Below are 88,828 nucleotides of genomic sequence, written 5' to 3' on the forward strand. Positions count from 1 at the left end.
CTGTCTTATGGATTTTTTAAAAACAGAATTCTTGATTTACTTTTTTCTAAGAGAGATATAAGTGAGGCAATGGATGAATATAAAACTCTTTTAAAATCACATATAGTCCCTATAAGACCTGCTCGGTCACATCAAAGAAATACAGCAAAATATAAAGCTAGGGCAAAGCCAATAATTACTAAAAATCACAAAGATAGCCTGTAATTGATTCTTAACTTAATGACATTGGGCTAAAGCCCGTTTCTATTGAATATGATAGGTTTGCATGATTAAAAAAAGGAAATGTTTATTAGTTTTTTGACCAGATTGCACAGATTTACACAGATGTTTACGGATTGTATTCTGAATAAAATCTTTGATTTTTTCTTAAAACTTATGTGATCTTATGATTTATAAAGTATTTAAACTTCAAGAAACTTAAATGTAAAAAACTTTTGCGTCTTTTGTGGTAGAACACTTAAACTTCCCCTTCGAAAATATCATGTAAATAATCTTGCTGATGGGGTTCTGTACGGTCTGTGCCCAGAAATTTTTTCCAGGATTGGGACTCGTGGTACACAATGCCCATTTCCCAGACGCAGTACGTTGGAAGATGAATTTGGTTTCTGTCCCAGACTTCAAAGGTTCCGGAACCATTATAATAAACACTTTCCCAGAGTTCGTTTTCGCTTCTCCAGGTACAGACTAAAAGTAAATATTTTTCGCCGCATCTGTGCATGATGACAAATCCGAGATCTTCCTTGTTCTGAAAATTTTCAACAGCATTTTCAATACATATTTTAGCATGATGGATATCCTGAGATGAAACAGCGGCCGGATCTTCTGCGAGATCATACCATTTGAATCGGGTTTTTCCGACGGTGAAGATTCCTTTCGGAGAAACATATTTAGAAGGATAAGCGGTAGAATTCATAAGTGATATTTTACAATGGTGAATGGATGTGATAAAGATGAAGATAAGAAACAGGAAAGACATCTCTTTTGTCATCTTATTTATCACATGGGGTTATAGATTTTATTGATTCTAAATTATCGAAAAAATGCGTAAATTTGTGAACAATTTATATTTAGTATGTTGACGAAAGAACAGGTTCAAGATTTCCTTAAAGAGATAGAAGTAGACGATTTGGTGAGTAACTTTCAAATCATGGGTAACGATGTGTATATCGACATGACTGCCCATTCACCGGCAATGCACGAAAAGAAAAAGCTGGAGGCAGCGATGAAGCAGGCTTTTGCCAGTGAGTTTGGAGAAGATATTCACTTAAAACTTAAAATCGTTTCTCCGGAACCGAGTGAGATCCAGCTAAGCCAGATCAAAGGGAAACAGATCCCTGGAATTCAGAATATCATTGCTATTGCATCCGGAAAAGGAGGCGTAGGAAAATCTACAGTGGCGGCAAATATGGCCGTTACTTTAGCGAAAATGGGTTTCAAAGTAGGATTACTGGATGCCGATATTTACGGACCGTCTGTTCCTACCATGTTCGATACGGAAGGTGAAAAGCCAATTTCTGTAGACGTTGACGGAAAAAGTAAAATGAAGCCTGTTGAAAATTACGGGGTAAAAATGCTTTCTATCGGTTATTTCTCAGGAGCCAATCAGGCAGTAGTCTGGAGAGGCCCTATGGCTTCAAAAGCTTTGAACCAGATGATCAGAGATGCAGCCTGGGGAGAACTTGATTTCTTACTAATCGATCTTCCTCCGGGAACAGGAGATATTCACTTATCTATCATTCAGGAAGTACCTGTAACAGGTGCTGTGATCGTAAGTACGCCTCAGCATGTAGCTTTGGCAGACGTAAGAAAAGGAATTGCGATGTTCCAGATGGAAAGTATTAACATTCCGGTTCTTGGATTAATCGAAAATATGGCGTATTTTTCGCCGGAAGAACTTCCTGATAACAAGTACTACATCTTTGGAAGACAGGGAGCTCAGTATCTTGCTGAAGATCTGGGAATTCCGGTACTGGGAGAAATCCCGTTGATTCAGAGTATCAGAGAAGCCGGAGACGTAGGAAGACCTGCTGCGCTTCAGGAAGGTTCTAAAATTGAAGGAATCTACACTGAAACGGCAAGAAAAATGGTAGAAAGTCTACTGGAAAGAAATAAAAATCTTCCCCCTACAGAAGCCGTAAAGATTTCAACGATGGCGGGTTGCTCGCCGAAAGCTAAAAAATAATTATTTTCAATTAAGTTTGAAAAAAGCCGAATTGAACTAAAGAAATATGGAAACAAATATAACACACGAAGATACAGTAACGAGAGTAATGGAAGCTCTGGAAAGCATCAGGCCGTTCCTGAACAAGGATGGAGGTGATATCGAGCTTATTGACGTGAAGGATAACCAGGTTTTTGTAAAACTTTTGGGGAACTGTTCCGGATGTTCGCTGAATTTTTCAACCCTGAAATTGGGTGTAGAAAATACCATCAAGCAACATGCTCCGGAAATTCAAAAAGTAATCAATGTAGAGTAAAAAATTACACGAAATATTTTTTAAAGACAGGTTTTTTTAGCCTGTCTTTTTTTGTTCTGATTTCAGAGGGTTGGAGTGAAAATCTCCCGCGGATTCCTCGGATTTCGCTGATGCTTGTATTTTATTAGCTGCTTGATTTAAACCTTATAGGTTTTTAAAACCTATAAGGTTTGAACGTGGAAAGTATTTACTGTTGGATTACCGCAAGGGCGCAAAGGATGATTAAAAGTGTTTTTTTTAAGGCGCAAGAAAATCGAAGATTTTCGGCAGGGTTGGATAGGTATAAATATTCAGTTAGTGGGTATTCAATTGTACCGGAGATAAAATCTTTGCGCCTTAAAGCAGCATTAAATTAAAGAATTTTTGCGCCCTTTAGCGTAAACCAACCCTTTCACATTCAATAACTTTACATTTACATAAAAAAGGCCTGATAATAAATTACCAGGCCCTGAAAACAAAATTAAAAAAATATAGATTATGAGTTTTGTGCTAAAAACTGTTTGTAGTTTTCCTCGTTTTCGAAATAAGCTACTTCTCCTTCATCACTTACCATCACGATGTATGCATTGGCTTTATCCACTTTTTTCCCGGTAAACGGATCTACAGATTCTCTCACGCTTTTATCATTCGGAATCCTTTCTACACACATTTCGCAGCAACCGTAGTACATCTTTCCACCGTGAGGAACTTCCATCTGCTTTTTGCCCATATAGGCATTGTTTACCATGCAGACGGTTTCACTAGGGACATGATCTCCCTTTCTATATGTTCCGGTAGCGGCAACTGGCTGCACTTTTTGTACAGGTTGTGGTTCAGGTTTCGGCGTGTTCTTTTGTTTTTCATGACCACACGCGTATAAAACGGCTGATCCGAAAATAATGATGACTGTGTTTTTGAATAATGCTTTCATTTTGATGTTATTTAATTAAACTTCCTTCTAAAATTTCCTCATTTCCTTTTTTAATGATTTTATCGCCTTCGGTTAGTTCCCCGAAAACTTCAATCATATCATTCAGGACTCTTCCTTTTTTTACAGGAACAAACCTGGTTTTGCCACCTTCATTCCTGATGATGTAAATTCCCATATTACTTTCCACCAAAGCTGATCTGGGAATAAAGAAAGTGGCTTCCTGATTTTGCAGGGGAATGACAGATTCTGCGATCATAAACGGCTTTAATTCCCGTGAATGATTAATAAAATCAGCCTCAATTTTCTCCGAACGCAACTTTATATCCAATGAACCCGACTTCCTTGAAATCCGGGCTTTAAAACTTTTCTCAGGCATCGCATTGATCCTGAACGAAATGGTATCTCCCGTTTTCAGGTACTGAACACTTGCTTCCGGAACAGAAAGGCTCAGACGAAGTTTGGACGTATTTTGAATGACCATCAATGGAGCGCCGCCGTTTGGACCTACATAAGCGCCGAGGTCTACATTTCTTTCCGTAATGATTCCGCTGAAAGGAGCACGGATCACCAGATATTGACTGATGTCCTGCAGTTCACGGTAGGCTGACTTTGCGGCATTAACCTGCGCTTGATCCGACAGTTTTCGGGCAGTGATCTGATCCAGGGCATCTTTAGCGATGGCTCCCTTCGTTTCATTCGCCCGGTACACTCTGTCGTAATTGGATCTTGTAGCAGCATAAATGGCTTCCTGCGCCTGCCATTTCGATTTGGCATTGGCTTCCTGTGACTGAATTTCAGGAGCATCCAGAACCATTAAAACCTGTCCTGCACTCACATATGAACCAATGTCTGCATTGATCTTTTTTATATATCCGGGTATTTTGGCAAATAAAGCGGTTTCCTGATCCGGAATCAGTTCGCCGGCCAATTTTAATTCAACTTTCGGATTGCTCTTTTTGATCTCCACAGTTTCCATGCTGTGCATCATCATCGGTTTGGCTTCTTTGGATATGTCCATTGGCTTTTCTTCTTTACAGGAAGCCGGAATACTCATAAGTCCTATTGTAATGGCTGTATATATAATGTTTTTCATTGAAGTAAAAATTAAGAGTTGGGATTTAAATAATGAATGCTTTCTTCGTCCTCTGGATCCAGTGATGGAGAAATAATTCCCGCATTTTTCTGCATCCACCCGAAAACCAGCGGAAGAATAACAAGCACAGAAAACGTGGAGAAAATCAGTCCTCCGATAACCGCTCTGCCCAAAGGCGAAACCTGATCACTTCCTTCTCCGAAACCGATAGCCATCGGAAGCATTCCCGCGGCCATAGCCAGTGTCGTCATGATGATAGGACGGATACGGAGTTTGGCTGCTTCAAGACCTGCTTCTAAGGCATTGCCCGTTGATTTCCGGATGGTTTCCGCATTACTGATCAATAAAACAGCATTGGCAATGGAAATTCCAATGGACATGATCAGCCCCATATAAGACTGGAGATTCAGCGTTGAGCCCGTCAGATTCAGCAGGGCTAATGATCCTACGACTACAAATGGAACCGTCGTTAAAATAACAAGCGATACCCGGAAAGACTGGAACGTAGCTGACAACATCAGAAAGATCACCACAATAGCAATCAGAAGCCCTGAAGCCAGACTGCTTAATGTTTCATCCAGTACCGGAGCCATTCCGGCCACTTCGATATTGACTCCTTTCGGAAGTTCACCCAATGATTCAATAGCTTTTTTCACATCTTTGGAAGCCTGTTCCAGATCTGTTTTGTGCGTATTGGCGGTCACTGTTGTATAGCCCATCGTTCCAAGGTTATAACTTTCTCCCAACTCTTTTGTTGAGGTGATGGAAGCGACATCTCCCAAAACCGGACGGTCTGAATTCTTAGAAAGAGGAAGATTGGCCAATTCCTCCTTGCTGTTAAGGATATTTTGAGGAGTCTGTACCTGTACATCATAGGCAATGCCCATCATACCGCCAACCCAGAAATTTTTATTGGTATAGCGGGTTGAAGCTGTGGCAGCCACCAATGATTTTGCGATATCCTGAGCATCCAGTCCCAATTGCGCCGCACGAACCCGGTCTATATTGATCTGCAGGGCAGGATAGTTCATGGATTGCGGAATCTGCTGATCGCGCAGGTATTTGATTTCTTTCAGTTTGACTAAAAGTTTTTCGGCATACATCCGGTTCATCTTTTTCATCATTCCCGAAACCCTTACTTCGATAGGATTATTGGCTCCCTGGCTGAGAATTTTTTCAGTCAGTTCGATAGGTTCAAAAGAAATCTGCAGATCGGGCATTTTTTCTTTGTAATACCCACGCAGTTCATCCTTCAACTCATCTGAATTTCCTTTAAATTCTTTTAAAGCCACCTGCATTAATGCTTCATGCGGTCCGGCATTGTATAAATAAATAGGACTCACTGCAAACGTCGATGGATGCTGACCTATGAATACGGAAGAGATCGCAATATTGTCTTTTCCTACCTTATTTTTAAGATGTTCAAGAAATTTTTTCACCTTTATTTCGGTGACTTCAATCCGGGTTCCTTCGGCAGCTTTTATTCGTACCTGAAACTGTCGCGAATTGACTGATGGAAGGACGTCTTTCCCGGTAATCTGATAAAGCCCAAATCCTGCACATAAAGCAGCAGCAAGGCTTGTACTGACAATGATTTTCCTGCTTTTCATCAACGAAGATAAAAACCTGACAAAACGGTCACGGAAACGGCTGAACCAGTCCGGCTTATGATTTTCACAGGTTTTTGGATCGTGTTTCATCATCCAGTTGGCCATCACCGGAACAAAAGTCTGTGAAAGGACAAACGATGCAATCATCGAGAAACCAATCGCCATCGCTAAAGGCATAAATAAAGATCCCGGAATTCCACTCATCATCAATGCCGGAGCAAATACTGCCAGAATACAGAGCATGATCAGCAATTTTGGAAAAGCAATCTCTTTGCATGCATCCCAAATCGCCTGTGCCCTGTTTTTACCCATCGCAAAATGCTGGTGAATATTTTCGATGGTTACCGTACTTTCGTCTACCAGAATTCCAATGGCCAGTGCCAGACCTGACAATGACATGATATTGATCGATTGTCCGAATAATTTTAAAAACAGGACCCCGGAAATAATGGAGATCGGAATGGTCAGAATAACAATCAGGGCTGCACGTGTGTCTTTAAGAAATAGCATCACCATCAATCCTGTGAGCAAAGCACCCAGAACTCCTTCGATGATGAGACTTTTTAAAGCGTTGGAAATATAAACCGACTGGTCAAACTCATAGGAGATCTGTACCCCTTCAGGCATATTTCTCTGAATTTTTGGGAGCGCTTCCTTCAGTTTGTTCACGACTTCCAGTGTGGAAGCATTGCTGGCTTTTGCAATATTGATATAAACGGAGCGTTTTCCATCAATTAAGGCATATCCCGTAGCAATATCGGCACCATCTTTTACCGTAGCCACATCCCGGATATACACATTGTCTGCTGTTCCTTTAAAGAGAGGGATATCGCCAAGCTCTTCCACCTTTTTTACCGTGTTATTGGTTGGGGTTAAATAATTGGTATCACCGATGTACACATTTCCGGAAGGAGACGTAATATTGTTTCGGCTAATGGCTTCTACCACCTGTTCAGGCGATAAACTGTGCGCCCGGAGCTTGTAAGGATCCACATTGATTTCTATCGTCCGCGGACTTCCTCCAAACGGTGGAGCAGTAGTAAGTCCCGGAATTTTAATTAAGAAAGGTCTCGCGTTGAAATTCGCAATATCCTGCAGCTGGTTATTGGTCTGCGTACTGCTTCGGAAAACCAGCTGTCCCACGGGCTGCGAAGACGAGTCGAAACGGATGATAAAAGGAGGCGGTGCTCCCGGTGGCAGAAATACCTGGGAACGGGTGGAAAGCGCGTTGATCTGGGCAATCGCTTCTCCCATATTCGTTCCTTCATAAAAATTAACTTTCATCAGGGTTAACCCCTGTGTGTTTTTAGATTCTATACTTCTGATCCCGTTCGTGAACAAAAGCATATTAACGTACATTTTGGTGAAATAGCCTTCCATCTGTTGCGGCGTATATCCGTTAAAGGAATGGGCTACATACACTACCGGAAGGTCCATTTCCGGAAGGATATCTACTTTTACATCTTTGGCTGCCTTGATTCCGAAGAACAGCAGGCCGAGTACCAATACCATTACAGATATCGGTCTGCGCAATGCAAACTTTATAAGATTCATGTTTCTGTTTTTGGGTTAGTGAATAATAGCTTTGGTGATGATCGAAATGTCGCCTTTTGAGGCAGCAATGAGTACGGTGGCCTGCCATGAATTGTTTTTTGCAATTTCATAATTGATCTCAGCACGGTTCAGCAGGTATAAAGCCTGCGTAAAATCAAGAATGGTGGTGAGTCCGTTCTCATATAAAGCTTTCTGCTGATGGTAGGCATCTGTTGCGGCTTCCATCTGTACCTTGGCTTCCGTTATTTTAGCCAAAGCATTTTTGAATTTCGATTCTGCGAGACTCTGTTGATTGGTCAGCTCCTGTTGAAGCAGCTGATGGTCAAAATCCAGAGCCTTAGTCATCAGTTTTTGTTCATTAACCTTAGAACTGTTCCTGTAAAAATCGGTAAGATTCCAGCTTACATTCAATCCGAAGATATAATTCATCCGGTCTACGCCGGCTCCTTTTAAATAAGATGGAGAATAGGCGGTATTATCCTGAACATAATTCCATCCAAAACCTGATCCACGTCCCTGAAAAACCCCGAAAAGAGAAAGTGAAGGAAGTCCTGTAGTCAGCAAATGCGCTTCCTGGACCTTGCTTTTATTCAATTTTTGGGTGATGAAGAGCATATTCGGATGTTGTTCCAATGAAGAATTTTCAGAGGTCGTTAAAGGAATATTTTCGCTGAAATAATGGTCCAGCTGGTAATCTGTGAAATTTTCAGCTAAAAGATCTGCCAGTTGTTTATTGTATTCCAGAACATGATCATTGGCATTAATAATCGAGGTTTGTGCATTGGACATTTCCGCTTTTGCGAGTGAGGCATCCACTTCAGGAATTAATCCGCTTTCGGCCCTCGCTTTGGCAATGGTATAGATCACTTCGGTGCGTTTATGATTTTCCAGCTGTACATTTTCCAGCCGCTGGCTTACCAAAAGGTTAAAATAGGCACTGGCTGCTTTGATCTGATGCTGGAAAATTTCCTGGCTGAGATCAGATTTCTGAACTTCCACATCGGCAATTTCCAGCTGTTCTTCGGTTTTCAGACGTCCGAAGGTGTAGACATTCCAGTTGACATTAGCCAAATATAAACTTCCGAATGCAGCGTTCCAGTTCTGCTCTGCGAGAGGCATTGAGGTAGAAGCTACCCCGAGACCGCCCTGGCTGTACATTGGGCCGTTTTGTGCATTGATGGTTCCGAAGTTTTGTTGTGCCATCAGGGTGACTTCAGGCAGATAATAGGTTTTCTGAAGATTGAGCCGTTCATGGGAAGCTGCGATATTCACTTCCTTTTTTTTGATGAATTGGTAGTTTTTCCCGGCTTTCATCAGTACATCCTCTAAGCCGGTCTGCTGTCCAAAGAAAATGGCGGGGCAGCCCAGCAGTATGATGAGGGCATTATATTTTGAATTCATAAGATTGATTTAGAATGAATATTGAAAATAGGATCCCGGATTCGGGATGACAAAATTCAATACGATTCTAAATTCTGTAAACGCAATGGAGAATGTAGAGAGAAGGATAATTAAAGTGATCTTCGGCGAAATCAAAGAGGGTAGAAGTCTTTTCTGAGTATAATGCTGAAACTTCGAATACCGTTCCTAAATTGTGATAGGGAATGGAAGCCGACAGAAATTTAACCGGTAAGTTTTTGTGGGAAGAGGTCAGGATATCTGCTCTGTACACCTTTTTAACTTCTAATTTGCAGCATTTTCCGTGGTTTTTCTCTTTGTTGGTACTGCATTTCGGGCAGTCCATGTCGGAAAGGTTTTTCAGTCCCACGTGGAGTTCACTGGAATTTCCTTTACATACGTGCTTACTCGTAGTAAATCCCGAAGAAATTATTACGTAAAGAAGCAGGAAAAACAGGTGGAATACTCTTTTCATTTCGCGGGATAAAATTAGAGGTAATCCGGGATGTGGTGTTATAGAATTCTGGCAGAAGTTTATACTTAAAAGGAATTTTATCATGCTGATTGAAAGTTCTTTGAGAATTGTGCAAATCGACGTTTTATAGGTCTGTTTTATGCCGTTTTTTATTGGTTTTATTGATTTTTTTTAATTATATTTGTGAAAAACGCATCTTATGTTTGAATTTCTGCAAAATCTAGAACCGCTTCAGCAGGGGTTCTGGTATACGGCCATCGCAGCCAGCTTTATCTTTCTGATTCAAACGGTTCTTACTTTTGTCGGAGGCAGCCATGGAGATGTGGTTCACGCTGATTTTAGCGGAGACAGCCATGCTGACAGTCCTTTTCAGTTATTTTCTTTCAGAAACCTTATTAATTTCCTTTTAGGGTTCGGATGGAGCGGCGTGGCATTCTATGGATCCATAGGAAATAAGTCGCTGCTGATTTTTGTTTCTGCGCTTGTAGGGGCTGGATTTATCTTTTTATTCTTTATCCTTATCCTTCAGATCATGAAACTTACGGAAGATAATACTTTTAAGATGGAAAACCTGATCGGCAGGGCAGGAGAGGTCTACCTTACGATTCCGGCAGATATGAGCGGAAAAGGAAAGATTACAATCTCTGTGAACGGAACCAGCCACGAACTTCCTGCTATGACGGAAGAAAAGGAAAATATCCCGTCCGGTGGTTCTGTGAGGGTAACCTACATCTATGACAAGATTCTTGTCGTTTCAAAAATTTAATTCATTATCAACCATTTTATAAAAACTATTTATGGCAATACCAGGAAGTCTTATTTTAACATTAGTCATTGTACTTGTACTATTCGTCACATTTTTAGCCCTTATTTCGAGGTATAAAAGATGTCCGTCGGATAAAATTTTGGTTATTTACGGTAAAACGGGCGGCACCTCAGCAAAATGTATCCATGGAGGCGGTGCTTTCGTATGGCCGGTTATCCAGGATTTTGCTTACCTTGATCTGAAACCTATTTCTATCGAGGCTAATCTTACCAATGCGTTATCCAGGCAGAATATCCGTGTAGATGTACCGTGTAGATTTACCATCGCCATTTCTACGGAACCGGATTCTATGGGAAATGCAGCAGAGAGATTATTGGGATTGGCTCAGGAGCAGATTCAGGAACTTTCCAAAGATATTCTTTTCGGTCAGCTTCGTTTGGTTATTGCCACGATGACCATTGAAGAGATCAACTCAGACAGAGATAAATTCTTAGACAATATTTCTAAAAACGTAGATACGGAATTAAAGAAAATCGGTTTAAAGCTGATCAACGTAAACGTTACGGATATCAGAGATGAATCCGGATATATTGAAGCTTTAGGTAAAGAAGCGGCTGCAAAAGCGATTAACGAAGCCATTATCAGTGTTGCCGAGCAAACGAAGATCGGGGAAACCGGAAAAGCAATTGCCGACAGAGAAAAAGACACGCAGATTGCCGAAACACAAAGAGACAGAGACGTAAAAATTGCCATCACACAAAAAGATAAAGAGATCAGTATTGCTTCAGCCATCAAGGATGAATCCATCGGTAAGGCAGAAGCTGCAAAAGAATCGAGAATTGCAACCTCTTTGGCGAACTCTATTGCTGTAAAAGGGGAAAACGAAGCCAAAATTACCATCGCGAATTCTGATGCCGAAAGAAGAGAAAAAGAAGCGGAAGCATTAAGAATTGCAACGGCTGCAGAAAAAGTACAGGCTGCACGATCTTTGGAGGAATCTTACCTTGCTGAACAGAAAGCGGAAGTTGCGAGGGGAGAAAGAGAACGTTCTACTCAACAGGCGAATATTGTAGTACACGCAGAAATCGCAAAACAAAAAGCCATCATTGATGCACAGGCAGAAGCTGAGAAAATCAGACTCCAGGCAAAAGGGGAGGCAGATGCTATTTTCGCTAAAATGGAAGCAGAAGCAAAAGGTCTTTATGAAATCCTGACCAAACAGGCAGAAGGTTACGATAAAATTGTACAGGCTGCAGGAGGCGATACCAACAGTGCCTTCCAGTTGCTGTTAATTGAAAAGCTTCCTGAATTGGTTAAGACTCAGGTGGAAGCTGTTAAAAATATTAAAATCGATAAAATTACGGTTTGGGACAGCGGAAATGGACAGGACGGAAACGGTTCTACCGCTAATTTTGTTTCAGGAATGATGAAAACAGTACCGCCACTGAACGATCTGTTTAATATGGCCGGTCTTAATTTACCGGAATATTTAAAAGGAAGGCCGGAAGAAGTTCAGAAAGAAATTGTCATGGTTCCTGAAAAGAAAGAGAAAAAGAATTTTGATGATATGAATCCGGAAGCTGAAGCTCCGAAGGCATAATATTGAAATATATAGATAGACTTGGACTCAGGCGGAAAGCGAAGCTTTCCGCCTGAGCCTTTTTATTCAGGAATAACTTTTCACATGATTTTAAAATTTCACGCAGATTAATCAGATGATGCAGATTTTTACTTTGTTAATCTGCTTTGTCCATATAATCTGCAAGAGAAAAAATTCAAGCCATTAAGATTCCTGTTAAGCTTTTAAGAATATTAAGTTTTAGCTTCGCTTTAAGACATACAACTTAAAAAATCAAATGATTTTTCTTAATTCATCTTACATCCTTCATTGATCTTAATGTTTTAAAAAAGCGTAAAATGAGAATCTTTTCCATTGACTCAATCTGTGAAAGCACATCATTAAACCTACTGAAATTAATGAAAACAAAAAAAGCCCCGGAAAATCCGGGACCTCATCAACTGAATTATATATAAAGTATTTCTATTGGTATATCAAGATGTCAGACATGAGACTTTAGGCTAAGGCCGAGATTGAGAAACGTCAATGGTCAATTTTGCTTCGCAAGTGAATGGTGAATGGTAGATTCAAGAAACAAGAATCAAGATGTTAGATTTCAGACATCAGATTTCAGATATTACTACTGGTGGCTTCGGGAGCCTCAGCCGCCAGATATTTGGGTTTATTCAACAGCCCTCAATCCCGAATCTTGCACCTCGAAACTCTCAAACCCTCAAACGCTCCGACTCTCAAACTCTTATCCCGCAACCTCTCACTATTTCACAATCACTCTCTTCACATGTCCTTCTGAAGTTTTCACAAGATAAACACCCGCAGAAAGTTTTGAAGTATCTATGGTTAAAGCATTTTTCTCTTTTCCAAGCATTTTTCCTGATAGATCATAAAGTTCATAATCCTGAGCTCTGTTGAAGTATAGCGCATTTCCTTTCGTTACTGGATTAGGGAATACATTGAAGGTTGCTTTCTCAGTTGTTACTTCACCGGTTCCTAATGTTGGAGTAGAAGCCACTTCATACATGGATAATGTTCCGCTGATCTCATTGGCAACAATGACATAGCCTTTTCCGTTTGTTGTATTTCCCGGAGCAATGTAGGTAATCCCTTCAGGACCGTTGTCGCCACCATAAGCTGAGGTAGAACGTGAATGTTTATAGTCAGTAAACGTAGGGTTATTAGGATCTGTAATATTATAAACCATTACCCCTCCGGTTCTTTCCAGAGTAATGAAAGCGTAAGTCTGTCCATTGATGGTCGCCAAAGCAACTCCTTCCGGTTCAGGACCTTTCGCGCGGCTTCTGTTTTTGGCACCGTTGGCTTCATTGTCTGCATTAAAGATCAGTGGATGTTTGGCTGCAATATACCTTTCAAACCGGTCACCACTGTCGTAAACCAATTGTTTGGTATCAGCATTAAAAATAGAGAATGAACGTGCTCCCAAAGCTGCGATTTCTTCAAAATCTGTATCCGCATCGGTATTTCCTGTTGCACTGGACACTCTGAATCTGCCTAAATTATGAGATGCTTTTAAAACGGATGCCTGTGGGAATAGAGCAGGATCTAAAGTATAGGTATTTGCTCCCACAGTAGTTCTTTCGCTGTATCCTGAAAGATCTTTTTCATCACCTTCATTAGCGGTTACAATATAATTGGTGTTTCCTATTTTGTAATTCTGAACGGCATCTGGAATGTAGTAGGCTTTCACGGGCCAGTTAGCGATTAGTATTTCACCATTGTTATCTGAGGCATCAAAACCGTTACCCGGAAGACTCATATCTTTTTTGCCCAATCCCCAGATTCCGGAAATTGTTTTTGTGGCTAGATTGATTTCAGCCACAGCATTGTTTTCCTGAAGCGTTACCCAGGCTTTCTGACTGTCTGAGCTTACCGTCACATATTCAGGTTCAAGATCCTGAGAAAGCGTATTGTTGGTTCTTACTTTCCTCAGTCCTGTAGCCACTAAAGCAGCGGTTTGAGAATCGAAGCTGTTAAAATTGAGCGTTGTGACATTGCTCTGTGTCAGATTTCCGATACCGCCCGAAATATCAATAATGCTGATGGTTCCCTCAGGATCTACGGTGTAAGCATCATTGGGTTCTCCTTCATTGGCTGTAATCACTTTTGTTCCGTCCGGAGTGAACGCCACCATATCAGGAAGGGCTCCCACGGTCACTTGTTTAAGGAAGTTTCCGTTAATATCAAAAAAGACTACAGAACCATTCTGCTGTGGATCAGCATTCGGGGAAGCCGTTGCAATGATCCCGTTTTTAACAGCGATACTTGTAATCCCGCCATAAGGGGCCATGTTCACCGTTTTAACAACAGAAAGAGCATTTGGATTATTAAAATCGATGATATCAAAAACATCCGTGATGGAACTGATGGTAAATAACTTCTGGCTGGCCGGATCATGAACTACAATTTCCGTAGAACTGTTGTTGTTTCCGGAAGGATCAAAACTTCCTACATAGTTTAGCTGAATCTGCCCTGAAGGAACCGGTGCAGGTTTATCATTATCCACAATGTAAACAGTAGCCGTATTATCTCCGGAAATCGTCGTTCCGGTAGGATTTTCAAGGCTTACCACAAAATATTCTGCCTGCTGCTCTTCCAATGTATCATCGATGATCGGAATATTGACCGTATAACTTGTTGTAGAGGGAGTGATATTGATGGTCTGATTGGCTAATGTAAAATCATTGCTGTCGGCTGTACTGAACGGTGCCGATTTTACCACCAAATTAACCGTAGCAGCTGAAGGATTGGTAACATTGATCTTGAAAGCCAGGCTTCCTGCATTTTCATTTACTTTAATGAAGTTTTTATCAAGAGAAACGGTTGTCCCGGCTGTTGTAAAGGTGGTTGATGTCACTGCTGTAACGCCATTATCACTTAAATCTTCAACGGTATTGGGTTTAAGGGCCAGATAATACGTCTGTCCGGGAATAAGGGCAGCCGTAGGAATTACTGTGATTTTATTATTACTGAAAGTCGTTGTGAAGGGAACTGAAGTACCTGAAGCATTTCCTACACGGAAATCTACAAGGTTTTGTGCATTAGAATCGGTGATCGCGGAATTGTCTGTAAGTCTTACATTTTCATTGAAAGAAATGGTTGGATTTACAGTAGTGGAAGCATTATTTGTGTTTTGAGCGGGAAGATAAGTGGTTGTAGGAGGGGTTGTGTCGGCACCTCCGGATGCTGTGGCGTCCATCGTGAAATTATCAAAACGGTTATTACCTCCCGTTCCGCCTCCTGTAGCAGAGAATTCTACCTTTAATTTAAAATTCGGGTTATTGGAAACACCGGAAACTGCGGAAAAATCAAAAGTGACAAGCTGAGGATTGGCATCCTGTGGATTGACGGTCTGATACGGAACAAAAGTACTTCCATCCGTTGAATAAGACCATGATTGAGTTCCTGCACCCTGCCCGGACCGTCTTGTTGTAAATTTAACAACAGCATTCTGATACCCTGTCGTAGGAAGATTGAACTGTAAACTTCCACCAATGGGATTATTGAATCGTAAATGGGTTCCGGCCGGATCGCCGTTTCTTGTATTTAAATTATCAATACTGAAATTCTGTCCGGTCCCGCCTGCAAAATCTATTTCGCTGGTTCCTCCGGCTATGACAGCAAGAGATCCGCTTACCAAAGTGGAAGAGGGGATCGTGATGGATGCTGAAGATGCATTGTTGTTAAAATTCCAGTAATGGATCAGTGTCTGTCCGAAAAGTCCGCCCTGAAGGAAGAATGCGGCAATGACAGATCCTTTTAATAGATAGTTGTTGGTCATTTTTTACTTGCATTAGATTTATGCAAAAATGAACTTTATACCGCGCAAGTATTTTAATGGAATTTTAATAAATGTTTAACAAACAGGTAACGGTTGCTGTTGAAACGGAATATAAAACAGCAAAAACCCTCCTTTTATTAATCTACTTGCTGACTTTGCTTCCTGTAATATTCATGGTTTTATTCACAGATGCTTTTTCATCCAGCGGATGTTTCTGCATATAAAAATAGCCTGAAACTGCTGTCAGGACTAGAAGAACAAAAATGACCAGAACAATTCTTTTTACCATATCTCTCATATTGCTAAATTTTTAATGTCCCTGATTTCCAAAACTGATGTGGGGTAACCTTTGCGCACGCCATTGATCATTGCTTTGCCCACTTCGTGTAAAGTTAATGATTTTGACGGTAAAAAAACAGGAAAAATCCAAATAATAGGTTTAAAGAACCATTTTACATGTATTTGACCATCAACGGGTTTCATGAATCCCGGACGGAAATTGAATGCATTTCTAAAACCTAGTTTTTTCAATGCATTTTCAGTTCTGCCTTTTACCCTTGCCCACATTTGCTTTCCGCTTTCTGTGCTGTCTGTATGAGCTCCTGATACATAATTGAAAACCATGTCCGGATTTTGGTTCAGAACAACCTTTGCAAAATGAACGGTGGTGTCGTATGTGATCTTTGTATACTCTTCCTCATTCATTCCCACGCTGCTGATTCCTGCACAGAAAAAGCAGGCATCATATCCTTTCAGGTTTTCGTCGTTGAGATCTATGGCCAGGAAATCCGGAACTAAATATTCTTTAAGCTTTGGATGCGTTTTTCCGGAAGGTTTTCTGCTTACGCTTAGTATTTCTGAAACATTAGGATTTTCAAGGCATTCCATTAAAACACCTTCGCCTACCATACCGGTTGCACCTGTAAGAATTATTTTGATCGGATTCATTTTTTTCTGTTGATATTATGCATGACGTACTAAGATATAGTATTACTTTAAATGTACAGTAAAAAAATTACATTTCTGAAGAAATTATGAATGAGTAGCGCTTAGATAACACAAAAACCGGCCAAAAGATGACCGGTTTTTTAAAAATACTGTGTAAGAAATTTATTTTTTTTCGTGCAGCTGACTGAAAATATTGTGGATCAATCCGTCTGCCACGGAGATTTTAGGAACAAAAATCCTGTTGATATCTGACCATGACATCACATTGTTGAAAATCCTCAAAGCATGAACAAGAACATCCGCTCTGTCTTCTCTTAGGTTATGTTTCGTCATTCTTTCCTCTACAGAAAGCTCATTGAATTCTTTATACACCTTTTTAAGATGGGCAAGCGTCATTGGTTTTCCGTCTTTCGTTTTACTCATCGAGAACACCTTATTGATATTTCCTCCTGAACCGATAGCGACGATTGGACGTTTGCTGACGATATTATCTTTGATCTCATCCTTCATTTCCTGCCAGTTTTCAGGATTAACGAGATTATTCAGAAGTCGGATAGTTCCGATGTTGAATGATTTTTCGTACACCATTTTTCCGTTTTCATAAAAAGTAAGCTCTGTAGAACCTCCTCCCACGTCAATGTATAAATAGGCGAATTCTTTGTCAAGACCTTCTGCTACATGGTTTTCATAGATCAGGGTTGCTTCCTCATCACCGGAGATAATCTCTATATTGATGCCCGAAGTTTCCTTCACCTGTCTGATGATTTCATCTCCATTTGAGGCATCCCGCATGGCACTGGTGGCACAGGCGCGGTAATGATCCACTTTGTAGATCTTCATAAGGTCGCTGAAAATTTTCATCGAATCGATGACCATTTTTTCCCTTTCCTCGCCTATCATGCCCATGGTGAACACGTCCATTCCCAGTCTCAAAGGGATTCTTAAAAGATTAAGTTTTATAAATTCAGGTTTTCTGTTGCTGATCTTTACTTCATTGATCAGAAGTCTGGCGGCGTTGCTTCCTATATCTATCGCTGCGATCTTCATTTTTTGCTTGTTTTAGCTTTTAAATATTTGTAGGTTTCTATTTGAGAACGGCATTCCTTTTTATCATTCCTGACATACTCGTTGCTCAATTTTTTGTCTAAAATACGAGCTTTTACGTTATCTCTCAACTGAATGTCCAGAATATCTTTCAATTCCTTCTTTAACTCCTTGTCTGTGATCTTCGCGGCGGCCTCAATTCTGTAGTCCAGATTTCGGGTCATCCAGTCGGCAGATGAGATGTAGATGTCTTCTGCGCCTTTATTATAGAAATACATGACCCTGGCATGCTCCAGGTATTCGTCTACGATACTGATCGCTTTTATTTTTTCTTTAAATTCCCTTTGATTCACCGGACAATAGATTCCTCTGACAATGGTTTTGGTGACTACTCCGGCTTGGGCTGCTTCATAGAGCTTTTCTATCAGAGCTCTGTCACTCATAGAGTTGGCTTTGACGATGATCTCTGCTTTTCTTCCTGCTTTGGCTTCTTCAATTTCCTTATCGATATGGTGAACGATCTTTTCACGCATATACTGCGGGCAGATCATCAGATTTTTACACGTTTTCAAGACTGGAAGGAAATCATCTTTCGGTTTTTTCAGGACATTAAATACCTTATTGATATCTGCCATGATGCCACGGTCAGCCGTCATCAGTAAATGGTCACCGTAGATTCTTGCCGTTTTTTCATTGAAATTTCCGGTACTTACAAAGCCATATTGGAGTGTTTTATTGTGGGACCTTTTTTTAATAATACAAAGTTTGGCGTGCACTTTTTTGTTCGGAAGACCTACAAGTACATTGATTCCCTCTGGCTCAAACATTTCTTTCCACTTCAGATTGGATTCTTCATCAAATCTTGCCTGAAGTTCCAGCATAACCGTTACTTCCTTACCATTTCTTGCTGCATAGATCAGAGCATTACTGATTTTTGAGTTGCCGGCAAGACGGTACGCTGTAATTTGGATAGATTTTACATCCGGATCCATCGCCGCTTCACGCAGAAGATCAATCACAGGGTTGTATTTGTGATAAGGGAAGGAGAGAAGAACATCTTTCTTTAAAATAACATCGGTGACTCTTTCACCATGTTCAAAAGCCTGGTGTGTAAAGGAAGATCTCTCCACCGGTCTTTCATAGGTTTCAAATACATCAGGAAAATCCATAAAGTGTTTGAAATTGTGAATTTTTCCACCCGGAATGATGCTGTCTTTTTTCGTTAAATTTAATTTTCGGATAAGAAGCTCCAGCAGGGCTTTATCCATATCTTTATCAAAAACAAAACGGGTAGGTTTTCCTTTCCTTCTGTTTTTAAGTCCTTTTTCTATTTTTTCTGCGAAGTTGGTCCGGATATCATTGTCCAGTTCCAGTTCGGCATCTTTAGTTACCTTGAAAGCGTTGGCCGCAAATTCGTCATAGCCAAAATAGGAGAAAATATGCGGTAGGTTGAACGTGATAACATCTTCAAGCAGCATGACATTTTTTTCTTCCGGATCTTCCGTTGGCAACAGGACAAATCTTCCCACAAATCGGGAAGGAATTTCTATAATTGCATAATTACTGGAATACTGCCAGTCTTTTTTTCTCATCGCCACGCCCAGATAGAGACTTTTATCCCTTAAGTAAGGCATCGGCGTGTTTTCGTGAAGCAGAATAGGGATCACATTGGATTCTACTACATCATCAAAATACTCTCTTACGAATTCTTTTTGTTTGGCAGTAAGGTTTTTAGAAGTTTTAATAGAAACTTTAAGGCCGGCCATTTCAGCCTGAATGTGTTTCCAGGTCTTATCAAAATTCTGCTGCTGTCTGATCACGATTTCATTGATTCTCTGAAGAATCTTTGAAGGAGGCTGATAGAAAGATTCTGCAATCACTTTTTCTTTAAAATCCATTGCCCGCTTTAATCCGGCTACACGTACTCTGAAAAATTCATCTAAATTGTTGGAGAAAATTCCAAGGAAACGTATTCTTAAATGTAAAGGAACATTTTCGTCCATGGCTTCCTGTAAAACCCTTTCATTGAAAGCAAGCCATGTAATATCTCGCGGATTAAAGTGTACTGACATTCTAAAGTGTATATTTTATCAAAAATAGCAATTCATAAAGTTCTGTTCTCTATTTTCAAGGTTAAACTTTGATTAATTTTTTAACAGAATTATCATAAAATATATTTTAACACTAGTTTAGTCATTTTCTGATCGTTAAATTTTTATCAATACTATATTGAATTTTGTATTTTATGGTATTATCAACAAACATATACGTGATATGTTATTTTGGTTTTTGTGGTGGCATAAAAGATCGTAATTTCGAGCTCAGAGTTAATAATATATTTATATTTGTTTCATATACATTTATTAGTTATGAAAAAATTTTTACTCTTATCAGTGGGCCTATTAATGGCCAACGTTTACGGACAGCGGGAATGCGGAACTACTCAAAAGATGAATGAATTCTTTGCCAGAAACCCACAGGCTTTGGTAAAGAAACAAGATCTGAGAAATTTTCTTACAAGCAAAAATACAGCTGGAAAAAATGTACAGACGGTCATTACAGTTCCTATTGTAGTACACGTTTTATATAAAAATACGACACAGAACATTTCCGACGCTCAGATTGCATCCCAGATTGCAGTATTGAATAATGACTTCAGAAAACTGAATGCGGATTTTAATACGGTGGTCCCTGCGCCATTTAAGCCTGCAGGAGCAGATATGGAGCTGGCGTTCTGTATGGCAACAAGAGATCCAAGTGGCAATCCTACCAATGGTATTGAACGAAAATCTGTAGCTTCCAACTTTAATTTTGCCGATGATTATTATCTGGCTACCGGACTTACAGCGTGGGATCCTACCAAATATCTGAACATCTGGGTAGGAGATATGCCAAGTCCTTATTTGGGCTGGGCTTATCTGCCGGATGCTGCCGGATTTCCTGAGGATGGTTTAGCCATTGGATACAAATACTTCGGAACCACAGGTGCTGCACAGTTTCCTTACAACGGAGGAAGAACGGCCACCCATGAAATTGGTCACTATTTTGGACTTCTGCACCCTTGGGGGGAAGATGACAGTGCTTGTGGAACACCTGATAATGATGACGGATGTGCCGATACTCCTGCTACCAATAATCCTTATTTCGGAGGAAATGTCTTCCCCGATAATACCAATATGTGCTCACCTTCAGATAATGGTGCCATGTTTATGAATTTTATGGATTATGTTACCGATACCGAGATGGCCCTTTTTACCAACGATCAGAAAACTATTAAAACCAATACCATGTCCGGACCCAGAGCAAGTCTTCTGAACTCAAACGGATGTGCGTTTTTATCAGTGAATGAAGTGGAAAAAGCCAATTCTATCAATCTGTTCCCAAACCCAACTACACAGTATATATCTATTGCATCACCACTGGCAAAAATTGATGAAGTTGAAATTTTCAATGCTGAAGGCAGACTGATGAAAAAATCATTCATTAAAAATGAAACGGATCAAATTGATGTAAAAGATTTCGCAAGCGGAGTATATTATGTCAGAACTTACAACGGTAAAGATTTTGTCAAATCGATGAAGTTTATCAAAAAATAAGTGAAAATATTTCCAATATCAGTTCAATTAAACCCCGATTCATTCGGGGTTTAATTTTTATTATGTCATTTTGTCACAAAATACGGGATGGTACAGATATTGAGAAATTGAGAGTGTAAATTAAAATATAAAAATTAGAAAAAATATAAATATTATGAGTAAAATAATTGGAATTGACTTAGGAACAACCAACTCTTGTGTTGCTGTAATGGAGGGGAAAGACCCTGTTGTTATCCCTAACGCTGAAGGTAAAAGAACAACTCCGTCTATCGTAGCATTTACAGAAGATGGTGAGAGAAAAGTAGGGGATCCTGCAAAAAGACAGGCTGTAACGAATCCAAAGAAAACTGTATACTCTATCAAGAGATTTATCGGTACTCATTTTAAGGAAGATGCTAAAGAAATTTCAAGAGTACCTTATGAAGTAGTAGCAGGACCTAATGATACTGTAAAAGTAAAAATCGACGACAGAGAATATACACCACAGGAAATTTCTGCAATGACGCTTCAGAAAATGAAGAAAACTGCTGAAGATTATCTTGGTCAGGAAGTAACAAGAGCAGTAATCACTGTTCCGGCTTATTTCAACGATGCACAGAGACAGGCTACTAAAGAAGCTGGAGAAATCGCAGGTCTTAAAGTAGAAAGAATCATCAACGAGCCTACCGCTGCTGCATTAGCTTACGGTTTGGATAAGAGCCACAAAGATCAGAAGATCGCTGTATATGACCTTGGAGGGGGTACTTTCGATATCTCTATCCTTGATTTAGGAGACGGTGTATTCGAAGTATTGTCTACAAACGGTGATACTCACTTAGGAGGTGATGACTTTGATGATGTGATCATCAACTGGATGGCAGACGAATTCAAAGCTGAAGAAGGTGTAGAATTAAAAACTGACGCTATCGCTCTTCAAAGATTAAAAGAAGCTGCTGAAAAAGCAAAAATCGAGTTGTCTTCTTCAGCACAGACTGAGATCAACTTACCATATATCACGGCTACAGCTACAGGTCCTAAACACTTAGTGAAGACTTTAACTAAAGCTAAATTCGAGCAGTTAGCTTCTGATCTTGTAAGAAGATCTATGGAGCCGGTAGCAAAAGCGTTGAAAGATGCAGGTTTATCAACTTCTGATATCGATGAAGTACTATTGGTAGGAGGTTCTACTAGAATCCCGATCATTCAGGAAGAAGTAGAAAAATTCTTCGGTAAAAAACCTTCAAAAGGAGTTAACCCGGATGAGGTAGTTGCTGTTGGAGCTGCTATTCAGGGAGGAGTATTGACAGGAGACGTTACAGATGTATTGCTTCTTGACGTTACGCCGCTTTCTCTGGGTATCGAAACAATGGGTTCTGTATTCACTAAATTAATTGATGCGAACACTACAATCCCAACTAAAAAATCTGAAGTATTCTCTACAGCTTCTGACAACCAGCCGGCTGTAAGCATCAGAGTAGGACAAGGAGAAAGAGCAATGTTCAACGATAACAAAGAGATCGGAAGATTTGATCTTTCTGATATTCCACCTGCACCAAGAGGAGTTCCTCAGATTGAAGTAACTTTCGATATTGATGCGAATGGTATCCTGAACGTTTCTGCTAAAGATAAAGGAACAGGAAAAGAGCAAACGATCAAAATTCAGGCTTCTTCAGGTCTTTCTGACGAAGAAATCGAAAGAATGAAGAAAGAAGCTCAGGAAAACTCTGCAGCAGATGCTAAGAAAAAAGAAGAAGTTGAAATCTTCAACAAAGCTGACGGATTGATCTTCCAGACTGAAAAGCAATTGAAAGAATTCGGTGACAAACTTTCTGCTGACAAAAAAGCAGCAGTAGAAGCAGCTCACACAGAATTGAAAGCAGCTTTCGAAACTAAAAATGTTGACGATGTAAAAGCTAAAACAGAAGCTTTAGATGCAGCATGGATGGCCGCTTCAGAAGAAATGTATGCAGCTGGACAACAAGCTCAGGGTGGAGACGCCGGAGCAGGTGCTCAAAACGCCGGAGCTAATGCAGGAGGTGCAGATGATGTACAGGATGCAGACTTCGAAGAAGTAAAATAATAAGTGTAAGGTAACACTTACCTTTAATATACAACCGCAGTAGACCTAGTTTACTGCGGTTTTTTGTTGTGAATTATATGAGTTATTTAAGGTGGGTGTATATGATGGAATGGAATGACACTTTGATTATTGTTAAAAAATATTCATGATAATTTAAGAATGAATAAATTATAATTTAGTTTTAATATGTATCTTTGTTTTTATTTAGAATAATTAAATATTAATATATAAAAATGAATTGATCTCCTGCAAATTGTTATCGTATAATCTCAATCAATTAATCCACGATACGTTTTGCAGCCTTATTAAAACTAAAAAAAACTATGGAAAAGCAAAGCAAAAGAATTGCAGCACTGGATTTAATCAAAGGGATGAGTGTCATCGGCATGATTATCATCCATACCTTACTTATTTACGCGAATGTGAAGTCGCAGTCGGAGACCGCTGTAGGGAGTTTCATTGTCTTTCTCGGCAGAGGAACTTCTATTTTTCTGATCTGTATGGGGATCACCTTTATGACGTCCAGTCATCAGAGTCTTAAAAGCTCAATAAAACGGGGCGGTTTACTTTTATTAGCTGCTTTTTTCATGAACTTTATGAAGTTTATTGTTCCGGCAGTTTTAGGTTTCGCTCCTGATCATTTTATTCAGAAATACGGATGGCACGGCCCGATAGAACAACAGTATATGTATCTGGTCATGCTGGGAGATATCTTACAATTGGCCGGTATTTCCTTACTGTTTGTCGGCTTTATCCGGGAGTATGTGAAAAATAAATATGCTATTCTGGCGATAGGATTACTGATCGCATTGGTATCCAGAGAAGTCAGCGGAACTATTATTGATTATCCGGTGATCAATTATATCACAGATCTTTTTTTCAGCAATGATTATCCTGCTTATATCTATTTTCCAGTATTTCCGTGGATGTCTTTTATAATCATCGGAATGTTTTTTGGAAAATGGTTTCTGGAACTGAACCACGACAGCAAGAAATTATTCAGGAATATGCTGTATGTAGGATTGGTGTTCGTCGCTATTGGAGCTCCTTTGGTTTTCGGATTTGATGCCTATAATTACAATGGTTTTTATCACATGGGACCCGGGGGAGTGATCTATTTTGCCGGATGGACATTGATTTTCTTATGGATTATTTTCAGGATCACCTTAAAAATAAAAGATAATGCATTCACCAGCCTTTTAAAATACTGCAGCAGAAACCTGACCTCAATGTATATGATCCAATGGATATTGATTTCCTGGGGTAAAGGAATTTTCGGATACAGACAGCATGGCATCGGATCCGTATTATTGTTAATTGTACTTTATATGATTCTGACATTTTCAGTTCAGAAATTACTGGATCTCTTGAAAAAGAAAAAAACGGTGATCGTTCTTGAACAGCCTATTTCAGTGGATGAAACTGTACTGAAGTGATCATGTAAAGAAAGCAGGAACGGAAAATGGCAGTTATTGTTTTTTTTAATTGAATTAAATTATTTTCATATCATACAGGTTTGGCTTGTTTTATGTTATATTTATCAAACTAACTTAAAAAAAAGACAATATGAAAAAGAATGTATTGACCTTATTAGCATTCGGTCTATTATCAACAGCTGTTCATGCTCAGGAAACAGTAAAGCAGGAAGCAAAAAATGTAGGTAATGCCATTGAAAAAGGAGCAAAAGCCACGGAAAAAGGAGTTAAAGATGGCGCTGACTGGGTTGGAGACAAAGCTAAGAAAGGAGCAACAGCTACAAAAAAAGGGGTTAAAAAAAGCACAAAATGGGTAGGTAAAACAGCCACCAAAGGTGCGAAAAGCGTTAAAAAGACCGCTGTAAAAGGCGCAGATGCAGTTGCAGACGGTTATAAAGATGTAAAAGCAGATTTGAAAAAATAATCTTTCAGAAAAATATAATAAAACGGCTTCAACAACAGAAGTCGTTTTTTTTATACAAAAGCTTAAAGTGTTAATGACATGAGATTTATATCTTTTGGAAGTAAGACATTGCAGCATAAGTAGAAGATATCAAAGGAAAAATTTCTAACTTCGTACAGGTAAACCTAAAACAAAATTTAAATGAAATTTTTTAAAGTAATCCTTGTTGCCTCTTTATTTCTGTTTCAGCTGAATGCTGCACAGGAAAAGGCAGATGTAGAACTGAATAAAGCGCTTACAGAAGCTAAAGCTCAGAAGAAAAATGTTTTGTTGGTATTCCATGCTTCATGGTGTGGCTGGTGTAAGCTGATGGAGAAAAACATGAACCTTCCTGAAACCAAACCTATTTTCGATAAGAAATTTGTAACTACCTACATCGATGTTCAGGAAAGAGGGGAAAAGAAAAAACTTGAAAATCCTGGCGGGCAGGAACTGATGAACAAGTACAAAGGAGAAAATGCCGGACTTCCTTTCTGGCTGATCCTGAATCCAAAAGGAGAGGTGCTTGCCGATTCTTTCGACAGTAAAGGAGACAATTTAGGATCTCCCGCAACGCCTGAAGAAGTTTCCACATTTATGGCCAAGCTGGAAAAAAGCTCAAAAATGAATAAAGAAGAACTTCTGACCATTCAGAAAGTATTTGTGAAAAAAGATAAATAAAAAGAAACTCCCCGGATGTATGGTCCGGGGAGTTTTTTATTCAGATGAAAAGCTCTGTAATCTGATCATACATCTGTAAAGTATCTTATTAATCGATTACAAGATAATTGTACTTGTCACTTGGTGCGATGCTGTATTCCACATCTTCTGTGTAGATGGGTACCACTTCACATCCGAATCTTCCCCTTGGTACACAAGGCCCATTTTCACGGGACAGCACCTGATTGGGAATACTCATATTAATATTCATTCCGGCATTTTGAAGAATGATGGGTTCATTGGTGGTGGTGTATGTCCATGGTCCATTCATACCGCCATTTTTTCTCCCTACTTTTGATATTTTGTTGATCACAAAGCGGATGCTCGGATGGGCAATTGTGTTGGTCTGGCTCTTACTGGAATAGAAGTACAGTTTTAAGTCCACATTTCTGTTACGGCCGCTGGTGACATTTTCTTTCACCAGTTTTACATAAACCGGTGGATTTTTAATGTCAAATTTAAAGGTAGTTTTCACCGGGGAATTATCCTTTAAATAAGAGTATGTACAAAAAATCGGAACACCCGGCTGGCTTTTTGAGAAAGTTCCCTTAGAAATATGGTTCACAAAAGCTTCATATCCTTTGAAAGACTGTGCTGCGGTAACGCCGCTTCCGCCTATCAGATAAAGATTGAAATCCGCTCCGTTCAGGAAGTTTTTTTCCTCCTGAGTCAGATAGCTTTCACCCTTTACAAATAATTTACTGAATGATTCATTGATCGTCGTTCTTGCCGTCTCCGCCAATTCATTGGTTTCGATCGTTAAAACGCCCATTCTTCCGTAAGAAATAGAATTTACATACACTGGTTCTACACCGCCGCTGTCAAAATTATTGTCATTAACAAGCGATCCGGCTGGAATATCCATATCCAGCGTGAAAGACGTCTGGTAAAATTTCACATAGAATCCCGTTCTTTTTGCGATCATCCCTTCTTCAATATTCGTAGATGAAGAGTTTTTACCGAATAAAGACCTTGTATTCACATTTGATCCGAAAGCTACTTTCAGCTCATCATAAGACGTAAACTGCTCCACACTGTAGCTAAGCGTTCCGTTCTGCGTAAAATCAGCAGACTGAATATAATCCTGTACCAACTGTCTTGTTTTGGATAAAGAAGGCTGATCTATGGTGAATGCTGTCTTTTTATTCAAAGCTGGAATAGACATCGAAACCGTAACAGGCTTTACCGAAGCCGTAATGGGCTTAAAATTCATATCCTGTATGGAATTGCCTTTCAGAAGAGATCCCGGGAAAATGTACATCTGAAGGTGGGGTAGCACGATAGATTCCGAAGATTCAAATTCTTTCGTTTCTATAAATTCTTCCGCATTGCCCCCTTTAGCAAGCATACTTGTATTCTTACCGGATAATGCAGATGGATAGGTTCCGAATGAAGTCACATTCACCACCTGTTGCGGTGCACGTACCATTTCCTGGGCTTCTGCAGATCTTTCAAGCTCATTCGTACAACTTTCTAAGGCAGCTATAGAGATAGCTGCCATTAGGAATATTAATTTTTTCATGTTTATTTATCTACAGTAAACGTGGTGTAGTAGACAGAATTGTCCCCTGCATGAGCTGCTGTAAAGTTGATTGGAACTCCCGGAGCATTAGCCGTAAACTGGCCACCGTTCACGATAAAGTTGATAAAGCCGGTGTAACCTTGTACCACCTGTACTGCATCAGATCCGATACCTCCCAGGATGTATACTTTCAGATCCGACTCTTCAAGGATTTTTTTACTTTGAACATCAATGCTGATGGATCCGTTCACCATTTTAGCATTTAAGGCTGCTTTTAATGCAAAAGCCGTTTCATTGTAAGAATAATCAGATTCCAGAGAGATGATTCCCAGTCTTCCGTACGTGATAGAGTTGATGTAAACCGGATTTTTAGAAGCCGCCAGATTCAGGTCAGATTCATTTTTGAAGATATTTCCGTTATCAGGAAGGTCCATATCGATGGTAAAGTTCTTCTGGGTAAACTTAGCAAAGATTCCTGTATTTCTTTTCACTTTATTGTTGCTTCCGCTGATATCGATGCTGAAAATACTTCCGATATTAACGTTAGCGCCAAATGCAATTTTAAGTTCGCTGTAATAGGAGAACTGCTTGATGTTATAATCAAAAGCAAGCGACTGCTGACCGCTGAAGTTAGCACTCTGCATCGCTTTAAAGATAGAAGATCTCATACTCGAAAGGGTAGGCTTTTCAATCGTGTCTACAATAAAGTCAGACGGGAATGAATAAGAAACCGTGATCGGCTTTACAGGATAAGAAATCGGGGTGTACGAAAGATTGTCCAGCGTAGTAGAATTGTAAACACCTCCGATAAACGTTTTGTTAGGAGAGGTTACGACCATCTGATCACTGTTTAGCGTTACTGTAGTGGTTTTGGAAGCCACTCCTTTTCCGCCTACAGATACTTCGTCATAATTTAAATACTTCGAAGGTAAAGCGACAACAGGATTTAGTTTTGAAGCTTTTGCTCCTTCTGTAACGGTTTGTGCTTCCTCATTGATATCCTGACGGCAGGAAATTGAAGTAATACTGGCTACAACCAGTAATGCGATAGGTAAAATGATTCTTTTCATAAATTTAATTTGAGGCCCTAAAAGTATAGTTTTTACACGTTATGGTGAAATATATATGCATTAAATCTCTGTTAACTACTATTAATGAAAGATTAATTATGTATAACTGATTGGTTCTAATTAATATAGTTCTCTATATAGTGATAAAAGTCATGTGGTTCTGAGTGAAAAAAAATAAAAACTCCCCCAACAATTCATTAGGGGAGGCTGTTTTCAGATCAAATAAATGTATGAAAGGATATTTCTAGGATCTGATTACACATCGTGAAAATTTATAAAGAAGAAAAATAATAATCTATAGTACTCCAAAGAACATCATCTCCCGCCTCTGTCATTTCAGACGGACTGCTGAAAATACTGTTCCCGAAAATATCCTGATAAGCTGTCATTCCAAAAACAGTTTTCTGGGAAATAGTGAGAGCACTGATATTTTCCCTTGGCATCTTTTTCACATATCTGAACGATCTCTTCAGCGTAAATGAAGCTTCATTTTTATTAAAAATACCTACAAAACTCTTTCCGCTGTTTTCATTAATAAATACTGAATCCTTCTCAATATTCACAGCATATTTAATATCCGCCGAATTTCCTGAAATCAGCTGCAGGGAATTATTTTTCAGATCAAGACTGATTTTTTTCCAGGCCGGCTCCTGATACGTACTCCAGTAGCTGTTCAGATAAGATTCTGAAACATCAGTTTTTTGGCCGGAAGGACCTTTGTACACTGCAATATTCTGTACTGTGTAATTTTTGTACTGAAATTGATACACGTCCTTTTCTACAGGCTTAGGATTTTCAATAATTTGATCGTCATTACCGCTGCATGACACGGCAAGCAGGGAAGTAAGAATGATGTAGAATGATTTTTTCATAATTTTAATTGATTACGATATAACTGTTGCCTGGATCAGGCAGAATGGTATAGGTGTATTTTGCACTCTGACTCATATTCCGGCCGTTCACGAAATTTCTCAGTTCGTTATCCAGAACAATGTTCAGCGGGTTTACACAGTAAGTGGGGTTATTGGGATTGGCGATGTCAAAAATACATGATGTAGAGTAAAACCCTGAAACATTGGTGAAAGTATCACCGCCGGCATTTTGGAGGGTAATTTCCCTTGGATAGCTATATTGATCAATGAAAGGACTCTTCATACCCAGAATATTATCTCCTGTTGCCGTTCTGTCTGCTTTAATCTTAAACTTTACATACGGTGGAGCAATCATTTTGGTTCTGGAACGGCTGTCGTAATAATGAAGTGTCAGTTTCCCCATCTTACCAAACTGTGTAGGTCCAAACGTAGTTCTGAAGTTTTCTATATTTTCTATTTTCAGCTCTACGTAAACGGGTTTCTTTTTAATATCGAATTTGAAGGTGGTCTTCACTGGAGAATTATCATTCAGGTAAGAATAAGAACAGAAGATAGGAACTCCCGGCTGGCTTTTTGAGAACGTTCCCTTAGAAATATGGTTCACGAAAGCGGCATATCCCTGAAAAGACTGTGCTGCTGTAACGCCGCTTCCGCCAATCAGGTATAAATTAAAATCAGCACCATTCAGGAAGTTTTTTTCCTCCTGGGTCAGAGAACTTTCTCCCTTTACAAACAGCTTGCTGAAGGTTTCGTTAATCGTCTTTTTTGCTGTTTCTGCCTGCTCATTCGTTTCAATAGACAGAACGCCCATTCTTCCGTAAGAAATAGAACTTACATACACCGGTTCCACACCGCCGCTGTCAAAATTATTATCATTAACAAGCGATCCTGCCGGAATATCCATATCCAGCGTGAAAGAAGTCTGGTAAAATTTCACATAAAATCCGCTTCTTTTTGAGATCATTCCCTCTTCAATACTTGTAGAAGAAGAATTTTTCCCGAATAATGATCTGGTGTTCACATTCGATCCGAAGGCTACCTTCAGCTCATCATAAGAAGTAAACTGTTCAACACTGTAACTTAAAGTACCGTTCTGCGTAAAATCTGCAGTTTGAATATAATCCTGTACCATTTGTCTGGTCTTGGACAATGAAGGCTGATCTATCGTAAATGCTGTTTTCTTGTTCAAAGCCGGAATAGACATAGAAACGGTAACTGGCTTTACTGAAGCTGAAATAGGCTTAAAATCCATATTCTGGATAGAATTCCCTTTCAGAAGAGATCCCGGGAAAATATATGCCTGTAAATGAGGCAATACGATCGATTCTGAAGACTGAAATTCACGGGTTTCTGTAAAATCATCAGGATCTGTTGCTCCCTTCGCTGAAGTTTTAAACTTTGAAAGTGATAAAGGATAACTTCCGTATGAAGTAATGTTAATAACCTGCTCAGGCGTACGTGCCATCTGATTATCATCCAATTTTGCCGCCTCATTAGTACAGCTCCCCAAGACTGCTAAAGAAAAAGCAGCCATAACATATATAAATTTTCTCATAGTCTGTTTTTACTCCGGATACTGTCTTCTGAAATAGAAAAGAGCAGAATCCGGTGCGGTTGAAATTTCAGCATACAAGTAATTCCTTGTATAGTGAAATTTACAGGTGTAAAGATAATATTTTGCACCATACCGTGAAATATAATTCATGAAATTTATTGAAAACGTAATGAAGTAGGTTGTTTTGGGTAATAAACCGTTGATATTGAGTTAAATATTTTAGAGTGAAAAATATAATTTTTAGAAAAAAAACTCCCCAGACAAAAATGCCTGAGGAGCCCTATTTACAAATTAAATTATTTCTTACTTACCGAAAAAGATCTCGTCCTGTTTCTGCTGCTCATTATAAATAAGCTGAAAATTATCAGGCATATTCTGATAAAGAAGCTTCCACTGCTGGATTTTTGAATGTTTTTTAAAGCTTTCCAGCGATCTTACAAACAGGTTTTCGATCACGGTTCTCACGTAGGAGTCACCGTTTCTGTAGATCCAGTCCATCAGTTTGATATGATGGGCTACGATGTAGATTTTCGATTCCTGCAGCATATTCTTTAAATAGTTAATGGTGGCCTGAATCACACCGGCAAAGTTTTCCTGCACAGATAACTGAGTGATTTCACTTCGGAGTGGTGGATAGAAAAATTTTAAGTATTCAACGGCTATTTTCTTATTAATAGCCTGCATTTGTACTTTCATCATAATTAATATTTTTCAGTATTTATCTTGCAGCGAAATGTGTACCAAAATTTACAACATGGCAGCAAAAATAAAAACGCCTATAATCACAGCGATGTGAGTAACCAATAGCTCTGTATTGTGCCTGTTGGTAGTAGTTTTCCAGGTTTTCCAGTCGGATATTCTTCTGATTTTTGTTTTCATAATCTATTGAATTTGAGTGGTTTTGATTTTAAAGCAAAATCTGCTTTTGTAATGAAACAGACGAAAAATGTAACGAAAATTTTAAATTCCGTGATTGTAAATCTGTCTCGAATACGTTTGTTGCAGCTCTTTTGACATATGGCTGAAGATCACTTTACGGTATTCTCCGCTACAGAACGCTGTAAAATTGTCCAAAGAATAAATAAAAACGCCCTCGACTGCATTTTTTAAAGCAAGATCTCCGTTTGTGTAAATTTTGTCCATTTTCTGAATGCTTTTGAATAAAACATTTCTGTCATTCTGGCGGACCATATTTTTGATACGTTCCGTGAACGTGCGGATGACGCTGTACGAGTTCTGAGGCATCGTTTTCGTAAGTTCGTTTTCAAAGTCAGGAATAACTTCTGTAATTTCCCGGACGGCTTCTGAATAGTTCATATGATTAATGATTTTGTTCTAAAAGTTTAATGATGGCTCCAAGGACGAAAACGGTCATAAAAGCCATGAGAAGCAAATGGTATGGTTTCAGCCACTTCGGGGTTTCCGGTCCTCTGCTTTTTAATCTTCTTAACTTGTCAATGCGGTTTAAAGTCTTTAAGTCCATATTGTATGTTTTGAAGATGATGAAGCCAACGGCGTTCCTTTGAATGTGTATTTTATGCAATATGCTTATAATCAGCATGTTGTTTGTTTTGTGGAAGGTGCCAGAATTAAAAAAAACATGCCAAAATGATAAGGTTTTTATCAAAACGAAATGAGGAGAACTTATTTTTAATTCTAAATCAATAAGAATGAATGTGTTTTTAAGAATATAAAGAAACGCTGCTTTGCAATCTGATCCCCTTAAAAAAATCATCAGATTTTACCTTACCGTTCCTTATTTCCTTCATTAATCTTAATGGTTTAAATCTACATTTGAAAGAAAACCCGCATGATCAGCCAGATCCGCGAGCGATAAAAAGCACAGCCATTGATTTCATCTAAACTATCAGCCGACTTATTTTATTTGTATGATAGAAAGAATAGAATGAATATCTTTGCACTCCAAATTATTCAGGACATGTTTTCAAAAATTATAGTACACAGAGTAGGAAATAAAATCAACGGAGAATCTTTAACGCTGTCTCAGGAAGAGCTGAAGCTGGAAGAAGGAATGGCAGAATTGCTTGAAGATTACTTTTTAGGTTCTTTTAAATCGGAAGAGACCTTCAATTTTTACAGTGACACGTATTTGGTCAATAATCCGGTATACAGTTCCGTATCCGAAATCTTTGAAGACAAAGCGAAATTCCTTTGGGAATCTGAAAATATTGCAAAACACCTTTTTGAAGCCGCTGAAAACCCTAGAGTTCAGGGTGGAGAACTGTTTATCGTACTTTTTGAAGAAGAAAGTGACCGTCCGGATAAAGTAGATAAAATCGGGATCTTTAAAACGGAAAAGAGAGAATCTTTCCTTAAAATTTCTCCTCAGGAAGAAACTTTTGACATTGAAAAAGACCAGGGAATCGGTTTGTCTAAAATCGATAAGGCAGCTTTAATTTACAACAATAATAAAGAAACGGGGTATGTGCTTTCTGTGGTTGACAACAACAAAAACGGAGATATGTATTACTGGTTCGAGGATTTCCTGAAAGTAAAACAACGTGACGATGAATATTTCCACACGCAGGAAGCTTTAATGGTGTACAAAGATTATATCACCAAACAACTTCCACAGGAATTTGAAGTTTCAAAAGCAGACCAGGCAGATTTCTTAAATAAATCTATCAATTTCTTTAAAGAAAAGGAAGAATTTAAGCTGGACGAATTTGCCACTGAAGTATTGGGAGATGAGCATGTCATCGAAAGTTTTGTGAATTTCAAAACCGATTACGAGCAGGATATGCAGGTGAATATTGCTGAAGAATTCCCGATCAGTGAAGCGGCTGTAAAGAAAACACAGCGTCACTTCAAAAGTATCATTAAACTGGATAAAAACTTCCATATCTACATCCACGGCGACAGACAGAAGCTGGAAATGGGCGAGGACGACAAAGGAAAATACTACAGACTTTACTTCGAAAAAGAAGTGTAATTACATGAGAGAGTCGGAGAGTTATAGAGTGAGAGGGTTTTAGAGTTTTGGAATGGTTGCTGGTTGCTGGTTGGTAGTGATGAAGTTAATAAGATGATTGTCTAAAAATCTTGGTTCCTGGCTCTTGTTTCTTGAATCTACCATTCACCATTCACTTGCGAAGCAAAATTCACTATTGACATTCTACATATAAAAAATCAACGAGGGCTAATTTTTAAATTGGTCCTCTTTTCGTATTGGGTATTTCACCCCTTTTCCCTTCCTTTGTGAGATGAAAACAACCATTATCGATCTGTCCAAACCGATTCAGTACAATGCCGGAGACCCTTGGTTTATGAGGGTTAAGATCAAGCATAAGGCTCACAAAAAATCACATTGGCTGATCCGTCTGGCATTGAATCTTCCGTTCAGGCTTTTTCCGAAAAACTGGACAGGATGGGCAGATGATTCTATTAAAAATATGGGACTTCATGCGACAACCCATATTGATGCACCATGGCATTACGGTCCGGTGGTTGAAGGAAAACCTGCCAAGACGATTGATCAGATTCCTCTTGAATGGTGTTATGGAGACGGTATTGTCATCGACTGTACGCATAAAGAAGATTTTGTAGCCATCACCATTGACGATCTGAAAAAAGATCTGGATAAAAACGGAATTATAATTCAGGAAGGAAATATTGTACTGATCCGAACCGATCGTGATAAAATGATGGGAACCCCGGATTTTGTAGAAAAAGGAACGGGAATGAGCAAGGAAGCCACCGAATGGCTGATCAACCAGGGTGTAAAAGTAATGGGAATCGATCAGTGGGGTTGGGATCTTCCGTTAAAATTTATGGCTAAAAAAGCTAAAGAACTCAATGATCCGGAATATTTCTGGGAAGGGCACCGTGTCGGCATAGAAAAAGAATATTTACACATCGAGCAGCTTACCAATCTCGCGGCATTGCCGTCTTCAGGATTTAAAATCAGTGTATTTCCATTGAAAATTGTAGGTGGTTCTGCCGCGCCGGCCAGGGTAGTGGCGATTATCAATCCTTAGGCTGGAAGTTACCCCTTGTCAAGGTTCTGAACCTTGACAAGGGTAGTCTTCACAACTATTTTTTCCTGAAGAACAGCGCTCTTCCGTATTCATAGTTCATTCTGGCAATATTCAGTACAGAAATTCCCTGAGGACATTCCACTTCACAGGCCTCCGTATTGGAGCAATGCCCGAAAAGTTCATGATCCATCTGGCTGACCATATTCAGGACACGGCCGCTTCTTTCCTCTTTACCTTGGGGAAGAAGAACCATATGAGTGATTTTCGCAGAAGTGAATAAGGCAGCACTTCCGTTTTTACAGGTGGCCACACATGCCCCACATCCGATACAGGCGGCTGAATCAAAAGCTTCCTCAGCAGTTTGATGAGTGACTGCAATTGCTGTAGCATCAGGAGCTTGCCCTGTATTGACGGATACAAATCCACCTGAAGAAATAATTCTGTCAAAAGCCGACCGGTCTACTTTAAGGTCTTTTTTTACCGGAAAAGCTTCTGCCCGGAAAGGTTCAATTAAAATCGTTTCACCATTTTTAAAAGACCGTAAGTGAAGCTGACAGGTCGTCGTATTTTTTAATGGTCCGTGGGCAATTCCATTGATCATCATACCGCACTGTCCGCAAATTCCTTCACGGCAATCGTGATCGAATTCTACAGGTTCGTTGCCTTCCGTAATGAGTTTTTCATTTAAAGTATCCAGCATTTCCAGGAAAGACATGTGAGGATTCAGTTCTTTCAGATCATAACTGACCAGTTTCCCTTCGCTCTTTGTGTCTTTCTGTCTCCATATCTTAAGATGTAAATCCATAATGTTTGTTTTTTATTTGTAGCTTCTTACCGTTGGCTGTATTTCTTCAAATACCAGTGGTTCTCTGATTAGCTCATGTTCATTGTTTTCACCAGCCCATGCCCATGCGGAGATAAACTGATATTCGGTATCATTCCTTAAAGCTTCTCCGTCCGGAGTTTGATATTCTTCCCGGAAGTGAGCACCGCAGGATTCATTTCGGGTTAATGCATCATAGCACATCAGCTCACCGATCTCGAAATAATCGGCGACGCGGCCGGCTTTTTCAAGTTCCGTATTCATCGTGTCACCCTGTCCTGAAACCCGTACATCCCGGTAAAATTCCTGTTTTAATTTCCTGATTTCTCCGATGGCATATTTCAGACCTTCTTCATTTCTGGCTAAACCGCAGTAATCATATAAAAGTTTTCCTAAAGTTTTGTGGAAATAATCAACGGTTTTGGTCCCTCTGATGCTGATGAAATCCAGAATCTGTTTTTTTACAGCATTTTCGGCGGCTTCAAACTCAGGACTATCCGCTGAAATTTTTCCGGTATGAATCTCATCAGCCAGATAATTGGCAATGGTATAAGGCGCAATAAAATAACCGTCTACAGAAGCCTGAAGCAGTGAATTGGCTCCCAATCTGTTCGCTCCGTGATCTGCAAAATTAGCCTCACCTAAAGCAAAAAGTCCGGGAATAGTAGTCATCAGTTCATAATCCACCCAAAGTCCGCCCATTGAGAAGTGGGCAGAAGGAGAGATCATCATCGGTTCATTATAAGCATTGTATCCTGTGATTTTAAGATACATATCAAATAAGTTTCCGTATTTCTCCTGAATCTTTTCCTTTCCCTGTTCCCGTATCGCTTTAGAGAAATCAAGATACACTGCATTTTTCAAAGGCCCGATTCCAAAACCGGCATCAATTCTTTCTTTAGCAGCACGGGAAGAGATATCTCTCGGAGCCAGATTTCCAAAAGCAGGATATCTACGTTCCAGATAATAATCTCTTTCGTTTTCCGGAATATCATTGGGAAGTCTCGTTTCATCAGCTTTTGAGGGAACCCAGATTCTTCCGTCATTACGTAATGATTCTGACATCAGGGTTAATTTAGACTGATAATCTCCCGATTGCGGAAGAGAAGTCGGATGCACCTGAATCCAGCTCGGGGAAGCCATCAAAGCTCCTTTTTTATGAGCCCGCCAGATTGCAGAACCATTACATCCCATGGCTAAGGTCGATAGGTAATAAATTTTCCCATAACCTCCGGTAGCCAGAACGACTGCATGAGCAGCATGTCTTTCAATTTCTCCGGTATCTAAATTTCTGACGATAATGCCTCGTGCTTTACCATCGATCATCACCAGATCAAGCATTTCATGTCGGGAATACTGCTGTACGGTTCCTTTTCCAACCTGTCTCATCAGCGCCTGATAAGCTCCAAGAAGGAGCTGTTGTCCGGTTTGTCCCCTTGCATAAAAGGTCCGGCTCACCTGAACCCCACCGAAGGAACGGTTGTTGAGATATCCGCCATATTCGCGTCCGAACGGAACGCCCTGCGCTACGGCCTGATCGATGAGGTTTAAAGAACATTCCGCCATCCGGTAAACATTGGCTTCACGGGCTCTGAAATCTCCGCCTTTTAAAGTGTCTACGAACATTCTGTAAACACTGTCGCCATCATTTTTATAATTTTTAGCGGCATTCACGCCACCTTGTGCTGCTACGGAGTGGGCTCTCCGCGGGCTGTCCTGGAAACAGAATGATTTGACATTGTAACCCATTTCACCCAGAGAAGCAGCAACAGAGCTTCCAGCCAGTCCGGTTCCAACGACAATAACGTCCAGCTTTTTACGGTTGGCAGGATTAACGAGCTTAGCTTTCTTTTTATAATTGTCCCATTTTTGTTCCAATGGGCCTTGAGGTATTTTTGAATTTAAAATCATAACTTTTCTGTTTAATGGGCAGTAAAGAATACGTAAACGGGCATCAGCGCAAAACCTATACTGATAATCAGTGCATAGACAATTCCGGCGGTTTTGAACCATTTTACAAACTTGGGGTGAAATAATCCCAGCGTTCTGGCGGCACTGTGAATTCCATGAATCAGATGATAGCATAAAGCTCCCATTGATAGCACATAAATAATAACATACCACCATTCCTTGAAAACCGTTACGACAAGGATGTACAGATCCTTATTCCCGTTGGCATCCAGCGGCGGTTTTCCGAATTTGTAGACATACCAGAAATTCTGAAAGTGAATCACCAGAAAGATCAGGATCAGCGTACCGAGAATTCCCATATTGCGTGAATACCATTTACTGGATCTTCCGCGGTTTTCCGACTGATAATGACCTCCCGATTTTTTATTTTTCAGGGTAATCACCAGTCCATCCAGAGCATGCAGAATAATACTTGCATACAGAACGTATGAAACCATTTTGATCAGAATATTTCCGGACAGAAAATGCGAATAGGCATTAAACTGCAGGTGCGCCTGCTCCGGCGGAAGAAACAGCTGGAGATTTCCCAAGAAATGGATCAACAGAAAGAAGCTCAGGAATAATCCTGTAAGGCACATCAGCATTTTTCTTGACAAGGTTGACAGCATATTTTTGATTTAATGATTAATAATATCCTAAAACTTTCATCCAAAGTCCTCCTACGACCATATAGATGATGAGTAAAACAATTCCGATTTCAAGGCCTCTCAGCCACCAGGCTTTCAGTTCAACATAGCCACTTCCGTAGAATACCGGAGCAGGGCCATGACCGTAGTGGGTAAGTACCCCATAAATTGAACCTAAGAAACCAAGCATCATAGCCAACAACATTGGAGGAATTCCCAAAGAAACACCAACTCCCAATAGTGCTGCATACATCGCAGCCACATGAGCCGTTGCACTTGCGAAAATATAGTGGCTGAAAAAGTACACGACAATGATCACCGGAAAGGCAACCTGCCAGCTTAATCCGCCTATTTTTACTTTGATCAGATCACTGAACCATCCAATGAAACCGAGCTCGTTTAAAGAACTGGCCATCATCACCAGAACCGCAAACCAAACGATGGTATCCCAGGCGCCTTTTTCGCCTTTAATATCTTCCCACGTCAGAACTGAAGTAAGAAGTAACATGGTAAGTCCAATGAAAGCCGTTGTGGTGGCATCAATAGACAATGCTCCTCCAAATATCCAAAGGGCCAAAAGAATAAAGAAAGCCAGTAACATCAACCATTCGTTTCTGGAAATAGGTCCCATTTCTTTTAATTTTTGAGCTGCCATTTTCGGGGCATCACCAGTTTTTTTCAATTCAGGCGGATATAATTTATACAAAACCAACGGGACCACGAAGAATGCAACTAAGCCCGGAACGAAACCGGCTGCAGCCCATGACATCCACGTAATATTGATTCCTAAATTCGCTGCAAATTTCTGACACATCGGATTACTCGCAGTCCCGGTAAGGAACATAGATGAAGCGATGAGGTTCATATAATAACTGTTCAGGGTAAGGAAAGAACCCAGTTTTCTGTGGGTTTCCGGTTTTTCAGGAACGGAATCGAAACTGATGGCCATAGATTTCATGATCGGGTAGATGATTCCGCCTCCTCTTGCCGTATTACTCGGAATGGCGGGAGCCAGACATACATCGGCAAGTCCAAGCCCGTAAGCGAGTCCCAATGAGCTTTTCCCGAAGATTCGGATGAATAAAAAAGCAATCCTGTTTCCCAGTCCGGTTTTGATAAATCCTCTGGCGATAAAGAATGAGATCCCGATCAGCCAGATCACCTTATCCCCAAATCCGGAAAGTGCTTTTGTAATTGATTTTCCGGCATCTCCCGGTGCAACTACCTGAGTAAGCGCTGTAAATGCAATGGCCATCATACACATGGTGCCCATTGGCGCTGCTTTAAGGATGATTCCTAAGATGGTGGCCGCAAAAATAGCGAACAGATGCCAGGCATTTTCAGCGACGCCTTCCGGAGCCGGAATAAACCATATGATCAGCGCAACGGCAAACGTTATCGCGGTATTTCTGATATTAATTTCTTTCATGATCTATAAATATTTAAGCGGTTAAAATCTACTTTGCACCTGAACAATGAATAGATTGTTGTTGTATTGTGATGTGTTGTCTACCTGATGTTTGTACCGGTCGAACTGCATACCCAGCTGGATTCTTGCTCCATAGTTTTTCAGGAATTCCAGCCCGAACATCGGCGTTATGGTCTGTCTTGGATTGGAGTTCAGCCTGAAATTGGTATCCAGATATTCGTATCGACAGGAGAGTTCGAAGGCGCTGAGGTTTTTATGATTGATCTCGTAGCGTACATTCGGAAGGAAATAAGCGCCACGGATCAGATATTGGTCAGGATTGGAAGGCCTCAGTTCCGGATCTATCGTGTTGTAAAGAACGTGATTGGTCGCCTGTTTGGCTTCCAGCTGCATATCCAGACTCCATTTCGGGTCAAACTGGATCAGTGAGCTGAGGTCAATTCCTACGGCGTATACTTTTTTGCTTAATACTTCACCGACACCTCCGTTCAGGCCGATGTTGAAATTATACTTTTTAGACAAACCGAAAACCAATCTCGTGGAATACTGCTTCCCGTCGTCGTTGTCATTGATCTGATTTTTCCCGTTTCCATTGACGACTGATACCGCATACTGGAAAGGAATTTGGCCCAGTTGAAGCTGCCCTGTTGCAGAAAGCCCGATCTGGAAGCTTGTCCAGCCCAGTTTTCCAAATTCTGTATACTGATTGGACCAATCCAGAGATTTGATGATGTCAATAGGATACGTTTCTTCAATTCCGAACCATGGTCTGAATTGTCCGACTGTAAAGGCGAGCTTGGGATTGAAGGTGTATTTCAGGTAAGCATTTTCAAGGACCCTGCTTTTGGGATCGTTTTTAAAGTCAGCGAGGTTGGCAAGTGCTACGACTTCCGTTCTTTTGCTGATCTGTGCGCGTACCTGAACCCTCATGTACTTGAGCATGAAATTGTTGCTGGTTCCCGACCCATCCGCATGATGCAAACCGTTTACATCTACATCTTTAGTCATGCCTACGAGATAACGTGCCTGGAAAAGGCCTTTGATCTGAAGCACCGGATATTTCACATGGTCTTCCTCCTGCTTGTTCTGCTGCAGAGAATCCTGGATCTGTGCGCTGGCGGAAAAACCTGCCAACAGGGCACAAAAGATCAGACTTCTCTTTTTTGGTGAAAAAAGGGTCATAGTATTTGTGTTTAAAAAATTATTATTGAGACGCCTGGAAATTGGAAATGGACTTCCTCCAATTCATGGAACTTAGCGTAGGCATCGAGTTTTCCGAATCTTTGTAGGCTTTTCCACTACAGGCTTCGCAATGAATTCCGATTCCTGATATGGGGATAGGGGTGAGGATAATTAAAGGGAACTTTTTCATAGTCTGATTATTTGAATTTAAATGAGAGTTTAATTGAAAATAATGCAAAAAAATTCAATAATTTCTAAACGTATTCATTATTTGGTGATATAAATTTAATAAATTTTGTTTAATTAACATAATTATTTTAGGAGTTAATGTAAAATTCATGTGATGAATCATGATGGGAAAATTAAACTTGACCGGCTTTTAAATTTTTAGTATATTATAAATTAAATGCCATTATCAGTATTGAAAAAGCAAGCGTATCCGAGCTGAAAATCAGATGTATTCATGTCACGGATTGCAGGGATGACGGTGTTTTAAGGACTTCCGTGATTTCGTACCACAAAGTAATATGTCGTTAAAAAAATCGTTATATTTGGTAGATCAAAGAAAAATATGAATTTTGTAGAGTGTCATGAGGAGCCCATCCATATTCCTGGGTATATACAAAGTTTTGGATACCTGATTGGCATTGATGCAGGATCGCATTCCATTACTTTTTTCAGCAGGAATATTTCGGATATATTCAGAATCGAAAATGCGGAAGAGCTTTTTGGGAGAAGTCTTGTGGATTTTCCTGAAATTTTCCGTTCTGTGATGGATTCTGATTTGTACGCTTCTCTGAAAGACTTTACAAAAAGAGAAAACGAAACGCATTTTGATAAGGTGTTTATCAGCGGGAAGGAATATCATTTTTCCATTTTCAGAAGCGGGAAACATATTTTTCTGGAATTTGAAGCAGTACTGGAAAACCCAAATAAACGTATTTCCAATAAATATGACAATTTCTATGTGATCGACAATGAAAAGGAGCTTTGGGAGCAGCTGCTGAGTACCCTTTCCAAAATTGTAAATTATGACCGGATGATGGTTTATAAATTTATGATGGACGGTTCCGGAAAAGTGATTGCAGAAAGAAGAGATGAGGATATGGAAAGCTATTTGGGCCTTCATTATCCCGAATCTGATATTCCGAGACAGGCCAGGGAACTTTATTTAAAGAAAAGAAAGAGAATTTTCAGCAATGTCTACGCAGATACGGTTCCGCTGATCAGCAGAACGGATGAGACTATTGATCTTACTTTTGCGGCTTCGCGCGGAATGTCGCCTGTTCACGGGCAATATATAAAAAACTCCGGAGCTTCTTCCAGTTTCAGTGTGTCTATTATCATTGAGGATCATCTTTGGGGACTGGTGACGTGCCAGAATTCGGAGGCTAAACATATTGACCTTGAAGATAGAGTGCAGGCCGGTATTTTTACGGCTTTGGCTTCCAATGCTTATTCTTCGTTTAAATCTAAAAATGAATTAAATTACCGTCTTGAACTGAACGAAAAATCGTCACAGCTGAAAGCGGAATTTTTAAAACATAATAATCTGTTCGATTCTTTGGCGGACAATAAAGCCAAAATAAGAAAACTGCCTGAAGCAGATGGTTTGGTTATTATTGCAGAAGGTGATATAGTGACTGTAGGAACAGTTCCTGAACGGGGAATCATTGATGCCATTGCGCATTGGGCCCTCGAAAATACCACGGAAAGTATTTTTGTCAGCAGAAGTTTCCTTAAAGATTATGGTGAGGAACTTAGGCTGGATGAAAGTGCAGCCGGAATCATTATCTATTTTATCGAAAGAAGTAAAAAAGAAATGCTGATCTGGTTCCGTAAAGAATTTGATGAACATATCAGCTGGGCCGGAAATCCTGAGAAGAAAATCGGGGTGGTAGTTCAGGATGGGCAGGAAAAACACATTGTTTCGCCAAGAACATCTTTTAACATATTTACAGAAAATATTAAAGGAAACTCCAGAAGATGGAATTCCAGAGATATCAGTTCGGTGCAGACTGTCCGGGATGTAATTCTTGAGACATCACACAAACAGTACAATGCCATCAAAGCCCTGAATAATGAGCTGAGAAAGGTCAATGAGGAGCTTGACAGTTTTTCTTATACAATTTCGCATGACCTGGGAACGCCTTTGACCGTGATGAAGCTAAATGCTCAGATGCTGCTTGCTAATTTTGAAAAGACAGAAAAAAATAAAAATAAACTGACGTCTATTGTTGAGGAAATCGACAATATGGCGGAAATGATGCATGATGTTCTCCAGCTCAGCCGTGCAAAACACAGCGAAATAGAATTGGAACGTCTGCAGCCAACCAATACGATTCTGAAAATCTCAGAAAACGCAAAAATCACTTTTGAAAGTCCGAGAAGTGAAATCATTATTAAGGAATGTCCGGATGTCTTAGCAGATAAAACGATGCTTCATCAGGTGTTTTTAAATATCATCAATAATGCGGTGAAATACTCCTCCCATAAAGATGAACCAAAGGTTGAAATCTGGGGAGCGGAAGAGGACGGACATATTGTGTACAGGATCTCAGATAACGGAATCGGGATTCCACAGGAGGAAAAGCATAAGATGTTTAAAATCTTCAACCGGATGGATAATGCGAAAAAATTTAAGGGAAATGGAGTAGGGCTGTCCATTGTGCACAGAATCATGAAAAGGATTGGTGGAAATGTGGATTATGATAACAATAAAGAGGGTACTTGTTTCATTTTAACGTTCAAAAAACCGTAAATTTGGGAAACTTTAAAAACCTTATTTATGGTATCAGAGTATCTTAAGCAAAATACAGCGGAATATCACGATGCTGCAGAGAAACTTTTCAATTCTGAAAAAATTTTTAATAAAACATTCACTCTGGAAGATTACAAAAAGATCATTCACACGAATTATCTGATGCTTCTTCACAGTGAAGATAAAATATTCGGAAGCCTTTCTGATAAATATTCCGAGAAGCTTCAACTTAACAACAGAAAGAAACTTTCCCTTATCGAAAAGGATCTTGAAAGCCTTTCTCTGGAAAACCAAACTGTTTCCCATGATCTTGAATTTGACAACGAGCATGAAGCTTTAGGAGCGATGTATGTGATCGAAGGTTCTACTTTGGGTGGAAACGTGATCGCAAAACAGCTTTCTAAAACAGAAGGTTTTGACAATGTGACTTTCAATTTCTTCGGATGCTACCAGGAAAATACAGGCCCGATGTGGAAAAACTTCAAAGAGGTTCTGGATACTGAAGTGGCTGAAGACAACTACAATGAAGTCCTTTCAGGAGCAAAAAAACTATATACGTTTTTACTGAACGTCAATTAATTTCATTGAACCCTAATTAAATTCCTGAAAAATTGCCCACATTTTCAGGAATTGTTAAATTTGGGCGTTTCAATTTTTAGACTAAACTAAAAAATAATTTAAAAAAAGTATACAATATGAAAGTAACTGTAGTAGGTGCAGGCGCTGTAGGTGCAAGCTGTGCAGAATACATCGCAATGAAAAACTTCTGTTCAGAAGTAGTTTTAGTAGACATTAAAGAAGGATTTGCGGAAGGTAAAGCAATGGATTTGATGCAGACTGCATCGCTGAACGGATTCGATACAAAAATTACCGGAACAACAGGAGATTACAGCAAAACTGCAGGTTCTCATGTAGCAGTAATTACTTCAGGTATTCCAAGAAAACCTGGAATGACCAGAGAAGAGCTGATCGGTATCAATGCAGGTATCGTGAAAGATGTTACTCAAAACCTGGTAAAACATTCTCCGGAAGTGATCATCATTGTGGTTTCTAACCCAATGGATACTATGGCTTATTTAGTACACAAAACTTCAGGTCTTCCAAAGCACAAAATCATCGGAATGGGTGGTGCATTAGACTCTGCAAGATTCAAATACAGATTGGCTGAAGCTTTGGAAAGTCCGATCTCTGATGTAGACGGTATGGTAATCGCTGCACACAGTGATACAGGAATGCTTCCATTATTGAGCAAAGCGACAAGAAATGGTGTTCCGGTAACTGAATTCCTAGATGAGGAGCAACAAAAATACGTCATCGAAGAAACTAAAGTAGGAGGTGCTACCTTAACTAAATTATTAGGAACTTCAGCTTGGTATGCACCAGGTGCAGCAGTTTCTGTAATGGTTCAGGCTATCGCTTGCGACCAGAAAAAAATGATCCCTTGTTCTCTAATGCTTGAAGGTGAATACGGACAAAATGATATCTGCTTAGGTGTTCCAGCTATTATCGGAGCGAACGGAGTAGAAAAAATCGTTAACGTAACGCTTACTGCAGAAGAGCAGTTGAAGTTTGCTGAAGCGGCTAATGCTGTGAGAGAAGTGAACGGAGATCTTAAGTTTTAATTGATTTAAGCTTTATATAATAGCTCAGAGCGGCCAAAGGCCGCGCTGAGTTTTTTTTATCTGAATTTTTTGTCGGAATTTTATTTATTTTCGGCGCGGCCGCAGGCCGCTTTTATTATAAAAATGAATTTTATGAAGAGTGTAATTCTATTTGGACAATTCTGAGTAAACCAAATCAAGATCCTGAAATTTTAACTTACTAAAATTATCACTAGGAGTCTGAATCTCATCTAAGCTAACAAAAAGAATTGAATAATCTTTAGAACCAAACTCCTTTTGCATAATTTGATCAGCTCTATCTCTGGTTACTATAGCTGTCCTTTTATATTCATCATAATATTTCTTCTTGTTGTTGAAGTCAATAGGAATTGATGTTATCGTAATTTTATTAATTGAAGTTTTGGCAAATGCCTGAAATGCAATATATACAATATCTCTTTTGACCATTTCACTAATTGTTTTGTCCGAATCTCCCTCTATGGTAGGCTTGGAAACTTGAATGTGTAAGTTTTTCTCATCAGTATTTATGAATTTTAGAGTTCCTTGTTCAACCGTAAAATCATGAGCATCTTCTAGCATCTCTTTTACAGAGTTATATTTTTTTAATTCAGATGGACTGATATTTTGTGTTTGAGATGTTTCTATTTTTGTTTCGTTTTCTGTGATAACTGATTCGTTTTTTTTATCATTGCTACAGCTTAATAGTGCGCATATAGAAGCAATTAAGAGTGTTTTCTTCATTTATAATTAAATTTTAGTTATTACTTTAAGTAATATAATAGTTTTATCTTAATTGATATCAATTGTTTTGGCTAGGCTCTCAAAACTATTATTATCATAATAATCGAGTTTACTATATCCGTTCATATTGTTGATTGTATAAATGGCTTTTATATTTTTCATGTCTTCATCCTCCATATATAATCCAGTGACAGGATTGTTTGGGAATTTTGCGGTATTAGATTTTTTAAAGAAAACTAATATTTGAAAATAGCCATTTGTGTAATCAGATTTAGCAGTTGAACAGTAGTCTTTTAATTGGTTCAAACTAATATCTTTATCAACTTCGAAAAGTGTCATTTGATTAAAATTACCATCACTTCTTATTTCCTTTTTACTGTCAATTACTTTCATTTTATCATTATTATATTTGGGTTGTATATCAATATGAGCATCGTTTTTTCCTTCTTGATTTGATGTTGTAAGGCCATCTCTTGAGTTTGTTATTTGGTGTTGCTCTTTTTTATTATTGCTACAGCTTAGAGAAATTAATGTTATAGTAGACAGGATTAGATTAAGTTTTACGTTCATAATTGTTGTTTTGCAATAGTTTAAAGCTACAGAATCTTTATGCTTAAAAAATATGGAAAACCATAAGTAAATTCTTTTGTACTAATAAAAACTACATCGAGTTTTTTATTTTATCTGTCTTAAAACGTCTAATAACTCAGGAATTTTATTCACCTGTGATTCGGTCCAGAAATAATGTTCATTATCGGTTACACCGAAATCCTTTAAGTAAATAGAAATTCTTCTCGTATTTTTTTCAATGTAAAAATTAAATGATATTTCCTTAGAATTAAAAATATAGGTGGTAGATTGTTTCTTTTCTGTCTTATCTTTTATGTTGGGAATAACGTATAATTCTATAAAGTGAATAAATTCTTCCACTTCATTTAAGTCAAGCCATGACGTTTTGAAAAACCTTCTTGATTTTCCCATAAAATCATATTTTGCATCCATATCAACCTGAATGGATTTTATTTTCTGATTGGTTTTTAAATTGATTGCTTCGACAGGGAAGAATGAAACTTCTTCACCTATACCTGATCTAAAATCTGCTGTAATATTCCAATTTTTGTTGACTTGGGTAAAGTCTGCGCCATCAATGAATTTTCGTGTACTAGAATTTAAATCCTCTTTTTGCTGCGCTGAAATATATAAGCATGAGAACAAAAAGAAAATAATGGGGATTCTTTTCATGATAATTGATTTAAATTTTCAGTTTAAATATAATAACATGTATGGTATGAATATTACGGGAATCCGTACTAGAGGACTCTTGAGTGACTTTTTGAGGGTTTGGTGAGTGTATGTTTATTTTCGGCGCGGCCGCAGGCCGCGCCGAAAATAAATAAAATAAAGCTCGCCGTTCATATAAAAAAAGAAAACGCACTCAGAGCGCGTTTTTATGTTGATTTTCAGTAGATTATTTTTTGAGTATTTCTCTCCATTGATAAATAGGTTTGATAACATTGTAAGAATAATACTTTCTTGCAATACCAATATCGAATCCTGAGCCGATCACTACGTTGAGTATGCTTTGATCTGTTTTATAGACATTGCTGCTGATAAATGTTTCAACGGCCTCTTTGACAACCGGGTCATTCTCCATATTGCCGTTGAATTCCTGTTTTTGATCCGTTCATATGGATATAGTATAGACAGGTTTTTTATTGTCAGGCGGAAAGTAATTAAAATTGAAAAATAAGTCAGAGAAATAGCCCAGCCAATGAATTTGGCGCTTTCTCCCATGGAAATAAAGATATTTTCAAAGGTGAACCCTAATATAAACCCTAAGATTCCAAGGATCAACGAATCAATGAGTAAGGCCCATATTCTGGTCCAGAAACCGGATAAAAACAAATTGTTTTTCATTTTGGTATTAATTTTAGAGCCCGAAAGTAATGAAATTCTACCGTTGGCCTAAAACAAAAGAGTGTACCAGTCAGTTATTGGCTAAAATAAGTTACTTTTTGTGTTTTCGCACAAAATTGCAAACGGCATTCGAAAATTCCGCATTTTTCTCATAATACAGAAGATGTCCGCCATCAATAGATACCACTTTCTGATCAGGGAACTGAAACGTTTTGTAGTGTTGTGTTCCTACAGCTTTATCTTTTTTTCCGGTGATAATTAAAACAGGAATGTGAATATCTTTGGTAAATGGTGCATGATCGATGTAATATTCAGGATAATCTTTTGGTTTCGAAATGACGGCCATCCCGAAATCTATGATTCTTGGATGAAGGGAATCTATTTTATCGGTCTGCTTAATGGTTTCAATATCTTCGGTGAGAAATTTATATCCGATTCTTTTCTTCCTTAATGCTGCACTTATTTTTGACAGCTCAGCAGAAAGGCTGTCTTCAGGAACGGCTTTATTAGGCTGTTGCAGCAGGCTATTTCCATATTCAATCTGCTCTTTTAAAGATTCATTGTTGAGAAAATGAAGTGTAATATTAGCCAGAATCAATCCTTTCGTATGTTGTGGGTATTTTTTAGCGTAATGAGTCGCGATAATTCCTCCAAAAGAATGAGCTAATAAAAAGACTTGATCAATTTTTAGGTGTTGTCTGAGTTCTTCAATATCCTGAACCATTGCCTCCAGATGATAGTTGTCTGATGTCCCCGACTGTCCTGAACCACGCTGATCCATATAGATCATCTTCATATTTTTTTCTAGACTGCTTCCGCCCAAAAGTTCAAATGAAGGATATCCCTGCCCCGGACCTCCCGGAACATAAATACATGCTTCTCCTTTTCCGGAAACTTTATAATTGATCCTGACATGGTCGGAGGTTTCAAAAGACCTTTCCATATTGCCTTTCTGCGCCGAAACTATGTTGGCAGCCAGAAATAAAAACAGGAGTAAGCAGATGTTTTTCATAGTATAATAACAGTTGAAAGACATGGTTTATTACTTTAAGATAGATTGTTTTTTTATCCTGATTTCAACGGAGACAATTCATTTTAAATTTCTTCGTTTTATTTCTTTTTCAAATCCTTTCCAGTTAATGATACTGACGATGAGTAAAGGAAGAAGACAGATCGGAAAAATCATGAGGGGAGTAAACCCTTTACTGAGCGCCAGAACGATGGTGGCAGAAAATAGCAGTATTATGGAGGCTCCCAGTATAACGGTTAGAATTTTGAGCTTCTTTTCATTATTTATCAGTTCTTCATCAGTGTATTCGGTTATTAGTTTGTTTCTCATATTAGTTTTTATTGATGACTTGCAGATGGCCGATACTTCCGACAGGAGCTATTTTAATCTGTTTTTCACCCTTTTTGACATAAAAGTAATAAATACTGTTGATATCAATCAGATAGATCGGGGATGTTTCTCCCGAACCGGTGGTAAGGGTGTAGTTTTGTTTTAAAGTCTGGGTATCCAGCCTTTTTTTTATTTTCACTCCCTGCCCAATTCCCAATCCTACAAACAGAGCCAAAAACTCAAATCCTATCAATATCAAAAATACAGGAATCAAGGCTTTTCGAAGTTCACGTTTATCCAGATCCGGATTCATTCTATAGCTTTTCAGTATTTTCTGAACCAGATTGGTATGGCTGTATTTAATAAATAAAACCTGAATTAAAAAGAAAAGTAACACTACCGAAAGCACCATGAGGATCAGTATAGGATTGGAGATCATATCTGAAACTGGACTGATCAGAATATCCGTAAGAGAAGAATACTTCAAAATATTGATTCCTAAAGGATAAAAAAGGATAGTTTCCTTTAATAATCCAAGTATTATTAAATATATATATCATAATGGAAGAAATGATTGAATTTTTTCTAAATATTTCATTGCACTAAGATATTATTTTTCCACTATCAAAAATAGAAGCAAAATAAAAAAGAGCGGTATAAATACACCGCCCTCAAGATTTATCTAACAAAAATTTTTTAAATATAAACACATCCGCATCCGGTTTCCCACTCTTGGCACAGATGCATCGGCTCAGTGCAGCCTCCTCCCGGATGACCTCCTCCCGCAACTCTATAGCAGATACCATCATTGCAGTAATAAGAGCCTATGGTACGTGGGCAGTTACCGTCGGCATCACATATACCATATGCGATATCGCCTCCGCTGATGAATTCAAGCTGCTTTCTTGTTAATTTCTTTAAATTTTTCATAGCAGTTAATATTTTTCATTTGTTGATTACTAATATAAGAAATTTTAATACACAATAATGTGATTTAAATGATATTATTTAAAATTTAAATGTTTAATCATTGAAATAATTAAAAAAATGGATAGCAAAGAAACTTTTTTATGTAGTTTACTAATGAAACTGCGGAAAAGAATTATTTCTCCCCCGCAGTTAAGACCGGATATATGGAACCAGCTATTTGTTCATAACACTGAAAGCACCTTCAGAGCCTGTAAAAAAGCTGGTGTACAGGACTTCTGTATTCCCGACACGGATCTCGTAGGTATCTTCAAGCAGGCCTTTTACAAAACTGTCTGCCACCTCTGAAGCGGGAATACCATTCTCTCTGCCTCCGATTTCTGCTGAAAAATCTGTATTGACAAGGGGAGGCATCAGTTCAAAAACTTTCACAGAAGTGTCTTTAGCCAGCTCGTATCTGAGCAGTTGTGTATAAGAATGTAGAGCGGCTTTAGAATCAGAATAGGTAGGAACGTGTGAACCCGGAGCAAACGCAACAATGGAAGAAACATTGACTACCGCTGAATTTTCTTCCTGTTTCAGTAATGGAAGCAGTTTTTCAGTCAGGCGGATGGGGGCAAAATAATTGGTCTCAAATTCTGCAGAAGCTTTGGTATACGTATCTGAAGCATCAGAAAGCGTGTACGCGTAAGCATGTCCGGCATTGTTGATCAGGATATTCAATCCCCCGAAATTAAGCTTAATTTCTTCCACCAATCGGTCTACATCTTTTTCGTTGGTGATGTCAGCCTGTAGGGTAAAGACATTTTCAAGACCTTCTGCCGCAGCGTCCAGCTTTTCTTTGTTTCTTCCTGCAATAATAATTTTGTTGGATGCATTCAGTAATTTTGCAATTTCCAGTCCGATTCCTGAGCCTCCGCCAGTGATTAGAATAGTGTTGTTGGTAATGTTCATGACATTTTTTGTATTAAATTAATAAGTATTTTAAATTGTACTATTTGGTACAAAATTGATTAAATTTTTTTAATCCAGTATGTTAAGATTCATTTTAAGAATGCTTCTCAAAATTTCCGGTGAGCTTTCCATTCTTCTGGTGACATGGATTCCGTTCCATAAATTACTCAGGTGCCAGCCGATCATTTCCGGATCTTCAGTACTGGTGATCTGTCTGTTTTTTTGTGCATTTCTGATGGTTTCTGCAAACAGGGCTTGTAGCTTTTTCAGCAATTGAGCGGTGATCTTTTTTATGTCATGATCCTTTTCAGAAAGCTGTACCAGGGCATTTCCCAAATAACAGCCCCGTTCTTTATCACAGTCTGAAGCATCGGCCAAACTCAGAAAAAACTCTTTAATGAATTGAATTGGATCATCAGAGACAGCCAAATTTCCGGAGAATTTTTGATAGAAACTGTCTGAAAACTGTCTGATCGAACGGATATAAAGTTCCTGTTTTCCCCCTTTAAAAGCAAGATAAAAACTGCCTTTCCCGATTCCCATAGCGCAAAGCAGTTCATCGGCAGAAGCTGTATCATAGCCTTTGTCTTTGAAAACTTCAGTTGCTTTTGCAACGGCTTCCTGCTCGTCGAATATTTTAGGTCTTCCTGCCATCGGGATTATTTCTGCGACAAAGGTATGCAATTGTACTATTCGGTACAAAATAAAAAACTCAATATGTTTTATAGTTTTTGTCGATCAAAAAAATTAAGAGATAGAGTAAAAATGCTTCATCCTATAAATCTAAAGTCATAAAAACAGCCGTTTCCTCCGGATTTTCATACAGTCTTGTATTGATTCCTGTAATGCTGAATCCCATTCTCCCGTAGAACTGTATCGCCTGATAATTGGTATTCTGCGTTTCAAGCTCAATAATTCTGCAGTTTAAATGTCTGGCTTCACGAACAGCATTTTTGATGAGCTGGGCTCCGGCTCCGTTTCTCCTGAATTTTTCACTGATCAGAATATTTTCAATATAAAAGCTGTTATTCCATGTTCTGTGTTCGCAGATGATCCAGCCCATAAGCTCTCCATCTTCAAAAATGCCGAAAGAATGTCCTTTTTCAATGATTTCATTAAGCTCTTCAATGTCGTTGGAATGAGTTTCCCAGACCTTAGAGTAGGGTATGTTTTTTTCTTTTAATACAAACTCAAAAGAGCCAGCGTATTCAACAAAAGAAACGGAGAGGATTTTGTCTGTATTGTATCCGTTAAGTCCCCAATTGAGTGTGGGATTTTCAGTCAGTTTTTCTAATTTTTTTATTTCCATGGAAATATGATTGATTGTTATTGAATTTCAGTACAGATTTCTACTAAATAATGATCCGGATCTTTGACATAAGCAACCTGTTGTCCCCAAGGTTTTACCGCTATATCTTCATATAGAACAGCTCCGTTTTGAACCGCTTTTTCTACCAGTTTCTCCACATTATCCGTAGTAAATCCCAATTCGATTCCAAATGGTTTTTCTTCAGATTTAGAAGACAAAAATCCTTTTTTTATATTGGAACTGGCTAAACTTATGGAGGCAAAAGAAAGACTGGTTTCCCCAGTAAGCAGTTCCCCGTAATCTTTTTCAGGGGTGATGAATTTAATGGGTAAGTCAAAAGTCTGATGGTAAAAGTTCATTGACTTCTCCACATCTTCAACGTATAAAATAACATACTTGAATTTTATCATAATGATGGTTTTAATGGGTATTTAAAATATAGTCTTCGTCTGTGATCATCTCTATATTTGGACCATTCCGGGGATAATATTCCATCCCTCCGAAAATGCCGAAATGAAGCGGATACTTCTGCTCCAGTTGACGTACCTTGCTTCCGAAAGCATTGATATCAACATGTTGAACCGCATTTTCCATCTGTCTTCCGTTGGAAAAGAAAAACATCAGATTGGAATGTTCTTTAAAATCGCAGTCATAGTAGTAGAATACATGGATATTCTCTTCAGTACAGATACAAATCAGATCATTGATTAAGTTTTCTTTGTGTATGGTAGGCAGATTGCAGTCGATCCTTACTGAAATATTTTCAGCATTGTTTTTTCTGAAATCTGAGCCGGTGATCTGCATAAACCGATGTTCTATGGTTTCATAGGTTACATTTTCCGGGCTTAAATTTCTGCTTGATTGTACTTCGAAAGGAGTGTCGATCATATGAGCATTGGCGAGAATCAGTAGTTTTTCTATTTCTGAAACGAACTGGAAATGTTCGTCAAAAAGGGTATAATCACCTGTTGATATCAATAATTTATTCTCATTGATCTTTATACTCAAATACATCCTTTTAAAACGGGGATGTAATTCTTCCAGTTTCCTGATGAGGTTTTCGGGATGATCTACTGAAACTCTTGCTTCCAGCTCGGCAAGATTGTTAGCATGGCCTCCAAATCCTTTGAAAAACTTAAAAAATTGGAAACGGTATAGATTTTCCGGGAATTTAAAATACCAGTAGACTCCTAAAATCATGGCTGCATTGTTTGTTTTAAAGGTGGTTCTCAAATTTAATAAAATTTCATACTCCAAAACTTTCAAAACCCTTAAATTTGTCGCAACAAAAATTTACTAGATGCTTAGGAAAATTTCAATTGCGGCAGCGGCTTTACTGTCCGTAATTACAATCAATGCTCAGAAGAACAAAAATTCTCAATTAGAAAGACCTAAATTAGTCGTAGGATTAGTTGTAGACCAGATGAGGTGGGACTACCTGTACCGTTTTTATAACAAATACGGAAACGATGGTTTTAAAAGACTTCTGAATACAGGATATTCTTTAAATAACGTCCACATCCCTTATGTACCTACCATTACGGCATTGGGACATACCTGCATCTATACAGGTTCTGTACCTGCGATCCATGGGATTGCCGGAAACGACTGGACAGATAAAGAAACCGGAAAAAATGTATACTGTACAGCAGACGAGAGCGTGCAGCCGGTAGGAACAACCAATGCAAAGACGGGAAGTCATTCTCCGAAAAACCTTTGGTCTACCACCGTAACCGACGAATTGAGACTGGCGACCAACTTCCAGGGGAAAGTGATCGGGGTTTCGTTAAAAGACCGTGCTTCTATTCTTCCTGCGGGCCATACGCCGAACGGAGCCTTCTGGTTTGATGACAGTACCGGAAATTTCATTACGAGTTCATGGTATATGAATGACCTGCCTCAGTGGATGAAGTCTTTTAATGCACAGAATCTGCCTGAAAAATTAGTAGCAAACGGCTGGAATACCTTACTTCCGATTAACCAATATACAGAAAGTTCTCCGGATAATTCTCCATGGGAAGGACTGCTGGGAAGTGCAAAAACACCGGTGTTCCCTTACAGCAATTTAGCTCAGGATTACCAAACTAAAAAAGACAACATCCGTTATACACCTTTCGGAAATACGCTGACGCTGAAACTGGCTGAAGCTTCTGTAGAAGGAGAAAAATTAGGAGGTGATACTATTACTGACTTCTTAGCGATCAATCTTGCATCTACGGATTATGCAGGGCATAAATTCGGACCGAATTCTATTGAAGTGGAAGATGTTTATTTGAGACTTGACCAGGATCTGGCTCAATTCTTCAATTACCTGGATTCAAAAATAGGAAAAGGGGAGTACACTGTTTTCCTTTCTGCTGACCACGGTGGAGCACATTCTGTAGGATTCCTGAAAGAACATAAGATCACGACAGGATTCTTCGGAGAAGGAATGGAAAAAGATATCAATCAGAAACTGAAGGATAAATTTGGGGTTGATAAACTGATCAATGCAGTAGACAATTACCAGATCTATTTCGACAGAAAGCTGATGCAGGATAACAAAATTGAACTGGATGATCTTAGAGATTTCACGATTAAAGAATTACAGAAAGATCCAACGGTTTTATACGCAGTATCTGTGGATGAAGTTCAGGAAGCTACCATTCCGGAACCGATCAAGCAGAGAATCATCAACGGAATCAACAGACAGAGAAGTGGCGATATCCAACTGATCTCCCACGATTCTATGCTTCCTCCATACTCTAAAACAGGAACCACACACAGTGTATGGAATTCTTATGACTCTCACATTCCATTGATCTTTATGGGTTGGGGAATTCAGAAAGGAGAAAGCAATAAAGCCTATAATATGACCGATATTGCGCCTACCGTTTCATCACTGCTGAAAATTCAGTTCCCGAGTGGAAATGTAGGAAACCCGATTACGGAGGTTATTGGAAGATAATTTAATTCTTATATAATACAAAACATTCCTTTCGGGGAATGTTTTTTTTTGATGTATACTTTCTGCTTATTAAAATTGAAGTGAAAGTTTTAATTGGATAAAATATTAATTTCTTATTTAATTCTAATTTTAGGGATATATTATTATATTTGGAAAACTAATTAAATATGTAAGCATGAAAAAATTATCAAGAGAAAATCTAAAAATGATCAAGGGTAGTGGAGGTTTAGCATGTTCAGTTGACAATAGGTGTCCAACAAAGCATGTCTGCTGTAATCAGGTTTGCCTGAAAACTACCGAAATAGAACATTTACCTAATTGCGAAGAAATATAATGATAGCCAAGCTTGGTATCTGATCTACTTTACGACTTCAGTTCCCGGGCGGAAATATAAGTGCTAAAATATCGGGGGATATTTTTTACATATTATCAAATCAAAGAGATGCAGATGTTGCATCTCTTTTTTTGTTATTTTAAACACAATAATAATCATTCTAAGTAAAACGGTATTATGGCCGAATTAGATGTTTTTTAATTACTTCAGACTATCTTTAGGAATAGGAAATAATTTCCAGTTCATATAATTGGGATATTTTCTTTTTAAAATTTCGTAATAAATATAGTAAGGTTTGCTTTCTACCAACTTTGTTTGAATCATCTCTTTAGAAACTAATTTTCCATTTTTATCAAAAATGCATGTTAAACCTTTTCCTGTTTTGAAACTTAAAATTCCAACAACTTTGGTTTGTTCATCTTCTTTCACATATAGACTTAGAAAGTTCTCATCGTTTCGTTCTAGCAATCCTTTTGCATCTAAAAAAATATAATTTTTTGTATCTTTTATACCTATATTATTCTTCTCTCTATAGAAAATAATCTTTTTTGGAAGATCTTTTTTATATATTTCTATAGTTGAATTTAGTAAATATTCAGTATTAACTTTTTTCTTTGTGCAATTAATTAGAAGCAGCAACAACGTGATGATTATATATGGAGAATACTTCATATTACTTATTTTTAAATTTTAAAATATATTGCCCTGCAGTTACCCTGTTTATTATCATTCCATAAACGGAATTTTCAAATAATTCGCCACTTTCATCTCCATCAGGATCAAAACCTGTTAGATAATTACCATAATGAACAAATTCATGTAGCATTGTAACTGCCATTAAAAATGATGTTGCTTCTATGGTTGAGGTTGTAGAAGCTTGTTGAAGACCTAGAGTGAAATTTTCGTTAATATACAAAATCTCGGAAGTGGTTGAATTAAATAATCCAAAAACAGGATCATTTTTATATTTAAGTCCTGGAATCAATTCAATTTGAGGTCCTTGCCCAAAAGTTAGTTTATCTAAGACCTGATTCTTAGACATTCCAGATATTTCAACGAGCTTATTAAGAATTAATGGATTATTTTGAACATATGATTTTAAATCCTTTACAATTTGTGTGAATCTTGGATATTTTATTTGGTCCAATCTTCTCATTTTAAAATTTGGAGATGATAAAGTTTCGTAATTGAGGATTGTAGAGGGATCTTCTAAAATAATCTGTTCCAAGAAATTTCCCTGAATATCTGTTAAAAACCAGTTTTTAAACTGTATTGCAGTAACATCAGGATTAATCGTTATAAAATTCATTATCCATGAAAAAGGGATAGAATTAAACCCTGTATTCTGTCCTGCAATGGCAAATTGCATATATTTTTTTGCTAATGCGAACGCTTTGTTCTGGTCCGCCATATTATATGTATACCAAAAGAGATTTAAAGATTCATTGCGGTAAAGAGAAAGCCACTGCCTTTCATCAAATGAGAAACGTCTGTCTACTTTAAATGCCTGATAAGCATTGTTATATTCATTTCCATTCGGAAGAGGTTCTTCCAAGCTTATTGGTGTTATAGGTGTTCCTCCTGACCCTCCGGAACCATTGGAGGAACCAGAATCACTTCCGTAAGATATGGTAGGACTTCCTCCCATATCCTGACAAATAGTAACTTTAATCATAGTAGAGCCAGTGCTTTCACAATGAGCATCATCATGATAATATCCAAATTCACAGGGAATTTCTAAAAACTGCTCATAACATGAAGCCGATTTTGATAAAGCTGCTTCGGAAAAATTGCCTTCCTTGTAAATAAAATCTATTTCACCCCGATACATCCGGTGTATTTTTTTATTGTAGTCATTAAACCAATCTTTATCCGGGGTATATTTATAGATGATTTTCGAAATTTCACCATTTCTTTTCCGAACCATCAAGTTATAAAAAACATTCTTTTCTTTGGGTATTTTGGGATATACAACCATTGAGTAGTGGATATCTGAGGGAGAATTTTCTACTGCGATAATCTTATTTTCATCGATCACAAAATCGGTCAATTCTGTTGTTTTCGAAAGAGAAGAAGCAGTAACCCTAAATTCTTTCTGAATATTTACGTTCCCCAAACCTATTTGCATGGTTTGAAACGAAACCAGTTTTCCTTTTCCGGTGTCCTTGTCAGAAGTTTGTTCGTTTACTTCAAGTTCTGTTCTACAGTTGAACAGGAAGAATACGGATACAAGTAGCATCAAAACATTGAATTTTTTCATAATGTGTTTTTATATTTTATTAACATTTCAAAACTAATAATTTACACTTCTCCTGAATAAGAATTATCCTGCATGCTTCTTGTAATTTGTAGCAAAAAAATGTACAGGATTTGAATATAATTTGAGCAGATTTTATATACATTTGTAAAAACAAACAAAATGATGATCCAGGAAAAACTTAGAAACCTCAGAAAAGAAAAAGGCATAACACAGGAAAAAATGGCAAAAATATTATCTACAGATCCATCCAACTATTCGCGTAAGGAACAGGGAAAAGTAAAAATACATGATGAAGAATGGGAAAAGATGGCAGCAGCTTTGAACGTTCCTCTTGATGAAATAAAAGAGGACACAAAAGGTGGAGTTGTACATAATGATAATTCATCATTTAATGATAATTCTGGAAACTATTATATTCAGCATTTCAATATTCCAAACAATCTGATAGATACATTACAGGATTGTATAAATCTTTTAAAAGATCAGGTTCATGAATTAAAGGAAGATAATAAAAAATTGAAGGAAGAAAACACAAAACTAAAGTCCAAAATATAAAATATTTTACTTCCTGTAAATACAAAAAATCCATCTCACAATTTAGAAAGATAGATTTTTTACTAATTTCAAACTTATAATAGCCTAGATATTATTTCGAAGGCGTCGCCCTTATATTAATGGCGTCACGGTTTCCTGAACCAAATGTTATCCGGAAAGCCATTCCGCTCGCTCCCGCACCGTTCACCGTAATCGTATAATTTCCGGCTGGTAAAGTCAGCGTAGAACGGGGTACAAGATAAAAATTACCGGTCGTGATAAAAGTGGTAAAACTGTTAATATAAGATAAAGAAGATATTCCGAATGCATTATTGACAGGAATACCGGCAGGCGCAGCCGTAAAAGAATAGTAAACACTGCAAATTTTCACCGCATTATCTGTTATTCCTGCTCCGGTAGCGCCAGGGGCAATACCTGAGTTAGTGAAAATAGCAGAAATATTGGAATTAAATTCTACTAAAGAAGGCTTGTTTAAAGTAAACGATATGGTGGCCAACGTAATAGTAGAAATAGATCCGGTAGTTGTAGCTGCCGGAACATCCAGCGTTGTTGTGGTTAATGCATCTCCACCTATGGTACCTCCTGAAAGCATTGTTTTTTCTGACAAAGCGGATTTTCTCTGCCACTGGGTTCCGTCATTATAATATTCTCCCGGATACACTGGATTGGCTGCTACAGAGGTGTTGGTTGCAGTATTATATACCGTCATTCCCGCAACATGTGCAGAAAGTGGGGATGGATTATTGGTCGCTGTAAGAGCTAGTCTGGGAAGTAATATCCCTTTGTTTGTGCTACTTACCTCCAGCATTGCATTGGTATTGGGTGAAGAAAGGCCTATTCCCACCTGAGCTGTCATTTGGGATGAAATGCCTAGAAAAGTAAGGATGGTAAGAAATATATTTTTCATGATATGTTTTAGTTATTTGGGTTGAAAGTATCTGAGTCTAGATTTAGTTGCTGGTTGCTAGTTTGTTGGTTGCTTATTATTAGTAATTAAGTTAATGAGTTATCATCTGATGTCTGATGTCTGAAATCTTGGCTCTTGATTCTTGGCTCTAAAATCTGCCATTCACCATTCACTTGCGAAGCAAAATTGACCATTGACATTTCTCAACCTCAATCTCAGCCTTAAACTTAATCTGATGTCTGATGTCTGAAATCTTGGCTCTTGATTCTTGGCTCTAAATCTGCCATTCACCATTCACTTGCGAAGCAAAATTGACCATTGACATTTCTCAACCTCAATCTCAACATTAGCCTAAAAACTATTTTGTAGGTGTCGCTTTAATCTGCGCCATATCACGGACGCCGGAACCATACATAATTCTAAAAGCATTGCTGCTGGATGCCACTCCGTTTAAATTAACCACATAATTTCCTGCGGGTAATTGAAGGATGGCATGCGGAGCTGTATAAAGATTACCCGTAATAGTCGTGATGTTAGCCGTGATCGCATTCATATAAGTGATTGTGCTGTCTCCAAATGGAGCATTGACCGATACTCCAGCTGGTGCTGTGGTAAATACAAAATTCACAGTCGCCAACTTTACTGCCGAATCTCCTAATGGCGTATTACTGTCACCATTTACCGTAAAAGAAGTAGAAATATTGCCTCCGAATTCTACGCTGGATGGTCTGTCCAGAGTAAAGGAAAAAGTCGTTAAAGTAGTTGTGGCAGGAGTGCCTGCTGCAACATCCACGGTAATAGGAGTAAGCAAATCAGCGATCGTTCCTCCCGCAATCATTCTCACATCATTCAAAGCTGATTTTCTCTGCCACTGGGTTCCGTCGTTATAATATTCACCGGGGTACACAGGATTGGCCGCAACAGAAGTATTGGTCGCAGTATTGTACACCGTCATTCCGGCTACATGAGCAGTTAACGGCGATGGATTATTGGTAGCGGTTAATGCCAGCCTGGGCAATAAAAAGCCTTTGTTGGTACTGGTTATATCCAGTTGAGCATTGGCATTTGGACTCGCTAGTCCCACGCCAACCTGTGCATTGGTCAATAAAAAACAAACCAGAAAGAACGGAATGGTATATTTAATTGTTTTCATTTTTAGTATTTTAATGATGTTCAAAAAGGCAGATTCTCAATTACTGTAATGGAGTCGCTTTGACTTGGATCATGTCGCGCGTACCTCCGCCGAAGCCTATCCTAAAGGCCGTTCCGCTTAAAACCGTGCCTCTTACAATGAGGACATAGTTTCCTGCCGGTAAATTGGCTACACTATATGGATTCAGATAAACATCTCCGGTTGCAGTTCCGGCAGCAGAAAGTGAATTGGTATAAGCGGTAGAGTGATCACCAAAAAAAGCAGTCGTAGAAACTCCGGCCGGCGCTGTAGTAAACTGAAAATTAACTGTACACAGTTTTATGGCTCCGTCTGATAAAGGAGTCGTATTGCTTCCGGAAGCAGTATATTTTGTGGAAATATTAGCACTGAATTCCACAGTAGACGGCCTGTCTAAGGTAAAAGAAACAGTACTCAGTGTTGTATTCGATGCTGTTTCGGCAACGGCATCTGCTGTGATCAGAGCAATAGGGTCGGTTATACTTCCTCCGGTAATCATTCTGGCATCATTCCAGGAAGACTTCCTTAACCATTGGGTACCGTCATTATAATATTCTCCCGGATAGACAGGGTTGGCGGGCACAGAAGTATTGGTAGCTGTATTGTAGACGGTCATTCCGGCAACATGGGCTGAAAGGGGAGACGCACTATTGGTAGAAACTAGAGAAAGTCTTGGGAGGAGTAAACCTTTATTGGTACTGGTTACATCCAAACCTGCATTGGCGTTGGGTGAATTTATTCCAATGCCTACCTGTGCTTCCATTAAGGAAAAGCCCACAAATAATAAGGGAACAATAAAGTGTATCGTTTTCATCGCTGTTTAATTTATTTAGGTTTTATCAAAAAATATTCCGACAACTGATTTTATTCTTAATTTTTGCAATTATTTTGAGTAAAAATCACTTTAAATAGTTTTATGGTGTTGATTTAGTTTTTTTACTTTTGATTTAAACTGTATTTTAATATTTGTTTTTTATAATTTCAATCCTCCTTCAAATACATACGAGATTAATCGTTATTTGGTTTTTGTTTTTTCAAAAAAAAATTAAAAAATATCAATGTATTTACATGTTGTTTTTGTAAATAATTGATATTTAGTTAATTATATAGTGTTCGGGAAATTGTTATTTTCGTAAAAAATAAAAAAGTGGAGAGTAAAAAGAGAGATGACAGCTTATTTTTAGATATTCCTATTGATAAGATAATCCCTTATTCAAGATTGTATAAGATTATGGATTTTTTGTTTATACTGAAGATTCCTTTTTCTGATCCTGAAAATGGAAGAAACGAGTAGAATAACGATAAGACTTCCAATACCAACGATAATCCCTGTAAAATACTGATACCGGGTTTTCATTTCAGTACTTTTCTTCATCGTTTCCTTATTGTGCTCATTGATGGAATGATTGATAGAACTCAATTCGTTCTGTTCCCTCTGAAAACGCATTTCAAAATACTTCTTGCTGTAGTTTTGATACAAATTGGGTTTCCCCATGGCGAGATAGTTTTCGGACATTTCCTTGTATATTCCTTCATTGAGAATCAGGTCACCGGTATTTTTGCTGAGATCTTCGGCTTTGATAAGCAATGCTAAGGCTGTTTCATTTTCCTTTTTCTGCTTGAACATTTCAGCCATTCCTTTTAATGCGAAGGCTTCCAGACTTTTTGCTTTGTTTTTGCGGGCATATTCTGCAGACTGTATAAATGCCTGATGGGCTTTTTCAAGTTGACTAATATTAAGATAACAGTAGCCGATATTATAGAAGACCACACTCATATTGGAATACGTGGTCTGTTTATGTTCTATTTTTTCAAAATTCCGGATGGAGATTAGAAATTTTTCAAGGGCAATTTCGGGATTCGACTGGCTTTTATAAATCATTCCACGGATCGCGTAGCTTCTTGCCGTTTCAATATGTTTTTCTGGTACGTCATCCGAAAATTTAGCCAGATACTGATCGGCTTCGTTCAGCGTTTCAAGACTTTTGCTAAACAGTTCCATCTGCTGGTACTGGATGGCAGCTGAGATCAGAACACTGGTACGGACTTTCAGGTCATTTGTTTTTTCTGCGGTTTCTTTAGCTTTTAAAAGGTATTGAAGCGACTGGTCGAAATCTCTCTTTGCGATATTCGCCGTAGAAAGAAGCTGATAAATGCTGATCTGTTTATGAATATCTTTCTCTTTTGCAATGAGGTTTTTCCCAATCCTGATGGTATTATCCGGATTGTCATAAATCTCAAGACGGGCTTTTTTCATCAGGGAATCAAAAGAAGTTTTTTGTCCGGAAACTGAGAGGCAGAGGCACAAAAAGATTGCTGTAATGATTTTTAATGTCAATTTCATAATGTTCTGCTTTTACTGATTTCCTGGATATATGCATTGGGAGACATTCCCGTCACAGATTTAAAAACGGTGGTAAATGCGCTGTGCGACGAGAATCCCGAATATTCCGCCAGATAACTTACTTTGTAGTTAAGATAAACCGGGTCCGTTCTCAGCAGACGTGCGATATGATTGATCCTTAATTCATTAATGTAAGCATTGAAATTTTTCCCTTTACTGCTGTTGATCACCTCGGAAAGATATTTTGTATTCACACCCATTTGGGAAGACAATGCGGAAATCGTCATGCTTTTGTCCAGATATCGTTGCTGTTTTTCCCAGTCTTCCAGTTTTTGAAGGATTTCATCTTCCTTTTCCTTTGAAATTTTATGAGGGTCTTTTTCTGTCGTTTTATCAGCAGCTGAGGTTTCTCCAGAAAGATTCTGAATTGCCAGTTCTTCCTGGTTTTTCTGTTTTTCAAAGAAATCTGACTGTTTTTTAAGATCCTTGTTGCTGTTTTTCAGCATTAAAAAATAAATCAGAAGACTCAAAATTACCATGAAGAAGCCACCTGAGACTAAACTTATCTTTTTAAGTTGTTTCTGTTTCTGGAACTCCAGATTATTATTCTGGTTGGTCTCCACGAGTTTGACGATATAGCGGATGCCTTCTTTGGTGCTGGAATCCAGTTTTGTCCGGAGTTCAGTATACAATTTATTATACTGATGGTATTTTTCATCGTGATGAAGAGCGAAATAATTTTTGGATAAAGATTCGTAAATCTTTGCTTTCAGGCTGTTGTAAGGGAGATTTTCTATTCTGGAAAGTCCTTTTTCAAGAATTTCAACGGCAGTACCATAGTTTTCCTTTAAAAAATAATAGCGGGAAAGGTTTTCATAAGCCAATGCCTGGATAAAATAATAATCTGTCTTTTGAGCTAAAACAAGTGTAGATTCAAGAAGATACTTCGCTTCCTCCAGTTTATTCTGTCTCATTAAAAAAGAAGCCCTGAACACTTTATTTTCCATTTCAAGAATCCTGTTTTCCTGGTTGTTGAAACCTAGATACTGATCACTTTTGCTGAGGTTTTCCAGTGCTTGATTATAGTTTCTGTTAATTCCGAAATTTAGGGCCTGAAGCTGATAGAGCTTAGCCGTAATGACATTCATCCGTGGGTTATCGACTTTTAATAATTTATGGTCAGCCAAAAGACCGGAAATGATGCGTTGTGACTGGCTGTAAAGATCCAGATTCTGATACTGATCTGCAAGATTGTAATCGCCGGCGGCCTGAAGGAAATAGGAGAGGTTTTCTTTTTCTTTTGAATCTTCCTTTTGGCTGTAAATATTCACGGACTGGATATAATCTCCTTTCATAGCATAGGCCTGGGAGATGATATTCTGCAGGACAATTCTGTGCTCCGGATTTTGGTCGCTGATCAGAAGGCTCTGTGAATGATTGATGCAGTCATCCGGATTCTGGTATAACTTCTGAAAAGCTTTATCTGCCAAAATACTGAAGTCGGGACCGGATTGTCCTTTGACCCAGACTGAGCAGAGAATGACCAGCAGAATGGGAACGGTTTGAGCCAGAATAGTATGGCAAAAAAATGATTTTTTTTCGGTTTTTCTTACAGCTTCCTGATGATCAGTCCTCAAAATAGATTTTTGTTATATGTTTGTATTTTAATGATTTATATTCCTTGTTCTTTTAAATTTAACGAATTATGTAAGTCAAATTCTTTCGAAAAGGCAAATATAATATTAATATTGTTTCTGCTAATTCAAAATATTAAACTTAATTAATTATGAAAAAGATTTACAAAATTTCAATGAAAGCTCTATATGCTTGCTTTCTGTTTGGGTTTGTATCTGTCTATGCCCAACTGACTGTGATGGCGGTTGGAAATTATACAGTAGGGGGTATTTCCGATGGAGGAGTCGTAAGTATGCATACCAGTGCGGGGCAGATCTTTAAATGGGATGAGATCAATGGTCTTGTTCAGATCGGGTCGATCTCCAACGGATATCCAGCTGCCGGAAGAACCCTCATCAATGCTACCGGTACCAAAATAGCTTCTTCCACGACCAATTCCGGAACCGGATTCAATGAAATATCTACGTATGATACAGTGTCAGCTTCCTGGAGCAATCACGGAGGTCTGGTTCCTACAGGCTGGGACGGCCATGTAAGTTCTACTTGGGGAATAACTTCAGACGGAAATACCATCGTAGGTCTGGGATGGGTAACCGCCGGAAGCGCACATGCCATAAAATGGGATGCCACAAACGGTGTAACAGATCTCGGAAGTATAGTTCCCAACAGAAGTTCCAGAGCCAATGCTATCAATGCCGACGGATCTGTCATTGTCGGATGGCAGGATCAGGATAACGGAACCCGAAGCGGTGCCCAATGGGTAAATGGAGTAGAAAGTTTTATCACAGACAGTAATGGCGATTATGTAGGCGAAGCAGGGGATGTTTCTGCCGACGGAACCACGATCATAGGAGCTGCTATGCCCAATCCATACGTATGGAACAGCGTAAGCGGCCTGACATATATTACCCATCCAAATTCCTCAGCCTTTTTCAGAGGAGGAGCAACCGGAATCTCTGCCGACGGTAAAAAAGTAGTCGGATTCTTCAGACCTTTCGCGGCGCCTCCAATGTCCGGAGAAGGCTTTATATGGACTGCCGCAAGTGGCCGTGTGAACCTGAACGATTATGCTGTAGGTTTGGGCATCAATACCCAGGGTGTGAATATGTCACTTCCTCTGGCTATTTCCCAGGATGGAAGAAGGGTAGCCGGGATAGGAACCAATGCATCCAATCAGATCGTTGCGTTTTATCTGGATCTTTCGAAAATACAGCTTTCTACCAGTGAAAGCACAAAACACAACAGCAATATAGCCATTTATCCAAATCCTGTAAAAGATGTTCTTTATTTCAAGGGAATCACAAAGATAGATAAAGTGGAAATATACAATATGGTCGGTCAAAAAGTAAAAACAGACAATGCTGTGGAAAGCAGAATAGACGTTTCCTCTTTATCAAAAGGAAATTATATCCTGCAGATTTTCGTGAAAGGGGAGACTTCACAGAGTTTTAAATTTATTAAACAGTAAAGTAAAAATTAGGCGTACTTTAAAAGACTTGACCAAAAAAACTCGCAGGAATTTTCTGCGAGTTTTGTATGTGATGTAGGAACTGAGGTTAATGGTAAGATTGAGATTGAGACAATGTCAATGGTGAATTTTGCTTCGCAAGTAAATAGTGAATTTTTGAGTGGAGATTTCAGACATACTGCTGGTGGTTTTGAATTCCAGTCAACAGGATGCTACTTTCCTAATTGAATATCCTAACGAATAACTGACATTCCAAATGGTGGCTGAGGGTCTCGAAGCCACCATAACACGCATCTCACACCCCTCGCACCCTCGCACCCTCCGACTCTCAAACTCAATTTTAGTTGATATAAGAAGCATTAAAAGACATTGAAATAGGTCTGCAGGGCATATTAACACCGGAAGTTGTTCCGTTATTCACAACTCTGGTCATTCTTACATCTACCGTATGATTTCCTGCGGTAAGGAATTTTACGGTATTGATGGTAAATTGGGTATTGGCTCCGGCAGAAGCTTCCTGGGTACGAAGGTAGCAGTCTGTAGCCACTCCATCGATGTAAAGCCTCGCTTCATAAGTAGCCTGCCCACCTCCCGTAGGACTGCCTACATAATCGATTCCAAGCATGAAATTGATGAATAAAGTCTTACCGCCTGCAGGAATTGTAATAGATTGGGAAGTTCCCGTAACAATAGTGGCGCCAAGATCATTGACATTATAATCGGTACCGGTCGTACTGTTTACCGTAGCGGTGTTGATACTGGCCGGAGTAGGATTCGCTACCGTGACAATATTTCCTGTTGCATCCACCCCTATAGACTGTCCCGTTCCGATGGGTGATGCAGAAGTCAGGTTGGTGAATTTTACTCCTGAAACATTGGCGGTACCGGAAGCAACTTCAAGTCTTGTATTGGGAGTGGCAGTACCTATCCCTACATTTCCGTTACTCAATATGGTGATTTTTTCTGCTCCGTTAGCTTTTAAGCCAAGAATCCCTGTATTATTAGTTCCCAGGCTTAATTGGGTTGAACTTCCGGATGAATTAATCTGGGTCTGATTAGCATCATCCGTGTAAATGTCAAGGTTAGCCGTCCCTCCGGTTAAGGTAACAGATCCTCTTGTGGATGCGGTTGTAGCGACTGTTCCTAAACCTGCGCTCGTGACAATTCCTACAGTGGTACCTCCGTTTACAAAAAGTAAAGGGCTTCCATTGGTGGTTACCGTTCTTTGCCCCGGCAATGTTCCGTCTGAGGTGTAAATATTCACAGGAGCGTCTATTTTAGTCCAGACTGTTCCGTTAAAATAATAATAGCCTGTTGTATCTATATTGATAGCGGTACCTGCTAATGTTCCCGTTGCGATACTGTTGACATAGATCAGTGTTGAAATCGGCACTGATGTCATGCTTTGTGCTCTTTGTCTGTCTACCCTTGGGATTAGGAGACCATCTACATTGGTGGTGGTTCCGGTTGCATTCTTTGACGTGATATCCAGCGTAGACAAAGGAGTATTGTTGTTAATTCCCGTCTGTGCCACGACAACTGAAATGCCCGCTAATAAAAATATAATTGAAAGTTGAAATCTTTTCATGACGTAAGTTTAAGATAATGATTAATTTTTGCAATGCCTAGATTGTCCTACCTTATTGTGCTTAAGCTTAATTTAAATAAGAGGCATTAAACGACATTGATATCGGGGCACAGGTCATACCCGCTCCCGAAGTCGTTCCATTATTGAATGTTCTCTGCATTCTGACATCAATCGTGTGATTTCCGGCTGCCAAAAACTTAATCGTGCTGATGGTAAAAGAGGCATTGGTGCTTATCCCCACTTCCTGGGTGCGCATATAGCAGTCTGTAGCCGCTCCGTCTATGTATAATCTGGCTTCATAATAGGCTGTTCCGCTACCAGCAGGATTATTGACATAATCTACCCCAAGCATGAAATTGATAAATAAAGCTTTTCCGCCCGTTGGAACAGTGATGGTCTGCGAAGTTCCGGATACGATAGTTGCAGCCAGATCGGTAACATTAAAGTTTGCCGCCGCTGTACTGTTTACCGAAGAAGTACTAACATTCGTGGGGCTGGGATTGGCAACGGTTACCAGATTTCCACTGGTATCCACACCCAGGGCCTGTCCTGTACTTATAGGCGATGCAGAAGTAAGATTGGTGAATCTTAATCCGGATGTATTGGCCGTTCCTGATGCTAATTCAAATGCAGAAGAAGGCGCTGTCGTTCCGATGCCTACATTTCCGTTGCTCAGAAGAGTTAGCTTGTCTGTGCCGTTTGTTTTAAGGGCAAGAGGAGTCGCAGTGGTCGTTCCTATACTTAATTTTGTGGCAGTTCCCGAAGTGTTGATCTGTGCTGCATTGGCATTATCCACATAAGCATCCACTATATTGGTCCCGGAGGATAAAGTCAAGGTGCCTCTTGTGGAGCCATTAGCAGAAAATCGTCCTTCTGTTGCCGTAGTAATAATTCCTACATTGCTGGTTCCGTTGACAAAATTCATGGTATTTCCATTAGTCGTAACTGTTCTCATTCCGCCTAAAGTGCCGTCTGAGGTGTAGATATTGTTAATAGGATTCAGTTTAATCCAGGAAGTTCCGTTATAATAGTAATATCCGGGTGCATCTATATTAGCAGCAGTACCGGTTTGGGCTCCTGTAGCAATGCTGTTTACATAGATCATGGTGGAAACTGGAACACTGCTCATGCTTTGCGCCCGTTGCCTGTCTACTCGGGGTACTAAAAGTCCATCCACATCCGTGGAAGTGCCTGTAGCATTTTTAGCGGCAATATCTAATGTGGCAAGTGGAGTATTATTATTGACTCCCATCTGTGCAAAGATGAGTGAACAACCGAAAATAGAGAGTATGATGGAGAATTGTATTCTTTTCATGGGAAATTTTTTAAGATGATAATTCATTTTTTACAGTAAAAACTGTGCTGATGTTATTTAAATTAATTCAAATAAGTCGCATTAAATGACATAGAAATTGGAGCACAGGCCATATTTGTTCCTGAAGCCACCCCATTGTTAAAGGTTCTTGTCATTCTTACATCTATCGTATGATTTCCGGCTGCGAGAAATTTCACCGTATTAAAGCTGAACTGAGCACTGAATCCGCCCGGTCCGTATTCCTGGGTACGCATATAGCAGTCTGTAGCAACGCCATCTATGTATAATCTTGCTTCATAATAGGATGCGCCACTTCCTGCAGGATTGCTTCCATAATCAATCCCCAGCATGAAATTGATGAATAAAGCTTTTCCGCCAGTAGGAATGGTGATCGGTTGAGAAGTTCCCGGTACTAGGGTAACCGTCGTATCATTCACATTAAAACTGGCTCCTGTAGTACTGTTGACCGATGCGGTTGTTACACTGGCAGCAGTCGGGTTGGCCACTGTTATCACATTTCCAAGATTGTCTACCCCTAAGGTTTGTCCTGTGCTGATAGGAGATGCCGAATTAAGATTGGCCAGTCTTGTCCCTGAAACATTGGCTGTTCCAGAAGAAATTTCGAGTTTTGTATTAGGTGATGTAGTTCCGATCCCTACATTTCCACCGCTTAAAACAGTTAGTCTTTCAATACTGTTTGTTTTCAGTCCAAGTGGAGTAGCGTTGGTAGAACCTATGCTGAGTTTAGTCGAATTTCCGGAAGCATTGAACTGGGCGATGCCGTTGTTTTCTACATAGTAATCAATATTCGCAGAGCCTCCCACCAGATTTAAAAAACCTCTTGAAGAACCGTTGGCAGACAGTGCACCTTCCGTTGCAGAAGTAATTACTTTTACATTGTTGCCGCCGTTTACAAAGGTTAAAAGATTTCCGTTGGTGGTAACCGTTCGTGAGCTGTTTAAAGTTCCATCAGAATTATAGATGTTCAGTGAAGTAGCCAGCTTTGTCCAGAGGGTTCCGTTAAAATAATAATATCCTACAGAATTTATATTAGCTGCTGTTCCGGCCGGAGTTCCTGTAGCGATACTGTTTACATAAATCAGTGTAGATATGGGAATGGCAGACATATTTTGCGCCCTTAGTCTGTCTACCCGAGGCACCAACAATCCATCCGTATTGCCAGAAGTTCCTGTAGCATCCTTTGCAGTGATGTCCAGTGTAGAGGCGGGAGATGAATTGTTTATACCTACTTGCGCATTGATGAAAGCAAAGTTCACCAATAAGAATATCATAGAGAATTGTACTCTTTTCATAGTTTGATTTTACAAGAAGATTAATGATTGCTATGCTGCAAATATTAATCTTTTATTTTGAAAACCTGCTAAAAAAGAGAATAATATTGAGTTAAACTATTTCAGTTGAGATAATGGTTATTTTTCCTCTTCCTGCTCATCCTCATCGTCATTTTCCTCATCTTCGTACTGTTCCAGATAATAAGTGAAAGTGAAATCTTCTCTTTCATCCTCTGCATCTTCCAGAGTGGTCAGCAGATCTTCAAAAATCTCCAGTTGGTCTACTGTCATATTGACGAATTCAAGGTGAAGTGGCATTTCCAGTTCTCCTGTAATCACATCAGACAGCGCATCCAGATTGTCCCCGAAATAGTCAGGAAGCGTTATTTTTTCCTTTAATTGAGCATAAAAATCTTCGTAGTCGCCGATGTCTGTAAAATCGATATATATTGTCTTCATATTCTTTTTTTATTTTTTATTAATTTAATATTGGTCATTGCGAGGAGCGCAGCGACGAAGCAATCTCAAAAAACATCCATAATATCTTCAATGTCATCCGTTAAATCTCTCCATTCAGGATTTAACGAATTGATGAGATCCAGTTTTTTCTGTCTTGAGCCTGCCTTGATTTGCTTTTCCCGGAAAATAGCATCTCCGATTTCCTGAAAAGATTCCCAGTAGACTAGGATGTATAATTTGTATCTTGACGTGAAACTTTGTTCGTAATAAGTGTCTTTATGCTGTTGGACGCGTTTGGGCAGGTTTGAAGTAACTCCTGTATAAAGAGTTGTAAGATTCTTATTGGTCATAATGTAAATAAATCCTGGTTTCATAACTTGTGTGTTTATTTTTATGATTAAAGATTGCTTCGTCGCTTCGCTCCTCGCAATGACAAGTTTAACTATTGCTTCTCAAAACTCTTATAATGGTTTTTAGTCAGATAAACGTCACCGTTTCCGGTAAAAATGATTCGGTCTGAATTTCGGTTTCCACAGCTGTAGTTGACATCCGCTTCAAAATATTTTTCACCCTGAGGAAGTCTTTTTTCACGGTTGCTGAAATGGTCGCCGCCAATAGCTTTTCCCGGTAGCACTTCGCAGAGATTACCTTTTGAAGGATTCCAGCCAAGTTTTCTTGCCTCATTTTTAGTGATATAATAATCCGGAAGCCTGTGATTCTGCTTCACATAAGTAATGACTTTTTTTTCTTCTGTCAGCTGGTCGATGGACTGTGACGAAGAATTTCCGCCGGTGCTTTGAGAATCAGTAGACATTTTTCCATTGCTGGAAGCTTCTGTTTTTGTGATCTCCGTATTTCCCTTTTTGTCTGCAATAAAATTATTGTAGATATACATCACAGACATCCCAAAGAGAAGTCCCAGACAAATAAAAAATACCGATCTTATTTTACCTTTCATATCAACTTATAGCTTATCATTAATAATTCAGCATTAGCCTTCTCTCCATTTCTCAGGAATATCACAAACCGGGATAGGATTGATTTTATGTTGAGCAGCTTTATGCATTCTGTCAAAAATCAAAAAGACTTCTCTGTCACGGCCTTCGTAATCGTCGGCAGTTTTAGTTCCGTATTCCTTCTGGATTTTTTCCAGTTCAGGATAGGTAGCTCCAATTTGTTGTTCATCCGTCCTGTCCACATCCCAAAGTCCGTCTGTAGGAATCGCTTCCTGAATGTTTTTAACCAGATTTAATGATCTTGCAAGCATATACACTTCTGTTTTGTAAAGGTCTGCAATAGGAGACACGTCTACACCGCCATCACCGTATTTTGTATAAAACCCGATGCCGAAATCCTCTACTTTATTTCCTGTTCCACATACCAGAAGACCATTGATCTGTCCGTAATAATACAGGGTAAGCATTCTCAAGCGCGATCTCGTATTGGCAAAAGCCAGCTTCTCATTAGGGTACAGATCATCTTTTACATCAAATGCTTTATAAAGTTCTTCAAAAGCAGGAGTAAGGTTCACAGACATCGCTTCCACATTAGGAAACCTGGATTTCAGATCATTCATATGCTCCCAGGCACGGTCTATCTGATCCGGTTTCTGGCGTATCGGCATTTCAATAAGAAGGGTTTTTAAGCCTGTCATGGCAGCAAGCGTAGAAACCACACCGGAATCTACACCTCCGGAAACTCCGATGACATATCCGTTTACTTTAGCTTTTACCGCATAATCTTTTAACCACTGTACAATATGATCTGTTACTTTTTGAGTCTGCATTGTTTATTTTTTAGTGTGTTTATATTTACTGGTTTTCAATATGAAAATATTCTTCTTAATTCGTCATGTTGAAAGAATTCTTAACGTTATTTTTTTCAAACATTAAGGCATTTAGAATCCTAACTTTAAAGATTGATTAAGCATATCTTCGATATTTTAAGCGATGTACTTCATTTTGCCATCGGCAAATTCTTAAACAATCTTTCATTATTTACATCAAAAACATCTTAACTTCTTCATGTTTATAAAAAATATTAAAAATATAATTTAAAAAGTTCTCTTAGCTACTATTTTATTCCAAATTCTTTAGGGTATTTTACTATACCTTTTACATTTTTTAATCCGTCTTTCGTGAGTTCAACAGCCATGCCATTGATCTCAGGAATTTCAAAAGGAAAAGAGATTCCAAAATTACTGGTTTTTTCGTAACCAAACTTAGGATAATAATTTTCGTGCCCGATCAGGATGACAGAGTGGTAGCCCAGTTCCTTAGCAATGGAATGTCCGCGAAGGATAAGCTGTCCTCCAATTCCCTGATTCTGAAATTCAGGACGTACGGAAACAGGAGCCAGAGCCAGTGATTCGAATGTTGTGTCACCATTCACTATTTTAAGTTTTGTGAATAAAATATGGCCTGCGATTTCACCCTCTTCAGTTTCAGCAATCAAAGAAAGTTCCGGAATGAAAGCATCGGAAGCCCTTAATTTTTCCACAAGAAAATGCTCCTGATGGTCACTTTCTTCCATATTTCTGAAAGCTTCTTCCGTAAGCTCGAATACCTTTTTATGATCTTTTTCCTCTTCCTGTCTTATCGTCAGCATATTATGGCAGATATTTATTGCGTTTGAGTTCATACCAGTTACAGATCCCGTCCGGTTCCTCAAATTCTCCGGTTTTTTCAAAGCCTAATTTTGTTAAAATATGATTGGAACCTTCATTTTCAAAATGTGCACAGGCATAGATGACATCCGCCTTCATATCAATAAATCCAAGGTCAAGAGAGGCTCTTGCAGCTTCCATAGCGTAACCTTTTCCCCATGATTCAGGTAAATAGCGGTAGCCAAGCTCCAGAACATTTTTGTACCCGTTGATCTCTTCAGTCAGAAATTTCAGACCACTCCAGCCGATCAGTAATCCGGTTTCCTTTTCGATCACAGCCAGTCTTCCTGTACCATTTTCATCGTATTGCTTCCTGATTTTTCTAATCACTTCTAATGCCTCATTTTTTTCTGTAAGTACCGGAACCCCGATGTATTTCATCACTTCCGGGTTAGAATCCAGCAGAAACATTCTATCAATATCTGTTTCTTCAAGTTCTCGTAAAAGCAGTCTTTTTGTTTCTGTTTTCATAGTAATAGGTTAGGGCTCAGTTCCGAAAACAGTGACGTCGGTCTTCGTTCCCATCTTAATTGCTGTTTCCTTCATTTTATTACCACCTACATTCAGAGTCTGAAGGGCTGGGTTTCCGGAAATATCAAGCTTAAGAATTTTATTATGTTCAACGTTCAGTTTTCTCAGGTTTTTGAGCGCGGTGAGATCAATGGTTTTTAATTGATTTAAAGATAATGTTAATTGATCAATTCTTGGGGTTTCCTTCAGTGAAATATTCTCCAGAAGGTTGTTGTCAAGATATAGGGAAGCTAAGCTTTTAAGACCTTCTCCTTTAAAAGAAGATATCTTACATCCCGTACAGGAAAACAGTTCGAGACGGGGGAGACCGACTATAGATACACTGGAAATAGTATTGTCATCCAGCATAATCATTTTCGCATTGGGAAAAAGCTTAATGTCGTCAGCTGATTGTATACCCTTCTGAACCAGAAACAGATTGGTGACCATGTCGGCTTCCAGCTGTTCCAGTGCACCGTTTTTATTAAGGTCAAAATTTTCAACGACAGCTTTTTCAAAGTTTTGATCTTTAAAATTGAGTTTTTGGGCACAGAGAAGAGAAAATCCTGAAATAATCAGGCTGAGGCTTGCAAATATTTTAATTTTCATCATCGATTGTGTTTTTAATCCTTATTTTTGTGTACTTAAATTTCATGTAAAAATAATGAAGATTTTTAGAATTATTGCCGTTTCGTCTATTTTAGTTCTTGCTTTGGATTCCTGTAAAAAAGAATCCGAAAATCAATGGAAAGTTGAAGTAAAAGAACCTGCTGAAAAACTGGAAGTGACTGATATTTCCAAGGAGTTTTATAACCAGGATATTCCTCTGGACCAGTTTAAAGCTAAATTTCCATGGTTCCAGGGAACGGTATCTGATGCCGACTTCAGCAAAAGAAGAGCAGATGCGGAAGAGATCAAAATCTATAAAGAAGCCGCCGGAAAAATAGATGAAGCCAAGATTCAGAAAGGGCTTCAGGATCTGTTTGCTCACATGAAATATTATTTCCCACAGTTCAAAAGCCCAAAAGTTTACCTGTTTTCATCGGCGTTACAAATGGCGCAGGATCCTATTTTCTATGATTCGAAAGGAAATCTTCTGTTCATAGACATAACAGGATTTATGGGTGATGGTAATGCCCATTACAAAGGATTGGAACTGTATTTTCAGAAATCGATGAATCCTCAGAATATAGTGCCGAAAGTTTCACAGATCTTTGCTGAAAATATTGTGACGGAATCTCCGGATCACCAGAAATTCATAGACAAGGTGATTCTGAACGGAAAAATCATGATGCTCCAGGATGCTTTCCTTCCTGATACGCCGGATTATCTGAAAATAAATTATACGAAGAAGCAGTACGAATGGGCGGTAGCCAATGAATCCAATATCTGGAATTATTTTGTGGAAAGCAACCTGATCTTCGGAGATGATCCAAGACTGGTAGAGCGTTTCATTTCTCCCGGACCTTTTTCAAAGTTTTATACGGAAATTGATAATGAGTCTTCCCCTATGATCGGAATTTTTACCGGATGGCAAATCTGTAAAGCTTATTTCAGACAGAAACAGGAAACTAAACTGCAGGAATTTTTAAAACTCGATGCCACCAAAATATTTAATGAAGCGGTGTATAAGCCTAAAAAACCTTAAACATTTAAATAAATGACAGCCTTCAAATCAGTTTGGAGGCTTTTTTTTTAAATAATACCTAAAAACACACTACTTTGTATTGCATATTACTATTTAATTTGTATTTTTGTTTCCAACGAAATACACATTTATGGGAAATATAATCCAGATCCAAAACTTAAATTTTGAATTTTCCAGGAATAAACCTGTCCTTAAAAATATAAATCTTTCCGTTCCGAAAGGAAGTATTTTCGGATTTCTGGGTGCCAATGGAGCCGGAAAATCGACCACGATGAAAATGCTGATCGGCAGTATTCCTGACGAAGGCGGTGCCATTAAAATATTTGATAAAAACTTAGCAGAACTTTATCCCGACGGGTTCCATAAAATCGGGAGCCTTATAGACACTGCCGCTTTCTACGACCATCTTTCAGGATGGGAAAACCTTCTGATTATTTCCAGACTCAGAAACCTGTCGGAACCGGAATGTGCAAGAGTGCTTCATCTTGTAGACCTTTGGGAAAGCAGACACATGAAGATGAAAAGATATTCTCTGGGAATGAAACAGCGCCTTTCCATCGCAATGACTCTTTTGGGAAAGCCTGAACTGCTGATCCTTGATGAACCGGTGAACGGTCTTGATCCGAACGGAATGCTGGAAATGCGTGAACTGCTGATCAAGCTTAACAGGGAAGAAGGCGTAACTATATTTATTTCGAGTCACCTGCTTCAGGAAATCGAAAAAATGATTACCCATCTGGCGATTATTTCTCATGGGGAAATCCGTTTTATGGGTAGCATCAAAGATCTGAACGAACTCTACAGATATGATCACATCAGAATTGGTCTGAACAACGCATCACAATTTATAGAGCAGATTCCGGAAAGCTATTCGCCTAAAATGATAGACTCATCCACCATTGAAATTACAGCTGAGTCTAAGGAGAACATTGTGTCTCTCATCAAAAAGCTGGTCCTCAGTGATGCTGAAATTTTCGAAATTAAGAACAGTGCAGGTCTTGAAGACTGGTTCATGGAAATCACTAAAAACTAAGACACAGATGAAAAAACTATTCACCGCCATCAATGTAGAATGGCTGAAAACAAAAGGTCTGGGACTGACTTATATTGCTATAGCTTTAGGAGCTTTAATTCCTCTGATAAGCTATGTACCCGGTTTTTTCCAATCCCGGATGGTAAAGGAAGGGGATCTTCCGTATTCCATTTTTGAGGATGCGATAGGAGGAGATGCTATTAAATCTTTTACCTTTTTTATTATGCTTCTGTTTGTCATTATTGCCGCCAACAGAATAGCCCAGACTGATCATAAAAACAATGGCTGGCAACTAATGGAGACGCAGCCGGTAAGCAGATTTGATCTCTATTTTTCCAAATATATTATTGTACTGCTGCTGAGTTTTATCTGTGTGGTTTCCTACTTCGGGTTTAATATTGTTTTAGCACTTGCAGATTATTATATCCATCCGGATCCGGCTAAATTACTGACTTTTGATGCGGCGTGGATGATCCAGACTTTTATAAGACTTTGTGTAACCATTTTGGGAATTGCTGCTTTACAGCTTTGTGTTTCCGTGGTATTTCAGGGGTTTATCTGGTCGTTCCTGATCGGTATGCTTGGGCTGGCTTCCAATATTACGTCTCTGGTCCAAAAACAGTCTTATTTTTTTAATCCTTACAATTCATTATATGCTTTCTGGAAGGCTCCTGAAGTAAGAAATCTGAACCATTTCATTTCCTATTCAGAGTACATGAGTCTTTTCTGGATGGTTGTTTTTCTTGTATTAGGCTATTTCTGGTACAGCAAAAAAGGATTTAAGAATGCATTTCTTAAAAGTAATAAACAGATTATATTTTCAGCCGTTTCACTGATTATTGCAGCAGGATTTCTTTATATGTTTAAAAAGCCAAAATCCTATCAGAGTGATGGAGCTGGTGTTGTGATTAAAGGAAAACTGGAAACCGATCTTAAAATCGATTCTGTACGGATTTATTCCAAGGATTTCCACAAAAAGATCGGAGCTGCGGCAGTTAAAGACAATACATTCAATTGGGTGACTGCAAAGTCAATTCCCCTGGACGAATATGTACTGGAAGTGGGGAACAAAAAATTGCCAATTTTCATGGGGAGCGGCGACTGGTTTGATTTTGAAATTCAACTCAATGGGGCGAATATGAAGTCTTATGTTAAATCCAACAGAAAAGCAGATCAGGTGTACAGAAATACGGAAAATTCTTTTGGTAATGAATTCAGTTATGCTCTTGAGAGACAGAATTACAATAATGATCCACAGAAGTTCTATGAACTGGCAGAATCTGACTGGAAAGACAACAAAAGGATTTTAAATGTTTTTGCTGATTCTGAAAACAATGCCCTTTCAGAAGATTATAAATCATACAGAAGACAACTAATGGCCATCGAATACCTGAACGAGATCAATAATTACAGAAAAATGACTTCATGGAACGATCCTAAATTTGCTGCTCCTGTGTCTTTTACGAAGGAACTTAATGAAAATATTCAGAAGCCGGGACCTCTTTTAAGCAAGGATGATAACTTTCTTCAGTATAAATTGGACCAATTGCTTTCAGATAAAGACCAGGCTTCCAATTCGGACAGCATTCTGTTTGTAAAGATCGATCAGATGCCTAAAGGAATTTCCAAAGACCAGCTGATGGCTAAACACCTTGCAAAAGCCATTGAATTGCAAACAGACAGCCTGGCGAGAAATAAACTTTTTGCTGCTGAAATTGGAAAAATAAATGATAAGGATTATAAAGGAATGCTGTATTCCAAGATCGATCAGATCAACAGGTCGCAGAAAGGTTCTGTATTTCCGGATCTTGTGCTGCTGAATGATCAGGACAAAAAGATTCAGCTTTCAAAATATAAAGGGAAATATGTGGTGATCGATTTCTGGGCGACATGGTGCGGGCCTTGTAAGCAGATCCGCCCTGTATTTGAGACCAGAAGTTATCAGAACAGATATGATGATAATATTCAGTTTATTTCAATAAGTCTGGATCAGGATAAATCCAAATGGCAGAATTATCTGAAGACCAAAAGATCCAATGTTCCCCAGTTCTGGCTTACCAATGCAGAGCAGTTTATGAACAAATACAGGATACAGTCTATTCCAAGATTTATCATTATAGATCCGGACGGGAAGATTTTTAATTTTAATACGCCATTTCCTGATGAAGATAACTTCGTAGAAATTTTAGATAAGCTTAAGAAGTAGTAACTTTGCGGAAAAATTTTAGATTGATATGAGAAAAACTCAGATTACAATAGATGTAGAGTTGGATGAGAACCACATTCCTGAAAGTATAACATGGAACGCTCAGGACGGCGGTGTGGAAAAAGAGGAAACGAAAGCGACGATGATCTCTGTTTGGGATGATAAAACAATGGAAGCTTTAAGAATCGATCTTTGGACGAAAGAAATGCCGGTGGATCAGATGAAGATGTTCATTCACCAGATTTTGGTATCTTTAGGGAATACGTACCAGAGAGCTACCGGAGAAGAGGATGTAGCAGAGTGGCTGGAGCAGATAGCAGATGAATTCGCTATTAAATCAGCCATCAGGTCGGTATAGCAAAACTCCACACCAATCACAAAATTATATGAAAAAAGGACTTTTACTCATCAGTACAGCGGTATTGTTGGCCGCATGCAGTAAAAAAACTGAACTCAAAGAAACCCAAACACCGGATTCTGCTGCAACGGCGGAAAAACTTCCGGCTTCTGAAAATAAAGAAGTTTCCGGAACGGAGAAAGTTTCCGAAAACAGTGCTATGGACATCGCTTTATTCAAGGAAAAAGAAATTCCTGCTGCGATGTTGAAGGGGAGCCTTCATCCCCACGATATGGAAGGTGAATCTATCATGGAGCTTGTTCCCACAATGGATGATTTCATTAAAGGAAACGGCTCGGATATTGCTTATATAGATGATTCCCTGAAAAAAATAATTCTCAAAATCAACGGAAAATTTGAGGAACTGAAAGAAACAGGTAAGGATCAATATGAAAACAGTGAATATCTGGCTTCTTTTACCACAACTGTTCCTGATAAAGTTCCCGAAGATATAGAAGTTCTGGCTTATGCCTTTAACGGAAAGCTGGAAGTGAAAAGAAAATCCGATAACGTTTCAAAGAGCCTTGATTTTTTCATGGGGGGCTTATAAAAAATAAAAATATTATGAATTTTAATACAAAAGTAATTCACGGAGGGCAGCATCACGAGTCTGCAACAGGTTCTGTAAATGTTCCTGTATTTTTAACTTCTACATTCGCACAGAAAAGCCCGGGAGTACATTCCGGATATGAATATTCAAGAGCTGCCAACCCTACAAGACAGGCATTGGAAGACTCTTTGGCAAGCATTGAGAACGGAGCAAGAGGTCTTGCTTTCGGTTCAGGACTGGCTGCCATCGACTGTGTTTTGAAATTACTGAATCCAGGTGATGAGGTCGTAGCGGTAGATGACCTTTACGGAGGAACTTACAGAATGTTTACAAGACTTTTCGAAAAATATCAGCTTAAATTTACTTTCGTGAATTTCGATGATGTTTCGAAAATTGCAGATGTAATTACAGACAAAACAAAACTGATCTGGGTAGAAACCCCTACCAATCCTCTGATGAAACTGGTAGACATCAAAGCGGTAGTGGAAATGGCAAAAGGAAAAGATATCCTGGTTGCTGTAGACAATACTTTCGCAACACCATACATCCAGAGACCTATTGATCTGGGAGCGGATATCGTGATGCACTCGGCTACAAAATATTTAGGCGGGCATTCAGATGTGATCGCCGGAGCCTTGATCGCAAAAGATGCTGAACTGGGAGAAAAACTTCACTTTATTCAGTTTGCGAGCGGTGGTATTTTAGGACCTCACGATTCTTATCTTGTTTTAAGAGGAATCAAAACATTAGCATTAAGAATGCAGCGTCACTCAGATAACGGACTTGCTGTAGCCAAATATCTTGAAACTCATCCTGCAGTGGATAAAGTAATTTACCCTGGACTGGAATCTCACCCTCAGTACGAGTTAGCTAAAACCCAAATGAAAGAATCAGGAGGAATGGTTTCCTTCACGTTCAAATCCGGTAAAAAAGAAGATGCTGTAAAATTCCTTGAGAAAGTAAGAGTCTTCACTCTGGCTGAATCTTTAGGAGGCGTAGAATCTTTAGCAAATCACCCTGCCTTGATGACACACGCTTCTATTCCTGCCGATAAACGTGAGGAGCTTGGGATTACAGACGACTTAGTTCGTTTAAGCGTGGGTATCGAAGATGCAGAAGATCTGATCGCAGATCTGGAGAAAGCTTTTTCTTAACACCTTAAAATAAAATATAATGAGAAAGATTCAATTTTTTTTGATCTTAAGTTTTGTCAGTCAGATTGTATACTCGCAGGTAAAAACTACCGATGAACTGTATAAAACAGCCAAAAAGCTGGACAGTTTGATATTTGATATAGGATTTAATAAATGTGATCTTTCTCATTATAAATCTATAGTCAGCAAAGACCTGGAGTTTTATCATGATAAAGGAGGAATCACTTCCGGTGAGCCGGCTTTTACCGCTTCCATTAAAAATAATATCTGTGGTAACCGAAACAAAGTAAAGCGTGATCTTGTGCCCAACAGTATGAAAGTCTATCCTTTGTACAACAATAATGTTCTGTACGCTTTCATAGAAGAAGGAGAACATGATTTCTTCGAATTTTCAGATGGAAAATGGAATCAGGGGAGCCGTGCGAAATTTACGATTCTTTGGATCCAGGAAGATAAGCAGTGGAAAATGAAAAGAGTATTGAGCTACGATCATCATTTATAAACCATATGAAAAACACTAGAAAAGCAACCTTTGAAGATATCAGTCAGTTGGCCGAATTATTCGACCAATACAGGATTTTTTATCATAAAGAATCTGATATTCCAGCAGCTGAACATTTTCTCAAAGAAAGAATAGAGCACAAAGATTCTGAAATTTTTGTGGCAGAAGACAATGGTAAACTGACAGGCTTTGTCCAGTTGTATCCGATATTTTCATCCACAAGAATGCAGCGCTATTGGTTATTGAACGACCTCTATGTCAATGAAAGTTACAGAGGAAAAGGCTATTCTAAAGAACTGATTGAAGAAGCCAAAGAGCTGTGCAGATCATCCAATGCCTGCGGAGTCCTCCTGGAAACAGGGAAAAGCAACGATGTCGGAAACCAATTATATCCCGCCTGCGGCTTCGAACTCTATGACTCTGTGAATTTTTACGAATGGATGAACAAAGAAAAGTGAAAAGGTCAATAGTGAATTGTCAATTGTGAATTGTCAATTGTGAATTTCATTGGAGATATTACTCATAACTTATAACTAAAAACCCATGTCTGATTTTCAAAAATACGTACAAAGATATCTGGATCAGATCCCTTCAGAGGACTGGATCGGAGAATTAAAATTATCGGGAGATAAAACCGTAGAAATATATGCAGCCCTTACAGAAGGACAGTCTCTTTTTGCCTATGCAGACGGAAAATGGACGCTGAAAGAACTTTTGCTCCATCTGTCTGATACCGAAAGAATATTCCAATACAGAATTCTGGCCTTTGCAAGAGGAGATAAAGCCCAATTGCCGGGTTTTGATGAAGAAGAATATGCTGCGGCTTCTTATGGAAATAACAGATCATTAGAATCTCTGTTGGAAGAGTATAAATTTGTAAGAAAATCTTCACAAATCCTCATCGAAACCCTTGAACCCGGTGTTTTGAATAATACAGGTATCGCCAACGGCAATAAGTTGGCCGTGGAAACAATCGGAAAACTGATTGTTGGACACAATTATCATCATTTAAGCATTATTAAAGAGAGGTATTTGCCGGGGGTAAAATAGGTGTGTAGAGCCAAGATTTAAGAGCCAAGAAACAAGAACCAAGAGCCAAGACTGTGGATATAGAGAATTTTTGTGCTTTAATGAATCGTAACGTAAAAAAATATTCAATAGGAACGGGCTTTAGCCCGTTTTTTTTATGAAAATCATACCAATACGGCTTTAGCCAAAACATAAAAAAATCACCCAAACCAAACATTTAGCCCATATTTTTTGGCGGAACCTTTCCGTTTTTTTACCTTTATCCACGGGTTTAATACCCTTATGAATTATGGAAAATATTGTTGAAATACTCAAATCCGGCGGAACGATTCTTTATCCTACAGATACGATCTGGGGTATAGGTTGTGATGCTACCAATATAGAAGCGGTCAATAAAATTTTTGACATCAAAAAAAGGGAAAAAAACAAATCGATGATCATTCTGGTAGAATCTGAAAAAAGGCTTCAGGATTTAGTGGATGTTCCGGAAATGGCATGGGAAATCATTGACCTTAGCGAAAAACCGGTTACTATTGTTTATGAAAATCCCCGCGGACTTCCGAAAGAATTACTTGCTGAAGACGGAAGCATTGGTATCAGGCTGATAAAAACTGATTTCTGTAAAAAACTGATCACCAAACTAAACAGGCCTTTAGTTTCTACTTCCGCCAATTTCAGTGGTGATAAAAGCCCGTTGAAGTTTTCGGATATTTCTCCGGAAATGATTAAGCTGGTAGATTATGCGGTAGAGGAAGACAGAGAGAAAGTTTCAAAATATTCAGGATCTTCCGTGATTAAGATATGGAGTGATAATAGAATTAAGGTTCTTCGTGAATAAAATTCTATAATAATTCCTTCATTTTAAAATCTTGTCAATGTATATCGGCAGGATTTCTTTTTTTTAATTTCTATCTTTGCATTCTTAAACTGGATACTGAATAAACATGATGTGAAAGTCCTGTTTTTTTAATGATGAAGGAAAAATTAATACAATGTACGCCCATTATGATTAAGGTAAAAGATACATTGACAGAAAAAAGACGATCTATTTATTAACGATGAAAATTAATCTTACCCAAAATAAAAATTTAAAACTATTCAAAATCATCGCTGATGCTGCGGAAAAAAACAACCAGTCCGTCTACATTGTCGGTGGTTATGTCCGTGATCTTCTGATGAAAAGAACAGCATCCACGGATATTGATTTTGTGACAGAACAGAGCGGTATTGAGCTTGCCCAAACTGTTGCGAAAGATATTGATCCCAAGTTAAAAGTTTCTGTTTTCAAAACCTATGGAACGGCCATGATCAAATATAAAGATCTTGAGCTGGAATTTGTTGGCGCCAGAAAAGAAAGTTATACCGAGAACAGCCGCAAGCCTGAAGTAGAAGGCGGAACACTGGAAGATGATCAGAAGAGAAGAGATTTTACCATTAATGCAATGGCGATTTCTTTAAATAAGGCTAATTTCGGTGAACTTATAGACCCTTTCAATGGGGTTGAAGATCTTGAAAAAGGTATTTTGAGAACGCCTTTGGAACCGGCCCAAACCTATTCTGATGATCCGTTGAGGATGATGAGAGCGGTTCGTTTTGCATCTACCTTGAATTTTGTGATTGAAGAGAAATCTCTGAACGCCATTAAACAGGAAGCAGAAAGGATTAAGATCGTTTCTATGGAAAGAATCATGGTGGAATTCAACAAGATCATGATGTCTAAAAAACCATCCATAGGACTTGGATTAATGGAAGCAACGGGTCTTCTGAAACTGATCATTCCTGAGCTGATCGAGCTGAAAGGAGTAGAAGAAGTAGAAGGGCAGACTCACAAAGATAATTTCTACCACACATTGGAGGTCGTAGACAATATTTCTGAAAATACAGACAACCTTTGGCTGCGTTGGTCGGCATTGCTGCATGATGTGGGTAAAGCGCCAACCAAAAAATTCGTAGAAGGAACGGGATGGACTTTCCATGGACATGAGTTTTTAGGCTCAAAAATGGTGAAAACCCTTTTCCACAGACTGAAACAACCGCTGGGAAGCGATATGAAGTATGTTCAGAAAATGGTCAAGCTTTCCTCACGACCAATTGCACTGATCACGGATGATGCTTCAGATTCCGCACTGAGAAGGCTTTTATTCGATGCCGGTGAAAATCTGGAAGACCTTTTTACGCTTTGTAAAGCAGATATTACCACCAAAAATTCCAAAAAGCAGGAACGATTCAAGAAGAATTTTGAATATGTTGCGGTGAAGATCAAGGAAGTGGAAGAGAAGGATCAGGTGCGTAATTTCCAGCCACCCATCACCGGAGAAGAGATTATGCAGATGTTTAATCTTAAACCCGGAAAAGAAATCGGAATCCTGAAAGAGAAAGTGAAAGAAGCTATTCTGGAAGGTGAGATCCTTAATGATAAGGAAGAAGCTGAAAAGTTTGTGATTGCTGAGGCGGAAAAGCTGGGATTGAAATACAATTAAATTAAAACTAAATAAAAAAAGCTTCGGCGGGACAAAGTCCCGCCGAAGCTTTTTTTATATGCTACAAACAAAATCAGGCCGCTTCGAAGAAGCGGCCTGATAAAAAACACAAATGATGAAAAAAAATAAAAATTTATAGATAATACCGAAGTATTAATGTCTTAGTTTGGATAAACTGAATTTGAGCCCATGCCTGCAGTAAACGTTCTGATAACAGATCCTGTAGTAGAATAAACCACAATTTTGCTGGCTTGTTTAAATCCATTGGAATCTGAAGTGAAAATCTTATCGTTGATTACACTGAATCCATACAGAGCAGAGAAATTGTCAACACTATTTGCTACTGTGAATAGAGGAGATGTAGGTACTGTGGTGGCGCTCATATCCATGGTATATACATTTTTTCCTGAAGAGAAATAAAATTTACCATTCGAAATCTCAAGATTTGCTCCATTGGCAATACCTGTTAAAGTCGTAGTTTTTGTAATAGTACCTGCACTTGAGATTTGATAGATATAAGAATCTGTAGTTCCACTGGCAATAGCATACACATTTTGATTGTTGGAAATAATTTTATTGATGTTTCCGTTCGGTAAAGTGATCGTAGACTGTATATCGTTGGTAGAGGTATTGATGTAAGTAATTTTGTTCCCAAAACCGAATGAAGCATTCTGTACGAAGATATTGTTTCCTGCTTCCACAATTCTCTCAACAGCATCCGTGAAAGAAATCTTTTTGATGAAAGAAAAGTCTGAAGCTTTATAAATACTCACATATTTATCCCCTAGATATTTATCATTCGTTACATAAAGATTGTTGTTCGCAAAAGCCATGTAGCGGGGAGAATTAAGTTCAGCTCTAATTTCACCTGCGGCTTTAAAGTTATAACGGTTTACGATCTGGATTCTGTTGGAATTATTCAACAGCAGATAAGCATTTTCACCTTTGAAAGCAATCATCTGTAAAACATCACCCAGTTTAGCTCCTCCGTTATTAAGTGCGAAAACATCATCCTGTTTAAGATTTAAGTCTGCACTTACAAAAGTTACTTCTCCTTCAGGTTTTCCGTAAGTACCTTCATTAGCGATTAAAAAACCGTTGCCATAGAATACTTCCTGCTCATCATTATCGCTGCTACAGGATACAATCCCGGCAAGAAGTACAAAAGCAAAAAGAAAATGTAGAAGTTTGTTCAGTTTCATAATATTTTAAGTTTAAAAATTGATTGTTGCATAAACACTGTAGTTTCTCTTCGGCATCGGATAGAGAGATACCGTCTGATAAACCTCATTGGTAAGATTGTTCACTTTAAATCCTACAGTATATTTTTTGAAGACTGTTGCAGAGATTCCTGTATTTAAGGTAAAATAAGGATCAAGAGCTGTAGATCTCCGTTCATCGGAAGCAGTATAGGTAAGCCCGTTGAATAATCCCTGAGTATAGAGCTTAAAGAAAGAATATCCATACTCTATATTTCCGACAGCCTTGTGAATAGGAACATACATCATCTGCATTTTAGTCTCTTTATTAATAGATTTTGTGTAAGTATAACCCGCGTCCAGCCTCAAAGAATGCTTTCCGAATGTTTTATTCCAGGTAACCTGCGATTCCAGACCGTAAGACTGAACTCTGCCCGTATTTACTGGTGCCCAATATCCAAAAGATGTAGGAAGCCAGCTAATGAGATTTTTGATGTCCATATAGTAAGGACTTACTATAATTTTAAAATCTCCCAGACTAAACTCATGGTTCATATCAATATTAGTGGACGTTTCAGGAAGTAAATCCAGATTTCCTCCCGGCTGCCAGTAAAGATCATTAAATGATGGAAATCTAAAGTTCCTTGAAAAATTGATCCCGGTATGATACCACGGTGTAGCATTCCATTTTCCTGAAAAAGAATACAGAAGAGGAGAAGAGATATCTTCCACAAAATCCTTCTTAATCCCTGCTTCAAAACGAAGATCTTTAGTCGCGAAATATCTGATCAATCCAGCTAAGGAACCTACATTTCTGCTGATAACTCCAATTCCGGATTTATAACCTTCCCCTTTATTCACCTGAAATTCTCCGATAGCATTGATATTGATCTTTGGCGTGATGAAATAATTGAAATCATTTTTAAAGATGTAATTCTTTCCCTCTGCGCCACTTGCCTTAGGCTGATTAATATCTGAAAAATACTGGAAATTATCTTCCGTATACGCTACTTTTAAGCTGTTGGAAAGATTGCTTTTTTGAACATCCCATGCAATCAAACTTCTCAGAGTCTGTGCATTATATTTTGTTCTGTTGCCATTATCCTCAAAAATAGGATAGTGCTGCGAAGCATCAAAGATCTGATTTTGCCATGAAATAGTCTGATGGTCAGCAATTTTATAGGAAACCCCAAAGTTGACTGAAGTATTGTAATACCTTCCGTTGATATTTTCAAAAGGGGTACTTCCCACTACAAATTCAGGAACTTTATAATTATTTTTACTCGTTAAATAACTTCCGGAAACCTTAACACTTAACTTTTCATTGCTGAACGAAGCCTGTGCAAAATTATTAAAGGTGTCAAAAGAAGCCACTTCCGAGAAAACAGAACCTTTAAAACCTCTGTTAAAATCTAAAATATTGTTTAAATGAATACTTCCTCCTATCGCTCCGCTTCCGTAAACAACACTTCCTCCGCCAGCTTTGACGTCGATCTGATCATATCCGAACAGTGGAATATTATTGACATCTCCCTGTCCTAAAAAACTGGAATTGATATTGATTCCGTTCCATACAAAAGCGGTCTGCTGTGCAGTAGTTCCACGAAAAGAGGGCGAAGAAACAGCACCACGTCCGTTTTCTTTGATATAAATAGAAGATTGATAACGTAAAAGTTCAGAAAGATTGGTTGAGTTTTTCTCAATGTCTTTTTGAGTAATGGTACGGACTGGATGAAAAAGTTTTACTTTGCTCATCTGGTTATCAAAAATATAAATAGTGTCAACGGCCTTCTCCTGTCCGAAAAGAAAGCTGCCGTAAGACGAACAAAGCAGTAATAAAGATCTTTTTATACCCATACTATTTTACTTTTCCTCCGAAAGTAATGTGTTTTTTTAGTTAGTATTTTGGCAGGTCTCCTGACTTTCGCTTTCTGCACCTTCCCGTATGAACAGTGGTTTTTTGCAGAAACTCTTATTGCGATTTACAGTTGCGGGGACAGCTTGGGCGTTTCACCCAATTCCCTATTATTTCCAATACACTGGAAACCAAAATTTTTGCAAAGATAACCTTTTAAATCTATTGCACAAAAAGACACAAAAGTGAATAGTGAATGGTGAATTTTGCTTCACAAAGAAATTTTTTAAATGTATAAATGATCACCAATGAACACAATACTGCGAAATTGAAAAAAAATAAAACAGAATAGTGAATTGTCAATTTTGCTTCGCAAGTGAATCGTCAATGATAGCCATAGCTATACAGCATTAAAATTCACCATTAACTTGCGAAGCAAAATTCACCATTGACCTCAAATTTCAAAAGAGAAATACCAGAATGTAAAAAGTAAACCACGGTTTGTAAGGACACAGCCTTAAAATTCACCATTGACTTGCGAAGCAAAATTCACGATTGACAAAAATCTAGGCTTTTATATTCAAAATCTAGATTCTTGTTGTACGTCCCTGAAATAAGTTGACCAAAAAAAGATCAATTTATTATGAAAGCTAACATCAGACTTATTAAAAAGAACAGGATTTATTCTGCAGATTTTAAACGTGAAATTGTTTCTCTCTTTGAAAAAGGCAGCTACAGTGTTCCTCAGTTGGAAAAACTTTATGGAAT

87 protein-coding genes and 1 riboswitch are annotated in these 88,828 nt (G+C 38.7%); of the genes, 29 read left to right on the top strand and 58 right to left on the bottom strand.

Annotation, left to right across the window (positions count from 1 at the left end; translation table 11 throughout):
• A partial coding sequence (locus IW22_RS24660) for a hypothetical protein (RefSeq protein ID WP_034730388.1) occupies positions 1–204 on the top strand: 204 nt, incomplete at its 5' end.
• Positions 205–457: 253 nt separating this feature from the next.
• On the opposite strand, the gene IW22_RS20215 is transcribed toward IW22_RS24660, so the two are convergent.
• On the bottom strand, positions 458–913 hold the full coding sequence (locus IW22_RS20215) for a hypothetical protein (protein ID WP_034730389.1): 456 nt from the start codon (positions 911–913) through the stop codon (positions 458–460).
• 159 nt (positions 914–1,072) lie between these two features.
• On the opposite strand from IW22_RS20215, the gene IW22_RS20220 reads away from it, so the two are divergent.
• Positions 1,073–2,182 (top strand): Mrp/NBP35 family ATP-binding protein, encoded by a 1,110-nt coding sequence (locus IW22_RS20220; protein ID WP_034730392.1) that lies wholly within the window; start codon positions 1,073–1,075, stop codon positions 2,180–2,182.
• 46 nt (positions 2,183–2,228) lie between these two features.
• The gene (locus tag IW22_RS20225; protein ID WP_051890476.1) at positions 2,229–2,477 is read left to right on the top strand and encodes a NifU family protein; all 249 of its coding nucleotides are present in this window, start codon (positions 2,229–2,231) and stop codon (positions 2,475–2,477) included.
• A 475-nt stretch (positions 2,478–2,952) separates the two neighbouring features.
• On the opposite strand, the gene IW22_RS20230 is transcribed toward IW22_RS20225, so the two are convergent.
• From IW22_RS20230 to IW22_RS20250, 5 genes are all read right to left on the bottom strand, one after another.
• On the bottom strand, positions 2,953–3,387 hold the full coding sequence (locus IW22_RS20230) for a hypothetical protein (protein ID WP_034730394.1): 435 nt from the start codon (positions 3,385–3,387) through the stop codon (positions 2,953–2,955).
• Positions 3,388–3,394: 7 nt separating this feature from the next.
• Positions 3,395–4,480 (bottom strand): efflux RND transporter periplasmic adaptor subunit, encoded by a 1,086-nt coding sequence (locus IW22_RS20235; protein WP_034730396.1) that lies wholly within the window; start codon positions 4,478–4,480, stop codon positions 3,395–3,397.
• Positions 4,481–4,491: 11 nt separating this feature from the next.
• Entirely contained in the window at positions 4,492–7,644 is a 3,153-nt protein-coding gene (locus tag IW22_RS20240; RefSeq protein ID WP_034730398.1) for an efflux RND transporter permease subunit, read from the bottom strand.
• Positions 7,645–7,659: 15 nt separating this feature from the next.
• On the bottom strand, positions 7,660–9,045 hold the full coding sequence (locus IW22_RS20245; RefSeq protein ID WP_034730400.1) for a TolC family protein: 1,386 nt from the start codon (positions 9,043–9,045) through the stop codon (positions 7,660–7,662).
• Positions 9,046–9,112: 67 nt separating this feature from the next.
• Positions 9,113–9,517 (bottom strand): HYC_CC_PP family protein, encoded by a 405-nt coding sequence (locus IW22_RS20250; protein WP_034730402.1) that lies wholly within the window; start codon positions 9,515–9,517, stop codon positions 9,113–9,115.
• Positions 9,518–9,716: 199 nt separating this feature from the next.
• On the opposite strand from IW22_RS20250, the gene IW22_RS20255 reads away from it, so the two are divergent.
• Both IW22_RS20255 and IW22_RS20260 read left to right on the top strand, forming a co-directional pair.
• Positions 9,717–10,283, top strand: a complete 567-nt coding sequence (locus IW22_RS20255; RefSeq protein WP_034730405.1) for an NfeD family protein — start codon at positions 9,717–9,719, stop codon at positions 10,281–10,283.
• Between the two features lie 31 nt (positions 10,284–10,314).
• A complete protein-coding gene (locus tag IW22_RS20260; RefSeq protein ID WP_034730412.1) occupies positions 10,315–11,883 on the top strand; it encodes a flotillin family protein in 1,569 nt (522 codons plus the stop codon).
• 733 nt (positions 11,884–12,616) lie between these two features.
• Here IW22_RS20260 and IW22_RS20265 read toward each other — a convergent pair.
• From IW22_RS20265 to ppk1, 5 genes are all read right to left on the bottom strand, one after another.
• Positions 12,617–15,655, bottom strand: coding sequence for a choice-of-anchor I family protein (locus tag IW22_RS20265; protein ID WP_034730413.1), 3,039 nt, complete (start codon positions 15,653–15,655; stop codon positions 12,617–12,619).
• A 142-nt stretch (positions 15,656–15,797) separates the two neighbouring features.
• Positions 15,798–15,953 (bottom strand): hypothetical protein, encoded by a 156-nt coding sequence (locus IW22_RS24490; RefSeq protein ID WP_156122708.1) that lies wholly within the window; start codon positions 15,951–15,953, stop codon positions 15,798–15,800.
• On the bottom strand, positions 15,950–16,603 hold the full coding sequence (locus IW22_RS20270) for an NAD-dependent epimerase/dehydratase family protein (RefSeq protein ID WP_034730415.1): 654 nt from the start codon (positions 16,601–16,603) through the stop codon (positions 15,950–15,952). Before IW22_RS20270 ends, IW22_RS24490 begins: the two co-directional genes overlap by 4 nt.
• A 162-nt stretch (positions 16,604–16,765) precedes the next feature.
• Positions 16,766–17,650, bottom strand: a complete 885-nt coding sequence (locus IW22_RS20275) for an exopolyphosphatase (protein ID WP_034730418.1) — start codon at positions 17,648–17,650, stop codon at positions 16,766–16,768.
• A complete protein-coding gene (ppk1, locus tag IW22_RS20280) occupies positions 17,647–19,719 on the bottom strand; it encodes a polyphosphate kinase 1 (RefSeq protein WP_034730419.1) in 2,073 nt (690 codons plus the stop codon). The genes IW22_RS20275 and ppk1 overlap by 4 nt, the downstream gene beginning before the upstream one ends.
• A gap of 297 nt (positions 19,720–20,016) precedes the next feature.
• Here ppk1 and IW22_RS20285 point away from each other — a divergent pair, with 297 nt between their 5' ends.
• The 5 genes from IW22_RS20285 (at position 20,017) to IW22_RS20305 (ending at position 25,900) form a co-directional block, all read left to right on the top strand.
• A complete protein-coding gene (locus IW22_RS20285) occupies positions 20,017–21,243 on the top strand; it encodes a T9SS type A sorting domain-containing protein (RefSeq protein ID WP_081873993.1) in 1,227 nt (408 codons plus the stop codon).
• Between the two features lie 154 nt (positions 21,244–21,397).
• The gene (gene dnaK / locus IW22_RS20290) at positions 21,398–23,302 is read left to right on the top strand and encodes a molecular chaperone DnaK (RefSeq protein ID WP_034730421.1); all 1,905 of its coding nucleotides are present in this window, start codon (positions 21,398–21,400) and stop codon (positions 23,300–23,302) included.
• 323 nt (positions 23,303–23,625) lie between these two features.
• The gene (locus tag IW22_RS20295; protein WP_034730423.1) at positions 23,626–24,738 is read left to right on the top strand and encodes a heparan-alpha-glucosaminide N-acetyltransferase domain-containing protein; all 1,113 of its coding nucleotides are present in this window, start codon (positions 23,626–23,628) and stop codon (positions 24,736–24,738) included.
• A 130-nt stretch (positions 24,739–24,868) separates the two neighbouring features.
• A complete protein-coding gene (locus tag IW22_RS20300; RefSeq protein ID WP_034730425.1) occupies positions 24,869–25,201 on the top strand; it encodes a hypothetical protein in 333 nt (110 codons plus the stop codon).
• 180 nt (positions 25,202–25,381) lie between these two features.
• The gene (locus IW22_RS20305; protein ID WP_034730426.1) at positions 25,382–25,900 is read left to right on the top strand and encodes a thioredoxin family protein; all 519 of its coding nucleotides are present in this window, start codon (positions 25,382–25,384) and stop codon (positions 25,898–25,900) included.
• Positions 25,901–25,988: 88 nt separating this feature from the next.
• Here IW22_RS20305 and IW22_RS20310 read toward each other — a convergent pair whose 3' ends face one another.
• The 8 genes from IW22_RS20310 to IW22_RS24495 all read right to left on the bottom strand — a co-directional run bounded on the left by IW22_RS20310 (position 25,989) and on the right by IW22_RS24495 (position 32,441).
• Positions 25,989–27,461: a thiol-activated cytolysin family protein gene (locus IW22_RS20310; RefSeq protein WP_051891329.1), complete on the bottom strand. Its 1,473-nt coding sequence runs from the start codon at positions 27,459–27,461 to the stop codon at positions 25,989–25,991.
• A 2-nt stretch (positions 27,462–27,463) separates the two neighbouring features.
• Positions 27,464–28,531, bottom strand: a complete 1,068-nt coding sequence (locus IW22_RS20315; RefSeq protein ID WP_034730428.1) for a thiol-activated cytolysin family protein — start codon at positions 28,529–28,531, stop codon at positions 27,464–27,466.
• Positions 28,532–28,803: 272 nt separating this feature from the next.
• A complete protein-coding gene (locus IW22_RS20320) occupies positions 28,804–29,403 on the bottom strand; it encodes a hypothetical protein (RefSeq protein ID WP_034730430.1) in 600 nt (199 codons plus the stop codon).
• A gap of 4 nt (positions 29,404–29,407) precedes the next feature.
• Entirely contained in the window at positions 29,408–30,958 is a 1,551-nt protein-coding gene (locus IW22_RS20325) for a thiol-activated cytolysin family protein (protein WP_081873994.1), read from the bottom strand.
• A 303-nt stretch (positions 30,959–31,261) separates the two neighbouring features.
• The gene (locus tag IW22_RS20330; RefSeq protein ID WP_034730432.1) at positions 31,262–31,657 is read right to left on the bottom strand and encodes a hypothetical protein; all 396 of its coding nucleotides are present in this window, start codon (positions 31,655–31,657) and stop codon (positions 31,262–31,264) included.
• A 48-nt stretch (positions 31,658–31,705) separates the two neighbouring features.
• On the bottom strand, positions 31,706–31,837 hold the full coding sequence (locus IW22_RS24740) for a hypothetical protein (RefSeq protein WP_262483641.1): 132 nt from the start codon (positions 31,835–31,837) through the stop codon (positions 31,706–31,708).
• 81 nt (positions 31,838–31,918) lie between these two features.
• Positions 31,919–32,275, bottom strand: coding sequence for a hypothetical protein (locus tag IW22_RS20335; RefSeq protein ID WP_034730433.1), 357 nt, complete (start codon positions 32,273–32,275; stop codon positions 31,919–31,921).
• 4 nt (positions 32,276–32,279) lie between these two features.
• Complete coding sequence (locus tag IW22_RS24495; protein ID WP_228384080.1) at positions 32,280–32,441, bottom strand: hypothetical protein; 162 nt, start codon at positions 32,439–32,441, stop codon at positions 32,280–32,282.
• 456 nt (positions 32,442–32,897) lie between these two features.
• Here IW22_RS24495 and IW22_RS20345 point away from each other — a divergent pair, with 456 nt between their 5' ends.
• Complete coding sequence (locus tag IW22_RS20345; protein ID WP_034730550.1) at positions 32,898–33,911, top strand: nucleoid-associated protein; 1,014 nt, start codon at positions 32,898–32,900, stop codon at positions 33,909–33,911.
• 271 nt (positions 33,912–34,182) lie between these two features.
• Positions 34,183–34,956 (top strand): cyclase family protein, encoded by a 774-nt coding sequence (locus IW22_RS20350; protein WP_034730436.1) that lies wholly within the window; start codon positions 34,183–34,185, stop codon positions 34,954–34,956.
• A gap of 55 nt (positions 34,957–35,011) precedes the next feature.
• Here the strand turns inward: IW22_RS20350 and IW22_RS20355 are convergent, their stop codons facing one another.
• Genes IW22_RS20355 through IW22_RS24500 form a run of 6 tightly spaced genes read right to left on the bottom strand, consistent with a single transcriptional unit; the run spans position 35,012 to position 41,177 of the window.
• On the bottom strand, positions 35,012–35,761 hold the full coding sequence (locus tag IW22_RS20355) for a succinate dehydrogenase/fumarate reductase iron-sulfur subunit (RefSeq protein ID WP_034730438.1): 750 nt from the start codon (positions 35,759–35,761) through the stop codon (positions 35,012–35,014).
• 12 nt (positions 35,762–35,773) lie between these two features.
• Complete coding sequence (locus IW22_RS20360; protein WP_034730439.1) at positions 35,774–37,690, bottom strand: fumarate reductase/succinate dehydrogenase flavoprotein subunit; 1,917 nt, start codon at positions 37,688–37,690, stop codon at positions 35,774–35,776.
• 11 nt (positions 37,691–37,701) lie between these two features.
• Positions 37,702–38,358, bottom strand: a complete 657-nt coding sequence (locus IW22_RS20365) for a succinate dehydrogenase cytochrome b subunit (protein WP_034730441.1) — start codon at positions 38,356–38,358, stop codon at positions 37,702–37,704.
• Between the two features lie 16 nt (positions 38,359–38,374).
• Positions 38,375–39,805 (bottom strand): anion permease, encoded by a 1,431-nt coding sequence (locus tag IW22_RS20370; RefSeq protein ID WP_034730448.1) that lies wholly within the window; start codon positions 39,803–39,805, stop codon positions 38,375–38,377.
• Between the two features lie 21 nt (positions 39,806–39,826).
• Positions 39,827–40,987, bottom strand: coding sequence for a porin (locus IW22_RS20375; RefSeq protein ID WP_034730450.1), 1,161 nt, complete (start codon positions 40,985–40,987; stop codon positions 39,827–39,829).
• 22 nt (positions 40,988–41,009) lie between these two features.
• The gene (locus IW22_RS24500; RefSeq protein ID WP_165571914.1) at positions 41,010–41,177 is read right to left on the bottom strand and encodes a hypothetical protein; all 168 of its coding nucleotides are present in this window, start codon (positions 41,175–41,177) and stop codon (positions 41,010–41,012) included.
• 381 nt (positions 41,178–41,558) lie between these two features.
• Between IW22_RS24500 and IW22_RS20380 the strand changes: the two genes are divergently transcribed.
• The 3 genes from IW22_RS20380 to IW22_RS20390 all read left to right on the top strand — a co-directional run bounded on the left by IW22_RS20380 (position 41,559) and on the right by IW22_RS20390 (position 45,370).
• Complete coding sequence (locus tag IW22_RS20380; RefSeq protein ID WP_034730452.1) at positions 41,559–43,748, top strand: ATP-binding protein; 2,190 nt, start codon at positions 41,559–41,561, stop codon at positions 43,746–43,748.
• Positions 43,749–43,775: 27 nt separating this feature from the next.
• Positions 43,776–44,327: a biliverdin-producing heme oxygenase gene (locus tag IW22_RS20385; RefSeq protein WP_034730454.1), complete on the top strand. Its 552-nt coding sequence runs from the start codon at positions 43,776–43,778 to the stop codon at positions 44,325–44,327.
• 116 nt (positions 44,328–44,443) lie between these two features.
• Positions 44,444–45,370 (top strand): malate dehydrogenase, encoded by a 927-nt coding sequence (locus IW22_RS20390; RefSeq protein WP_034730456.1) that lies wholly within the window; start codon positions 44,444–44,446, stop codon positions 45,368–45,370.
• 147 nt (positions 45,371–45,517) lie between these two features.
• On the opposite strand, the gene IW22_RS20395 is transcribed toward IW22_RS20390, so the two are convergent.
• The 14 genes from IW22_RS20395 to IW22_RS20460 all read right to left on the bottom strand — a co-directional run bounded on the left by IW22_RS20395 (position 45,518) and on the right by IW22_RS20460 (position 53,790).
• Positions 45,518–46,111 (bottom strand): hypothetical protein, encoded by a 594-nt coding sequence (locus tag IW22_RS20395; RefSeq protein ID WP_034730458.1) that lies wholly within the window; start codon positions 46,109–46,111, stop codon positions 45,518–45,520.
• Positions 46,112–46,159: 48 nt separating this feature from the next.
• Positions 46,160–46,681: a hypothetical protein gene (locus tag IW22_RS20400; protein WP_034730460.1), complete on the bottom strand. Its 522-nt coding sequence runs from the start codon at positions 46,679–46,681 to the stop codon at positions 46,160–46,162.
• Positions 46,682–46,786: 105 nt separating this feature from the next.
• Positions 46,787–47,353, bottom strand: a complete 567-nt coding sequence (locus tag IW22_RS20405) for a hypothetical protein (RefSeq protein ID WP_034730462.1) — start codon at positions 47,351–47,353, stop codon at positions 46,787–46,789.
• A gap of 226 nt (positions 47,354–47,579) precedes the next feature.
• Positions 47,580–47,765 carry a hypothetical protein gene (locus tag IW22_RS20410; RefSeq protein ID WP_034730464.1) on the bottom strand — a complete coding sequence of 62 codons (186 nt, stop codon included), beginning with the start codon at positions 47,763–47,765 and terminating at the stop codon, positions 47,580–47,582.
• Positions 47,678–48,028 carry an RDD family protein gene (locus tag IW22_RS24825; RefSeq protein ID WP_410492868.1) on the bottom strand — a complete coding sequence of 117 codons (351 nt, stop codon included), beginning with the start codon at positions 48,026–48,028 and terminating at the stop codon, positions 47,678–47,680. Before IW22_RS24825 ends, IW22_RS20410 begins: the two co-directional genes overlap by 88 nt.
• A gap of 91 nt (positions 48,029–48,119) precedes the next feature.
• Positions 48,120–49,040 (bottom strand): alpha/beta fold hydrolase, encoded by a 921-nt coding sequence (locus IW22_RS20420; protein WP_034730551.1) that lies wholly within the window; start codon positions 49,038–49,040, stop codon positions 48,120–48,122.
• Between the two features lie 78 nt (positions 49,041–49,118).
• On the bottom strand, positions 49,119–49,367 hold the full coding sequence (locus IW22_RS20425; RefSeq protein WP_034730468.1) for a hypothetical protein: 249 nt from the start codon (positions 49,365–49,367) through the stop codon (positions 49,119–49,121).
• A gap of 1 nt (position 49,368) precedes the next feature.
• Entirely contained in the window at positions 49,369–49,854 is a 486-nt protein-coding gene (locus IW22_RS20430) for a hypothetical protein (RefSeq protein ID WP_034730470.1), read from the bottom strand.
• 209 nt (positions 49,855–50,063) lie between these two features.
• Entirely contained in the window at positions 50,064–50,297 is a 234-nt protein-coding gene (locus IW22_RS20435; RefSeq protein WP_034730471.1) for a bacteriocin-like protein, read from the bottom strand.
• Between the two features lie 213 nt (positions 50,298–50,510).
• The gene (locus tag IW22_RS20440) at positions 50,511–51,248 is read right to left on the bottom strand and encodes an SDR family oxidoreductase (RefSeq protein ID WP_034730474.1); all 738 of its coding nucleotides are present in this window, start codon (positions 51,246–51,248) and stop codon (positions 50,511–50,513) included.
• A gap of 69 nt (positions 51,249–51,317) precedes the next feature.
• Positions 51,318–51,902: a TetR/AcrR family transcriptional regulator gene (locus IW22_RS20445; RefSeq protein WP_034730475.1), complete on the bottom strand. Its 585-nt coding sequence runs from the start codon at positions 51,900–51,902 to the stop codon at positions 51,318–51,320.
• A gap of 121 nt (positions 51,903–52,023) precedes the next feature.
• Positions 52,024–52,557, bottom strand: coding sequence for a GNAT family N-acetyltransferase (locus IW22_RS20450; protein ID WP_034730477.1), 534 nt, complete (start codon positions 52,555–52,557; stop codon positions 52,024–52,026).
• A 17-nt stretch (positions 52,558–52,574) separates the two neighbouring features.
• Positions 52,575–52,967, bottom strand: a complete 393-nt coding sequence (locus tag IW22_RS20455; protein ID WP_034730479.1) for a VOC family protein — start codon at positions 52,965–52,967, stop codon at positions 52,575–52,577.
• Between the two features lie 10 nt (positions 52,968–52,977).
• On the bottom strand, positions 52,978–53,790 hold the full coding sequence (locus IW22_RS20460; RefSeq protein ID WP_131401770.1) for a hypothetical protein: 813 nt from the start codon (positions 53,788–53,790) through the stop codon (positions 52,978–52,980).
• Between the two features lie 67 nt (positions 53,791–53,857).
• On the opposite strand from IW22_RS20460, the gene pafA reads away from it, so the two are divergent.
• Complete coding sequence (pafA, locus tag IW22_RS20465; RefSeq protein ID WP_034730482.1) at positions 53,858–55,504, top strand: alkaline phosphatase PafA; 1,647 nt, start codon at positions 53,858–53,860, stop codon at positions 55,502–55,504.
• A 535-nt stretch (positions 55,505–56,039) separates the two neighbouring features.
• On the opposite strand, the gene IW22_RS20470 is transcribed toward pafA, so the two are convergent.
• Both IW22_RS20470 and IW22_RS20475 read right to left on the bottom strand, forming a co-directional pair.
• A complete protein-coding gene (locus IW22_RS20470) occupies positions 56,040–56,510 on the bottom strand; it encodes a hypothetical protein (RefSeq protein ID WP_034730485.1) in 471 nt (156 codons plus the stop codon).
• Position 56,511: 1 nt separating this feature from the next.
• A complete protein-coding gene (locus IW22_RS20475) occupies positions 56,512–58,098 on the bottom strand; it encodes a hypothetical protein (RefSeq protein ID WP_034730488.1) in 1,587 nt (528 codons plus the stop codon).
• 159 nt (positions 58,099–58,257) lie between these two features.
• On the opposite strand from IW22_RS20475, the gene IW22_RS20480 reads away from it, so the two are divergent.
• Positions 58,258–58,653, top strand: coding sequence for a helix-turn-helix domain-containing protein (locus IW22_RS20480; protein ID WP_228384081.1), 396 nt, complete (start codon positions 58,258–58,260; stop codon positions 58,651–58,653).
• A gap of 91 nt (positions 58,654–58,744) precedes the next feature.
• On the opposite strand, the gene IW22_RS23835 is transcribed toward IW22_RS20480, so the two are convergent.
• The 5 genes from IW22_RS23835 to IW22_RS20505 all read right to left on the bottom strand — a co-directional run bounded on the left by IW22_RS23835 (position 58,745) and on the right by IW22_RS20505 (position 64,712).
• Positions 58,745–59,560, bottom strand: a complete 816-nt coding sequence (locus IW22_RS23835; RefSeq protein WP_131401771.1) for a hypothetical protein — start codon at positions 59,558–59,560, stop codon at positions 58,745–58,747.
• A 358-nt stretch (positions 59,561–59,918) separates the two neighbouring features.
• Positions 59,919–60,713, bottom strand: a complete 795-nt coding sequence (locus tag IW22_RS23840; protein WP_051891333.1) for a hypothetical protein — start codon at positions 60,711–60,713, stop codon at positions 59,919–59,921.
• Positions 60,714–60,753: 40 nt separating this feature from the next.
• Positions 60,754–61,545 carry a hypothetical protein gene (locus IW22_RS23845; protein ID WP_131401772.1) on the bottom strand — a complete coding sequence of 264 codons (792 nt, stop codon included), beginning with the start codon at positions 61,543–61,545 and terminating at the stop codon, positions 60,754–60,756.
• A 399-nt stretch (positions 61,546–61,944) separates the two neighbouring features.
• Complete coding sequence (locus IW22_RS20500; RefSeq protein WP_034730491.1) at positions 61,945–63,075, bottom strand: hypothetical protein; 1,131 nt, start codon at positions 63,073–63,075, stop codon at positions 61,945–61,947.
• Positions 63,072–64,712: a helix-turn-helix domain-containing protein gene (locus IW22_RS20505; RefSeq protein ID WP_034730492.1), complete on the bottom strand. Its 1,641-nt coding sequence runs from the start codon at positions 64,710–64,712 to the stop codon at positions 63,072–63,074. The genes IW22_RS20500 and IW22_RS20505 overlap by 4 nt, the downstream gene beginning before the upstream one ends.
• Positions 64,713–64,861: 149 nt before the next feature.
• Here IW22_RS20505 and IW22_RS20510 point away from each other — a divergent pair, with 149 nt between their 5' ends.
• Positions 64,862–66,178, top strand: coding sequence for a T9SS type A sorting domain-containing protein (locus IW22_RS20510; RefSeq protein ID WP_034730494.1), 1,317 nt, complete (start codon positions 64,862–64,864; stop codon positions 66,176–66,178).
• A 340-nt stretch (positions 66,179–66,518) separates the two neighbouring features.
• Here IW22_RS20510 and IW22_RS20515 read toward each other — a convergent pair whose 3' ends face one another.
• The 10 genes from IW22_RS20515 to IW22_RS20560 form a co-directional block, all read right to left on the bottom strand.
• Positions 66,519–67,766 carry a hypothetical protein gene (locus IW22_RS20515; protein WP_034730496.1) on the bottom strand — a complete coding sequence of 416 codons (1,248 nt, stop codon included), beginning with the start codon at positions 67,764–67,766 and terminating at the stop codon, positions 66,519–66,521.
• A 67-nt stretch (positions 67,767–67,833) separates the two neighbouring features.
• Positions 67,834–69,081 (bottom strand): hypothetical protein, encoded by a 1,248-nt coding sequence (locus tag IW22_RS23850; protein ID WP_131401773.1) that lies wholly within the window; start codon positions 69,079–69,081, stop codon positions 67,834–67,836.
• Positions 69,082–69,143: 62 nt separating this feature from the next.
• Complete coding sequence (locus tag IW22_RS23855) at positions 69,144–70,394, bottom strand: hypothetical protein (RefSeq protein WP_051891336.1); 1,251 nt, start codon at positions 70,392–70,394, stop codon at positions 69,144–69,146.
• A 117-nt stretch (positions 70,395–70,511) separates the two neighbouring features.
• Positions 70,512–70,832, bottom strand: coding sequence for a barstar family protein (locus tag IW22_RS20530; protein WP_034730498.1), 321 nt, complete (start codon positions 70,830–70,832; stop codon positions 70,512–70,514).
• A gap of 65 nt (positions 70,833–70,897) precedes the next feature.
• Positions 70,898–71,206: a GIY-YIG nuclease family protein gene (locus IW22_RS20535; RefSeq protein ID WP_034730500.1), complete on the bottom strand. Its 309-nt coding sequence runs from the start codon at positions 71,204–71,206 to the stop codon at positions 70,898–70,900.
• A gap of 68 nt (positions 71,207–71,274) precedes the next feature.
• Positions 71,275–71,790, bottom strand: a complete 516-nt coding sequence (locus IW22_RS20540; protein ID WP_034730502.1) for a ribonuclease domain-containing protein — start codon at positions 71,788–71,790, stop codon at positions 71,275–71,277.
• A 33-nt stretch (positions 71,791–71,823) separates the two neighbouring features.
• Positions 71,824–72,618 (bottom strand): NAD(+) synthase, encoded by a 795-nt coding sequence (gene nadE, locus IW22_RS20545; RefSeq protein ID WP_034730504.1) that lies wholly within the window; start codon positions 72,616–72,618, stop codon positions 71,824–71,826.
• 287 nt (positions 72,619–72,905) lie between these two features.
• Positions 72,906–73,439, bottom strand: a complete 534-nt coding sequence (locus IW22_RS20550; protein ID WP_034730506.1) for a GNAT family N-acetyltransferase — start codon at positions 73,437–73,439, stop codon at positions 72,906–72,908.
• 1 nt (position 73,440) lies between these two features.
• Positions 73,441–73,968, bottom strand: a complete 528-nt coding sequence (locus tag IW22_RS20555) for a GNAT family N-acetyltransferase (protein WP_034730509.1) — start codon at positions 73,966–73,968, stop codon at positions 73,441–73,443.
• 9 nt (positions 73,969–73,977) lie between these two features.
• Positions 73,978–74,619 (bottom strand): leucine-rich repeat domain-containing protein, encoded by a 642-nt coding sequence (locus tag IW22_RS20560; protein ID WP_034730510.1) that lies wholly within the window; start codon positions 74,617–74,619, stop codon positions 73,978–73,980.
• Positions 74,620–74,671: 52 nt separating this feature from the next.
• On the opposite strand from IW22_RS20560, the gene IW22_RS20565 reads away from it, so the two are divergent.
• From IW22_RS20565 to IW22_RS20615, 11 genes are all read left to right on the top strand, one after another.
• Positions 74,672–75,655: a gliding motility protein GldB gene (locus IW22_RS20565; protein WP_081873997.1), complete on the top strand. Its 984-nt coding sequence runs from the start codon at positions 74,672–74,674 to the stop codon at positions 75,653–75,655.
• 130 nt (positions 75,656–75,785) lie between these two features.
• Complete coding sequence (locus IW22_RS20570; RefSeq protein WP_034730512.1) at positions 75,786–76,688, top strand: ABC transporter ATP-binding protein; 903 nt, start codon at positions 75,786–75,788, stop codon at positions 76,686–76,688.
• Between the two features lie 7 nt (positions 76,689–76,695).
• Positions 76,696–78,894: a thioredoxin-like domain-containing protein gene (locus IW22_RS20575; RefSeq protein WP_034730574.1), complete on the top strand. Its 2,199-nt coding sequence runs from the start codon at positions 76,696–76,698 to the stop codon at positions 78,892–78,894.
• Positions 78,895–78,922: 28 nt separating this feature from the next.
• Entirely contained in the window at positions 78,923–79,252 is a 330-nt protein-coding gene (gldC, locus tag IW22_RS20580) for a gliding motility protein GldC (protein ID WP_034730514.1), read from the top strand.
• Between the two features lie 28 nt (positions 79,253–79,280).
• Positions 79,281–79,841, top strand: a complete 561-nt coding sequence (locus IW22_RS20585) for a hypothetical protein (RefSeq protein WP_034730516.1) — start codon at positions 79,281–79,283, stop codon at positions 79,839–79,841.
• Positions 79,842–79,855: 14 nt separating this feature from the next.
• Positions 79,856–80,995 (top strand): cystathionine gamma-synthase, encoded by a 1,140-nt coding sequence (locus tag IW22_RS20590; RefSeq protein WP_034730518.1) that lies wholly within the window; start codon positions 79,856–79,858, stop codon positions 80,993–80,995.
• A 19-nt stretch (positions 80,996–81,014) separates the two neighbouring features.
• Positions 81,015–81,497, top strand: a complete 483-nt coding sequence (locus IW22_RS20595) for a nuclear transport factor 2 family protein (protein ID WP_034730520.1) — start codon at positions 81,015–81,017, stop codon at positions 81,495–81,497.
• Positions 81,498–81,502: 5 nt separating this feature from the next.
• On the top strand, positions 81,503–81,955 hold the full coding sequence (locus IW22_RS20600) for a GNAT family N-acetyltransferase (RefSeq protein ID WP_034730523.1): 453 nt from the start codon (positions 81,503–81,505) through the stop codon (positions 81,953–81,955).
• 85 nt (positions 81,956–82,040) lie between these two features.
• Positions 82,041–82,547: a DinB family protein gene (locus IW22_RS20605; protein WP_034730526.1), complete on the top strand. Its 507-nt coding sequence runs from the start codon at positions 82,041–82,043 to the stop codon at positions 82,545–82,547.
• 268 nt (positions 82,548–82,815) lie between these two features.
• Entirely contained in the window at positions 82,816–83,364 is a 549-nt protein-coding gene (locus tag IW22_RS20610) for an L-threonylcarbamoyladenylate synthase (RefSeq protein ID WP_034730528.1), read from the top strand.
• A 220-nt stretch (positions 83,365–83,584) separates the two neighbouring features.
• A complete protein-coding gene (locus IW22_RS20615) occupies positions 83,585–85,006 on the top strand; it encodes a CCA tRNA nucleotidyltransferase (protein WP_034730529.1) in 1,422 nt (473 codons plus the stop codon).
• Positions 85,007–85,167: 161 nt separating this feature from the next.
• Here the strand turns inward: IW22_RS20615 and IW22_RS20620 are convergent, their stop codons facing one another.
• Complete coding sequence (locus IW22_RS20620) at positions 85,168–86,208, bottom strand: YncE family protein (RefSeq protein WP_034730531.1); 1,041 nt, start codon at positions 86,206–86,208, stop codon at positions 85,168–85,170.
• 12 nt (positions 86,209–86,220) lie between these two features.
• Positions 86,221–88,062, bottom strand: coding sequence for a TonB-dependent receptor plug domain-containing protein (locus IW22_RS20625; protein WP_034730533.1), 1,842 nt, complete (start codon positions 88,060–88,062; stop codon positions 86,221–86,223).
• Positions 88,063–88,094: 32 nt separating this feature from the next.
• Positions 88,095–88,271: riboswitch (cobalamin riboswitch) on the bottom strand.
• Between the last annotated feature and the right edge of the window lie 557 nt (positions 88,272–88,828).

It is taken from the genome of Chryseobacterium sp. JM1, from assembly GCF_000737715.1.
Lineage (GTDB): Bacteria > Bacteroidota > Bacteroidia > Flavobacteriales > Weeksellaceae > Chryseobacterium.

Bases quoted from the DNA above. Each gene is read 5' to 3' on its own strand.
- IW22_RS20215 (WP_034730389.1), bottom strand. From the start codon at position 913: ATGAATTCTACCGCTTATCCTTCTAAATATGTTTCTCCGAAAGGAATC.
- IW22_RS20220 (WP_034730392.1), top strand. From the start codon at position 1,073: ATGTTGACGAAAGAACAGGTTCAAGATTTCCTTAAAGAGATAGAAGTA.
- IW22_RS20225 (WP_051890476.1), top strand. From the start codon at position 2,229: ATGGAAACAAATATAACACACGAAGATACAGTAACGAGAGTAATGGAA.
- IW22_RS20230 (WP_034730394.1), bottom strand. From the start codon at position 3,387: ATGAAAGCATTATTCAAAAACACAGTCATCATTATTTTCGGATCAGCC.
- IW22_RS20235 (WP_034730396.1), bottom strand. From the start codon at position 4,480: ATGAAAAACATTATATATACAGCCATTACAATAGGACTTATGAGTATT.
- IW22_RS20240 (WP_034730398.1), bottom strand. From the start codon at position 7,644: ATGAATCTTATAAAGTTTGCATTGCGCAGACCGATATCTGTAATGGTA.
- IW22_RS20245 (WP_034730400.1), bottom strand. From the start codon at position 9,045: ATGAATTCAAAATATAATGCCCTCATCATACTGCTGGGCTGCCCCGCC.
- IW22_RS20250 (WP_034730402.1), bottom strand. From the start codon at position 9,517: ATGAAAAGAGTATTCCACCTGTTTTTCCTGCTTCTTTACGTAATAATT.
- IW22_RS20255 (WP_034730405.1), top strand. From the start codon at position 9,717: ATGTTTGAATTTCTGCAAAATCTAGAACCGCTTCAGCAGGGGTTCTGG.
- IW22_RS20260 (WP_034730412.1), top strand. From the start codon at position 10,315: ATGGCAATACCAGGAAGTCTTATTTTAACATTAGTCATTGTACTTGTA.
- IW22_RS20265 (WP_034730413.1), bottom strand. From the start codon at position 15,655: ATGACCAACAACTATCTATTAAAAGGATCTGTCATTGCCGCATTCTTC.
- IW22_RS24490 (WP_156122708.1), bottom strand. From the start codon at position 15,953: ATGAGAGATATGGTAAAAAGAATTGTTCTGGTCATTTTTGTTCTTCTA.
- IW22_RS20270 (WP_034730415.1), bottom strand. From the start codon at position 16,603: ATGAATCCGATCAAAATAATTCTTACAGGTGCAACCGGTATGGTAGGC.
- IW22_RS20275 (WP_034730418.1), bottom strand. From the start codon at position 17,650: ATGAAGATCGCAGCGATAGATATAGGAAGCAACGCCGCCAGACTTCTG.
- ppk1 (WP_034730419.1), bottom strand. From the start codon at position 19,719: ATGTCAGTACACTTTAATCCGCGAGATATTACATGGCTTGCTTTCAAT.
- IW22_RS20285 (WP_081873993.1), top strand. From the start codon at position 20,017: ATGAAAAAATTTTTACTCTTATCAGTGGGCCTATTAATGGCCAACGTT.
- dnaK (WP_034730421.1), top strand. From the start codon at position 21,398: ATGAGTAAAATAATTGGAATTGACTTAGGAACAACCAACTCTTGTGTT.
- IW22_RS20295 (WP_034730423.1), top strand. From the start codon at position 23,626: ATGGAAAAGCAAAGCAAAAGAATTGCAGCACTGGATTTAATCAAAGGG.
- IW22_RS20300 (WP_034730425.1), top strand. From the start codon at position 24,869: ATGAAAAAGAATGTATTGACCTTATTAGCATTCGGTCTATTATCAACA.
- IW22_RS20305 (WP_034730426.1), top strand. From the start codon at position 25,382: ATGAAATTTTTTAAAGTAATCCTTGTTGCCTCTTTATTTCTGTTTCAG.
- IW22_RS20310 (WP_051891329.1), bottom strand. From the start codon at position 27,461: ATGAAAAAATTAATATTCCTAATGGCAGCTATCTCTATAGCTGCCTTA.
- IW22_RS20315 (WP_034730428.1), bottom strand. From the start codon at position 28,531: ATGAAAAGAATCATTTTACCTATCGCATTACTGGTTGTAGCCAGTATT.
- IW22_RS20320 (WP_034730430.1), bottom strand. From the start codon at position 29,403: ATGAAAAAATCATTCTACATCATTCTTACTTCCCTGCTTGCCGTGTCA.
- IW22_RS20325 (WP_081873994.1), bottom strand. From the start codon at position 30,958: ATGAGAAAATTTATATATGTTATGGCTGCTTTTTCTTTAGCAGTCTTG.
- IW22_RS20330 (WP_034730432.1), bottom strand. From the start codon at position 31,657: ATGATGAAAGTACAAATGCAGGCTATTAATAAGAAAATAGCCGTTGAA.
- IW22_RS24740 (WP_262483641.1), bottom strand. From the start codon at position 31,837: ATGAAAACAAAAATCAGAAGAATATCCGACTGGAAAACCTGGAAAACT.
- IW22_RS20335 (WP_034730433.1), bottom strand. From the start codon at position 32,275: ATGAACTATTCAGAAGCCGTCCGGGAAATTACAGAAGTTATTCCTGAC.
- IW22_RS24495 (WP_228384080.1), bottom strand. From the start codon at position 32,441: ATGGACTTAAAGACTTTAAACCGCATTGACAAGTTAAGAAGATTAAAA.
- IW22_RS20345 (WP_034730550.1), top strand. From the start codon at position 32,898: ATGTTTTCAAAAATTATAGTACACAGAGTAGGAAATAAAATCAACGGA.
- IW22_RS20350 (WP_034730436.1), top strand. From the start codon at position 34,183: ATGAAAACAACCATTATCGATCTGTCCAAACCGATTCAGTACAATGCC.
- IW22_RS20355 (WP_034730438.1), bottom strand. From the start codon at position 35,761: ATGGATTTACATCTTAAGATATGGAGACAGAAAGACACAAAGAGCGAA.
- IW22_RS20360 (WP_034730439.1), bottom strand. From the start codon at position 37,690: ATGATTTTAAATTCAAAAATACCTCAAGGCCCATTGGAACAAAAATGG.
- IW22_RS20365 (WP_034730441.1), bottom strand. From the start codon at position 38,358: ATGCTGTCAACCTTGTCAAGAAAAATGCTGATGTGCCTTACAGGATTA.
- IW22_RS20370 (WP_034730448.1), bottom strand. From the start codon at position 39,805: ATGAAAGAAATTAATATCAGAAATACCGCGATAACGTTTGCCGTTGCG.
- IW22_RS20375 (WP_034730450.1), bottom strand. From the start codon at position 40,987: ATGACCCTTTTTTCACCAAAAAAGAGAAGTCTGATCTTTTGTGCCCTG.
- IW22_RS24500 (WP_165571914.1), bottom strand. From the start codon at position 41,177: ATGAAAAAGTTCCCTTTAATTATCCTCACCCCTATCCCCATATCAGGA.
- IW22_RS20380 (WP_034730452.1), top strand. From the start codon at position 41,559: ATGAATTTTGTAGAGTGTCATGAGGAGCCCATCCATATTCCTGGGTAT.
- IW22_RS20385 (WP_034730454.1), top strand. From the start codon at position 43,776: ATGGTATCAGAGTATCTTAAGCAAAATACAGCGGAATATCACGATGCT.
- IW22_RS20390 (WP_034730456.1), top strand. From the start codon at position 44,444: ATGAAAGTAACTGTAGTAGGTGCAGGCGCTGTAGGTGCAAGCTGTGCA.
- IW22_RS20395 (WP_034730458.1), bottom strand. From the start codon at position 46,111: ATGAAGAAAACACTCTTAATTGCTTCTATATGCGCACTATTAAGCTGT.
- IW22_RS20400 (WP_034730460.1), bottom strand. From the start codon at position 46,681: ATGAACGTAAAACTTAATCTAATCCTGTCTACTATAACATTAATTTCT.
- IW22_RS20405 (WP_034730462.1), bottom strand. From the start codon at position 47,353: ATGAAAAGAATCCCCATTATTTTCTTTTTGTTCTCATGCTTATATATT.
- IW22_RS20410 (WP_034730464.1), bottom strand. From the start codon at position 47,765: ATGGAGAATGACCCGGTTGTCAAAGAGGCCGTTGAAACATTTATCAGC.
- IW22_RS24825 (WP_410492868.1), bottom strand. From the start codon at position 48,028: ATGAAAAACAATTTGTTTTTATCCGGTTTCTGGACCAGAATATGGGCC.
- IW22_RS20420 (WP_034730551.1), bottom strand. From the start codon at position 49,040: ATGAAAAACATCTGCTTACTCCTGTTTTTATTTCTGGCTGCCAACATA.
- IW22_RS20425 (WP_034730468.1), bottom strand. From the start codon at position 49,367: ATGAGAAACAAACTAATAACCGAATACACTGATGAAGAACTGATAAAT.
- IW22_RS20435 (WP_034730471.1), bottom strand. From the start codon at position 50,297: ATGAAAAATTTAAAGAAATTAACAAGAAAGCAGCTTGAATTCATCAGC.
- IW22_RS20440 (WP_034730474.1), bottom strand. From the start codon at position 51,248: ATGAACATTACCAACAACACTATTCTAATCACTGGCGGAGGCTCAGGA.
- IW22_RS20445 (WP_034730475.1), bottom strand. From the start codon at position 51,902: ATGGCAGGAAGACCTAAAATATTCGACGAGCAGGAAGCCGTTGCAAAA.
- IW22_RS20450 (WP_034730477.1), bottom strand. From the start codon at position 52,557: ATGGAAATAAAAAAATTAGAAAAACTGACTGAAAATCCCACACTCAAT.
- IW22_RS20455 (WP_034730479.1), bottom strand. From the start codon at position 52,967: ATGATAAAATTCAAGTATGTTATTTTATACGTTGAAGATGTGGAGAAG.
- pafA (WP_034730482.1), top strand. From the start codon at position 53,858: ATGCTTAGGAAAATTTCAATTGCGGCAGCGGCTTTACTGTCCGTAATT.
- IW22_RS20470 (WP_034730485.1), bottom strand. From the start codon at position 56,510: ATGAAGTATTCTCCATATATAATCATCACGTTGTTGCTGCTTCTAATT.
- IW22_RS20475 (WP_034730488.1), bottom strand. From the start codon at position 58,098: ATGAAAAAATTCAATGTTTTGATGCTACTTGTATCCGTATTCTTCCTG.
- IW22_RS20480 (WP_228384081.1), top strand. From the start codon at position 58,258: ATGATGATCCAGGAAAAACTTAGAAACCTCAGAAAAGAAAAAGGCATA.
- IW22_RS23835 (WP_131401771.1), bottom strand. From the start codon at position 59,560: ATGAAAAATATATTTCTTACCATCCTTACTTTTCTAGGCATTTCATCC.
- IW22_RS23840 (WP_051891333.1), bottom strand. From the start codon at position 60,713: ATGAAAACAATTAAATATACCATTCCGTTCTTTCTGGTTTGTTTTTTA.
- IW22_RS23845 (WP_131401772.1), bottom strand. From the start codon at position 61,545: ATGAAAACGATACACTTTATTGTTCCCTTATTATTTGTGGGCTTTTCC.
- IW22_RS20500 (WP_034730491.1), bottom strand. From the start codon at position 63,075: ATGAAATTGACATTAAAAATCATTACAGCAATCTTTTTGTGCCTCTGC.
- IW22_RS20510 (WP_034730494.1), top strand. From the start codon at position 64,862: ATGAAAAAGATTTACAAAATTTCAATGAAAGCTCTATATGCTTGCTTT.
- IW22_RS20515 (WP_034730496.1), bottom strand. From the start codon at position 67,766: ATGAAAAGATTTCAACTTTCAATTATATTTTTATTAGCGGGCATTTCA.
- IW22_RS23850 (WP_131401773.1), bottom strand. From the start codon at position 69,081: ATGAAAAGAATACAATTCTCCATCATACTCTCTATTTTCGGTTGTTCA.
- IW22_RS23855 (WP_051891336.1), bottom strand. From the start codon at position 70,394: ATGAAAAGAGTACAATTCTCTATGATATTCTTATTGGTGAACTTTGCT.
- IW22_RS20530 (WP_034730498.1), bottom strand. From the start codon at position 70,832: ATGAAGACAATATATATCGATTTTACAGACATCGGCGACTACGAAGAT.
- IW22_RS20535 (WP_034730500.1), bottom strand. From the start codon at position 71,206: ATGAAACCAGGATTTATTTACATTATGACCAATAAGAATCTTACAACT.
- IW22_RS20540 (WP_034730502.1), bottom strand. From the start codon at position 71,790: ATGAAAGGTAAAATAAGATCGGTATTTTTTATTTGTCTGGGACTTCTC.
- nadE (WP_034730504.1), bottom strand. From the start codon at position 72,618: ATGCAGACTCAAAAAGTAACAGATCATATTGTACAGTGGTTAAAAGAT.
- IW22_RS20550 (WP_034730506.1), bottom strand. From the start codon at position 73,439: ATGCTGACGATAAGACAGGAAGAGGAAAAAGATCATAAAAAGGTATTC.
- IW22_RS20555 (WP_034730509.1), bottom strand. From the start codon at position 73,968: ATGAAAACAGAAACAAAAAGACTGCTTTTACGAGAACTTGAAGAAACA.
- IW22_RS20560 (WP_034730510.1), bottom strand. From the start codon at position 74,619: ATGATGAAAATTAAAATATTTGCAAGCCTCAGCCTGATTATTTCAGGA.
- IW22_RS20565 (WP_081873997.1), top strand. From the start codon at position 74,672: ATGAAGATTTTTAGAATTATTGCCGTTTCGTCTATTTTAGTTCTTGCT.
- IW22_RS20570 (WP_034730512.1), top strand. From the start codon at position 75,786: ATGGGAAATATAATCCAGATCCAAAACTTAAATTTTGAATTTTCCAGG.
- IW22_RS20575 (WP_034730574.1), top strand. From the start codon at position 76,696: ATGAAAAAACTATTCACCGCCATCAATGTAGAATGGCTGAAAACAAAA.
- gldC (WP_034730514.1), top strand. From the start codon at position 78,923: ATGAGAAAAACTCAGATTACAATAGATGTAGAGTTGGATGAGAACCAC.
- IW22_RS20585 (WP_034730516.1), top strand. From the start codon at position 79,281: ATGAAAAAAGGACTTTTACTCATCAGTACAGCGGTATTGTTGGCCGCA.
- IW22_RS20590 (WP_034730518.1), top strand. From the start codon at position 79,856: ATGAATTTTAATACAAAAGTAATTCACGGAGGGCAGCATCACGAGTCT.
- IW22_RS20595 (WP_034730520.1), top strand. From the start codon at position 81,015: ATGAGAAAGATTCAATTTTTTTTGATCTTAAGTTTTGTCAGTCAGATT.
- IW22_RS20600 (WP_034730523.1), top strand. From the start codon at position 81,503: ATGAAAAACACTAGAAAAGCAACCTTTGAAGATATCAGTCAGTTGGCC.
- IW22_RS20605 (WP_034730526.1), top strand. From the start codon at position 82,041: ATGTCTGATTTTCAAAAATACGTACAAAGATATCTGGATCAGATCCCT.
- IW22_RS20610 (WP_034730528.1), top strand. From the start codon at position 82,816: ATGGAAAATATTGTTGAAATACTCAAATCCGGCGGAACGATTCTTTAT.
- IW22_RS20615 (WP_034730529.1), top strand. From the start codon at position 83,585: ATGAAAATTAATCTTACCCAAAATAAAAATTTAAAACTATTCAAAATC.
- IW22_RS20620 (WP_034730531.1), bottom strand. From the start codon at position 86,208: ATGAAACTGAACAAACTTCTACATTTTCTTTTTGCTTTTGTACTTCTT.
- IW22_RS20625 (WP_034730533.1), bottom strand. From the start codon at position 88,062: ATGGGTATAAAAAGATCTTTATTACTGCTTTGTTCGTCTTACGGCAGC.